Here is a 111,782-nt window from a genome sequence, read left to right as displayed (position 1 = left end):
TCGCAAAGACCTTCAACCGTGCCCGATGCAGCAGCACGCGAACATTGGAGAGCGAGATTTCCAGAAGATTACAGATCTCGTCCAGCTCCAGGCCCTGACGTTCCCGAAGTAACAGAACACTGCGTTGCAATTGCGGCAAGCTTAGCAAGGTGTGTTCAAGGCATTCGCGCAGCTCGTTTTGGGTGAGCAACGCTTCCGGGGTGTCCTGATGCCAGGCGAACGGCGCCACCAGCCAATGCCCGTCTGCGGCGGAAAAACGATCGTCATCAACGGTGCCATGCGGCGATGGAAGGTCATCAAGCAGCACTTCACGACGGTTTTGTTTGTAGCGACCTTTTGCCGAGTTTGCGGTGATGGTCAGCAACCAGGTCTTGAGGCTCGAACGCGCCTCAAACTTGCTCAGATGGCGCACGACTGACAGCCACGCGTCCTGCACCACTTCGTCGGCATGCCGACTGCCGACGATCGCATAAGCCACCGCACGCATCGGGCTCTGATAAGTGCTGACCAACTCTTTGAAGGCCTGTTGCTCACCTGCCAGCAAGCGTTCCAGCAGTTGCGCGTCGTCAGCCGCCATTCACAAATCCCCTTGTCCTGACCTCGAAAAATGAGTCGGCAGGACTCGCCGTAGGCATCGTCCTGCTGTCATTTCCGAAAATTACAGCGTCCTTACTGTTTCGAATGTAGGAAAAGCCGCCGCGAACCAGCGGAAAGAACGACAGCCGTCCACCTCAACGTTTGCGCAAAATCACGCTACCAATCGAGTAACCCGCGCCGAACGAACTGAGCACGGCCAGGGAACCGGCGGCCAGATCATCCTGATGCTTGTGAAACGAAATCACCGACCCGGCGGAGCTGGTGTTGGCGTAGGTATCGAGAATCACCGGGGCTTCTTCTTCGGTGGCTTCACGGCCCAGCAGTTTCTTGACGATCAGGTGATTCATGCTGAGGTTGGCCTGGTGCAACCAGAAGCGCTTCACGTCGCTGATGTTGAGCTTGTTCTCTTCCAGGTGCGTAGCGATCAGCTCGGCCACCATCGGGCAGACGTCGCGGAACACCTTGCGGCCTTCCTGCACGAACAGTTTGTCCTTGGCACCGATGCCCTCTTCCGCCGCGCGGTTGAGGAAACCGAAGTTGTTGCGGATGTTGTTGGAGAACTTGGTCAGCAGCTTGGTGCTGACCACATCGAACTGATACTTGGACGTCGCCAGATCAGCCCGCTCAATGATCACCGCCGTCGCCGCGTCGCCAAAGATGAAGTGGCTGTCACGGTCGCGGAAGTTCAGGTGACCGGTGCAGACTTCCGGGTTGACCATCAGGATCGCCCGGGCCTGGCCCAGTTGCACGCTGTTGGTGGCCGCCTGAATGCCGAAGGTCGCCGAGGAGCAGGCGACGTTCATGTCGTAACCGAAACCCTGGATGCCCAAGGCTTCCTGAACTTCGATGGCGATGGCCGGATAGGCGCGCTGCAGGTTGGAGCACGCGACGATCACGCCGTCGATGTCGGCGGCTGTTTTGCCGGCACGCTGCAAGGCTTGTTCGGCTGCGCCGATGGCCATCTGGCAAAGCACCGACCACTCGTCATTCGAACGTTCTGGCAGGCGTGGCGCCATGCGGTGCGGGTCGAGGATGCCGTCCTTGTCCATGACAAAGCGGCTCTTGATGCCGGACGCTTTTTCGATGAACGCAGCGCTGGATTCGGTCAACGCTTCGACTTCGCCACGGGCGATGGCGTCGGCGTTGTCGGCGTTGAATAGCGCGACGAAAGCGTTGAAAGACTGCACCAGCTCTTCATTGGAGATGCTGTTGGCCGGGGTATACAGGCCGGTGCCGCTGATGACGACGTTATGCATGGTCGTTTCTCTAATCTGTTCAGGCAGAAAGCGTTGGCACCGACGTACCAACACACAAAGGGTCTGTTCCCGTCACGGGAAGCACACCTGGCATCGCTTTATTCCGTACCGCCCGAACCTTGAAAGGCTCAAAACCGCGGGGCCGGCGTTTATAGGCGCGAAGTTTGCCATAAACATTGGGTTTTGGCGCCATTTTGCTGGATGACTCCCACCTACAGGCAATACAAAAACCTGTGGGAGCGAGCCTGCTCCGGGCGGCGTTCCGACGATGGCGGTATCACAGTCGATATAGATGTTGAATGTGATGGCCTCATCGCGAGCAGGCTCGCTCCCACAGGTACTGTACAAGTCTCGGGTTTACGGTTCGACCTGGGTCCACTGCTTGTTCAGGCGCTTGTCGGAGATCGGCACCTTGGTCCCCAATTGCTGGGCGAACAACGAAACCCGGTATTCCTCCAGCCACCAGCGATAAAGCTCCAGCTGCGGATCGCGTTTACCTTCCTGGGCGTGCTTGTTGGCGCGGGTCTGGTATTGGGCCCAGAGACCGGACAGTTCGCCACTCCAGACCCGGTCCCTCTGTACCTGCGCGCCGATTTTCTCGAAGCGTTGCTCGACCGCTTTCAAGTAACGCGGCAGTTCCTTGAGCCACTGCATCGGCGTTTCCCGGATAAACCCCGGATACACCAAATGACTGAGCTGCTGCTTGATGTCGTTCAGAGCCACGGCTTGTGCCAGATCGATCTTGCCCTTGAAGCGTTTTTGCAGGCCGTGCCAGAGCTTGAGAATCTCCAGCGCCAGTTTCGCCAGACGCTCGGCGTGCTCTGTCCAGCCACCGCGTTTGCGCTCGGCCAGTGACGCCAACCCCGCGCCATCCCGTGGCAGCGGGTCTTCACCATCGAGAATGCAGCTATCGAGGCTGGCCAGCAGGATGTCTTCTACCAAGGCATCGATGCGCCCCAATTCGCGGTACATCAAGCCCAGTTCGGTCAGCCCCGGCAACTTGCCGCGCAGGAACTTCGCTGGTTCGGCCAGTTGCTGCATCAACAAGCGCTGCAAGGCGCGGCGATGCTGAAACTCGGCTTCGGCCGGCGTGGAGAACCGCCCTTCCTTGACCGTCCCGCTCTCCTCCACCAGCGCCGGATAGACCGTCATCGACAGCCCGGCGATCTTCTGCTGGGTTTTCTCGGCAACGGCGGCGAAGACTTTTGGCTCGACCGGTTGCTGGTTTTTCGCGGTCTGTGGCACGGCCAACGCAGCCTGACTGGCCTCGGCAAAACGTGCAGTCAGTTCGGCCAGGTCTCGCCCTTCGCCGAGGAACTCGCCCTGGCCGTCGACGATTTCCAGGTTCATCCGCAGATGACTGTCGACCTGCTGCTCCGCTTCCGCCCAGGCTTCATCGCTGACCCGCGCGCCCGTCATGCGCAGCAGTTCGCGGCCCAACGCCTGCGGCAACGAGCCGTCGGCGAAGGTCATGCGCTGCAATGCGGCTTTGACGAAGTCCGGTACCGGCACAAAATTCTTGCGCAGGGCTTTTGGCAGGTTGCGCACCAGCGCTATGCACTTGGCCTCGATCACGCCGGGCAGCAGCCATTCCAGGCGTTCCGGCGGCAACATCGGCAACAGCGGCGCCGGTACACGCAAGGTCACACCGTCGCGTGGATGGTTCGGCTCGAAGTGGTAACTGAGGGCCAGTTCCAGATCGCCGATGTGCAAAGTATCCGGGTAATGCAGGGCGGTGACTTCGCTTGCCTCACGGGCTAGCACGTCTTCTTCGCGCATGATCAGCAACTGCGGGTCTTTCTGGCTGTTGACCCGATACCAACTGTCGAAGGTCGCCGTCTGGTGGATCTCCGCCGGCAGTCGCGCATCGTAGAAAGCGAACAGGGTTTCTTCGTCGGCCAGAATGTCGCGACGACGGGCCTTGGCCTCCAGTTCGTCGAGTTGTTCCAGCAGTTGCTGGTTGGCCGTCAGGCACTTGGCTTTGGATTGAATCTCGCCCCGCACCAGGCCTTCGCGAATGAAAAACTCACGGGACACCACCGGATCGATCGGCCCGTAATGCACCGGTCGGCGACCGACCACGATCAGCCCGAACAGGGTGATCTGCTCGAAGGCCACGACCTGACCGCGCTTCTTCTCCCAGTGCGGTTCGAAGTGGTTTTTCTTGATCAGGTGCCCGGCCAGCGGTTCGATCCAGTCGGAGTCGATCTTGGCGACCATGCGTGCGTAGAGCTTGGTGGTTTCCACCAGTTCGGCGGTCATCAGCCATTGCGGGCGCTTTTTGCCCAGCCCGGATGACGGGTGAATCCAGAAGCGTCGCTGACGGGCACCGAGGTAATCGCCTTCATCGGTTTTCTGACCGATCTGGCTGAGCAGGCCCGAGAGCACGGCTTTGTGCAATTTCGGGTAATCCGCTGGCTCTTTGTTGAGGCTCAACTGCATGTCGCGGCAGATCAGGCTCAGCTGACGGTGCGAGTCGCGCCATTCGCGCAGACGCAGGTAATTGAGGAAATTCTTGCGGCACCAGTTGCGCAGCGGACTCGCCGTCAGCGCCTGACGCTGCTCTTCAAAACCACGCCACAGATTGACCAGCCCGGCGAAGTCCGAGTCCACGTCTTTCCACTGAGCGTGCGCCTGATCCGCCGCTTGCTGACGCTCCGGCGGACGTTCGCGCGGGTCTTGAATCGACATGGCGCTGGCGACGATCAGCACTTCCTGAAGGCTGCCGAGTTTCGCCGCTTCCAGCAGCATGCGGCCCATGCGCGGATCCACCGGAAGGCGCGCCAACTGGCGGCCGAGCGGGGTCAGTTGGCTGTTGCGGTCCACCGCCGAGAGCTCTTGCAGCAGGTTGAAACCGTCACTGATGGCCTTGCCATCCGGCGGCTCGATAAACGGGAAATCAGTGATCTCGCCGAGGCGCAGATGCAGCATCTGCAGGATAACCGCCGCGAGGTTGGTCCGCAGGATTTCAGGGTCGGTAAATTCCGGGCGACCGATGAAGTCTTCTTCGCCATAGAGGCGGATGCAGATGCCCGGCTCGACCCGTCCGCACCGGCCTTTACGCTGGTTGGCGCTGGCCTGGGAAATGGCTTCGATGGGCAGGCGCTGGACCTTGGCGCGGTAGCTGTAACGGCTGATGCGCGCGGTGCCGCTGTCGATCACGTAACGAATGCCCGGCACCGTCAGCGAGGTTTCGGCGACGTTGGTCGCCAGCACCACGCGACGGCCTGGGTGCGACTGGAAAATTCGCTGCTGTTCGGCCGGCGACAGTCGTGCGTAGAGCGGCAGAATCTCGGTGTGCTTGAGCTGAGCCTTGCGCAGCATGTCCGCGGCGTCGCGAATTTCCCGTTCGCCGGGCAGGAACACCAGCACATCGCCGGGGCTCTTGCGCTCGCTGCGTTCGAACGCGGCGATTTCGTCGAGGGTGGCGAGAATCGCCTGATCCACCGTCAAGTCGTCCTCGACGCGGTTGCCCTCTTCGTCCTGCTCCAGGGTCAGCGGGCGATACCAGGTGTCTACCGGGAAGGTTCGGCCCGAAACCTCGACAATCGGCGCATCGTCGAAGTGCTTGGAGAAGCGCTCCAGATCGATGGTTGCCGACGTGATGATGACTTTAAGGTCCGGACGACGCGGCAGCAGGGTTTTCAGGTAACCGAGCAAGAAGTCGATGTTGAGGCTGCGTTCGTGGGCTTCGTCGACGATGATCGTGTCGTAGCGTTCGAGGTAGCGGTCGTTCTGGGTTTCCGCCAGCAGGATGCCGTCGGTCATCAACTTGATCAGGGTGTTGGAATCGCTCTGGTCCTCGAACCGCACTTGATAGCCGACCAGCGCGCCCAACGGCGTCGCCAGTTCCTCGGCAACGCGGCTGGCCACGCTGCGCGCAGCGATTCGACGCGGTTGGGTGTGGCCGATGAGGCCATGTTGGCCACGACCGATTTCCAGGCAGATCTTCGGCAGCTGGGTGGTTTTGCCCGAACCGGTTTCGCCGGCAATGATCAGCACCTGATGTTTGAGCAGCGCCTCTTTGATTTCATCGCGCTTGGCGGCGATCGGCAAACTGTCGTCGTAACGAATCACCGGCAGACTGGCACGCCGCGCCAACACCTGGTCACAGGACGCCTGCATGCGTGTCACCCACTGGGCCAGCTTGGCCTCGTCAGGTTTCTTGCGCAGCTCAAGCAACTGCCGCCGCAGCCGGTGGCGGTCGGCGAGCATGGCGTGATCGAGGTTTTTCAGCAGTTTGTCGATGGAAGGCGATTCGTCAGTCATCAGGTACGCAATAAGTGGTCTGGTGGCGCAGAGGGCGATTGTCGCAGATTTGCGTGCATGGCGACGAATGCAACCCGCTTTTGTGGCGAGGGAGCTTGCTCCCGTTGGGCTGCGAAGCGGCCCCAAAAGGGGACTGCTACGCAGTCCAACGGGAGCAAGCTCCCTCGCCACAGTGTTCACTCAGATGGATTATTCGTTATCGAGGCCCTTGCGCCGATACGGGAACACGTCGATCACCTTGCCGGCGCGAATGGATTCCTGAAGGCTTTTCCAGTAATCGGCGTTGTACAACTCGCCATGCAACTGGTCAAACAGCTTCCTTTGCCCGGAATCGGCAAACAAAAACGGCGGAAACTCCTCGGGGAAGACATCCAGTGGCCCGATCGAGTACCACGGCTCGGACGCCATCTCGTCTTCCGGTGTGCGCGGTTGCGGGATGTGACGGAAGTTGGCCTCCGTCAGGAAACAAATCTCGTCATAGTCATAAAACACCACGCGACCGTGCCGGGTGACGCCGAAGTTCTTCAACAGCATGTCGCCGGGAAAGATGTTCGCCGCCGCCAGTTGCTTGATCGCCAGACCGTAATCCTCCAGCGCCTCACGCACCTGCGCCTCGTTGGCGTTTTCCAGGTACAGGTTCAGCGGCGTCATGCGCCGTTCGGTCCAGCAGTGGCGGATCAGCACCGTGTCGTCTTCCACCGACACCGTGGACGCGGCCACTTCAAGCAGTTCTTCCAGGCACGCCGGGTCGAACTTGCTCAACGGGAAGCGAAAATCGGCGAATTCCTGGGTATCGGCCATGCGCCCGACGCGGTCGACGCTTTTCACCAAACGGTATTTTTCGATCACCGTGGCGCGGTCGACGTTTTTCGACGGCGAGAAACGGTCCTTGATGATTTTGAATACGGTGTTGAAACCCGGCAGCGTAAACACGCTCATCACCATGCCGCGCACACCGGGAGCCATGATGAACTGGTCGTCGGTACTGGCCAGGTGATTGATCAGCGCCCGGTAGAACTCGGACTTGCCGTGCTTGTAGAAACCAATCGAGGTGTACAGCTCGGCGATGTGTTTGCCCGGCAGGATCCGCCGCAGGAAACCGATGAACTCCGCCGGCACCGGCACATCCACCATGAAATACGAACGGGTGAACGAGAAGATGATCGACACGTCCGCTTCATCGGTGATCAGCGCATCGATCTGGATGCCGCGACCTTCGAGGTGCAGCAGCGGAATCGCCAGCGGCCATTGCTCGTCAGTGGTGTAGATGCGCCCCACCAGGTACGCGCCCTTGTTGCGATAGAGCACCGAGGAAAACAGTTCGACGCTCAACTCCGGATCCTTGCACACCCAATCCGGCAGGTTCTCACGCAGTTGGGCTTCGAGGCGGCACAGGTCGCCGGACAGATCGGCGTAATCCTCACTGAAGCTGTAATCGGCAAAAATGCTCGCGAGCATGCCGGACAACTGACCCTGAGGCTTGTAGGTTCGGGTTTGCGCAGCCCGGGCCCGGCGAAGGCTTGGTCGGGTGGTGTGGATGAACATGCAGCCGTCGCTGATCAGGTCATGGCTGAACAGCCCGCAGAAAATCGAGTTGTACCAAGTCTCGGACAGTTCATCGTCGAAGCGCAGGTCGATCAGGGTGATGTAAGCGCTTTTGACCAGCGGCCAGCAACTGACGTCCAGCGTGTCGGCGTCAAACGCGATGCGCAGCCGTTCCACCGTTTCGCTGACTTTCTCTTCGTACAGATTGATCCGCGCGGCCGAGGCGACCTGCGCCTCCTGCCACAGGGCCTGCTCGAAGCGGGCCCGGGCGCCGTCCGTGATCTGGCGGAAATGCTCGCGGTAATCGTCAAAGCCATCGATGATCATTCGGGCGATGTCGGCGGCTGGCCATTGCTGCGGCATGGTGAGACCTCTGCGGGAATTCGGGAGCCCTGAGCTTAGCCAGTGAACCGGGTGCAGGAGAAGCGTAATTTTCGGCTCGGGTTAAATGCTCGTTTTTCGGTTGCCATGGATAAGGCGCTCGGCAACACTCTCGTCCCCATCAAGGAAGGAGTGTTCCGTGAGCCCTGTCGATATTTTCCGTTTACTGTCGCTGGCAGCGATCTGGGGTGCGAGCTTTCTGTTCATGCGCATCATCGCCCCCGTGATTGGCACAATCCCCACGGCCTTTTTCCGTGTGTCGATTGCTGCCACCGGCTTGCTGGTGATCCTGGGGCTGATGCGCATCAGCTGGGATTTCAAAGGCAAACTGAAGACGGTGATGCTGCTTGGCGTGATCAACTCCGGGATTCCGGCGACCCTCTATTCGGTGGCCGCCCAAGTTTTGCCGGCCGGCTATTCGGCGATTTTCAACGCCACCACGCCATTGATGGGCGTGTTGATCGGCGGCCTGTTTTTCCATGAAAGACTGACCGCTGCCAAGCTTGGCGGGGTGTTCCTTGGGCTGCTTGGCGTGGGTGTCCTGACCCGTGCCGGTCCGGTGGCGTTCGACATGGAGTTGCTGATGGGCGCCGTCGCCTGCCTGCTCGCCACCACCTGTTATGGCTTTGCCGGATTCCTGGCCCGCCGCTGGCTCGATCACGCGGGCGGTCTGGACAGCCGTCTATCGGCGCTGGGCAGCATGCTCGGGGCAACGCTGTTTTTACTACCGTTGTTCGGCTACAGCGTGATCAGCCAGCCGCCGGCAAGCTGGGGTGGCTGGAATGTCTGGTTGTCGTTGCTGGGGTTGGGGCTGGTGTGTACGGCGCTGGCGTACATCATTTACTTCCGTTTGCTCAGCTCGATCGGGCCGGTGAGGTCGATGACCACGACCTTCCTGATCCCGCCGTTCGGGGTGTTGTGGGGGGCGCTGTTGCTGGATGAGCCGTTGTCGATGGCGCATATCTATGGCGGGGTGTTGATTGCGGCGGCGTTGTGGCTGGTGTTGAAGCCTTCGGTGAAGGCTGCAGCGGTGGCTGCCAAGTAATTTGTAGAGGCTGATGCCGTCATCGCGAGCAGGCTCGCTCCCACAGGTAATTTCAGTGTTCACAAATATTGTGTTCACAGGAGATCCAATGTGGGAGCGAGCCTGCTCGCGATGGCGCCAGCCCAGGCACTACAAAGCTGACTGACTCACCTCCCCATCCACCAACCGCCGAATCCCCAGCGGATTGGCGTTCTGCAACGCCTCGGGCAGCAATGCATCCAGATAATTCTGGAAGCACACTGGCCGCAGAAACCGGTCAATCGCCAACGTCCCGACCGACGTCCCGCGCGAATCCGACGTCGCCGGATACGGCCCGCCATGCACCATCGCCTCACACACCTCGACCCCGGTCGGGTAGCCATTGAGCAAGATCCGCCCAACCTTTTCCTGCAGCAACTCCGCCAGCCAACGGTACTCCAGCAACTCCTCGGCCTCGCCAATCAGCGTCGCCGTCAATTGCCCGCGCAGGCCGTGCAACGCCGCTGCCAGCTGCGCCTGGTCCTCAACCTCGATGACGATGGTGGTCGGGCCAAAGACTTCTTCCTGAAGCAACTCATCGCCCTTGAGCAGCAGGCTGACGTCAGCCTTGAACACTTGCGGTTGCGCCTGATTGCCCTGTTGCGGTTTGCCCGCCAGGTGCGTCAGCCCCGGATGCTCGTGCAGTTCTCCAATACCCCGGCTGTAACTGACCAGCGCGCCGGCATTGAGCATGGTTTGCGCCGGTTGCTGGTTCATGCTGGCGCAGAACGTTTCCAAAAACAGGCTGAACTGCGGCGAGCGCACACCGATGACCAGGCCCGGATTGGTGCAGAACTGCCCGCACCCCAACGTCACCGAACCGGCCAGTTGCGCGGCGATTTGCTCGCCGCGCACCTTGAGCGCTTCGGGCAGCAGGAACACCGGGTTGATGCTCGACATCTCGGCAAACACCGGGATCGGCTGCGGCCGCGTCGCGGCCATGTGGCTCAGGGCATTACCGCCCTTGAGCGAACCGGTGAAGCCCACGGCCTGAATCGCCGGGTGCTTGACCAGCCATTCACCGACACCCGCGCCATAAATCATGTTGAATACGCCGGCCGGCATTTCGGTGCGTTCGGCGGCGCGGATGATTGCGTCCGCGACCCACGCGGCCGTCGCCATGTGCCCGCTGTGTGCCTTGAACACCACCGGGCATCCGGCGGCCAGCGCCGAAGCGGTATCGCCACCGGCGGTTGAAAACGCCAAGGGAAAGTTACTGGCACCGAACACGGCGACCGGCCCTAACGCGATGCGGTACTGGCGCAGGTCCGGACGTGGCAAGGGCTGGTGATCCGGCAGCGCCCGATCGATGCGCGCTCCATAGAAATCGCCGCGCCGCAGGACCTTGGCGAACAAGCGCATCTGCCCGCTGGTGCGTCCGCGCTCACCCTGGATGCGCCCGGCCGGCAATGCGGTTTCGCGGCACACGGTGGCGACGAAGTCATCGCCCAAGGCATCGATTTCATCGGCGATGGCGTCGAGGAACTGCGCACGTTTTTCCGCGCTGAGGTTGCGGTAGGCCGGGTAGGCAGCGGCCGCAGCATTGGCTGCCGCGTCCACTTCCGCTTCAGTGGCCTGGAAAAAACTGCCCGGCAGCGCTTCGCCCGTCGTGGCATCGAGGCTTTGCAGCTGCTGCGTACTGTTGCCGCTGCGCTGGCCGCCGATGTAGTTGTGTCCGAGTATCGTGGTCATTTCGGATTCCTTGATCAATTTCAGACCTGTAGGAGCCGGCTTGCTGGCGATGGCGATTTGGCGCGCGAGGTTAATGTTGATTGTGCGATCGCTATTGCCAGCAAGCCGGCTCCTACAGGGGGGTCAGAGTGTGCGCACCTGACCGATGGCCAACGGCTGGGCGCTTTCGCCGATACCGTTTTCCAGTGGCGCGCCGAACTCATCGAGGCGGATCTGGAAGCGATCCCCCGGCTGGGTTTTCACTCCGTCGGCAAACGACAGCGTGGCCGTGCCGAAGTAATGCACGTGCACGTCGCCGGGGCGCAGAAACTGCGCGTACTTGAAGTGGTGAAATTCGAGGTTGGCGAGGCTGTGGCACATGTTGTCTTCGCCGCTGAGAAACTCTTTTTCCCAAAGCGTTTCACCATTGCGAATGATGCGGCTGGTGCCGGCCAGATGCTTGGGTAACTCACCGACGCGCAGCTCCGGACCGTAGGCGCAGAAGCGCAGTTTCGAATGGGCAAGATAGAGGTAATTGCGCCGCTCCATCACATGGTCGGAGAACTCGTTGCCCAAGGCGTAACCGACGCGGTACGGCTGGCCGTCGTCGCCGATCACGTAAAGGCCGGTCAGCTCCGGCTCTTCGCCAGCGTCTTCGGCAAAGGGCGGCACCGGGAAGTCGGCGCCGGGGCGCACGACGATGCTGCCGTCCCCCTTGTAGAACCATTCCGGTTGCGCGCCGACCTGTCCGGCCGCCGGTTTGCCACCCTCAAGACCCCATTTGAAAATGCGCATGGTGTCGGTCATGCCGGCTTCGACCGCACCGTCCTGCTGGTGCATTTTGTCCCGCGCCGAGGCGCTGCCCAAATGGGTCAGACCGGTGCCGCTGATCAGGCAATGCGCGGGGTCTTCGTGGTCCAGTGGCGGCAGGATTTTGCCCCGCTGCAACAGCTGGGCGTAATCCGGGCCTGGCTCGGTGCCGCGTAAAGCGACCTCTTCTTGCAGACTGCGTTGGGCTTGGATCGCTGCGAGTGCCAGCTCACGGGTGCTGCGGGTGCCTTTCAGCACCTGGACCTGCGAGCCTTCGACGAGGCCGACCTGGCGTTCACCGGCAGTGTTTTCAAATTGAATCAGGCGCATGACGGCCTCCAGAAAGTCAGGGATTGGGGTCACTCGATGATGTTGAAGTCGCTCAAGTATTCATCGGAGATTTCCAGGCCCAGGCCCGGCTTGTCATCGTCGAGCTGGATGTAGCCGTTGACCGGTTGCGGCTCGCCCTTGAACACGTAGTAGAAGAGTTCGTTGCCGACCTCGACGTCGAACACCGGGAAAAACTCGGCCATCGGCGAGGCGGTGGTGGACATCGTCAGGTGGTAGTTGTGCATTTGCCCGGCGTGCGGGATCACCGGCACCGACCAGGCTTCGGCCATGGCGTTGATTTTGCGCGCGGCGGTGATGCCGCCGACACGGTTGGTGTCGTACTGGATCACGTCGACGGCGCGGCGTTCCAGCAGGTCTTTGAAGCCGTAGGACGTGAACTCATGCTCGCCGCCGGAGATCGGCATGATCCCCATTTTTTTCAGTTCGATGTAGCCCTCGATGTCGTCGGCGATGACCGGTTCTTCGAGCCAGCGTGGTTCGAACTCGGCGAGTTTGGGCAACATGCGGCGGGCATATTCCAGGGTCCAGCCCATGTAGCATTCGAGCATGATGTCGATGTCCGGGCCGGCCAGGTTACGCAGCGCACGCACTTGTTCGATGTTTTTGCGCATGCCCGCCGGGCCGTCTTTCGGGCCATAGCCGAAGCGCATTTTCAGCGCGGTGAACCCCTGATTCAGGTAGCCCTGGGCTTCTTCGAGGAACAGGTCGAGGTTGTCGTTGGCGTAGAGTTTGGAGGCGTAGGTCCAGATCTTTTCCTTGGTACGGCCGCCGAGCAGTTTGAACACCGGTTTGTTCACGGCTTTGCCCATGATGTCCCAGATGGCGATGTCGATCGCCGAGATCGCCGCCATGCCGATGCCTTTGCGGCCCCAGGCGTGGCTCTGGCGGTACATTTTCTGCCAGATGTATTCGTTGTCGAACGGGTCTTCGCCAAGCGCAATCGGCGCCAGGTAGGTGTCGATGATCTCCTTGGCCACACGTGGCGCCAGGGCGCAGTTACCGATGCCGACGAGACCGGTGTCGGTCTCGACTTCCACCACCAGCCAGCCGTGGAACCGGAACGAGCCCATGGCATCGCCGCGCTCGAACAGGATGTCACTGGCGTTGGTGCAGAAGTGTGCTTGAGGGGGAACGACTTTGCCTTTCCACTCGAAAACGCGGGTACGGATGGCTTTGATTTTCATGAATACAGTTCCTTGCGCTGCCGGCTTTTTGTAGTTGTTGAGTCGCTGCGCAGAGCCCCCCGGGTGGCGGGTTCCGGCATTCGATGGAGCGACTTTAGCCAGCGCTCGGGGGGTGCGGATAATCACTTATGCGTATCCGGCGATAACCTGGGGTAATAGGAAAAAGCGGATATTGGTTAGATCGGGTTATCAGCCACTCCACAAAACTGTAGGAGCCGGCTTGCTGGCGATTGCAGTTCGTCAGACACGTTTAAGGTGTCTGCCAAACCGCGATCGCCAGCAAGCCGGCTCCTACAAAGGTATTGCGGTGTCAGTAGTTGTTGGTGCCCATCCGGCAAGCAATCTCAAATGCCTGGCGAATCGCCCCGACGTTCGCCTTGCCCTGCCCGGCAATGTCGAATGCGGTGCCGTGGGCCGGGGTGGTGATGGGGATCGGCAAGCCGCCCTGAACTGTCACGCCACGGGAGAAGCCCATCAACTTGATCGCGATCTGTCCCTGGTCGTGATACATCGTCACCACCGCGTCAAAGGCACTGGCATCGCCCTGAACCTTGAGGAAGATCGTGTCGGCGGGGTACGGCCCTTCAGCCGCAATCCCCAGCGCCTGGGCCGAACGCACGGCCGGGCCAATGATGTCCAGTTCTTCGCGACCGAACGAGCCGTTGTCGCCGTTGTGCGGGTTCAAGCCACACACGCCGATGCGCGGTTTTTCCAGACCGTTGCGCTTGAGCGCGGTGTCGATCAGCTGGATCGCTTCCATTACCCGCGTCTGACTGAGCATGCCCGGTACTTCGGCCAGCGCCACATGAGAGGTCACGCGCGAGGTCCAGAGGTTGTCGAGCACGTTGAATTCGCAGAACGGCCCGTGGAAATCCAGCAACTCGGCGAACCAGTGCAGCTCATCGCTGTGAGCCATGCCGGCCATGTGCAGCGAGGTCTTGTTCAACGGCCCGAACAGCACCGCGTCGGTAGTCCCGGCCTCGGTCAGGCGCAGGGCTTGTTCCAGGGTATCGAGGCTGTAGCGACCGCCGATGACACTGGCTTCACTGCGCGGAAACTCACCGACGGTGTCGCCGCGAAAGTCGTAGAACAGCGGCGTGTCATCAGCAAACTCCAGTTGATCCAGCGACTCGACGCGACGGTAAGGAAATTCCGTCCCGGCGATGCGCATGCCACGGTGCATTTCGGCCTCGTCGGCGATCAGGATCACATTGGCCTGGCTGCGCACTTGAGACTCTGCGAGCAGGCGTGCGATCAGTTCCGGGCCGATGCCCGCCGGGTCACCCAGCACCATCGCGATGGTTGTCTTGGTCATGCTTCTCTCCTCAAGGGTTCAGGCCATTGACGGTCAATGGCGCAAGGCTCGCAGCGATAAACCCGCTGCGCGTTGCTGTAGAACAGTCGCTCCTGATCGGCGCTCGGCAGATCAGCAACGATGGATTTAAAACCGCTGTAGATGTCGTCGAACGAGCCGCACAGGCTGTCCACCGGAAAGTTGCTGGCGAACATCGCCCGGTCAGTGCCGAACATGGCGATCACTTCGCGCACGATCCAGGCGTTGTCCTTGGCGCGCCATGCCTGGCCCTTCTGGCCAAGACCGGAAATCTTCACCTGCACGTTCGGCCACTCGGCCAGTCGCGCCATCGCCAAGCGCCAACCCGCCAGGCCTTCGGCACTGCGGTCATTGGGCAACCCGGCGTGGTTGAGAATCAGCGTGGTACCGGGAAAATCCCGGGCCAGCCGTTCGGCCTCGTGCAGGTTCCACCACGGAGTCTGCAAGTCGAAATGCAACCCCAGCCCTTCAAGTGCAGCAAAACTGCGCCGCCAGTGTTCGTCGCTCATCAGGCTGCGCACATGGCCCACCTGCGCAGGTGAAACCGGTCCGCCAGGTTTGTGGCGCACGCTGCGCACGCACTTGAAACTGGCCTGTTCGGTCAGTACCACAATCGCGTCCGGGTGATCGAGCCAGGCCTGCGCCACGACCGCATTGGGTACGCCGTAACGGGCGGTCAGACTTTCGATGAACACGGTTTCTCCAATCGGGTCTTGCGGGTCCCATTCGGTCTCGACGTACACCGTTTGCACCACGCGGTGCGGGCCGGCGTCTGCGAAATAGTCCTCAGGAAAATAGCGCCGCTTGATCGCGCTGTAATCGCCGTAGCGAAACGCAATGTTGGCTTCGGGCGCCAGCCACGGATGGTCATTGATCGACGGGTCCCAGAAGTGATGATGGGCGTCGATGATCGGGCCGTTCCATGCTCTGTCAGATAAGTGATCACCCATGGCGTACCTCGATTTATTATTTTTGTGAATGCCATGCGCTGCCTGTTTGCCGCGCTGATGAGCACTATCGAAGGCCCAGTGATAACCGTCTAATCAATGATTGAGATACGGCGATAGCCTCGGGTTATGGCAAGCCCTGTTTTTAAGGTGCTTTCACGGTACGCCGCCTAAACCGACTTTCCGCTCAAAAGGCTCTGGTGCAAAGCCTTCAGCGACAATCACTGATTTGTCCGTCCCGACCTATAACCCCAGGCTATCGGTGTATGTTTTGTTTTGACTAGACGCCGGGGCGGACCCTTCCCACACTCAGGCCAGGCTTGCAGCTTTTGAGCACCGACAAGTCATTCATAACAATTACAAAAAACGAGGCCTTCCATGCGAAATGCATTCGTCCGTCGCACATCCCGTCTGGTTCTTGGCTGTACGCTGATCGCCGCCGGCGCCCTCCCCACGCTTGCCAACGCCGCCTGGCAGCCAGACAAGAACGTCGAAATCGTCGTCGCCGGAGGCCCCGGTGGCGGCACTGACCAACTCGGTCGGCTGATCCAGTCGATCATCACCACGCACAAGTTCCTCGACGTGAATACCATCGTCCTCAACAAGGGCGGCGGTAATGGCGCCGAAGCCTTCCTCGACTTGAAGATGAACAAGGGCGATCCGGAAAAACTGGTGATCGGCACCAATAACATCTACCTGTTGCCGCTGGTATCCAAGCTCGGCTATCAATGGCAGGAACTGACCCCTGTCGCCGCCGTCGCCGAAGACGACTTCATTCTCTGGAGCTACAAGGATGCGCCGTGGAAAGACGCCAAAGGCTTCTACGAAGCCGCCAAGGCTGATCCGTCGAAACTGCGCATGGGCGGCAGCCAGTCCAAGGATGTCGACCAGACCCTGACCCTGCTGCTCAACCAGACCAACAACAGCAAACTGGTGTACATCCCGTTCAAGAGCGGCAGCGAAGCCGCGACCCAACTGGCCGGCAAACACATCGCCGCCAACGTCAACAACCCCAGCGAAAGCATCAGCCAATGGCGCGGTGACCAGGTCGAGCCGCTCTGCGTGTTCAGTAAAGAGCGCATGAGCTATACCGATAAGGTCGCGGGTGACAAATCCTGGGCCGACGTGCCGACTTGCCACGAACAGGGCCTGGGCATCGATCAGTACCGCTTCCCGCGCACCGTGTTCATGCCCGGCGAAGTCACCGCCGAACAGCGCGCGTTCTATGTCGAGCTGATGCGCAAAGTCACCGAGACCCCGGAGTTCAAGGCCTACGTCAAGCAGAACGCGTTGGTACCCACCTTCCTCGAAGGCGAGCCGCTGACCGCCTACATTGAGAAAGACACCGCCCGCGTCACGCCGGTGTTCAAAGAAGCCGGCTGGCTGAAAAACTGAGTTGTCCACGGCCGTCCGCGAGCGCACGGCCGTCACCTCTGGAGGTGCTTTCATGTCCCATTCTTCGGATTCACCGGCGCTGGTCGATACCCGCTGGGTCGAACTCGGCCTGACACTCTTCACCACGCTGATCGGCGCGGTGGTGATGTTCGGCAGTCTCGAACAAGGTATCGGCTGGGGCGATTCCGGCCCCGAGCCGGGTTACTTCCCCTTCTACATCGGCCTGCTGTTGAGCGCCGCGAGCGTGGGCAACGGCGTGTTGACCGTGGTGCGCTGGCAAGCCCTGAGCATTGCATTTGTCAGCCGCAGTGCATTCAAACAAGTGCTGTCGGTGTTCATCCCGATTGCGCTGTTCGTTGGCGCCATGCCGTTCACCGGCATCTACGTGGCCTCGGCCTGTTTCATCGCCTGGTTCATGTGGCGTGACACAGTACGCGTCAAACCCTATGGCAAGTTGATGATCGCCACCGTGTCCCTCGGTGCAGTGCTCGCCAGCTACCTGATTTTCGCGCTGTGGTTCAAGGTCCCGCTGGATGCCGGCCCGATGGGCGACTGGATTAGCCTGGCCGGGAGAAGTTTCAAATGAGCGAATTCGATTCCCTGCTGCAAGGCATGAACCTGATCCTGACCCCGGGTCATATCGGTCTGATGGTGATCGGCGTGCTGCTGGGCATTCTGGTCGGCGTATTGCCCGGCCTCGGCGCCCCCAATGGCGTGGCGCTGCTTTTGCCGCTGACGTTCACCATGTCGCCGGTGTCGGCGATCATTCTGCTGTCGTGCATGTATTGGGGCGCGCTGTTCGGCGGCTCGATCACCTCGATTCTGTTCAATATCCCCGGCGAGCCCTCATCGGTGGCGACCACGTTCGACGGCTACCCGATGGCCCGGGAAGGTCGCGCCGCCGAAGCCCTGACCGCCGCGTTCAGTTCGGCGCTGATCGGCGCCCTGGCCGGGGTGTTGTTGCTGACGTTCCTGTCGACCAAGATCGCCGCGTTCGCCATGTCGTTCAGTTCACCGGAGTTCTTCGCGGTGTACCTGTTGGCGTTCTGCACCTTCATCGGCATGAGCAAGAACCCGCCGCTGAAAACCGTAGTGGCAATGATGATCGGCTTCGCCATGGCGGCCGTGGGCATGGACACCGTGTCCGGCAACCTGCGCCTGACTTTCGACCAGCCAACCCTGATGACCGGTATCAGTTTCGAAGTGGCGGTGATCGGTCTGTTCGGCATCGGCGAGATCCTTTGCACCGTCGAAGAAGGCCTGGTATTTCGCGGCGAGCATGCGCGCATCACACCGATGATCATCCTGCGCACCTGGGCCAAGTTGCCGCGTTACTGGTGGACGATTGTGCGCAGCACGCTGGTCGGTTGCTGGATGGGCATCACGCCGGGCGGCCCGACCGCTGCCTCGTTCATGAGCTACAGCCTGGCGCGGCGCTTCTCGAAGAACCGCGACAACTTCGGCAAGGGCGAACTCGAAGGCGTGATCGCCCCGGAAACTGCCGACCACGCCGCCGGCACCAGTGCGCTGTTGCCGATGCTGACCCTTGGCATTCCCGGTTCGGCCACCGCAGCGGTAATGCTCGGCGGCTTGATGATCTGGGGCCTGCATCCTGGGCCGACGTTGTTCGTCGAGCAGCATGATTTCGTCTGGGGCCTGATCGCCAGCATGTACCTCGGTAACGTGGTGAGCCTGATTGTGGTGTTGGCCACTGTGCCGCTGTTCGCTTCGATCCTGCGCATTCCGTTCTCGATCATTGCGCCGATCATCATCATGGTCTGCGCCATCGGTGCCTACTCGGTACACAACTCGTTCTTCGACGTGGTGTTGATGCTCGGGTTCGGCGCGCTGGGTTATCTGTTCAAGAAACTCGGTTACCCGATCGCGCCGCTGGTGTTGGCGGCGGTGCTGGGCGACAAGGCGGAAGATGCGTTCCGTCAGTCGATGTTGTTTTCCGATGGGCACTTGGGGATCTTCTGGTCGAACCCGTTGGTGGGCTGCCTGACCACGGCGGCGCTGCTGATGCTGTTCTGGCCGTTGATTTCCAAGGTGTTGGGAACCCTGACCGGTCTGCGCAAACCCCAGGTCGCCAAGCCTAAATCGGTGCTGTGACACAGCAATGCTGGCAACGCCTGACATTTGTTGTCAGGCTTGCCGCAGTCCTTTTTGCGAGCACGGCCACATGACCCGAATTCCTGCTGCCAATGTGATCCACAGTCGACTGCGTCTGCGCCAACTGCGGCTGATGCTGGCATTACAGGAATTCGGCTCGTTGCGCCGCGCCGCCGACCACATCGGCATGACCCAACCGGCGGCCACCAAAATGCTGCACGAAGCCGAGGACTTGCTCGGCGTCGAGCTCTTCGAACGCCTGCCTCGGGGCATGCGCTCTACCCCGTTCGGGGAAACCGTCATCTACTACGCGCGCATGGTGTTTGCCGAACTCAGCGGTATGCGTGAAGAGCTGGTCGCACTCGAATCCGGCAACCTTGGCCGGGTCGCGGTTGGTGCAATTCCGGCGCTGGCTTCGGGGCTGTTGACCCGCACCATCGCAACCTTGAAACAGAGCCATCCGCGGTTGTCGATGAGCATTCAGGTCGACACCAGCGACGTGCTGGTGCAGGCCTTGTTGCAGGATCAACTGGATATTGTATTGGGCCGGATTCCGGCGGGCGCGCGGGCCGAGGAGTTGCTGTTCGACAGCCTCGGCGAAGAAGCCTTGTGCGTCATAGCCGGTGCGCAGAACCCGTTGGCGCAGGAGAAAAACCTGAGCTGGGCAGAGTTGCAGAACATGACCTGGGTGCTGCAACAGCAACCGAGCCCGATGCGCGCGATCATCAATCAGGTGTTCCACAACGCACGGGTCGACATCCCCAGCAGCATCGTTGAAACCACCTCGATCATGACCTTGCTGTCATTGATCCAGCAGACCGACATGCTCGGCGTGACGCCGGTGTCGGTGGTGGAAGATTATCCGGGCCGTGATTTGCTGGCGGTGTTGCCGATCAAGTTCGAGGCACGGCTGCCGCCGTATGGGCTGATCACCCGGCGCCATCGCATTCAATCGTCGGCGATGCAGGCGTTCATGAATTCGGTGCGGGCCGAGCATGCGTTGAGCAAATAACAGGTTTTTTTGGTTGGGGTACATATCCGTTTTTTGGGTAACGGCGGCTTTTGGTTCCGCCCTTACGGCGGGGCAGGTCAAGATCTAAAGCCAAAGCAAGGCGGCCTGATAGCCGACCTGTCCGTCCCGGTCATCGGCGGTGAACACCCATGTCATGCCCGCCAAAAATCCCCTGTGGGAGCTAGCCTGCTAGCGATGGACATTAACGATAACGCGTGCGGTCTGAATGAACGCGGTGTCTGGACGTCCATCGCTAGCAGGCTAGCTCCCACAGGAGGAATGCATGCATCCGAAGAACCAGGTCGGCCCGAAGGCCGCCTCGCGTTGCTGTGGCGGTAGTCGCCCCCTCGAGAGGCCGAGTGGAGGTTCTGCGCAGTGGGCACCGCGGCAGGGATGCCGCGGTAGCCGCCCCCGGCCATGGATGGCCGATGGCGGCGGGCCCACGGAGCAGGACCGGAGCGAGGGCATGGCGAGCCTAAGCGAGCCACCGAACGTCAGGGGCAAGAGCGCTTGGTTACTTGGCGCTTCTCCAAGTGACCCGCCGTAAGGGCGGAACCAAAAGCCGCCGTTACCAAAACAACGGATATGCCCCCGACCCGTTCCTACCCTGCCTTACGAAACACGAACACCAGACCGATGATGATCAGCAGCATGCCGAGCATGCTCAATGCCGCCAGCCGATTACCAAAAATCAGGTAGTCCATCACCGCTGTCACCGCCGGCACCAGGTAAAACAGACTGGTGACATTCACCAGATTGCCCCGGGCGATCAAGCGGTATAACAACAAGGTTGCCAGCACCGACACCACCAACCCCATCCACAACACCGGCACGATGAAACCGCTGCTGTGTTCGAAATGAAACGGCTGGAACGGTACGAAGATCCCGCAAAGCAACAGGCCCGCCAGGTACTGCACCGGCAGTGTACCGAGGGGATTGTCGGTGATGCGTTTCTGCATGATCGAACCGAACGTCATGCTTGCCAGCGCCAGCAAACCAAAGAGCATGCCCGCCAGTGACATGCCGGCCAGACCGATGCCTTGGTAAACCACCATGATCAACCCGGCCAGGCCCAGCGCCAGGCCGAACATCCGGCTGGCTGAGCGCTGCCGCTCCATAATCACCACCGTGAGAATCGGCTGCACGCCCATGATCGTCGCCATCACGCCCGGGGTGACTTTCAGGTCCAGGGCCAGCAGATAAAAAATCTGATAAGCCCCCAGCAACACCACGCCCGTGGCCATCGCATACAGCATCGGCTTGCCGCCCTTGGGCAGTTTCAGCTTGAGCAACGGCACCAGCAGCATCAATCCGCACAAGGCGATGGCAAAGCGAATCAGCAGAAAGGCAAAGGGTGAGGCGTGGGCCAGGCCCCATTTGGAGAAGATCGCCCCGCTGCTCCACAGCAGAACGAACAGGCTCGTGGACGCCGCCGCGAGCGCGGATTTTTTCGAAAGGAAAAACATGAATACCACCTGTAGTCAGGCAAAAAAAGCCAAGTCAGCCGAAGCTGAAATTCAGTAGTTTTTCAGGCGAAAACTTTTTAGACGGGCATGGGAACAGCAGAAAAAAGCTGGTCAGCCCGAGAAGCCAACGCCCGGCGGTGATACGACTGCACACACCGGCGTGCTACTGACAGGTGGGGGGTAATGACTGATCCGCGCAGGCTGCTGAATCCCGCACGGCACGACGCCAGCGTTGACCGCTGAATCGACTACCGCGTTGACGAGGGAAGCAGGCATGGGCTGATCTTTTTTGATGGGTTTAACGGTGGGGTAAGAGAATCACCGAGCGCCGACTATAACCAGTGGCTGACATGGATTGCAATGACTTGGACAAAGGGCCAATAACGACAACGCCCTTCGCACAATCTACCTTTAGCGGCAAAAAAACCGCTCAAAGGAGCGGTCTTTTATTACCAATATTCACCCAAACAACCAATACCCCAACAACGTCAACACCACCACCGCCAGCACCGGCCGCAGCACGCGGTATGCCTTGGGATTACGACGCTTCCAGCGCTTGACCACACCGCTGACCTTGTCGCTGGAGCTCTTGCTCCAGGCATAAGCCTGGTTAATTCCGCCAACCCGTTCATCTTCAAGGTTCTGAGGCGCGGTAGCGCGACCGAGTACGCCGCTGATCCAGCGGTTGATACGGGTCATGACGCGGTTGCTCATCGGTCGTTCGATGTCGCAAAACAGAATGACCCGGGTTTTCTCGGTTTCGTTCTTGACCCAATGCACGTAGGTCTCATCGAACATCACATCCTCGCCATCGCGCCAGGCGTAAACCTGACCGTCGACGAAGATCCGGCAACCATCGGAGTTCGGCGTCGACAGCCCCAAGTGATAGCGCAGGGAACCGGCAAAGGGGTCGCGGTGCGGATTGAGGTGACTTCCGCCCGGCAGCAACGCGAACATTGCGCCCTTGATGTTGGGAATGCTGCTGACCAAGGCCACTGTTTTCGGGCACAAGGTTTCGGCTGATGGCAGGGGTTTGTCGTACCACTTGAGGTAAAACCGCTTCCAGCCTTTCTTGAAGAACGAACCGAAACCGGCATCGTTGTTCTTTTCGGCGGCGCAGATGTAACCCTCGTCGAACAGGTGCATGGCTTCGTCGCGGATGATTTCCCAGTTGTCCTTGAGCACATCCAGTTCCGGGAATTTGCTGCGGTCCAGATAGGGTTTGGACGGCACGCCGGAGAACAGGTACATCAAGGCGTTGTAAGGTGCGAACAGGGCCGAGTGGTTGACGAACTGCCGCAGAACCGGCAATCGCGCCTTGCCGCGCAAATGCACATAGAGGGTGCTGCCCAGGAATAGCAGCAACACTGACGCTTTCGCGGCAAAGGAAAAGGTCATCTACAGCTCCTTGAGATTAGGCTCTTCGCACAACGCCATTTACCCGACGTGGCAGCCGGCCATCATAAACATTACCGGCCTCGGGGAAAACCCGCATAACTCGACATTCAGTATTAAGGTTTGTGCAATAAAGCACTTACTAACATAAGGTTCCTGAACGGGGGCTGACGTGAATCAGCCCTCTCACAACAAGATCAAAAAGTCGCAGGCTGCTCCTACTGCTGATTTTCCGCCTCGGTAAACAGATCGCTGAACAGCATGCTCGACAGGTAGCGCTCACCGGAATCCGGCAGGATCACCACGATGGTCTTGCCCTGCATTTCCGGCGTTTCGGCCAGACGCACCGCCACCGCCATCGCGGCGCCACAGGAAATACCGCACAAAATCCCTTCTTCCTGCATCAGGCGCAAGGCCATAGCCTTGGATTCGTCGTCGCTGACCAACTCAACCCGATCGACCATCGACAAGTCCAGATTCTTCGGGACAAAACCGGCACCGATCCCCTGGATTTTGTGCGGGCTAGGCTTGATCTCTTCACCGGCAATCGCCTGGGTGATCACGGGTGACACCACCGGTTCCACTGCTATCGAGATAATCGGTTTGCCCTGGGTATTCTTGATATACCGCGAAACGCCGGTAATGGTTCCGCCGGTTCCTACACCCGCCACCAGCACATCGACCGCGCCGTCGGTATCGTTCCAGATTTCCGGGCCGGTGGTTTTTTCGTGGATGGCCGGGTTGGCCGGGTTGTCGAACTGCGACGGCATGAAGTACTTGGCCGGGTCGCTGGCAAGAATCTCGGCCGCTTTCTCGATCGCGCCCTTCATGCCCTTGGCCGGTTCGGTCAGCACCAGTTCGGCGCCCAGTGCCTTGAGGACCTTGCGTCGCTCAATGCTCATCGACGCCGGCATGGTCAGCATCAATTTGTAACCACGGGCCGCGGCAACAAACGCCAGGCCAATGCCGGTATTACCCGACGTCGGTTCGATGATGGTCATGCCAGGCTTGAGTTTGCCGGAGCTTTCTGCGTCCCAGATCATGCTCGCGCCGATCCGGCACTTGACCGAATAACCCGGGTTGCGCCCTTCGATCTTGGCCAGGATGGTCACACCGCGCGGGGCAATCCGGTTGATCTGCACCAACGGCGTATTGCCAATGGAATGGGCGTTGTCAGCGTAAATACGGCTCATGGCTGGGTCCTTGTACAGCGTTGAATAAGCTCCCAAAGGTATGCCTGTTGCCGGTGGTCGTCCAGTCAGGTCGAACGTCCGGCGACCGCCGCAGTCAATCGCTTTACATCGCCAGAGATTTGCCGTCATGAAACGTCGATACAGTTGGCCCCTGTGGACCCTCGCCGGCCTCGTTGTGCTGCTGATTGCCCTGCACATCGCCCTGCCGTACCTGGTGCGCGACTACTTGAACGACAAGCTGGCGGACATGGGCGATTACCGGGGTCAGGTGACCGACGTGGACCTGGCCCTGTGGCGCGGCGCCTATAAAATCAACGGACTGAAGATCGTCAAGGTCGACGGCAAGGTCCCGGTGCCTTTCGTCAATGCGCCGCTGATCGACCTTTCTGTCAGTTGGCACTCACTCTGGTCCGACCGCGCTGTAGTGGCCGAGGTGCAGTTCTTCAACCCCGAGGTGAACTTCGTCGACGGTGGCGCCAACAAAAAAAACTCCCAGACCGGTCAAGGCACCGACTGGCGCGCACAGCTGAGCAAACTGGCGCCGTTCACCTTTAACGAAATACGCATCTACGACGGCAAGATCACCTTTCGAAACTTCAATTCCAAGCCCCCCGTCAACATGAACGCCACCCAGGTCAACGCCAGTCTTTTCAACCTGACCAACGTGGTCGATACCGAAGGCAAGCGCGACGCCCGCTTTGAAGGCAAGGCGCTGTTGCTGGGCCACGCGCCACTGGAAACAACGGCAACCTTCGACCCGTTAAGCAACTTTGAAGATTTCGAGTTCCGTCTGCGGGCCAGGGACATTGAACTCAAACGCATGAACGACTTTGCTTCCGCCTACGGCAAGTTCGACTTCAACGCCGGTCACGGCGATGTGGTGATTGAAGCGCAAGCCAAAAAGGCCAAACTGACCGGCTACATCAAACCACTGTTGAAAGACGTCGACGTGTTCAACTGGCAGCAGGATGTGGAAAACAAGGACAAAGGGCTTTTCCGTTCCATCTGGGAAGCCATTGTCGGGGGCTCCGAAACCGTGCTGAAAAACCAGGGCAAGAACCAGTTTGCCACTCGGGTTGAACTGAGCGGCAATGTGCATCGGCAAGATATCAGCGCGTTCCAGGCGTTTTTGCAGATTTTACGCAATGGCTTTGTTCAGGCGTTCAATGCCCGGTATGAGCGGCCGAAGCCGGAGGCTGATTAGGGTTTGCGCGTAACGGTGTAGCGCCCGGTTTCTTCGGCTGCCCGCATCGGGCTCGCTTGCTGCTGCAGGAAGTCCCACCCCAGACAGGCCAGCGCCAATGATCGGGGTACCGCTTCACGCCCACTGCTATAGCGCGTGATGCTGCGGGCGCTAACCCCCAACGCTTCAGCCGCCTGATTGAGCGGCAACCCGGTACGGGCGCGCCAATCAATAAAGATCCGGGTGTTTTCGTCCGATGCGTTTTGCGCGAGCGCATCCAGATACAGGGTATCGGCGCCAATCTGGATGTCCTGCTCCGGCCACTCGACACTCCAGCCATCATCACCCGACATTGCACTTTCAAATGCGCCAGCCTCCAGCAATGGCTGCAATCCTGGATAGGCGTGCAAGTCGCGACTCAAATCGAGGGTCAGTTGCTGACCGTCGATAAAGGTCAGTGCCAAACGGTAGTCCGGCAACGCCTGTACAGCCGACAGCCGTGGTCGTTTCATGGGTAACATCGTTTCCAGTCCTCCAGCAATTGCACCTGATGGGCCCTGACCCACTCCAATGCTTCCTTGATAATCAGCGGCGGTGCCTTGCCCACCATCACTTCGACGGTTTCCAGGCTCAACATGACATCCAGCCCGCCATCCGTCAGGTGGACATGGGGCGGTGGATGATCCTTCTCGCGCAACTGAATGCGGTACGTATCGCGAAATCGATATTTAGTAGACATGCCGGGCAAGCTATCGCCAAAATGGCGATAGCTCAATACTGGCCAGCAGCCAAATCCAAGTCAAGATGTGACGCCCCATTCAGAGACTGAATAAGCCGTCTGCGTTCACAGTCGACCGGACAGCGCGTTATAGTCGGGTACTACAATTATTGCGCCCCGCCCTGCCCCGTTCAGGTCGGCGTTACCGTTCGAGGATTAGCAGATGAAGTTCGAAGGCACCCAGGCCTACGTCGCCACCGATGACCTGAAGCTGGCGGTCAACGCCGCCATTACCCTGGAGCGTCCACTGCTGGTCAAGGGCGAGCCGGGCACCGGCAAAACCATGCTCGCCGAACAACTGGCCGAGTCCTTCGGCGCCAAGTTGATCACCTGGCACATCAAGTCCACTACCAAGGCGCATCAAGGCCTGTACGAGTACGACGCGGTCAGCCGCCTGCGCGACTCGCAACTGGGCACGGAAAAGGTCCACGACGTTCGCAACTACCTGAAAAAGGGCAAGCTCTGGGAGGCTTTCGAGTCCGAAGAGCGAGTGATTCTGCTGATCGACGAAATCGACAAGGCTGACATCGAATTCCCCAACGACCTGTTGCAAGAACTCGACAAGATGGAGTTCTACGTTTACGAGATCGACGAGACCATCAAGGCCAAGAAACGCCCGATCATCATCATTACCTCCAACAACGAGAAAGAGCTGCCGGACGCTTTCCTGCGCCGCTGCTTCTTCCACTACATCGCGTTCCCCGATCGCGTGACGCTGCAGAAGATCGTCGACGTGCACTACCCGAACATCAAGAAAGACCTGGTCAGCGAAGCGCTGGACGTGTTCTTCGACGTGCGCAAGGTCCCTGGCCTAAAGAAAAAGCCATCGACCTCCGAACTGGTGGACTGGCTGAAACTGCTGATGGCCGACAACATCGGCGAAGCGGTGTTGCGCGAACGCGATCCGACCAAAGCGATTCCGCCGCTGGCAGGCGCCCTGGTGAAGAACGAACAGGATGTTCAGTTGCTTGAGCGTCTGGCGTTCATGAGCCGTCGCGGCACCCGCTAAGAGGCTGATCGCCATGCTGCTCAACCTGTTCAATGAAATGCGCGCAGCCAAGGTGCCGGTCTCGGTGCGTGAGCTGCTGGACCTGATCAACGCGCTGAAACAGCGCGTGACCTTCGCCGACATGGACGAGTTCTATTACTTGTCCCGGGCGATTCTGGTGAAGGACGAACGGCATTTCGACAAGTTCGACCGCGCGTTCGGTGCCTACTTCAATGGCCTGGAAAAACTCGACGATCACCTTCAGGCGTTGATTCCTGAAGACTGGCTGCGCAAGGAATTCGAGCGTTCCCTGACCGAAGAAGAGCGGGCCGCGATCCAGTCCCTGGGCGGCCTGGACAAGCTGATCGAAGAGTTCAAGAAACGCCTCGAGGAACAGAAAGAACGCCACGCCGGCGGCAACAAGTGGATCGGCACCGGCGGCACCAGCCCGTTCGGCTCCGGCGGTTTCAACCCGGAGGGCATTCGGGTCGGCGATGCGGGCAAGCGCCAGGGCAAAGCGGTCAAAGTGTGGGATCAGCGCGAGTACAAGAACCTCGACGATTCGGTGGAACTGGGCACGCGCAACATCAAGGTCGCCCTGCGCCGCTTGCGCAAATTCGCGCGTCAGGGTGCGGCGGAAGAGCTGGACATCGATGGCACCATCGACCACACCGCGCGCGATGCCGGCTTGTTGAACATCCAGATGCGGCCGGAGCGGCGCAACACCGTCAAGCTGTTGCTGCTGTTCGACATCGGCGGCTCGATGGACGCTCACGTGAAGATTTGCGAGGAGTTGTTCTCGGCCTGCAAGACCGAGTTCAAGCACCTGGAGTACTTCTACTTTCACAACTTCATTTATGAATCGGTGTGGAAGAACAACATGCGCCGCACGTCCGAGCGCACTTCGACCCAGGACCTGCTGCACAAGTACGGCGCCGATTACAAAGTCATCTTCATTGGCGATGCTGCGATGGCGCCGTATGAAATCACCCAGGCCGGCGGCAGTGTCGAGCACTGGAACGAAGAAGCCGGTTATGTGTGGATGCAGCGGTTCATGGAGAAGTACAAGAAGGTCATCTGGATCAACCCGTATCCGAAAGATACGTGGGGTTATACGTCTTCGACCAATATCGTGCGGGACTTGATTGATGACCAGATGTACCCGCTGACTTTGCGGGGGCTTGAAGAAGGGATGCGGTTTCTTTCCAAATAGAACGCGGACCCTGTGGCGAGGGAGCTTGCTCCCGTTGGGCTGCGCAGCAGTCCTATTTTTGGGGCCGCTTCGCAGCCCAGCGGGAGCAAGCTCCCTCGCCACAGTTAAAACCGGCGCAGATACTCGACCTGTTCGCGATGCGCCACATCCTGCACCACCGGCCGCAACCGCACCTTCGCCCCCGGCAAACACTGCGCCAGCCGTGCCAACGCCAACGGCGTCAACGCCCCCAATCGCGGATAACCGCCAATGGTCTGCCGATCATTGAGCAACACAATCGGCTGCCCATCCGGCGGTACCTGGACCGCGCCCAGCGGGATGCCTTCGGAAATCATAGGTTTGCCCTGGTACTGCAACGCCGTTCCCAGCAAGCGAATGCCCATGCGATCAGCACGGCTGTCGAGGGTCCAGACGCTGTTGAACGCATCGAACAGACTTTGCCCGCTGAACTCACCGATCTGCGCGCCGAGGACCACATCCAGTGGTGAATCGACGTTGAAGTCCGGCCGATGCTCCATCGGCAACTCCCGCAGCAATAACAGCGCACTCCCGCGATAGCTCAGCGGCGCGCCTTTGGCCAAAGGCCGACCCATTCCATCCAGACCGCCGAGTTCTTCACGAACCACCGTCGCACTGCTGCCCAACACCTTCGGCGCGTCAAAACCGCCCGGTGCCGCCAGATAGGCTCGCGCCCCGAGCAACGGCTGAGTGAACTTCAATCGCTGGCCTTTGTTCAGTCGGAAACTGCGCCACGGCGCCAGTGCCTCGCCATCTACCTGCGCGCCCAGGTCCGCCCCGGCCAGCGCCAATACGCAATCTTCTTCGGCCACAACGCTGAATCCGCCGAGGGTGATTTCAATCACCGGCGCATCCAGACCGTTACCCAGCAGCCAGTTGGCCCACGACATCGAGCGCCAATCCAGTCCGCCGCCCTGGGTCACGCCCAGATGCCGCACACCGAAACGGCCGGCGTCCTGCAACAGGCACAGCGGCGTACTCGCCTCAATCAATAGATGGCTCATGCCTGGGCCTCCAATGGCGTGTCGTCACCGCCCAGGTTGATGAACTCGGCATGACTGACCGCTTCAAAGCGCACGGTGTCACCCGGTTGCATCAGGCTGTAGCCGTCGCGCTCGCGGTCGAACAATTTGGCCGGCGTGCGGCCGATCAGGTTCCAGCCGCCAGGGGAAACCACCGGGTAAGCGGCGGTTTGCCGCTCGGCGATACCGACGCTGCCGGCGGCAACCTTTTTGCGCGGCGTATTCAGTCGCGGCGCGGCGAGTACTTCCTCCACCAGCCCCATGAAGGCGAACCCCGGTGCAAATCCCAAGGCGAACACCTGATACTCGCGCTCGCTGTGGCGCCGGATCACTTCGTCCACCGACAGCCCGCTGCGCTGAGACAACAGCCTCAACTCCGGGCCAACGCTCAAGTCATACCAGACCGGCAGCACATGGCATTTGCCGCCGGTGCGGGCATTGGGCGACAGATCGATCAGCGCTTCGGCGATCAGTTCCCGGGCCTGCGCCGGACTTAATGCGGTCAGATCGTAATGCACCATCAAGGTCGTATAGGACGGCACCAGATCAATCAGATGCCCGGCGAACGCAGCACGCAGGTTTTCGCTGGCCGCCAGCATCCACGGCATGTTGGCTTCGGCAATTTCATCGAACAAACGCACCATCAGGCAATCCAGCGCCACCACCTCAACCCGCGGTTTCATGGTGCGCTCTGCTGATCAAGGGCTTCACGAATCCGGCGCACGGCTGCTACCGAACTGGCGTTGTCGCCGTGGACGCAGAGGGTGTTGGCCTGCAGATGCAAGGCGCTTCCGTCGCTGGCGGTGAGGGTGTCGCCACGGGCGATGGTCAGCGCTTGCTCGATAATCCGCTCGGGATCGTGGTGCACCGCCCCCGGCAGTTGCCGCGAAACCAACATGCCGGCGCTGTCGTAGGCGCGGTCGGCGAAGGCTTCGAACCACAGGGTCACGCCGTATTCATCACCCAGTTGCTGGGCGGCACTGTTGTCGCGAGTGGCCATCAGCATCAGCGGCAGGGTCCGGTCATACGCCGCTACGGCCTGAAGCACCGCGCGCAATTGCGCCGGGTTGGCCATCATGTCGTTGTACATCGCGCCGTGGGGTTTGACGTAACTCAACCGACCGCCCTGGGCCCGGCAAATGCCGTCGAGAGCGCCGATCTGGTAATGCAGAATGTCCTGAAGTTCCTGGGCGGCGTAGGCCATAGAACGGCGGCCGAAACCGACCAGATCCTGATAGGCCGGGTGTGCGCCGATCTGCACGCCGTTGCTCAGGGCCAGGCTGACGGTCTTGCGCATGATGCTCGGGTCGCCGGCATGGAAGCCGCAGGCGATGTTGGCGCAATCAATGAAGGGCATGACCTCGGCGTCCAGACCCATGGTCCAGTTGCCGAAACTCTCGCCGATGTCGCAGTTCAATAGCAGGCGGCTCACGGTGAACACTCCTGTAGGCATTTTCTTTTTTTACTGTGGGGCAGTTGCCCGCAGATTATCAGTTGCTGGCGTTTGTTATTGGGCGTCGAGTTGCTTGCCACGGGTTTCCGGCAGGCTTAACGCTGCAATGATCACCACACCGTAGGACACCGCCGCAAACGCCCCGATGCCTACGCTCAACGGCACCGTCTGGCTCAGCAAGCCGATCAGCAGCGGGAACAACGCCGCCAGCGCCCGGCCGATGTTGTAGCAAAAGCCCTGCCCCGAACCGCGAATCCGCGTCGGAAACAGCTCGGTCAAAAACGCGCCCATGCCACTGAAAATCCCCGAGGCGAAGAAGCCCAGCGGGAAGCCCAGCCACAGCATCACGCCGTTACTGACCGGCAATTGGGTGTAGAGCAGCACGATGGTGAACGAGCCCACGGCGAACAGGATGAAGTTCTTTTTGCGCCCGAGGATGTCAGTCAAATACGCGCTGATGACGTAGCCGACGTAGGAACCGACGATCACCATCGCCAGATAACCACCCGTGCCGAGTACGCTCAATCCGCGCTCGTTCTTCAGAAAAGTCGGCAACCAGGACGTGATCGCGTAGTAACCGCCCAGTGCGCCCGTGGTCAGCACCGAAGCGCGAATGGTGGTGAACAGGATGCCGGGGGCGAAGATCTCGTAGAACTTCGCCGCGTTGCCGGGTTCCTGTTTGGCCTTGGCTTCGCGGTAGATTTCCGGGTCCTTGACCAGTCGACGGACGAAAATCACGAAAATCGCCGGCACGATGCCAAGGATGAACAACGCGCGCCAGGCATCTTCCGGCGGCAATACCGAGAACAGCAGCGCATAGAGAATCGCCGTCAGCCCCCAACCCAGCGCCCAGCCCGATTGCACCATGCCCACCGCTTTGCCGCGGTCCTTGGCGCGAATCACTTCGCCCATCAGCACCGCGCCGGCGGTCCACTCACCGCCAAAGCCGAAGCCCATCAAGGTGCGGCTGATCAAGAGTTGCTCGTAGTTTTGCGCGAAGCCGCAGAGGAAGGTGAAGAAGGCGAACCACAGCACGGTCAGTTGCAACGTGCGCACGCGGCCGATGCGGTCCGACAGAATTCCCGCCACCCAACCGCCGATGGCTGAAGCAATGAGCGTGCTGGTGTGAATCAGCCCGGCCTCGCCGGTCGTGATGCCCCACATGGCAATCAGGGTCGGCACCACGAAGCTGAGCATCTGGGTGTCCATGCCGTCCAGGCCATAGCCGATCTTGCAGCTCCAGAAGGTGCGGCGTTCCTGCTGATTGATGTTGCGATACCAGTCGAAAGGTCCCGGGCGAGCCGTGGCTTTCGGGATGGCGGTAGTGTCGGGCGCACTCATGGCAACTCTCCGTGCAAATTTTATTGGTATTGTTCTGAGCCCCGACGACGCCTATCGTGGGAACCGGATGGCCTGATTTTTGGGCGCCTGGGCCTGTTGCGTCCAACTAATAAAACCCCGCCCTAGACATAAGATTTCTTTATCCCCGAGCTGATCCCATGAACCTGAAGTTTCTTGAGACCTTCGTCTGGGTCGCCAGACTCAAGAGTTTTCGCCTGACGGCAGACAAGCTCTTCACCACCCAGGCGTCGATTTCCAGCCGCATCGCGGTGCTCGAAGGCGAGCTCGGGGTGAAATTGTTTTTGCGTGATTCGCGGGGCGTGAGCCTGACGCCCGAAGGCTTGAAAGTGCTCGAATACGCCGAGCAAATGATGGACACCATGCAGGCCCTCAAGCAGTCGATCGAGACACGCTCAAGCAAGGTCGGGCGCGTGCGGATCGGCGTGATGGACACCGTGATCCACACATGGCTGAGCCCGTTGGTGGCACAGATGATGGATCATTACCCGTTGGTGGAAATCGAGCTGGTGGCCGATACGGCGCTCAACCTCTGCGATCAGCTGCAAAAAGGCTTTCTCGATCTGATCCTGCAAACCGACTTTGTGCGTCAGGAAAGCGTGCGCAGCCTGGAGCTGGCGAGCCATCCGATGGGCTGGATCGTGGCCAGTAACTCGATCTACAACCGTGAGTACTCAGGGATTGCCGAGCTGGCTCGCGAGCGAATCATTACTTACTCGAAGAACTCACATCCGCATCAGGACATTCTGAGCCTGATGCAGGCTAACGGGGTGATGACGCCCCGGCTGAACTGCGTGAATTCGGTGTCGGCGATTACCCGGTTGCTGCGCGACGGATTCGGGATTGGTGCGTTACCACCGGTCCTGGTGGCCGAGGAGCTGGCGCGGGGGGAACTGACCTTACTGGCTATTGACCAACAGCTGCCTAATTTGCAGGTCGTGGTGTCGTGGCGGGTTGGCGTGGAGTGGGTCGAGGAGATTGTGGCGTTGTGTCAGCAGGTGCTGGAGGGGTATGCGCGCAAGGTGGGCGAAGACTACATCACCCTCAGCAAGCCAACCGTTTAAACCTGATACACAAACCCTGTGGCGAGGGAGCTTGCTCCCGCTGGGCTGCGCAGCAGCCCCAAAACAGACACTCTCAGTGCGCCAAGGAAACCGAAGTGACCGGATTTACGACTGCTGCGCAGCCGAGCGGGAGCAAGCTCCCTCGCCACAAAGCCTCCTCGCCACAGAGATCGCATTGGCACCCTTACAACCCACGCACATCCCGATCTTCGATCGGCCGGCTCTGGCGCAGGCGTTTGCCGCCCAGCACCACCCAGTCGATCAGACGGAACAGGCATTCAATGCCGAAGGACAACAGCAGCGCACCGCTCATGCCCCAGATCATCGCTTCCGGTGTCAGCAGGATCTGATAGCTGTAGCCATTCCAGGTTTCCTTGCGAATATCCGGATCAGCCGCCAGCGCAACCTGCAGGACGCGGATGTACCACGGGCCCTGCATGGCCTGGAACTGTTTATCGAGCGCCAGCTGACGGGTGAGCAGGGTGCTCAGGCTGTCGGCGTCGCTGCGAAAAATCGGGTCTTCGCTGGCGCGGTAGTGGGCGACCAGCGCCTGCATATCGCCCTTGAAGAACTGATTGGCCGTACCCTGAAAACCGCTCAACCCGGTCTGCGCCTCAATCAGATGCGCTTCGACACGCTTGGCGTAATCGTTGATGAACCCCGGCACCTGGACACCGATCAACAGGCCCGCCGCAAACAACACCAGCCGTAGATAACTGAGCAACATCGGGTGAGATCCTTATTCGGTCTTGCCCTGGTTGACGCATTCGCCGCGTCGCCAGAGGCTCCATTGGCCCGGTTCGTAGCGGGTCCAGGTTTCGTTTTCAGTCAGGGGTTCGGTGGCGATCACCGTGACCACATCGTTGGGCGTGGTTTCGGCCTGGAAATCGACGATCACATCGACATCCTTCAAGCGCGCCGGGCCGAACGGCGCGCGACGGGTGATCTGGGCCAATTTGGTCGAGCAATAGCAGAACAGCCAGTCGCCGTCGCTGAGCAGGCAGTTGAACACGCCTTTGCTGCGGTATTCGGCGCAAGCGGCGACCAGATCCGGCAACAACGCTTCGATCTCGACCGGCTCCGGAAACGCTGCGCGCACACGGTTGAGCAAATCGCAGAACGCCGCTTCGCTGTCGGTGTCACCGACGGGGCGGTAAAAGCTGTTGATCGGCTGAAAATCCGCGAGCTGGCCGTTGTGGGCGAAACACCAGTTGCGCCCCCACAGCTCGCGCACGAACGGATGCGTGTTGGACAGGCAGACTTTGCCAACGTTGGCCTGGCGAATGTGCCCGATCACCACTTCGCTTTTGATCGGATAGCGTTGCACCAGGTTGGCCACTTCGGACTCGCAGCTCGCCGCAGGGTCCTGAAACAGCCGCAGGCCGCGCCCCTCGTAGAAAGCGATGCCCCAACCGTCACGGTGTGGGCCGGTGCGGCCGCCACGCTGCATCAGCCCGGTGAAGCTGAACACGATATCGGTCGGCACATTGGCGCTCATGCCCAATAACTCACACATGCTCGGATTCTCGCTTCAAGGCCGGATTACAAACGCGGTTCGACCCGCAATCGCTGAGGGTTGCTCGGCACAGGAGGGCGACCGTAACGGTCATCGCCGGCACCGCCGAACGGATGATCGTCGTCAGGATCGTCGGCCCGGGCCGCGGCCTTGGAGGCGGCTGCCTGTTCCTTGCGAGCGTTGGCGGCGCGTTCGATCGGGAAGCGGATCGCCACGTAAACCAGGTAAATGCCGAAGGCGATCATGCCGTACATGAACAGATCGGAAACCGCCCGCCAGGCATTGTTGCCGACCTTGAACAGCAGATCGAGTGCAGTGATGGCGATGGCCGGGGCCACTTTTTCCTTCACCGGGTCGATAATGGTCGGGCTGAACAGCAGCACCGCAACCAGCAGCCGCAGCGGTTCGCGCAGCCAACGCCACATCCAGCGGGTGATGCGCATCCACACCAACAGGCAGCCTAAAGCGGCAAAGGCGTAGAGGCCCCAAGCGATCAGATAGTCGTTCTCGGTCATGGTGTCCATGGCAAGGCAGGCAAAGAGGCGCTTATAGTAACGACTTTTCGCCCGTCAGGCGTAATCCATGTGGGAGCGAACTGTGGCGAGGGAGCTTGCTCCCGTTCGGCTGCGAAGCAGTCGCAGAGCTTTTGGGGTCGCTTCGCAACCCAGCGGGAGCAAGCTCCCTCGCCACAAAGGCTCGCTCCCACAGGATCAGCAGAGGCATCAAGATTTGCATATTGCCTGCGAAGCCCTCTATTCCGCACATTGTCCGAGAGCCATTCATGCCCTTATCCGCCAACGTCACCAGCGCCCCGATTGCCCACAAGGCTGACGGCCCTGACCCGTATGCCTGGCTGCAGGAGCGCGACACCGACGCGGTGCTCGACTACCTCAAGGCTGAAAACAGCTATCAAGAGGCGCAAACCGCCGATCAGGCCGCGCTGCGCGAAACCCTGTTCGAGGAGATCAAGGGCCGGATTCTCGAAACCGACCTGTCACTGCCCTCCCCTTGGGGTCCGTACCTGTATTACACGCGCACCACCGCCGGTGACGAATACGCCCGCCACTACCGCTGCCCGCGTCCGGCCGATGACAGCCTGCAGCTCGACGAAAGCCAGGAACAGCTGCTGTTGGACCCGAACGAACTGGCCAACGGCGGCTTCTTTTCCCTCGGCGCGTTCAGCATCAGCCCGGACCATCAGCGCCTTGCCTACAGCATCGACGCCACGGGCGATGAGATTTACACGCTGTTCGTGAAGGAATTATCCAGCGGCCGTGTCAGCGAACTGGAATTCCAGGACTGCGACGGCAGCATGACCTGGGCCAACGACAGCCTGACCCTGTTTTTCGGCGAACTGGACGATACCCACCGCCCGCACAAACTGTTGCGCTATCGACTGGACGGCACGGCGGCCGAAGAAGTGTTCAATGAGCCGGACGGACGATTCTTCCTGCATTGCTACCGCTCCAGTTCCGAACAGCAATTGCTGCTGTCGCTGGGCAGCAAGACCACCAGCGAAGTCTGGGTCCTCGACGCCTCGCAGCCGCAGCAGGCCTTTACCTGCCTGGCGCCACGGGTCGAAGACCACGAATACGACGTCGACCACGGCACGCTGAACGGCGAGTGGGCCTGGTTCATCCGTACCAACCGCGACGGCATCAACTTTGCCCTGTATACCGCCGTCGACACCGGCGTTGCGCCGACCGAGGCCGACTGGCAGAACCTGATCCCCCACAGCGACACCACAATGATCGAGGGCATGAGCCTGAACGTCGGCGCGATGACCCTGAGCCTGCGGGTCGGCGGCTTGCCGGTCATTGAAGTGCACCCGCAGGACCTGCCGAGCTACCGCGTGCAACTGCCGGATGCGGCGTACAGCCTGCATGTGCAGAACAGCCTTGAGTTTGTCAGTGACAGGATCCGTCTGCGTTACGAGGCCTTGAACCGCCCGGCGCAGATCCGTCAGCTTGAGCTGGACAGTGGCGAGCAGAAAGTCCTCAAGGAAACCCCGGTGCTCGGCCCGTTCGACGCCGACGCTTACGTCAGCCAGCGCCTGTGGGCGACGGCACCCGACGGCACGCAAGTGCCGATCAGCCTCGTGGTCAAACGCGAAGCACTCGGTCAGCCGACGCCACTGTATCTCTACGGCTACGGCGCCTATGGCGAAAGCCTCGACCCGTGGTTTTCCCACGCCCGCCTGAGTCTGCTGGATCGCGGCGTGGCATTTGCTATCGCCCACGTGCGTGGAGGCGGTGAACTGGGCGAAGCCTGGTATCGCGCCGGCAAGCAGGAGCACAAGCACAACACCTTCAGCGACTTTATCGCCTGTGCCGAACACCTGATCGACAATGGTTTCACCACGTCGCAGCAATTGGCGATCAGCGGCGGCAGTGCCGGTGGTTTGCTGATCGGCGCGGTGCTCAATCAGCGTCCGGAGCTGTTCGGCGCAGCCATTGCCGAGGTGCCGTTCGTCGACGTGCTCAACACCATGCTCGACCCGGACCTGCCGCTGACGGTTACGGAATACGACGAGTGGGGCAATCCTGAAGAACCGGACGTTTATGATCGGATCAAGGCCTACGCCCCGTACGAAAACGTCACCGCGCAAGCCTATCCGGCGACCCTGGTGATCGCCGGCTACAACGACAGTCGCGTGCAGTACTGGGAAGCGGCGAAATGGGTAGCGAAACTGCGCGCAACCAAAACCGACACCCATCCCCTGCTGCTCAAGACTGAATTGGGCGCCGGGCATGGCGGGATGAGCGGTCGTTATCAAGGATTGCGTGACGTAGCACTCGAATACGCATTTGTTTTCAAGGTTTTGGGGATTGCCTGAGGAACTTGGCTCGGCGTGCTGGTCTTAACACCAGACACCGGGCCCGAGGCCACACAACTCCACTGTAGGAGCGAGCCTGCTCGCGATGGGGCCAGCACATCCAACATCGATGTTGAATGACAACCCGCTATCGCGAGCAGGCTCACTCCCACAGGGGATTGGGGACATCCCGAACAACCGGAAACAGACACAAAAAAAAGACCGTGCCGACATGTCAGAACCGACCTTATTGAACAACGAAATCCGCGACTGGCTGATGGACTGCGGCCTGTTCGATCAGCTGCTGCCTGCGGACTTCGCCGCCGCCTCCGGCTACTTCAGCATCAGCACCATCCCCGAAGGCGAAGAGATTTTCCATGAGGGTGATGCCGGCAGTTTCATGTGCATCATCCACACCGGCCAGGTGTCGGTGCAGAAGACCAACGGCGACGGGCAACTGGTGACCATGGCCACCTTGCGCAGCGGTCGCTCGTTCGGCGAAATGGCCGTGCTCGATGGCGAACGCCGCTCGGCCAGTTGCGTGGCCGCCAGCAATTGCCAGCTGCTGAACCTGGGCAAGGACTCTCTGGAAAAGATGATCAACGACGCGCCTAAAATTGCCGCCAAGATCATCCGCGCCCTCGCCGTCGCGCTCTCCAAACGCCTGCGCATGGCCGATGGGCAACTGCTCTCGCAGCAGGTTTAACCCCCGGGCGACTTGGTCTTCGTGTTGTTTGGCTCAAGGCCTGGCACTGGTTGATCCTTTGTCGGCGGACTGGGCATGTTGATCGGCACCAGCGGTGGGCCACCACTGCCAGGCCCGGTCCTGGGTGCGGTGGAGGGGGTGATTTGCGGGTACGGCGTAGGTGTCGCGGTGCCGGGCGAACCGGGCGTCAGCGCCGGGCTGATCGGAACGGGTTGCAACTGCTGGGCCTGCACTGCAGTTATCGAGAGCGCGGCCAAGGCAATGACCGTTAGAATGGTGCGCTTCATCAATGGCTCCGTTGGCCTTGTTGTCATTGGCAGGCTACTCCCAACTGCCTCTGTTTGCCTTCCCCCAATTTGAGATTTCCATGAAACGTTTCGTTCTGCTCGACACCGCCCCTATCCCTGAAAACGGCGGCGCCTTGTGCCTGTTCGAGTATGGCGAGGATTTCGTCATCAAGATCCAGGGCGGCGACGGCGGGCAGTTGATGAACACCCGCATGCACGGCTCCGAAGATGCCTTGGCCGAGATCCCGTGCCGCAAGGTGGCCGGCCGACCGAATTCGCGTGTGCTGATCGGCGGCCTGGGCATGGGCTTCACCCTCGCCTCGGCGCTCAAGCATTTAGGCAAGACGGCTGAAGTGGTGGTCGCCGAGCTGGTGCCTGGCGTGGTGGAGTGGAATCGCGGGCCGCTGGGCGAGAAAGCCGGCAATCCGCTGCTCGACCCGCGCACCGTGATTCGTATGGAAGACGTGGCCAAAGTGCTGCAAGCCGAGCCACAAGGTTTCGACGCCATCATGCTCGACGTCGACAACGGCCCCGAAGGCCTGACCCAAAGGGCCAACAGCTGGCTTTACTCCGCCGGTGGCCTGAGCGCTTGCGCCAAGGCCCTACGGCCCAAAGGCGTGCTGGCGGTGTGGTCGGCCAGCGCCGACAAACAATTTTCCGACAAATTGAAGAAGGCCGGTTTCAAGGCTGAGGAAGTGCAGGTGTTCGCCCACGGCAACAAAGGCACCCGCCACACCATCTGGATTGCCGAGAAGCTCAAGGGCTGAGCTAAACTCCGTTCATAACCGTCATTAGTCTTTTACAAAGGTGAACCCATGAGTTCGTCAACACCTCCGACCAACACGTCGAAACTGGACCGCATCCTTGCCGACAATCAGCGTGACAAGGAAATGGGTTACCGCGACAAGGCCCTGAAGATGTACCCGCACGTGTGCGGCCGCTGCGCCCGCGAGTTCTCCGGCAAACGCCTGAGCGAACTGACCGTGCACCACCGCGACCACAACCACGACAACAACCCTCAGGATGGCTCGAACTGGGAATTGTTGTGCCTGTATTGCCACGACAACGAACACTCGCGGTACACCGACCAGCAGTATTTTCACGAAGGCTCGCTGAGCACGCCGAAAATTGCCAAGGCCACGCACAACCCGTTTGCGGCGTTGGCCGGCCTCATGAAAAAAGATGATTGAATATCTTCATTGCCTGACCCGGCCCCATCGCTAGCAGGCTAGCTCCCACAGGGGATCTTCTGTGCACATCAGTATTTGTGAACGCCCAAGATCCAATGTGGGAGCTAGCCTGCTAGCGATAGCAATTGTTCAGACACCACCAATCTCCAAACCGGACACCCCTCCCCCCAATCCCCGTATAATCGCCGTTTTTTCCCCGAAGGCACCCCGCTCGTGGCAGACAAACGGTACAGCTGCATTGGTTTGTATAACCCCAAATCACCGGAAAACGTTGGCTCGGTGATGCGCGCCGCCGGCTGCTATGGCGTGGCGTCCGTGTTCTACACCGGCAAGCGTTATGAACGCGCCGCCGACTTCGTCACCGACACCAAGCGCGTCCACTACGACATCCCGCTGATCGGCATCGACGATTTGAAGAAAATCCTGCCATTGGGCTGTGTGCCCGTCGCGGTGGAGCTGGTCGAAGGCGCCCGCTCGCTGCCGGAATACACCCACCCCGACCGCGCGCTGTACATCTTCGGCCCGGAAGACGGCTCGCTGGATAAAGAGATTCGCGACTGGTGCGAAGACGTGGTCTACATCCCGACCACCGGTTGCATGAACCTGGCCGCCACGGTCAACGTCGTTCTCTACGACCGCATGTCCAAGGGACTCAATACCCGTTCCGGGGCAAAATTCCGCTGAATCACCGCACATTCGATGGAACAAGCCGCCCGCTCCGGCAGTCAGCTTAACTATCTATTGTTGAAGCAGTCATTCCTGCCTGGAGACAGATCATGAGCGAACTCAAACGCGTAGAACGCATCGAATCCACCCCGTTCCAGACTCATTCCGAGCAGAACGTCCACGGCTGGGAGCGCGTCGGCTCCCTCGCTGGTGGCGTGCTGATGATGGGCAAGGGCCTGCGTCGCGGCGGTATCTTCGGGTTGATTCAAGTCGCGATTGGCGGTGTCGCGCTGGCTCGCGGAATTACCGGGCACAGTTCGGCGAAGAGTCTGCTGCAGAAAAGCCGTCAGGACATGAACAACGTTCGGGCGAAGATCGAGCGGGCCGGGGAAGAATTGAGCAAGCTGAAGGCGAATGCCGAGGCGGCGACCAATACCGCTACGGTGACGGGCAATGATTCGTTGAAGTCGCCTAAAACCGGGGTTTGATCCGGGTTTTTCGCTGAGGCTGATGGCCTCTTCGCGGGCAAGCCTCGCTCCTACAGGTATTGTGTCTTTCGGGACATTTATGAACGACGCAAAACTTGCAGGAGCGAGGCTTGCCCGCGAAGGCGGTATTACTGGAGTAACTCGGTATCCAGAACCTTCGACGATTCGCCAATCACGCTTTCCGCGAGTTGCACAAACTCCTTGGTATCCACGCTCTCCAGATGCATCGCCCCACGCAACACATCATCCAGCGACCGCTTGTTGCGCGTCTTCAAGCGAATCTCGCGATCCAGTTCCTGCAGTAACAACACCGCTTTCGACACCTGCGCCGGGTTCACCTGTTCGCCACGCAACGTGGTGACTTTCTGGCTGTCCTTGACCAGCTTGCCGTGCAAACTTTCATACCGCTCATCACTCATGCCACCGGCGCGGCGGACCAGTTCGATGGCGTAGTACTCGGCAAACCCTTCGCTGACCCAGTCACTGCGCTGCTTGTCGTTGATCCGCCCGAACACCTGCGCCAATTCACGCACCAACGTACTGGTGCCGCTTTCGCTGACCAGCGGCAGTCGCGCGTTGAGATAGATCGATTCACGTGCGGCCAGGCTGCCACGCCACATCGGGTTGTTGGCGCCGACGATCAACAGTTTGGTGGGATGACGCGGGAACACCGCTTGAACCTGCGGCCAGACAAAGGTCAGCAGCGTCAGCACGTCCATGCGGCGCATGCCCTGGCCGTGGGGCGAAGCGACGGAGACTTCGGTTTCCCCCAGCCGCGTGCGACGACTGCCGAGGTGACCGGCGAGCATCCAGCCTGTGGGCCGGTCAAACAGTCGGGAGACGTTATCGATGCGGAATTTGTTCTTGCCGATGCGCGGCCAGGCGGTTTCGACGCTTTTCCAGCCGCTGGGCAATTCAAATTCAAGGCGTGACACCAACTCGATACCGTCCTGCTGATCCAGTTTGGCCGGTGGCACCAGATCGTCGCCGCGCATCAACGCCCAGGTCGGGGTCATGCGCGTATCGAAGCTGCCGCTTTTGCGCCCGTGGCTGATGCGCACGCGGTAGGTCAGGCTGGCCTTGTCAGTGGCTGGACGCCAAACCCCACGCGTCTGCTTGCCCGGTGTGAGCTGCCATTGGCCGTCGGCCTTGAAGTCACTGTAGTGGCTGCCGTCGCCCAGATCGAAATCCAGACTGCGCACCGCCGAGCCCTGGGCCAGCGTCAGCCGCACTTCGGCCTGATCGCTTTGCGGCAACAGGCGCACGTGGTAATCCAGATCGACCTTCTTTGCCGCCCACACAGACGAACTCAGGGCCAATAGCCCAACGGTCAACGCCAGCCGCAATCCCACAGCCATACACACTCCTTTGTAAAACTAGCCGGCCCGGAAAATCAGGTGATCTTCCCAATCATCTTCGTCCACGCTGCCTTCGGCGAGCATGCGCCCCGACTGGGAGATACGTTCGTGGTGCACCGCATCGCGATCACCGCACACCAGGTGATGCCAGAGTGGCAGGTCCTTGCCTTCACTGACCAGGCGATAACCGCAGGTCGGCGGCAGCCATTTGAACTCGTCAGCCTTGCCCGGCGTGAGCTGGATGCAATCGGGGACGAAGTCCCGGCGGTTCGGGTAGTCGGTGCACTGACAGGTGTTCAGGTCCAGCAGTTTGCAGGCGATGCGCGTGTAATAGACGGAGTTGTCGTCTTCATCTTCGAGCTTTTGCAGGCAGCACAGGCCACAGCCGTCGCACAGCGATTCCCATTCCTGGGGATCGAGTTGATCGAGGGTTTTGCGCATCCAGAACGGTTCGACTTTGGCGGCCATGGTTCGAGCATCGACATCAGGTGGTGAAAAGGCCGCCAGTCTAGTGCCAAGGTCCTTGCGGGCCAAGCATTGGCGACTGCCGGTAGAACGGGGCTTGTCAGTTATTGCGCCGCCACGTAGCTTTGCCAGTCGCAAGGAGCCATGCCCAAATGCCATCAACGCTCAACCGCGTTGCATTCAGGTGAACTGCCAGGCTCTGGAAAACCTTAACGCTCAGCTCAACTGCGCCCGCAGGTTTCAGACGACCCTCACTTTCAAACGAAGCAAGGAATCTCTTGATGAGTGCAAATCCACGCGTTGCCGATTATGCGATCCACCCTCAGTTCACCGATCGCTGGTCGCCCCGCGCCTTCACCGGCGAAACCATTGCCGAAGAAACCTTGCTGAGCTTCTTCGAAGCCGCACGCTGGGCGCCATCGGCCTACAACTCGCAGCCTTGGCGGTTTCTCTACGCGCGTCGCGATACGCCGAACTGGGAGCGCTTCCTGGGCCTGCTGAATGAATTCAACCGCGGCTGGGCGCAACACGCCTCGGCGCTGGTGATTGTGATCTCGAAAACCACCTTCGCCGTACCCGGCGCCACCGAAGAAACCCCGGCCCTGTGGCACACCTTCGACACCGGTTCGGCCTGGGGCCACCTGGCGCTGCAAGCGAGCATCAGCGGCTGGCACACCCACGGCATGGCCGGTTTCGACCAGGACCTGACCCGCAAGGAGCTGAACATTCCTGAAGGTTATGCACTGCACGCGGCAGTGGCCGTGGGCAAACTGGGCGATAAAGCGACGCTGGCCGATTACCTGCAAGCGCGCGAAGAACCAAGCCCACGTCGCCCGCTGAGCGAACTGGCGGCCGAAGGCGACTTCACCCTCTAAACCACACCACAAAACCAAATGTGGGAGCGAGCCTGCTCGCGATGAGGCCGGCACATTCAACATCAATGTTGACTGACACACCGCCATCGCGAGCAGGCTCGCTCCCACAGTTGATTTCAGGTGTTCTCACAATAGTGGATTCACCGCAGATCCCCATGTGGGAGCAAGCTTGCTCGCGATGAGGCCGTCATGCTCAACATCAATGTTGACTGACACACCGCCATCGCTAGCAGGCTAGCTCCCACAGTTGATTTCTGGTGTTCTCAAAATAGTGGATTCACCGCAGATCCCCATGTGGGAGCAAGCTTGCTCGCGATGAGGCCGTCATGCTCAACATCAATGTTGACTGACACACCGCCATCGCTAGCAGGCTAGCTCCCACAGTTGATTTCTGGTGTTCTCAAAATAGTGGATTCACCGCAGATCCCCATGTGGGAGCGAGCCTGCTCGCGATGGCGGTGTATCAGTCGCCGTAAATATCGGCTGACAGATCGCTATCGCGAGCAGGCTCGCTCCCACAGGTTTTGCACATTGTTCGAGTAAGTGGTGGGCTCAATAGCCGCGATTGAAATCCACTTCTCCGCGCAACCCCTCGCCCGCCTGATACGCCCGCAGGTTTTCGACAAACAGGTTCACCATCATCGATGGCGAGGTCGGTGCCGAGCTGTGGCCGGTCAGCAGCAAGCCCCAGGCCGTCCAGAATGGATGACGCTGCGGCAGCGGTTCCTGGCGGCAGACGTCGATTACCGCGCCCGCCAGATGCCCTTCTTTCAAGGCTTCCACCAGGTCCGCGTCGACCACGGCCACGCCCCGCCCGACGTTGATGAACAATCCGGTCGGCTTGAACTGCTTGAACAGCGCCGCATCGTACAAATCGTGGGTATTGGGGGTGTTAGGCAGCAGATTGATGACGAAATCCACTTCACCGACCAGACGCGGCAAGTCCGCCAGCGCGCCGACTTCAACAAACGGCGCCTGCTCGCGGGCTTCGCTGGCAATGCCATACAACTCGACGCCAAACGGCACGAGGAACTGCGCCACGGTCTGGCCGATGTCACCGGTGCCGACGATCAACACTTTGCGCCCCGCCAGGCTTTGGCCCTGGCGACTGTCCCACTTGCGCTCGACCTGGCTGACCAGTCGCGCCAGCACTTCACGCTCGTGGCCGAGCATGTAGGTCAGAACGTATTCGGCCATGACCTGACCAAAAATCCCGACCGCACGCGTCAGGCGATAATCGCGGCGCAGACCGTCGGCCAGCAACGGCGTAATGCCGGCCCATGTCGATTGCAGCCATTGGGGCTGGTGGCCCTGGCGCAACAGGTTCGCCAACAGGTCCGGCTGGCCCAGCCAGATCGGGCAGTCGGCCGCCTGGCTGGCCAATTCTGCGGAGTCGCCGCTGGTCAGCACTTCCAGGTCAGGCGCAGCCTGACGCAACAGTTGGGCGTACACAGGGTGGTCGTGTTCAGCAATCAGAACGCGCATGGTTCAAACCTTTCGAAAACAGTGCAGACGGCCGCCGACGGAGTATCGCTCCGTCGCCCTGGCCATCGCCAAAATCATTCCAGTGTTTCACACAGACTCTGAACAGAGCCTGTCTGCCGATCACATCGGGTCGTTGCGTCGCAGCAATTCTTCCGGCAAGTGTTCGATGTATTCGTCTTCGGCCGGTGGCATTTGCAGGTGGTAGCCCTGCTTCTCAAGGTTTTCCAGGACCACGGTGATGTCCTCGCGCGACAGTTTGCGCTCGGGGGTCAGCACCAGATCGAAAGCATGATGAGGTTTGCCAAAGGCGGCCATCAGACTTTCCGGGACGCGCTCCAGTGCATCGCTTTTGAGCACATAGAGGTACATCTCGTTTTTCTTCAGGCTTCGGTAGATGGAGCAAATACGTTTCAAGGCTGTTCTCCGGCGGTGGCCAGGCTGTCGAGCAGCGCCTGGCCCATCAATTCGCGGCGCCAGCCACGCAGCGAATCAGGCAATTGGTAAGGACCGTTGGGGTAGCCGCTCTTGAGCAGCGCTTCCAGGGTTTTCTTGCGCAGCATCAGCTCCGGCGCAATGTTCAGGCGCTCGGCTTCGGCCTGACCGATCGCACGCAGCTGTTTGACCAGGGTGGCGGCGTCTACCGGCAATGGCTCCGGCACGGCGGGCGGCCATTGATCTGGCGACACACTGCCAGAGCGCTTGATCAGATCAAGCAGAAATTCGCCGTCCTGACGCACGGTACGCGGGTGCATGTCTTCGATTTTCGCCAGCGCGCCGAGGTTGTCAGGTTGCGTACGGGCCAACGGCCATAGTGAATGCTCACGCACGATGCGATTGCGCGGCAGGTCACGGGCGCGCGCTTCGCGTTCACGCCAGGCGCAGAGTTCACGCAATACGGCGAGTTGTGCGCGGGAGAGCTTCCAGGCCAGTTTGGCTTCGCGATAGACCTCGTACGGATCGATCTCGCGGCGCAAGTTGGCCACCAGCTCGGCGCCGTCCTCCAGGACCCAGTTGTACTTATCGTCAGAAAGCTTCGGACGCAGCTGTACGAAAACTTCCGCCAGGTGCAAGGCATCTTCGGCGGCGTAGCTGATCTGGGTGTCGGAAAGCGGACGTTGCAGCCAGTCGGAACGGGTCTCGCCCTTGGGCAGGTCGATGCCCAGCACTTCCTGCACCAGTCGCGAATAACCCATCGAGAAACCGAGGTTCAGGTAGGCGGCGGCCAGTTGCGTATCGAACAGCGGCGCCGGCAGGCTGCCGGTCAGGCGCAGCAACACTTCGAGGTCTTCGCTGCACGCATGGACAACTTTGACCACGGCCGGGTTTTCCAGCAACGCGGCCAGGGGCTGCCAGTTGTCGATGGTCAGCGGGTCAATCAGGTAAGCGCGTACGCCATCGCCGATCTGCAGCAGGCCTGCGATCGGATAAAAGGTGTCGACCCGCATGAATTCGGTGTCGAGGGCAACGAATGGCAGCTGCTGCCACTCGGCGCAAAACTGACCGAGGCTATCGTTGTCGCGAATCCAGTGAATATCGATGGCCACACGGCTCTCCCTTGAAGAATGGCGCGCAGTATATATCGCCCCCGGCGATTTCCGCGCATCCACTGAACAAGAGCTTTAGCGAAAAGACCTGCCAGACGGCAAGAAATGTCTGACAAGCGGAGGTTAACTGGCCTTACGCAGCACGTAGACCCGCATCCGAGCACAACCGGGCAGAAAGTCCTGGTGACTGAGCAAGCGGAAACCCGCTTGCCTGAATTCGGCTTCGACCTCGGCCTTATCCGCCAGCTGCTGGGGGTCAGTGCCCGCTGCGCTTGATCGGCGAAGCTTGAAATGCGCAGCGACCCGTACCGCGACAATCACGGTATCGCGACTCACACGGTGGAACTCTTTAAGCAAGGCCAACCGATGCTCCGGGCTGGTGATGTGCTGAAACAGTTGCATGCAAAAAATGCTGTCCACCGCGTTCGCTGACAAACCGAGGGTGAAGGCCGAACTCTGGAACGTATTGATCCGTTGGAGCAGGCTTTGCGAATGGTGAGTCTGGGCATGATCGAGCATGTCCTGCGAATGATCGGACGCGAGGATCACGCGGTTCGCATGCTCGACCAACACCGGCCAGTAACGCCCGGCGCCGCACGCCACATCAAGCATCAAGCCCGGCTCGCCGGCGACCTTGAGCGCGTTGCGCACCAGTTGCTCGTCGCGCCAGAACGTCAAGCGCCCCGCCAGGCCACGCGGTCGCGGCTGAAGGCAGACGCGGCTGTGTTCCTGATCGTAGCGCCGGGCGAACTCAAGCTCGATGGCGGATGGGGGCTGCGCAGACATGTGCACTGACTCTTGTAGGAAATATGTACCGGCCGCAGGTTAACCACCGGTACGTGAAAAAAAGGTCGAAACGCTTACTCTTTGGCCAACACCCCGTCTATCACGGCCCCGCGGCAACCGGCGAACATGTCCAGATCCTGGTTGTAGACTTTGCTGTTGACCTCCAGCAGACCGAGCATCGAATGGAACAGGTTGTCCTGGCTAAGGGGCTTGTCGCGGCTCAGTTGCAGGCAATGGGTGTCCACCGAGAACGACTTTTGGTAGCTGTCGGAGAACCACGCCAGCATCGCAACATGCTTCTGCTGATCCGGCGCCAGCATGTAAGGCGTGCCGTGGAGGTACAGGTTGTATTCGCCCAGGGATTCGCCGTGATCCGACAGATACAGCATGGCGGTATCGACTTTGTCCTGGTTGCTGCGCAACAAATCGATCAGGGTCGACAGCACGTGGTCGGTATACACCAACGTGTTGTCGTAGCCATTGACGATACTTTCGCGGCTGCAATTGTTCAGTGCGTTACTTTCACAGACGGGCGTGAAGCGCTCGTACTCTTTCGGGTAGCGCTTGAAGTATTCCGGGCCATGACTGCCCATCTGGTGCAGGACCAGCACGGTGTCTTTATCCAGCGTGTCGATGAAGTGTTGCAAACCCTGCAAGAGAATTTCGTCGCGGCATTCACTGTTGGCGCACAGTACCGGGTCCTTCAAATTGCTGACGTCATCAAGGGTGACCCGGTCGCACGTGCCTTTACAGCCTGATTGATTGTCACGCCAGATCACTTCCAGACCGGCGCGTTTGAGTACGTCCAGCAGGCCCTCTTCATTCTTCGCTTTGCCGGCGTTGTAATTCTTGCGGCCCATGTTCGAGAACATGCACGGCACCGACACGGCCGTTTCCGTGCCGCAGGAATGCACATCGGTGAACGCAATCAGGCCGGCTTCCTTGTCCAGTTTGGGTGTGGTGTCGCGGTCATAACCGAGGATGCCGAAGTTCTCGGCCCTGGCACTTTCGCCGACCACCAGCACCGTCAGGGACTTACGGCCGTGGGTTTGCCAGGCGGGATTTCGCTGGGCATCTTCACCGACTTTAACGAAGGGTTGCCGGGCGGAGGCGACTTGCTCACGCAGGTAACCGAACGCAGCACCGATGTAGTTACTCGGCACCACCATCAGGCGCAGTTCATGGTGATTGCGAAACAACGAAGACAGGCCCTGATAGTTTACCAGCGCGACGCCACCGATGACCGCAACCGACGCGACACTCACCAGCGCCTTACTTATCAACTCACGGTGCCAGCGGCGATAATTAACCGGAACCTTCCATAACAGCCAGGATGGGAAAACGCCCAGCAAAAGAATATAAACAAACAACTTCAATGACAGTAAGTCACGCACTTCCGTCGCGTTGGTTTGTGCAAAGTTGCGTAACATGCCGGTATCCATCAGAACACCGTATTGACTCATGAAGTACGCCACCCCGGCGCTGATCATAAAGATCAGGATCAACACCGGCTTCATCACGCGCCGGAACGCCAGAAGGGTCAGCACAATGTTGAAGGCCGCCAGAATCATCACGCCGAAGGCGACGCGCATGACGATGCCCTTACCGTCCGTGGCGGTAATATCAAACAGGTGCTGCCAGAGCACTAAGTTAAATCCCGTTAAAAGAAAGGCGCTGGCAATCAGTACCACCCATTCCGGGCGCACGGGTTTGAACTTCAACATGATGATTGGCTGTTCCTGAAAAGAAGTGCCTTCGGTAAATGTGAAAATTTCATTTACCGTGACAGCACCAACTTTAGGCAGCCAACCATCAATTTTTTGTGAAAAAGAAGCCAACGATTAGTTGGCTCCTGTTTTTAGAACGATACTTTTAAATTATTTGAGAATGGTTCAGCTTTTGTTCAGGCCTGATGCAAATACCAACGCCAATCCTGCTCGCCGACCTCGCCCATGAACTGCCGATACTCGGCGCGCTTCACCGCCAGGTACACGCCGAGGAATTCACCGCCGAACGCCTCCCGCGCCCAGGTCGAACCTTCCAGCGCCCGCAACGTGGTCAGCCAATCGGTGGGCAACAACTCCGTGGCCTGGGCGTAACCATTGCCTTCCACGGGTGCGCCTGGGTCGAGTTGTTCGCGAATGCCGCGATGGATGCCGGACAGAATCGCCGCGGCCGCCAGATACGGGTTGGCGTCGGCGCCGCAGATACGGTGCTCGATGTGCCGGGAGAATGCCGGCCCGCCGGGAACCCGCAAACTCACGGTGCGGTTGTCGACGCCCCAGGTCGCTGCCAGCGGCGCGTAGCTGTTGGTCTGGAATCGGCGGTAAGAGTTGGCGTTCGGGCAGAACAGCAGCAGCGAATCGAGCAAGGTACTGAGCATGCCGCCGACCGCGTGTTTGAGCAGCGGCGTGCCGTCCGGGGACTCGCTGGCGAACAGGTTGTTGCCGTCCTTGTCCGCCAGGCTGACGTGCATGTGCATGCCGGTGCCCGCCAGGTCATCGAACGGTTTGGCCATAAAGCAGGCGGCCATCCCGTGTTTGTGCGCGACGCCTTTGACCAGCCGTTTGTAGCGCACCGCTTCGTCCATCGCCTGCAGGGCGTCAGTGCGGTGTTCGAGGGTGATTTCCACCTGCCCCGGTGCGTATTCGGAAATCGCCGTGCGCGCCGGGATGCCCTGCAATTTGCAGGCACTGTAGAGATCCGCCAGAAACGGCTCGATCTGCTCCAGATCACGCAAACCGTAGACCTGCGTCGAGCGCGGTCGTCCGCCATCGACGTCCCGCGCCGGTTGCGGCCGCCCATTGCTGTCGCGTTGCTGATCGAGCAAATAGAACTCCAGCTCCGCCGCCATCACCGGGTAATAGCCGTCGGCCTGCAAGCCTTCGATCACCTTCGCCAGCAGGTGCCGAGGGTCGGCGATCGTTGCGGGCATGCCTTCCTTCGGGTGCATGCTGACCTGCACCGCCGCCGTCGGAATCAACCGCCACGGCATGCGCGTCAAGCTGCCGCTGATCGGGTACGCCCGGCAATCGATGTCGCCGACGTCCCAGACCAGGCCTGAGTTTTCCACGTCATCGCCGTTGATGGTCAGGCCAAGAATGGTACTCGGCAACGGCCGCCCGCTTTCGTACACCGCCAGCAGTTCATCGCGATGCAGCAACTTGCCGCGAGGCACGCCGTTGTTGTCGAGGATGAACAATTCGAACATCTCGATATCCGGGTTCTGATCCAGAAAGGTCAGGGCTTCTTGCTTCGTGGCGAAGGAGGTCGTGGCACTGCTCATGGGAATTCTCTTGTTTGCGCGTCAGGCAAACGCGCAGGCGTTGCCAGTTTGATCCCGGCGCACAGCGCGGGACCTGTCAGAAAAATCAACGGGAAAGGCAGGAGTCCGGTGGGCGCGCGTGACGGCAGTGCCAGAGCGCCCAGAAGGCTAGTTCGGAAGGGAGTGCGACGGGGCAACCGTCCATAGAAATGACCGCAGGAAACAGATGAGCAGCAGCGTCACACGGGCGGTCAGGTGGTTAAATCGGGATTTGAAGAACTTTGGGTGTGGATGGACTAAACAATCAATCTTTAAAACACCTAATATCCCCTGTGGGAGCGAGCCTGCTCGCGAAAGCGGAGTGTCAGTCGATGCATGTGCCGACTGACATACCGCTATCGCGAGCAGGCTTGCTCCCACAGGGGATCTGTGTCTCGGCACAGGTATTTAATTTTTAAATACCACTGCGGACTATCTGATTTGCCGCCTCTCGCCCTCGCGCGCCTAATCGGTTCCTGATTATTCAAGGTCCGATTGATGGAAAACGTTCGCGCAACTTCCCGCCCTGCCCTCTGGCTGATGGTCAGCATTATCCTCGTCAGCCTGAACCTGCGGCCGTCGATGGCGGCTGTCGGGCCTTTGCTGTCGGCCATTCGCGGGGACATCCCGCTGAGTTTCAGCCTGGCCTCGCTGCTGACCATGCTGCCCGTCATGGCCATGGGGCTGGCGATGTTTTTTGGCCTGAGCGTCAGCCAACGCCTGGGTGAACAGCGCACGGTGGTGATCTCGCTCGTTATCATTGGCCTGGCCACAGTTTCGCGGCTGTTCGTGGACTCGGCAGTCGAACTGATCCTCAGCGCCATGGTGGCCGGCATCGGTATTGCGCTGATCCAGGCATTGATGCCGGCGCTGATCAAATCCCGCTTCAGCGACAACGTTGCCGTGTGCATGGGGCTCTACGTGACGTCGATCATGGGCGGTGCGGCGATCGCAGCATCGTTTGCGCCCCTGGTGATGACCCGCACCGGCAGTTGGCGCGAGGGGCTGGCAATCTGGGCGGTGCTGGCGCTGGTGGCGTTGCTGTTCTGGAGCGTTGGGCGTGCGGGAACATCGACAACAACGGCAGCAGCACCCCGCAACACATCGTTCTTCACAAATTCCCGCGCCTGGTTACTCGCAATCTTCTTCGGTCTGGGGACCGCGTCCTACACCTGTGTGCTGGCCTGGCTGGCGCCGTACTACGTGGAAAAGGGCTGGAGCGAACAAAATGCCGGTTTGCTGCTGGGCTTTTTGACGGCCATGGAAGTGTTGTCCGGGCTGGTGACACCCGCCATCGCCAACCGCAGCCGTGACCGGCGCCTGGTGCTGGTGGTGTTGCTGGCGCTGATCATGGCCGGTTTCTGCGGGCTGATCCTCAGCCCGCAGCACTTCAGCTTGCTCTGGCCGTGCCTGCTGGGACTGGGCATCGGCGGCCTGTTCCCGATGAGCCTGATTGTGTCGCTGGATCACCTCGACAACCCGCAACGAGCCGGTGGGCTGACGGCCTTCGTACAAGGCATCGGCTACCTGATCGCCGGTCTCTCGCCGCTAATGGCCGGGATGGTGCGCGATCAACTGGGCAGTTTCGAATGGGCCTGGTGGTGCCTGACCGGGGTCATGGCGCTGATGATCCTGATGGCCCTGCGCTTCAATCCGCGGCATTACGCCCGACACATTCACTGACTTGGAAGCCCGCCCTGAAATCTTCCGTGTGCACCGCCAGTCTGGGATAAAGGCCTTCGGCCATGTTTTGTGGGATTAAATTCACACGTCGTGTTCGTAACATTTTCTGTCCCACAACTGACCGTGAAACGTCCTACAGGGCATTTTCCTGGCACCATCGTTCCGTTAGGATCATTCGCACACGTTTGCGCACAGTCAGCGCAAGGAGCACAGCGAGACGGAACGGATGCTGAACAGTAACTTGCTTAGAAAGCTCGATATGCAGGACCTCATGGTGTTTGTCGCCGTGTATGAGCAAAGCAGCGTCACCGGTGTGTCGGAGGCGCTCTGCGTCAGCCAGTCCACCGTGAGTTACTGCCTGAAAAAATTGCGCACCAGTTTTGAAGACGAGTTATTCATCAATACCCGCACGGGTATGCGCCCCACGTACAAAGCCAGCACCATGTACACGCATGTGCTGAAGATCCTCGAAAGCATCAACCTCTGCCACGCCGGCGCCCCGGCCTTCGATCCGACCTTGCAACCGGTCACGTTCAATATCTGCGCACCGGAATACTTCGAGCAGTTGATCCTGCCGCGCCTGTTGAAAAGCTTCGATTCCGCCGACCTGCCGGTGATGGTCAACATGCACAAGTTCGAAACCGACATCCCGACCGAAGACCTGCGCGATGGCAGCCTCGATCTGGTGATTTGCTTCGGCCCGCATTTTCATCGCAGCCACACCGACTTCAAATCCCGGCTGTTGCTGGAAGATGACCTGGTGTGCGTTTTCGACAAACGCGCCACGCCACTGGAGCCGCGTCTAAGCCTGAAAGCTTTTGTCGAACGCCGGCATGTGTTTCCGACGCCGTGGACGTCCACCACCAACATGGTCGATGGCTGGCTGGCGCAGCAGGCGCACAAACGGCAGATTGTCGCGCGTTCCAACAGCTACAGCGCAGCGCTGAAAATGATCACCGGCACCGACTTCATCCTGACGTTGCCCCGTCGCATCCAGCAATTGCTGGCCAACGAGGCGATCTTCAATCACTGCGAAGCGCCCAACGGCTTGCCGGGTTTCACCCTGGACATGCTGTGGAGTCAAAGCGTCGATCAGGACAGCGCCAACACCTGGCTGCGCGAGCAAGTGGTCAAGGCCTGCGTCGAGCAGGAAATGGCCTGAAACTCAGTGGCCGATGGCCGTCTTGGTGTAGGAGTCCCGATCGATGTCGAGGATCTCCACGCACAACTGGACTTCAATCCCTGTCGGCCATTCACACAACTCTTGCACTACGGCCAGCAGGCTTTCGGACAACTGCTTTTTGATTTGCGGCGGGCGACCGCTCAGCAGCGCCAGCTTCACATGCACAAACGCCCGTTCCCCCATCGCCGTGCCAACCTTGAAAGTCTCGACTTTCACCGCACGGCTCTTGATGTCGAACTCCGCAGCAAACTGACCGGAAGCCACCAACGCATTGTTGAGCCGAATCAACGCCACGTCAGCGTTCAGTTCGGACAGGTTGGCGGTGTATTCCATGTGCAGGTGGGGCATGGTTTGGCTCCTGATGGTGGGCGGAAAGGTCCTACATATAACACAGCGCCGTCTGACTCATTTGGACAGCGGCGATTCAGCGCGCTCACTCATGAACGCCTCCAGCCGCGAGCGCAACCAGCGTTCAGCCGGATCGGTATCGACATGACTGAGCCAGACCATGGACAAGTCCAGCGTCGGGGTCTTGAACGGAAAGGGTTCCTTGAACAGTTGCCCTGAGGCGGCCATCGCCTCGGCGGCGTAATCCGGCAGGCTGGCGATCAGGTCGGTGCCGGCGAGCAGGGCCGGCAACGAACTGTATTGCGGCACCGACAGCACAACCTGACGCGTACGGCCGATCTCCGCCAGCCATTCATCGGCATAGCCGCTGACGTTGGCGGTGTGCGACACCAACACGTGCGGGCGGGCGCAATATTCATCGAGGGTCAGCGGGGTGTCCGAGGCATCGGCGCGCAAAATGCTCGGCTGGATGTGCCGCAACAACTTGCGCTTGGCGTTGGCCGGCAAACCGCGAGTCTGGCTGATGCCGACCGTGATCTCGCCGGAGGCCAGCAAGTCGGGAATGCGCCAGTAATCGACATGCTGAACCACGAACACCACCATTGGCGCCTCCTGGCGCAAGGCGCGCAGCAGCGGTGGCAGCAGGCCGAACTCGACATCGTCCGACAGCCCGATGCGAAAGGTCATGGTGCTGCTGGCCGGATCGAAATCGTGGGTCAGGCTCAGGGCCACCGACAACGAATCCAGCGCCGGCGACAGGTGCAGGATAATTTCCTCGGCCCGCGCCGTCGGCTCCATGCGATGGCCGACCCGGATGAACAGCGGATCGTTGAACATCGTCCGCAGGCGGTTGAGCGCGGAACTGATGGTCGGCTGGCCGAGAAACAGCTTCTCCGCCACCCGCGTGACGTTGCGCTCGAGCATCAACGTTTCGAACACCACCATCAGGTTGATGTCAGCCTTGCGCAGTTCGTTGCGATTCATTCCTTGCCCCCGCTCTTCAACACTTCAGGCAGTGTAGAAAGGCGCGACGGGGGCGTCTACGTGCGTTGGCCCTCAATTGACCGTCAGGGTCTTCAATCCGAAGGCGAGTTGTCGGGCGTCCTCGCCTATCCCGAAAATGTTGAGCGGGTTCAGCGCCCTGGGCCCGACGACGAGGAAAAAGGCCACAACACCAATCAACAGGAGCACCCGGTTGAGCAGCAGGCGTTTACCGAATTCCTTCATCGATACGTCCAGAAGTTATGCAATACAAAGGTGAAGGCCGGAATGGTCAGCGCTACCGCGCCGATCCCCAGCAAATAATGCAGCCCCGCCATCTGCGCGGCCCAAGCCACCAGCATCGCCAGCAGAAAACCGGCAGCGGAAACCATCATGAAGCGCAGCAACGTTCGCCCATGCAATCGGGCGGAAAAGCTCCAGGTGGTATTGATCAGGTAAGACACCACGGTGGCGACGGCAAACGCCGCGCCGTTGGCCAAGGGCGGCAGAGGCAACACGTAGTTGATGAACAACACGGCCACCAGCGCGTGCAGGGCCGTGACGAACAAACCGGTGACGGCAAAACGCAGGCCACGCTGGATCAAGGCGGATTTTTCGGCTGATGTCACGGTTTTTGCGCCAGGACAAATACCGTCAGCCCGGCCAGGCGATTCGCGCCCATGAACGGCAGTTCGACGCTGCACAGCGTCTTCAAAATCGCATTCACCAGCGGATGGTGCTGCTTGAGCTGCGAGCGTGGTGGTGACGGTTGCGCACCGTTGGGCAGCAATCGCAGGGTGGCGGCAATCGGGAACACCAGACCGAAATAGTAAGCCCCCTGCTTCACCGTCAAACCGGCATCCCGGGCCACCGTTTCCAGCTGCGGCAAGGTATAGCGACGCTTGTGTTCGAGGAAGTCATCGTGCCCGCTCCAGAGAAACTGGAACGCCGGCACCGTCATCAGGAAACGGCTACCGGATGGGACTTTATCGACGTAAGCCGTGAGCAGCCCGACGTCGTCATCGACATGCTCCAGCACGTCCATCAGCAGCACGAGATCGGCGTCCACGGAGTCGATGCCGCGGCGGTAATGCACCGGTTTACCGGCGGTTGTAGCGTCCGAATCGGCGTCGTAACTGATGTCGACGCACCAGGCTTCACAGGCCGCTGAATGCGTCAGCAAATGGTGGGAAAAGAACCCTGAGCCTGCGCCCACGTCGAGAATCTTTTTGAACGGCGTGTTGCCCAGCATGCGCGTCGTGGCCGCCGCTTTGGAGGCGTAATACCAATGCTGGTCGATGCTTGAACCGAGGATGTCGGTTTCCTTGAGATCCATGGTTCAGTCCTTGGGGTCGTAGACTCGCCGCACCAGATACACCGGGCGGCGTTTTGACTCGATGTAGGTCCGGCCCAGGTATTCACCCAACACACCGATGCCAATCAATTGCAGGCCGCCGAGAAAGGTGACGGCGACCATCAGCGAGGCATAACCCGGCAGATCGACACCGGAAATCAGGGTGCGCAAGATGATAAAAATGGCGAACGAAAAAGAGATCAACGAAACGAACAGCCCCAGATACGTCCAGATGCGCAGCGGTTCGGTGCTGAAACTGGTGATGCCTTCCAGCGCGAAATTCCACAAGCGCCAGCCGTTGAACTTGCTCGCTCCGGCGACCCGCTCGAGACGCTCATAGTTCACGTAAGTAGTGCGAAACCCGACCCAGGCGAACAGGCCTTTCATGAAGCGCCGGGACTCGGGCAAAGTTTGCAGGGCATCCACCACGCAACGGTCCATCAGACGAAAATCGCCGACGTTTTCCGGGAGGTGTTGCTCAGCGATTTTGTTATGCAGGCGATAGAACCAGTTGGCCGAAGTTTGCTTGGCCCAGGAGTCGGTCTTGCGATTCACACGATGGCCCAGCACCACTTCATAACCTTCACGCCAGCGGGCGATCATTTCGAGTATGACTTCAGGCGGGTCCTGCAAATCGACATCGATCGGCACCACCACCTGGCCGGTGGCGGTCTGCAAGCCGGCGGTCAGGGCCGCTTCCTTGCCAAAATTGCGGCTCAGATCGACGACGCGAATGCGCGAATCGGTCTGTTGACGCTCCAGTAGCAGGTCGAGCGTGGTGTCGGTGCTGCCGTCGTTGACGAACACCATTTCCAGACTGCCCAGCGTTTCTTCCTTGAAGACGTCAGTGACCCGCGCGATGAACAAATCAATGGTCGCCGCTTCATTGAATACCGGTATCACGAGCGAAAGCTGCAAATGCCCGGCCAGTTGCGTTCCGTGCTGATGAGTCAATTGATTGCTCTTTTTTATAGTGATTTTTCTACAATCCGAGGTCGCCGACCGCTGTTCGCCGCCGTGAGCCGAGTCGTATTAAGCAGGACCGAAGGAGGTGATGCAAGGGCGAAACTGCGGGGTTTTTGGCCATTCGCGCCGGCCCGGTTGCCTTGGCTGAAATATTTTCAAATGCCTGGAAACAAATGCCTGATGGTCAAAAAAGCCAGCTCCGCTAGGCTTGCCCCCGATGCGTCACACAGGTTGTCGCAATTACCCATCGCATGGAGCGAGCAGAATGTATTTCGAGATTTACAGGCAATCCAAAGGCACGCCAAGCACCGGAAAAGGACAATGGCGCTGGCGCTTGAGGGCGGGGAACCACGAGACGATCGCCAGTGGTGAGTCGTATGTGAACAAGGCGGATTGCCTGCATGCCATCGGGTTGATCAAAGGGGTCGAGGGTGAGACGCCGGTGAAGGAGATCTAAATCAATTTTGGGTTGAATGCACTGGCCCCATCGCGAGCAGGCTCGCTCCCACATTGGATCTGTGGCGTTCACAAATCCCCTGTGGGAGCGAGCCTGCTCGCGATGAGGCCCGAAAGAACAACGCAGACCGATCAACTTAGCCAGGCAACGGATACAACCCATCATCAAACTGCGACAACCGCGGAAACTGCATCGGCTGATCATCACTCAGGTGTTCCAGACGCCGCTGATAGCTGTGCAGGAAATCCTTGCGCGCCTCGTCACTGATGTACGGCACATGCCAGGCCACGAACGGCTCCAGCACGTCAAACCCGACATAGGCCAGCGTGCCGCGCAGGATCGGCCGCAACATGTCTTCCAGCGGACCGTGGATCGCGCCATCACCAAACATATGCTCACGGCCGCCCAAGGTAATGGACACCAACGCCTTCTTGCCGCTCAATCCGCCCTGGTCGTAAAACCGCTTGCCGCCGTAGCAGATCCCCGACACCAGCACCCGATCAATCCAGCCCTTGAGGATGGCAGGGGTCGAGAACCAGAAAATCGGGAAATTCAGAATCAGCAAGTCAGCCCACAACAGCTTGTCGAGTTCCTGCTGGATGTCCGGCGCCAGCGACTGGCTCTTCACACCCAGGCGTTGCTCCAGCGCATACACCAGATACTCGGGATTTTCCCGCGAGGAAAAGTCATCGGCGCTGGCCACCGGGTTCCAATTCATCGCGTACAGGTCGCTGACCTGGACCTCATGCCCCTGGGCCTCGAGTGTTGCCACCGCCTGGTCACGCAGGGCGGCGGTGAAGGATTTCGGCTCCGGATGGGCATGGACAATCAATACTTTCATGGCAATTCCCTAGACGCTGACAGGTTTTGAATTTGAGGGCGATAACGCTTCACGTCACACCTGAATCGCCTTCACTTCGACGAACTCGTTGAGCCCTTCTTCCCCCCATTCCCGTCCATTGCCCGACTGTTTGTAACCACCGAACGGTGCCTGATAATTGAACGCCGCGCCGTTGAGAAAGCACTGTCCTGCGCGCAACTGACGCCCAAGGTGCAAGGCGCGCTCAGTGCTGGCGGCCCAGACGCCGCTGGACAAGCCGAACGGCGAGTCGTTGGCGATCTGAATCGCTTGGGCTTCGTCGGCGTAAGGAATCAGGCACAGCACCGGACCGAAAATTTCTTCCTGGGCGATGCGCATACGGTTGTCGACATCGGCGAACAGCGTCGGGCTGACGTAGTAACCGCGCTCGAATGCGTGCGCCGTATCGCCGCCGCACAGCAGTCGCGCGCCTTCCTGTTGACCGACTTGAATGTAGTCACGCACGGTGCGCCGTTGCGCCGCCGAACACATCGGTCCGAGGAAACTCTGCGGGTCCAGCGGATCGCCCATGCGCAGGCTTTGGGTTTCGGCGATCGCCAGTTCCACGGCCTCGGCGTAACGACTGGCGGGCAGCAACATGCGGGTCAACGCGGTGCAGGTCTGCCCGGAGTTGATCATCACGTCCTGCACGCCGTAGCGCACCGCAGCGGCCAGGTCCGCGTCCTCGGCAATCAACAACGCCGACTTGCCACCCAGTTCCAGGCACACGCGCTTCACCGAAGGCGCTGCCGCCTGCGCCACGCGAACCCCGGCGCCGGTGGAGCCGGTGAACGAGACCATGTCCACGTCCGGGTGTTTGGCCAGTGCTTCGCCGACCTTCGCACCCGGTCCGCTGACCAGGTTGAACACCCCCGCCGGCAAGCCGATGGCTTCAATCATCTGCGCCAGCAAAAAGGCGTGCAGCGGCGTTTCCTGACTCGGCTTGACCACCACGGTACAGCCGGCGGCCAGCGCCGGTGCGAGCTTGCCGATCAGTTGATGCAGCGGGTAGTTCCACGGGTTGATGAAGGCGCACACACCGACCGCCTCGCGGATCACCAGCGAATTGCCGACCTCGCGCACTTCGTCCATCAAACCGGCGAGTTCGACGTATTGCTCCAGGCCGATGATGGGCCCGTCGACCTGCACCGACCGACACCATTGCACCGGCATCCCCAGCTCAGTGGTGATGACAGCGGCCATCTCGTCGGCCCGTGCGTGCAATTGCTCGGCGAGCGCACGGAGGTAACCGGCGCGAACGCTTGACGGCGTGCGCGACCATGGACCGAACGCCCGGCGCGCGGCAGCCACCGCGTTGTCGACATCACGCTCATCACCCAGCGGCACCGAACCTGCGACTTCTTCAGTGGCCGGGTTGATCACCTCGGCAATGCCGTGTCCCGAAGGGGTTTGCCAGCGGCCATCGATAAAAAGCGTCTTGTAGTTATGCATACACTTGGGCTTCCATCAGTTCAGTGGCGCAACGGGTGATTCGCTGGCAGGCGTCACGCAAGGGTTCTGCGCCCAACACCAGCCCCAGACGGATATGCCCGGCGGCGCTCGGGCCGAAGGCTTCACCGGCCAGGACCGAGACGCCATGACGGTCGAGCAAGCGGTCGGCAAACGCCTGGGCGCTGAGCCCGGTGTCACGGACATCGACCATCACGAACATCCCGCCATCGGGCTTCAAGGCACGCACGCCGGGGCAGTCAGCCAGGCATTCACAGACCAGATCGCGGCGTTGGCGATAGGCTTCGCGCATCGCTTCCAGTTCCGGCAGGTTGCTTTCCAGCGCGACCACGGCGGCGTCCTGCACGAAATCCGGCAAACCGTAGAGCATGCACAGCGCAAGGTTTTCCAGATGCTCGGCCAGCGCTGGCGGCGTGATCGACCAGCCGATGCGCCAGCCAGTCATGGCATGGGATTTCGACAAACTGTTAAGCGTCGCGGTGCGCTCGGCCATGCCCGGCAGAGTGGCCGGGCTGATGTGTTCGCCGTTGTACAGCAGGTCGCTGTAGACCTCATCGGAAATCAGCCACAGGTCGTGGGTGATGCACAGCTGCGCCAACGCCTGCCACGTGCCGCGCGGCAAACTGGCGCCCGACGGGTTGTGCGGACTGTTGAGCACCAGCGCCCGAGTGCGCGGCGTGATGCGTGCGGCGACGTCTTCGGGCAATACCCGAAAGCCGTTTTCCGAGCGCGCCGGCACTGGAATCACCACCGCGCCACAGGCACCGAACACGGCTTCATAGGTGACGTACATCGGTTCGGCGACGATCACTTCATCGCCCGGATTCAGAACGCACTGAGCCACGCAGAACAACGCGCATTGCGCCCCGGCGAGCACGGTGACCTGCTCCGCAGAGACCTGCTGGCCGCTGCGTTTGCCGTAATGCCGGGCGATGCTTTCACGCAGTGCGCGTTTGCCGCGCACGTCGGCGTAGTGGGTATTGCCCGACAACAGGCTGTCGATGGCCGCCTGCACAATCGGCACCGGCGTGTCGAAATCCGGATCACCGACGGACAGCAGCAGAATGTCTTCACCCTGTTCTTGCAGCGCCAGGGCGCGGTAATGAATGTCCCAGGCGGCAGCGCCGTCACCGGCGATACGTTGAGTCAGGTCGGAAAAGCGCATGGCCCCATCCCCTAAAAAAAAGCCCTTTAAAAAAATTGGAAATCAGAGCGCGCACGCATGCTTGAGTTCGATCAGGGTCACGCCGTTGCGCTTGAAGCCGTGGCGCAAATCGGTTTGCAGCTCGGCAAGGCTCTGCGGCTCGCTCACCGTGCAACCGAACGCGCGACCAAGGGCGGCAAAGTCCGGGTTGCGCGGCAGCACGCCGATCGGCTCGATATCGAGCCCGAGCATGTCGTCACGAATCTGCCCCAGCGCGTCGTTGTTCCAGAGCAGCACCACCAGCGGGCTGTCGAGCTCTTCGACGGCGGTGGCCAGCTCTTGCGCGGTGTAGAGAAAACCGCCGTCGCCGACCAGCACCAGACCAGGCCGCTGCGGTGCACCAAACTTGGCGCCGATGCCCGCCGGCAAGCCATATCCCAACGTGCCGTAACCGGTCGGATGCAACCAGCTGCGGGGTGCCAGGCTGTTGAAGGCATAGTTGCCGGTGTAGGCCAGTTGAGTCATGTCGGTGCTGATGAAGGCATCGTCCGGCAGTTCGGCAGCGATCCGTTCGAGGATCGCCTGGTGGATCGACTGCAACGGGCCGTGGCTGTTTTGCACCGCTTCACGCAGTGCTGCGACGGACGCAATCGCGGCACTGGCATCGCGCCTGGCGGGCGACAGACGTTCCAGCAAGGCGGCGAGGGTGTGTTGCGCATCGCCTTGCAGCGCCACCGCACACGGGTAGAAATCGTTGAACTTGCGCGGGTCGATGTCCACGCGCAGCAGTTCGGCATTCAGCGGCAGGCGCTCGCGCCAGAAATCGGTGTCGGCCATTTCGGTACCGACGGCCAGCACCACATCGGCCTCGGCGATCAGTTGCCAGCCCGGCTCCACGCACAGGGTCGAGCCGGCATTGAGCGGTGCATCCGGCGGCAACAGGCCTTTACCAGCCACGCTGGTGAACAGCGGCGCGGCGAGCCGGGTGCTGAGTTCCTGCACTTGCTGCTGCGCATTCAATGCCCCACCGCCAGCGATGATCATCGGCCGTTTGGCGCTTTGCAGCTTGGCCACGGCCTGATCCAGCGCCGTGGTTGCCGGGACGCCACGGCTTGGGCGACGCACCACTTCATTGCTCCAGTCGCGGGTAATTTTTGCGGACAACACGTCGAGCGGCACCGAGATGTGCACCGGGCGCGGACGTTCGCTGTCGAACACCGCGTAGGCACGGGCTATCAACTCGGGCAGGTCTTCGGCACTGAGCGCCACCGCCGAGAACGCGGTGATCGGCGCGGTGATTGCGCGCTGGTCCTGGGTTTCGTGCAGGCACCCCCAGCCTTTGCCGAGGCTGGCCGTGTGGTTGACGCTGGAAATCACCAGCATCGGAATCGAGTCGGCATACGCCTGGCCGATGCCGGTCGCAGCGTTGGTCACGCCCGGCCCGGTGATGATGAAGCACACGCCCGGTTTGCCGCTGACCCGCGCGTAGCCGTCGGCCATGAAACTGGCGCCTTGCTCGTGGCGAGTCAGCACGTGACGAATGCCGCTGCCGGGCAAGCCGCGATACAACTCCAGCGTGTGGACGCCGGGGATGCCGAACACGGTGTCGACGCCGTAGTTGGCCAGAAGACGCACCAGGGCCTGGCCGCCGGTCAATGTTGTGCTTTGCATATTCACTTCCTCACTCGTGGCCGAGGCGAATCAACGCATCGACCGCAGTCGTGCCAGCGGCACCGACCAACAATGGGTTCACATCGAGTTCCAGCAACTGCCCGGCGTTCTCGCAGGCGTAATCGGCCACCGCACGAATTGCCGCCACCAGCGCGTCCAGATCCGCCGCTTCACGACCGCGAAAACCTTGCAACAACGGGGCACTGCGCAGGCTCGACAACGCTTGGCGGATGGCGCCATCGGTGGTCGGCAGCAGCAGACTGCGGCTGTCCTTGAGCAACTCCACCAGGATCCCGCCCGCACCGATGACCAGGGCCAGGCCGAAGTCGTTTTCGCGTTTGATACCGACGATCAACTCGGCTAACGGCGGCGCGGCCATCGGTTCCAGCAGCACCTGATCGAACGGCACCTGCGGCGCGTAATCGGCAATGCTCGCGCGCATTTTTTCCAGTGCGGCGCTCAGGGCCGCGGCGTCCTTGAGGTTCAACGCCACGGCGCCGGCTTCGGTTTTGTGCGGCAGTTGGGCACTGACCGCTTTCAAGACCAGCGGATAACCCAGCGCGTTGGCGTCACTCAACGCGTTGTCCGGGGTGCTCAATATGCCGTTCGGCGTTGGTAGGCCAAAGGCGCGCAAGGCTTTTTTGGAATCCCATTCATTGAGCAAGCGACCTTCGCCTTCCAGCGCCTGCGGGCAGTGCGGCACTAGCGCCGACTCACCGAGCGCCAGCAGTGCCTGACGATTGCGCTGATAGCCGACAATCCGGCCCCACGCGGCCAACCCGTCTTCCACACCTTGCAACGCCGCCACACCCTGCGAATGCAGACGTTCGCGAGCATGGGCCGGCAGCAATTCCGGGAACGCCGAGGTGACAAAACCGGTCTTGCCGTGGCGGACCAGAGCGGCGCAGTACAGCTCCAGCAGCAGGTCGCACTCCTTGCGTTCGCCGGTAAATTGCGCCGGGTAATCGAGCACCAGCATCGCCGCATCGGCTTCGGTGCGCAGGGCACTGTCGAGCATACGGTTCAAGGCTTCGCCGTCACCCCAGATCGCCGTGGTGAAATCCAGCGGATTGACCAGGTTGGCGTAGCTCGGCAGCACTTGGGCCAGCTCTTCACGCTGACTCTCATCGAGTTTCGGCAAGGTCAGGTCGTTGCGTTCGGCGTAGTCGGCAATCAGCCCGGCATCGCCCCCCGAACAAGCCAACGCGATCAGGCTGTTGCCCGTTGGCAGCTTGCCGCACGCCGCCGCTTTCAGGGTTTCGACAAAACTCACCGGACCACTGACGCGGATCACGCCGAGGCGCGCAAACAGGCTGTCGTACAGTGCATCGGAACCGGACAGCGAGCTGGTGTGACTGAGCGCCAGTTCGGCACCGATCTGCGACACGCCGGTTTTCAGGGCGATGATCGGAATGCCTTTCTCCAAGGCCTTGTGCGCGGCGCGGGCGAAACCCGGGACGTTTTTCAGGCCTTCGAGGTGCAAGCCGATGGCGGTGACGCGCGGCTCGTCGAGCAACACGTCCATCAATTCGGCGACGCCCAGTTGCGCCTGATTGCCGACCGAGGCCATGTAGGCCACCGGCAGCGAGCGGTCGCTCATCGACACGTTATAAGCAAAGTTACCGCTTTGGGTCAGGACAGCGACGCCCTTCTCCACCGGTTTGCCGCCATGGGCCACCGGCCACAGCGCGGAGCTGTGCAGGTAGTCGAGCAAGCCGTAGCAGTTGGGGCCGAGCAAGGCCATGTTGCCGGCCGCCTGAAGCAACTGCTGCTGCAAGGCCTGGCCCTCGGCGCCGGTTTCGGCGAACCCGGAGGCGTAGCAGATCGCACCGCCTGCGCCCTTGCCGGCCAGTTCGGCGACGCAGGTCAGGGTCAGTTCGCGGTTGGTCGCGATGAACACCGCGTCCGGGCCGCACGGCAGTTCGGCGATGCTGCGCACACACGGCACGCCTTCAAGGGTGTCGTGCTGCGGATTGACCAGCCACATCTCGCCAAGGTAGCCCCCTTCGGCGCAGCGCTTGAGCGCACGGGCCATGCTGCGACCACCGACAAACGCCAGGTGGCGCGGTGCGAGCAAGCGTTTGAGGTTGTCACGAATCGTTTGCGACATAGCAATTCTCCGGGCGGATCAGCGCAACAGTGGCCGCAGCAATTCGCGGGAAATGATGTGACGCTGAATCTCCGAGGTGCCTTCCCAGACACGCTCGATCCGCGCGTTACGCCAGATGCGTTCCACCGGGCATTCATCCATCAGGCCCATGCCGCCAAAGATCTGCACCGCCTCATCGGCGACCTTGCCGAGCACTTCACTGGCGAACAATTTGGCCATGCCGGCCTCGCCATCGGTCATGGTGCCCTGGTCCATTTTCCAGGCAGTGTGCAAGGTCAGCAGTTCGGCGGCGCGGATCTGCGTGACCATGTCGGCGAGCTTGAACGAGATGCCCTGATAGGTACCGATCGGCTGGCCGAACTGCTTGCGATCCGCCGCCCATTGCAGCGACACGTCGAGCGCGCGTTGCGCCTGGCCGACGCAGTTGGCGGCGACCATCACCCGTCCGGCGGTGAGCCAGGCGTTAGCCACGTCCCAACCCTTGCCGACTTCGCCCAGCACCTTATTGGCGGGGACGCGGCAGTCGTCGAAGAACATTTCAAAGGTGTGGTAACCGCGGTTGCTCACGCACTTGGGACCCCGGCGAATGGTCATGCCCGGCGTATCGCGATCGACCAGGAACGAAGTCACGGCATTGCGTTTGCGGCCGTTGTGTTCGTAGGTGTCGGTGACGGCGAAAACGATGGCGAAATCGGCGTGCCCGGCGTGGCTGATGAAGTGCTTGCTGCCATTGAGAACGAAGTCATCGCCATCGCGCACCGCGCGGGTCTTGATCGCGTTGGCATCGGAGCCGGCGCCCGGCTCGGTCAGCGCGAAGCAATCGATCTTCTCGCCCTGGATGCACGGCAGCAGGTAGTCGTTGATCTGCTCGCCGGTGCAGGCCATGAGGATTTTCGACGGCCGCGCGACGAACACATGCAGCGCCCATGACACCTTGGACAGTTCACGCTCGATCAGCGCCTGGGACAGGTAATCGAGGCCGCCACCGCCCACTTCTTCCGGCATGTTGAAGGCATAAAAACCCGCAGCAATCGCCTTGCCACGAATCTGTGCCGCCAACTCGGGGGAGACTTCGTCGGCACGGTCGACCGCTTCCTCATGAGGCAGCAGTTCCTTGGCGACAAAACTGCGTACCGCGTCCACCAACATTTCTTGTTCTTGGGTCAGTTGGAAATTCATGGGGCTACCTGTTGTCCATGTGCTGAGTAGGTGTACGGGGCAAGCCACCAGGCTTATTCGCCGCTGAAACGGGCCGGGCGTTTTTCGATGGCGGCGCGCAAGGCTTCGGCGCCGTCCTTGCTGCGACCGCAGAGCAGGCCGGCGGCGAGCTCGGCTTGCAGTTGCTCCGGCAGGCTGCGCTGGGCGCCTTCGCGCATGAGTTTTTTGGTCTGGGCGAAAGCGAACGTCGGGCCGTTGGCCAGGCGCGTGGCCAGTTCAGTGGTCACGTCGTGCAGTTGATCATCGGCGCAGACTTCGCCGACAAGGCCGGCGGCCAAGGCACGCTCGGCGCTCCACATTTCGTCGAGGAACAGCAGGCGCTTGGCTTGTTCAGTGCCGATCAGGCGTGGCAAATGCCAACTGGCACCGGCGTCCGGCGAGTAGGCCATGCTGGTGTACCCGGCCTTGAACCGTGCCGATTGCCCGGCGATGCGCAGGTCGCAGCACAGCGTCAGGTCCATCCCGGCGCCGACGGCCGTGCCGTTGATCGCAGCGATGGTCGGTTTTTCGAGGCTGTACAAGCGGCTCATCAACGCGTGTGCGGTTTCGGTCCAGCCGTAGCTTTCGAGAGCGCCACGGGCTTCTGCTTCAGCCCACTCGGCGAGGTCGGCGCCGGCGCAGAAACTGCGGCCACTGCCAGTCAACACAACGACACGAACGGCGGGGTCGGCGTTGAACTCATCGAGCAAGGCGTGCAGGTTTTTCAGGGTCGGAATGTCCAGCGCATTGCGCTGATCGGGACGATCGAGGGTGATCCAGGCCACGCCGGCTTTTACCTGGCAGAGCAGAGAAATGTGAGTAGTCATGCGAATCCTCGAATTATTGTGTTTGGCGTGAGGTGATGCGACTTGAGGCCATACTAAACGAGTGTTCAGTAAGACGGCAATTGGCGAGGAAATGGGCTGTAACAGCTTCATTTACTTAATAAGTAATTGATTTTGTTTGATTAATTTCTGAGATCCGCTTTTGCAGCGACTGCGCTGTTACAACTTTGAACAACTGCGTGCGGCACCGACGATTTACAGCCCTCCACAAACGACTGTGGGAGTGAGCCTGCTCGCGATGACGGAATTTCATTCAACATCTCTGTTGGCTGATCCTCCGTCATCGCGAGCAGGCTCGCTCCCACAGGGTTTTGTCTTGGTGTGTGCGGTTACGCCGTCGGCAAGCTCGGCGCCAGCAACGCCTGGCGTTTGCGTTGAGTCAGGAAGTACGCGGCGTAGCACACCGCGATGAACCCGAAGCCCCAATACAATGAAGGACGCTGCGTCTCATCCAGTGCCAGGAACACGAACAGTGAGCAGCACAACGCAATGCATGTCAGCGGCAGCAGCGGGAACCACGGCGCGCGGTACTTCAAATCGCTGAGCTTGCCGCCGTCGCGCAGGTAAGCCTTGCGGAATTTGTACTGCGCCAGTGCGATAACGATCCAGGTCACCGTGCCGGACATGCCGCTCACCGCCATCAGCACCATGAACAACGTGTCCGCAGCGACAAAACTGGTCATCAACGACACCAGTGCGAAGCACAAGGTGATGCTCAGCGCCCGCAACGGCACACCGCGTTTGCTCAACGGCGACAGACTTTTCGGCGCCATGCCGGTCTTCGACATCGCCCACAGAATGCGCGTCGAGGCGTACAGACCGGAGTTACCCACCGACAGAATCGCGGTGAGGATCACGAAGTTCATCAGGTCCGCAGCGTAAGGAATGCCGACCATGTCGAACACCTGCACGAACGGACTTTCCATTAACCCGGCCTGCTGCCACGGCACGATCGCCGACAGCACCACGATCGCCAACACATAGAAAATCAACACGCGAAACACCACGTTGCGAACCGCGCGCGGGATGCTTTTTTCCGGCTGATCGGTTTCGCCGGCGGCCACGCCCATGATCTCGCAGCCCTGGAAGGCGTAGACCACGGTCATCATTACCGCGAACACAGCGGACAAGCCGTTGGGGAACAGCGAGTCGCCAATCAGGTTGTTCATCATCGGTGCCGGCGCGCCGCTGCTTAGGGGGATTGCACCGAAGATCACCAACACGCCGACCACGATAAAACCGAGAATCGCCGCAACCTTGATCCCGGAGAACCAGTATTCCGCCTCACCGAAGGCGCGCGTCGCCAACGCATTCAGGCCGAACAGCACCACCACGAACAGCGCCGACCAATACCAGATCGGAATGGTCGGGAACCAGCGCTCCATCAGCATGCCTGCCGCCGTGAATTCCAGGCCCACGGTCGTCGCCCAGCTCATCCAGTAGACCCAGCCGATCATGAACCCGGTGGCCGGTCCGATGAATTGGGTCGCATGGGTTTGAAAAGAGCCGGAAACCGGCATTTGCACGGACAGTTCGCCCAGGCAAACCATCACCAGGTACATCAGGAACCCGGCGACCAGGTAGGCCAGAATCGCCCCCACCGGCCCGCCCTGATTGATCGTCAGGCCAGAGCCCATAAACAGCCCGGTGCCAATCACGCCGCCCAGCGACAACATGAAAATGTGCCGGCTCTTCAGGGCGCGGGTCAGATGGATGCCGTTGCGTTCGGTAGTTTCAGTCATGGTGCGCGCCTCAGTACTGGATGAGGTGCGCGCCACGGCGCAAGGAAGGATGAGCTTTACGGCGGTTCATTATTATTATCTCCAATAAGCTTCGAAGACCGCGCTGTGGCGGTTGTCTCGATTATTGGAAGACCATGTAAGCTCACGTTGACCGTAACGATCGAAGTTGTAAAAAGACGTAACAAACTTGTACGTCAGGTGTGCAGCAGGTCGGCCAGCGTCTGTTGCGAATGCCGCAATTGCGCATGAACCTGCGGCGCCAATTCCCGCAAGCTTGACTCGTCGTTTACCAGCGCGGCCTCTTCCAGCGCGCGCAACACATTGGCCAGTGCACGAAAGCCCAATGAATCGCTGCTGCCGGCCAGGCGATGCGCCAGATGAGCGACTTCGGTGCAATCGTCGGCCTCGATCGCTTCCGTGAGCGCCTCGCGATGCTGATTGATCGAATCGCGCAACACCGCCAGCAATCCCTGAAGTTTCTGTTCACCGAGCAAAGTGCGATGAGTGTCCAGCAGTGGCCAATCCATCGCTTCGTCATCAGGCTGCGGCGCGGGTGTAGGTGAATGCCCGGCCAGCGCCTGACGCAGATTGTCGAGCTTCAGCGGTTTGGCGAGAATGCCGTCCATCCCGGCATCCAGATAACCGCGCACCAGCGCCGGTTGCACGCTGGCGGTCAGGGCGAAGATTCGGCAGTGGCGATTCGGGCCTTCGGTGCGGCGGATCAGTGTGCATGTCTCGACGCCACTGATGCCCGGCAAGTGCACATCGAGCAGGATCAAATCGAACACCTGCCCGGCGCATTGCGTCAGCGCTTGTTCGCCGTCTTCGGCGAGCCAGACTTGATGCCCGTCACGTTGCAGCAAGCCGCTGACGACATCCCGGTTCAGCGCCACGTCCTCGACCACCAGAATCTTCAGCGCATGGCCGGGCTCGTGATGCATTGTCAGTTCGGCAAACCCGGTAGACGCCGGTTGCAACGTCATCTCAAACCAGAAACAACTGCCCCGCCCGATTTCACTTTCAACGCCAATCCGCCCGCCCAACTGCTCCACCAGATGTTTGCAAATGGCCAATCCGAGACCGGTTCCGCCGAAACGCTGCGCCACTTCCTCGCTGGCCTGAGTGAAACGCTCGAAAATCTTCTCCTGTACCGCTGGAGCAATGCCGATGCCGTCGTCCGTCACACTCACGCGCAGCCGTTGCCCGGTCTGATGCGGGACGGGAGCCAACAGCACGACCTCGACTTTAACCTCGCCGCCCTCGGTGAACTTGATCGCGTTGGCCAGCAAGTTGCTCAAAACCTGACGCAAGAATTGTTCGGCGCCGTGGTGCCGGTCAGCGACCTGCGGATCCATCCGGCAATGCAGCGTCGTGTCGTTGCTCAACGCGCGCGGTTCCAGCAGCGTCAGCACCTCATCCAGCAACTGGCGGAGCGAAAAATCCACCGGTTCCGGGTGGCTGACACCTTCTTCCAGCCGAGCGAAATACAGCACTTCATTGAGAATCGACAGCAACCCTTCGCCTGCCTTATACAACGCATCCAGACGTTTACCGTCGCGCTCATCCAGACTCGCGCCACGCAGCAATTCGGCCATGCCGAGAATGCCGTTGAGCGGTGTGCGCAACTCGTGGCTCATGGTCGCCAGGAAGCGCGACTTGGCGAGGTTGGCCGCCTCGGCTTCGTCCTTGGCACGCATCAGGCTGGCGGTGCGGCGCTCGACCATCCGGAACAGCTCATCACGGTTGTCTTGCAGGGCCAGTCGATCGCTTTCCCGGCGGTCGATGTCACTGAGAATGGCCCGGCGCATGTCGTCCAGCGCATAGGCTACGGTGTCGATCTCATCCGGGTGGGCGCTGCGGCGCTTGTCCAGATGCATCGGCTCGTACCAGTCACCGGCGGCGATGCGCCGCGCAAACTCGGCCATGACTTGCAGGTGTCGGGTCACCAAACGGTAGAACAACCACGACAGCGCGACCGCCAGCCCGCACAGAAACATGCTCATCCATAGCAGACTGGTCAAACCGGTGGCATACAAACGCTGATGCACGGCGCCCAGATCGGTGCTGACTTCCAGCTGCCCGAGATGCCGTAGCGGCCCGGACGGCGGTTGATAGTCCAGTTGAAAACGCTCGATGCGCAGCGGCCCTGTCGGGTTCGGATTGCCTTGCAGCAAATCGAAATCCGCGCTGGTCAGACGAACCCGCGCCACGTCGGAAAAATCCACCAGCCCGCGCAGCTGCACATTCAATTGTCCCTCGTTCAAATCCCACAGACTGCGCTCCAGGCTGGCAAGATACCCGGCGTGAATCAGCTCCATGCGCGAATCGATCTCGCGCATCTCGCGACGGTATTCGAAGTACAACTGCACGGTGCTGGCCAACACGGTGAAGCACAGGCTGAACAACAGAATGAACAGCAGAAGACGCCGCAGCAGTCCACCGGGGCGGGCCTGGATCATTTCGTATCGACCGGCAGTTTGATCATGTCGCGGTAGGTGACCTGGCTTTCGTGCAGTAAACGATCGACCACCCCCGAGTCGACCAGGCGCTTCAACTGCGCATCGATTTCAGGCATGCGGCTGGCCAGCGCTGAACGGCGCGACACGGCCACCCGCAGATAATCCACGCCAAAGGAATTGGGCAAGGCGACGATGTCTTGCGCCCCTGGCAGGGTCTCGACACGCATCTGCCCGGTGCGCCGCTCCGAGACGATGAAGTCGATGCGACCGCGAATCAGTTTTCCGAAGTTTTGGCTGCTGTCAGAGACCATCTCGATGTTTTGATGCTCGGCGACGAAGCGGTCGAACACCACGCCGTAACTTTCACCGAACAACAAGCCGCCGCGGTAACTGGCCAGGTCCTCCAGGCGCTCGATGTTCACCGGGTGCTGACGATTGATGAAAACGGCGACTTCTTCGCGCAACACCGGCACCGTCGAAAAGACCATGCTCTGCTCGCGCTCCGCGGTGCTATACATCAGCACCACGTCGACCCGGCCTTCGGCGGCGTCCCGTACGCAGCGATTCCAGTTGTCCAGCTCGACGATTTCGACTTCGTAGCCCAGCTGTCCAAAGAGTTCTTTCACCACGCCGGGCGCAACGCCGCGCACCTGTTTGCCATCGCTCCAGGAGATCGGGGGGTAGACCGGGTAGTCGCAATAGCGGATTTTTTCTGCCGCCATCGCGCTCCCGGCGAGCAACGCCAACAGCAAGCAAAACAGGCGCAGCATCGTGTTCAGGCTGCCACGCTGGCGGTGAACAGATAACCGGCGCCGTGGATGGTGATGATCAATTGCGGCTCGGACGGGTCATCGTGCAACTTGCGTCGCAGGCGTCCAACGAGCACGTCGATGGAGCGATCGTTGGGCACCCATTCGCGGTTGCGGATCTGATCCATCAGCTGATCGCGGCTCAGGGTGTGGCCGCTGTTGCGCAAGAATACGCTGAGCAATTGATACTCACCGTGGGTCAGCAAGGTTTCGCTGCCGGTGTCGTCGATCAACCGACGGCGATCTGTATCCAGTGCCCAGGCGGCGAACTGTTTGACCGGTCGAGCAAGGGCTGCAACCGGTTTAGGCGTATGGGCATGACGCACCCGACGTATCAGGTTCTTCGCCCGGGACACCAGTTCGCGTGGGTTGAGGGGTTTGATCACGTAGTCATCGGCGCCGCACTCAAGGCCCACGATGCGATCGATTTCATCGTTGCGCCCGGTGATCAGAATGATCCCGACTTCCGAACGGACCCGCAGCTCCCGGGTCAGGGTCAGGCCGTCCTTGCCGGGCAAGCGGATATCGAGCATCACCAGATCGACCGTCTGGGTTGCCAGAAATGTTTCGGCCAGCTCCGCGGTAGCGGCGCAATGCACCTCGTAACCTTCCTGGCTCAAGTAAGCCTGCAGCAGTTCGCGAATCAACGGATCGTCATCGACGATCAATACCCGAGGAGTCATCGCATGGTGTCCTGCGTGCGCCCGAAGGCGTGTTTCTTATTAGAGTTTTTTCCTGCACCGACGCCTGAGAGTACCCATTGCTGAACGATCGATCAACAGCCCGTCGTCTGCAAACAGAAACGCTGACGTCCGCCCGCCTGCAAACCATCGACCCACGCTTCGCAAATCTGCATGCCCTGTTCAGGGGTAAAGGTTCCCGGGTTGAGTCCCGACTCCAGCCACAAACCGTCAAGCAACGCGCTGAGGCCGATGGCCGCCAGATCGGCGTCGAAGTGTTCCCAGCCTTCCTCCTGCGCCAGCTCGGTCAGCGCCTTGCGCAAAATGCCGCGATACTCGCCATAGGAATGTTCGTGCGCAAGGTTGATCGCCTCTGCAGTCTTGACCGCGCCCCAGAAGGCCAGCCAGGCGTCGAGCAGTTGCGGGTCGAGCAGCTCAGCGGAAAACGAGCCGCGGAAGAACGCTGACAGACGCTCGCGGGCATTGGGCGCCGCCTGTTCCATGGCGGCGCGCAGCAACCCCATGACCCGCCCGGTCACCGCCAAATAGGCTTCGGCGACCAGTTCATCCTTGCCGGAATAGTGATGGCTGATCAAGCCGACCGAGACACCGGCCTCGGCGGAGATTTTGCGGATGGAGGCGCCCTGAAAGCCGTGGCGCTTGAGGCACACGAGCGTGGCATCGATGAGATTGGTTTTGCGCAGCTCTGGCGCCATTCTGGAGAATCGGACTTCCTGAGTCATGGGGCGACGTTCCTGGAGGCGAGGGTTGAGCCCTGTATGAGCCGTTCGCGAGCTGAACGACTGTACAGCAACAACCCTCGCCTACTCCAGATGTTGAAGCTTTTTACATACCGGGCAGCACATCAGGAGGAACAATCGCACCGCCCTTCATCACAACCGGTGTTTTCTCCAGTATCGAAATATCAGCGATCGGATCACCGTCGACCGCGATCATGTCGGCGAATCGACCCGAACTGACAGCACCGACGTCCCCCTGCCAATTGAGCAGGTCAGCGGCAACGACGGTGGCGGACTGGATCGCCTGCATTGGGGTCATACCGTACTTCACCATGTAGGCAAACTGTTTAGCGTTGGTGCCAATCGGATAAACACCCGCATCGGTGCCGTAGGCGATTTTCACCCCCGCCTTGACCGCTTTACGGAATGCCTGGCGCTGTACGTCGGTTGTTTCAGTGTTCTTGCGCAAGTAACTCTCAGGCCAGTTTTCCTTGTGACCTACTTCATCGATGTAGTCACCGTTGTAAATATCCATGACCAGATAAGTGCCGTTGTCTTTCGCCAACTTGATGCCTTCATCATCCAGTAGCGAAGCATGTTCAACGGATCTGACGCCTGCACGAATAGCGGCCTTGATGCCTTCTGCACCATGGGCATGGACGGTGGCATAGCTTTTATGAACCTTGGCCTCTTGTACTACGGCGCGCATTTCTTCTTCAGTCATTTCCATTTGACCGGGTTCAGTACCTTCGGCAAGAACGGAGCCCGTGCCCATCATCTTGATGGTGTCTACGCCGTGCTGGAACAGATAACGGGTCTTCAACTTGGCGTCATTGGCATCCCGGTAAACGCCGACGCGCATATCCGCCGGAATCTCCACGCCCGGGGCAAACCCGGTCACTTCGCCGCCACCGCCCGCTACGGTGATGTAAGCCCCGACGACGTTCATCCGTGGACCCAGCACCCGATTCGCGTTGATCGCATCACGCAGTGCGACGTCGGTGAACGCTCGATAAGTGCCCAGGTCATGCACGGTTGTAAAACCCGCACGCAACGTTTGATAGGCGTGTTTTGCTCCCATGAGCGCGACATCTTGAGGGGAATGCAGGAGCGGCTCAGCCACGTTGTTGGTCATGTCCCAATCGGAGATATGCGTGTGCATATCGATCAGACCCGGGAGGACTGTCTTGGCGGACCAATCAATCACTTTGCTATCGGCTGGCGGAGCACTCCACGGTTCCACGGCAATGATGCGCTCACCGTCAATCTTGATGCGCTGGTCGGTCAGTACTTTGCCTTTCTCGACGTCCACTAAACGGCCGGCATGAACGTACACGGTCTCTGCGTGAGCGGACAACGCCAATGAGGAAAGTGCTACCGCTAACGCAATAAATTTGATCGGAATGTTTTTCATGTGAAGCCTCTTGTTTTTATTGGATTCAGATGTGCACATCAAAAAAGATCGAACGGGTACTGGGTGATAATTCGCACCTGCTTGACACTGTCACCCGTGAATTGGAAGTCCGCATAACGCACACGAACCGACAGATTCTTCAGAGGTCCGCTTTCAACGACGGTCTTGAGATCGACATCACGTTCAATTTGCTTATCGGAACCGGCGAAGTAAGTATACAAACCGTCGGGATCAACTTGCTCATAGTCTATATCGAAACCGTAAACATAACGGACACCTAAAGTAGTCCGGATAAAGCCATTACTTCCAAAGTCGTATTGATAACCCAAGCCCACCGACTGTTCACCCGGACCGTTAAAGTCTCCGTACTGCGACGAGTTGGCCAGATAGATAGAGTCCATATAAGTGCCGTCCGCGGCCATCAAGTAATCAAACGGTTCATCACCGTGGATTTTTTGATAAGACAGGGTAACCGTGTGCGGGCCCGTGGCGTAGGCCGTTGCCAGCGACCAGGCGGTGACGTTGATGTCGCCAGCCAGGGACTGCCCTTCATCGAGCGAGCGGTACAGGTTGAAGTCGACATTCAGCGATTGTTCGGAGGGCAGCGCAAAGGTGTAGTTGGCGTTCATGTAGTACTGGTGCCACAAGTCCTCTGTCCGAGACACGTAGAAGCCGACACTGCCTTCTTCCACTGGTTGGTACGTCAGGCCGGCGTAATCGACATTGCCCCCTTTCACCCCGGCGTAGCCGGCAAAGAAATCGCCGTCATGGTCCGTACTGGCAGAGCCTTTGTTGGAGAAGAAGTGCCCGGCATCGATACTGACTTTCTCGATGTCAGTGCTCAGCAGTTGGATGCCTCTTGTGGTCACCGGCATCAAGCGCGAGTCGGGAGTGGCAAGTACCGGGTTATACGGCCGCAGATCGCCATACTGGATAATCGTATTCGACCACTTCATTTTTACCGACGTATTCAATGTCGACGATTCTGTTCTTTCACCGTTTCCCTCGGCGGGAAACATACCCGACCCCACGGTCCCGCGCCCACCGTCAAGTTTATAAGCAGTATCGACACTGGCATCGACACCAAAGCCGATAAGGCCTTGAGTAAAACCTGACTTATAGTCCAACAGAAACCCTTGCCCCCAACCTCGTGCATCGGGATAGCCGGAAAGGGAGTTTCGATTGAAATACATGTTTCTGGCGAGAAGAGTGGCCGAACTGTCTTCAATAAAACCGCCAGCAGCCTCTTCTGCCTGGGCTTTCATATAACTTCCGGACACCGAAATTACAGCGACACCTAACAGGGAATGCAGCTTCATGTAGACCTCAGGGCTTTTTGATTATTATTGTTTTCTGTCACGCCTCTACAACCACAATGTTAAGCAGACTGATCTTGTAATTAACAGTTTTAAGATGTTGAGATTTGATAAACACATGTAAGTCAAGTAACGGGATGTAATGCGCTTATTACATGTCGCTTCACGCGCTACGCAATATCGACAAGCCTGTTTCCGCCCCTTCGGCCCACGCGTCAGCCGTGGTCTGCTCAAATACACAGCCAGTAAAAAAATCTGTTGATTTTTTACTGGCGGTAAATTCATATTGAAAAATAACAACGCCAAAAACCGGCCTTTCGGCTTCAGCCTGCCTGGAGTAACTGCACCATGTCGACCGCTTCCCCTGCCTTCGCGCACCTGTTCGAACCTTTGCAACTGCGTGGCAAACGCCTGAAAAACCGCATCATGTCCAGCGGTCACGACACCTCGATGCCCACCGACAACCTGGTCAACGAGCAACTGATCGCCTACCACACCGCGCGGGCTGAAGGCGGTGTCGGGCTGATCGTGTTGCAAGTGGCCGGCGTGCATGACAGTGCGCGGTACACCTCGCATGTGCTGATGGCCACCGACGACGCTTGCATCGAGGGCTATCGAACAATCGCTGAGCGTTGCCATGCGCACGGCACCGTGGTGCTGTCACAAATCTTCCATCCGGGTCGGGAAATCATGGAGTCCAGCGATGGCTTGCTCGCTGTCGCTTACTCGCCTTCGGCGGTGCCCAACGAGCGGTTTCGGGTGATGCCCCGTGCGCTGGATCAAGCGATGATCGACGAGATTGTCGCCGGTTACGGCGCCGCCGCCCGACGCCTGTATCAGGCCGGAATTGACGGCGTGGAAGTGGTCGCCAGCCATGGTTACCTGCCGGCGCAGTTCATCAATCCGCGGGTCAACCGTCGCACCGATGGCTACAACGGCGAACTGGAACAACGCCTGCGTTTCCTGCGCGAAGTGATCGCGGCGGTGCGCGCCAACACCGATGAACACTTCATCATCGGCCTGCGCATTTCCGCCGATGAACGCGATCCCGAAGGGCTGACCGAAGACGAGTCCCTGGCTGCCGTGCAATCCCTGCAAGTGATTCTGGATTACGTGCACGTCGTCGCCGGCACCTCGGCGTCATTAGGTGGCGCCGTGCACATCGTGCCGCCGATGGCGATCGAAGCGGCTTATCTGGCCAAGGAAGCCGGAACGTTCAAGGCCGGGCTGTCGATTCCACTGTTTGTCACCGGGCGTATCAACCAACCGCAAGAAGCCGAGCTGATCCTCGCGCGCGGCCAGGCCGATGTGTGCGGCATGACCCGCGCGCTGATCTGCGACCCGCAAATGCCCAACAAAACCGACAGCGGCCACGTCGAGGATGTGCGCGCCTGCATCGCCTGTAACCAGGCGTGCATCGGCCACTTCCACAAAGGCCTGCCGATTTCCTGCATCCAGCACCCGGAAACCGGACGCGAACTGATCTTCGGCCAGCGGCAATCCACAGCCCTTCGCAAACGCATCATGATCGCCGGCGGCGGCCCGGCCGGGATGAAAGCCGCCGCCGTGGCTGCCCAGCGTGGACATGACGTGACCCTTTACGAAGCCAGTTCGCAACTCGGCGGCCAGGTCTTGTTGGCGCAATTGCTACCGCGACGCGCCGAATTCGGCGGCGCCAGCACCAACCTGCAACGGGAAATGGAGTTGGCTGGCGTGCGTGTCGTCCGCAACACCCGCGTCGACCGGGCGCTGGTCGAACGCGAACGCCCGGACATGGTGATCGTCGCCACCGGCGCCGAACCCTATTGGCCAGCGTTCGAGCGCGGCGGTGAATTGCAGGTCGTGGATGCCTGGCAAGTGTTACGCGATGAGGTGCAAATCGGCCGCTCCGTGGTGGTCGTCGACTGGCGCGCCGACTGGATCGGCCCCGGCATCGCCGAACGTCTGGTACGCGCCGGGCACCAGGTGCAACTGGCCGTCAACGGCACCCACTGCGGCGAAAACTTGCCGCTGTACGTACGCGATCAGCTGGCCGGCGAACTGCACAAACTTGGAATCCCGATCACCCCCTACGCCCGCCTGTATGGCTGCGACGACAACACCGTCTACCTGCAACACACCGCCAGCGGCGAACCGATGCTGTTCGAAAACATCGACACATTGGTGCTCTGCCAGGGCCATCAACCCGTCGATACCCTCGGCGCCGAATTGCAGGGCTTGGTGGAGTTTCGCCGCATTGGCGACTGCCTCGCCCCGCGCACTGCCGAAGAAGCCATCTACGAAGGTTTGAAAGTCGCCTGGGAGCTTTGAGGCTGTTTTATACTCCGGGGCTTTTACACATCACCCCGGTTCGGAGCACGCCATGAGCAACAGCAGCAAGATGCCGCCTGCCGGCAGCGCGCCCACACAGGACAGCGCCACGGCAGAACCGCATTTTCTCGGCACACGGATTCGTGGGTTGCGTAAACGTCGGGGCATGACCTTGGCGGAACTGGCGCAGATGAGCGAGCTGACGGCGGGATACATCAGCCAGCTGGAACGGAACCTGGCTTATCCGTCCATTCCTGCGCTGTTCAATATCGCTCGTAGTTTGGGTGTGACCATTCAGTGGTTCTTTGCCAGCGAGGGTAATACGGCGCCTGAAGATAACGGTGTTGTAGTGCGCAAGAACACCCGGATGAGCGTGCACTATGAAGACGGGATTGTGGATCAGCTGCTGACGCCACAGCCGAATCGACAGTTGGAGATGCTGCATTCACGGTTTCCGCCCGGGACTTACAGTCAGCAGAGTTACAGCCATGAAGGGGAAGAGGCTGGATATTTGCTGTCGGGGAGTTTTGAGCTGTGGGTGGGGGAGCGGCATTTCCAGCTGAGCGAGGGGGATAGTTTCAGCTTTTCGAGCCAGGAGCCGCATCGATATGGGAACCCTGGGGAGGTGGATGCGGTGGTTATTTGGGTGATTACGCCGCCTTCGTTTTGAGGGTTCGGCGGCCTTCTCACTGCATTCAGGTGGCTCGTTCACGGCAAAAAACCGGCGTCTGGCCGGTTTTTCTTTTTGCGCACTCGTTCACAACCACCCGAACCCTTTCCCCATGACTGCCGCTAGACCCAGCGCGGCGGTAATCAAAGCGCCGAACAGTAAACGAAAATCCGTTCGGGCTTCTTGCCGCTGCTCACGAAAATCTATGCGAAGGTCACCCAGATCACGCCGGACGTATTCGATATGCGTTTCAAGTTTGGATACACGCGGTTCCAATGGGTTTACTCCTGGAGGACCTGGTGGTCTTCGTTCTTTATCGTCTCCGCCACTCCTTTTATTGCTCGGGAAGCGGTCTGGGTAATGCTCATCAAGGTTTACCAGCACAAAAGGCTCACTCATCGCAGACCTCAAGCGCAACGGTTTTGGTGCCGTCTTCAACGACGATATCTGCCAGCACGTTGAGCGAATGCAGGCGAACAAATCCGCAGTACTTGCAGTTAAGCATCACCGCCGGCGTGCCGGAGCGTAAATACTCTTTGCCACACGCCCAAGGCAACCCGACGCCCGTCGCCCCGGCCTGGAGTGGCAACTCCCACTCATCATGCTCACAGAACGGGCACTCGGTATTCTTGATTCGCTCTTTGAAAATGTTGGCTAACCGCCCGGTATCCAGATGAAGATCCCCAGGCATTGGCTTGCCTCGTGACACCCCGGTCTGATCATCGCCCTGAAAACCTTCTTCACCGCTGCTGTACATCGCTACCTCCTCCTTGAGGGAATAAATCATCGATTAACCGATCAACCAGAAGATGGTGCGTAACGTCCAGCCACCTGCTCGACCGCGAAGTCATTACGGATGTCTTCGCTGAAAACCGAATATACCTTCGATCAATCTCGGACGTATCCGCGTACGAAGTAGGAGGATTCGCTTGTTTGTGTCAGCCCGGAATTTTGCCTGTGAGATCCGTCCACGCGGTTCTTTTCGGACCTGACCAGGGTCACAGGTTTCTTTGATGAGAGGGGTCTTCAGTTGGCAAGGTCAGTGGCCATTCCGGCGTTGCCCCGGCATCGCTTTCAGGTTTTGCTTTAGGTCTGGAAATGATCGGGGCCACCAGTCTGATTACACCCCTTTCAATCAGTGAAAGAAGTCCAAAAGTAATGAAACCAAAAATCAACCCGACCACCAGAATGCTCAGTGGGTGAATTTGCACGGCGTCGGAGCTTTCCAGCATGTAGAAAAAAGCCTGAACAGTGACGGCCACGCAGGCCGCAAGGGCTGCTATCAGCTTGATAATCAACCAAAGCCGCCGCCATCTGTTCATGCTCTTCCCCGCTATCCGGTGGTTCAGCTCTTTATTGCATGATAGCTAATGACCTTGATTCAGAGTGATTCCGCACAGCATTGTTGTAATCTTCGACGCAATGGCCGAGTTCCTCTCTCCTAAAAAAACTGAACCCCAGAAACGAAAGAGCCCCGTCACTTTTCAGTTACGAGGCTTTTTTAATGTATTGCTGAGTACCGTGTGTAGCGCTACGGAGCCGCATCAACAATCGCCTGCAGGATCGGCTCGATGCTGATTAGCATGGGGGTACCACCCCTGATATCTGGTTCGCTCAGGGATCGAAATCCCAACGATTCATAATATGAAACGGCGTTCGGTGCCGCGTCCAGATACAGGCCCTTGATAGGCACCTCTTTGTGGACCTTAACCGCTTGTATGAATGTGTGCCTCAGAATTTCCTGACCGATTCCAAGCCCCTGATATCGACGATCCACGCCAAACATCACCATCCTCACAACGGGCAGTTGAGATGGCAAGTTCGACTTCTTGATAGTGGCTTTCGCAAGCGCCTTGTCAATGTGACCCAGCGAGAGCGTACCAAAGCCGACGACTTCTCCCAACGAATTGATCGCACCAATGCCTCGGATGTTCTCGCTCTTTAAGGCACGCTTCAAACCGCTCTTATAGTACTCATTCATCATGACAAGCCCACAATCGAAATCTTTCAGATAGCGGTAAGACTCAAAACGAGCTTGCAAATTATTGTCAATTTCATAAGCCGGAATCGCTTTTGTCCCCATGCTTCCCTCTCATCAGGTTCAGTAGCCCAAGCGTTGGAGCCGTATCCTCATTAAGGATCTCCAGAGCTCGGGCATAGGCTTGTTCCGACATGTCGATACGTCGATGTTTTTCCATCACCTCCTCTGCCTTTTCGAAGGCAGAGGAAATAATGAACGAGGTCATATCAAGCCCCGAGATTGAAGCGGCCTTACGGATGAACTCTTTAGCGACATCCGTGGTTTTGAGTTCAAGACGAGCATTTTTTGGTGCTTTGAGTATTTCGTTAATTTCTAACATAAGGTGTACCCGTTTTCGGAGAGTGTGTTCCCTTACTGAATGTCATTTTGTTGCTGTCCACGCTCAGAAGCATGGGTGATTTCAAAACTTCAGCTCACTCCCGGGTAATGGGAAGGCATTGAGCAATGTACGGATGCTAGCCGTACACAATGAGAGATGTCAAATGCCACCCGTACAATAACCGTACATTCCTGCACGGCCCCGCTATTAAAATATCAGCAACAAAAAAGCCCCGTAACTTTTCAGCTACGGGGCTTTTTCTATGTAATGGCGGAGAGATAGGGATTCGAACCCTAGGTACCGGTGAAGGTACAACGGATTTCGAATCCGTCCCATTCGGCCACTCTGGCATCTCTCCAACGGCGCGCATCATAACAACACTTTTGCCGGAAGCGAACCCCCTAAGCGAAATTTTTCCGTGCTATCAGATGCTTGCGTCGATTAAAGCGGTACACCCAGACGATTGGCCACTTCTTCGTAGGCTTCGATGACGTCACCGAGGCCCTGGCGGAAGCGGTCTTTGTCCATTTTCTTGCCGGTGGCCTTGTCCCACAGGCGGCAGCCGTCCGGGCTGAATTCGTCACCCAGGACGATGGAGCCGTCGGAGAAGACGCCGAATTCGAGTTTGAAGTCGACCAGCAGCAGGCCGGCGTCGTCGAACAGTTTGCTCAGGACTTCGTTGACCTTGAGCGACAGTTCTTTCATGCGAACCAGTTGCTCGGCGGTGCCCCAACCGAAGGCCACGACGTGGGATTCGTTGATGAACGGATCGCCCTTGGCGTCGTCCTTCAGGAACAGTTCGAAGGTGTAAGGGTTGAGCTTCATGCCTTCTTCGACGCCCAGGCGCTTGACCAGGCTGCCGGCAGCGTAGTTACGCACGACGCACTCGACCGGGATCATGTCGAGTTTTTTCACCAGGCATTCGTTGTCGCCCAGCAGTTTGTCGAATTGGGTCGGCACGCCGGCGGCTTCGAGTTTCTGCATGATGAAGGCGTTGAACTTGTTGTTCACCATGCCTTTGCGGTCGAGCTGTTCGATGCGCTTGCCGTCGAACGCCGAGGTGTCGTTGCGAAACAGCAGGATCAAGCGGTCAGCGTCGTCGGTCTTGAAAACCGATTTGGCTTTGCCGCGGTAGAGTTCTTCACGTTTTTCCATGATGGGCTCCGCTTGCTAAGTAGGTGGGCTAGGCGATGTGTCGCCAGTCGAGCCCTGAATCTTGATCGGCCAGTTGCAGCCAGTCCGGGTCGCACCCGAGGGTGTCGACAAAACATTGCCGGGCCAGCTGCGGCAGGTTGTTCTTGCTGCTCAGATGGGCCAGGACCAGGTGTTGCAGGCCTTGCCAGCCCAACTCAGACACCAGGAATGCCGCCTGGTGGTTGTTCAAATGTCCCAGTTCACCGCCCACCCGCTGCTTCAAGAAGTACGGGTAGTGACCGCGAGCGAGCATGTCACGGCAATGGTTGGACTCGATCATTAACGCATCGAGGTCCCGATAGCCGTCCAGCACCTTGTTGCAATACGAACCCAGGTCGGTCAGCAGGCCGAAGCGCCGCTCACCGTCGCTGAAGACGTACTGCGTCGGTTCCTGTGCATCGTGGGCCACGGCAATGACGCCGATGCTCAGTGCGCCGATCTGCAGTTGCTCGCCGCCGGCCAGAAGGCCAGTCGGTTCAATCGGTTTGCGCATCCCGCGCAGGGTGCCACGACTGAGGTAGACAGGCAGATTGTAGCGCCGAGACAGCAAACCCACGCCATGCACGTGGTCGGCATGTTCGTGGGTCACGAGTATCGCGCTCAACTGCGTAGGGTTCACACCCAGGCGCAGCAGGCGTTTTTCGGTTTCCCGCAGGGAGAAACCACAATCCACCAGCACATACGTGTCAGCGCTGGCTATCAGCGTGCCGTTCCCTTGGCTACCGCTGCCGAGAACGGCAAAACGCATGTGATCAGCCCAGGTTGTCCTGAATCACGCTCAACACTTTGCGCGCCACTTCTGCCGGCGCCACGGTGTTGATGTTTTTCTCGACGGTGACCTGGACGTTGTCGCCAACCTTGCTCAGGCGAACCTGATAACGCTCGGCACGGGCTTCAACTTCTTCCTTGCTAGGCGCGCTGCCGAACAGGCCGCTGAAGAAACCAGGTTTCTCGTCTTTCTTCTCGGCTTTTTCGGAAAGGTTGATGTAGTACAGGCCCAGGCTGCGGTTGATGTCTTCAACGCGCCATTCGCCCTGTTCCAGCGCACGACCGACGCTCGACCAGGCACGATCAAGGTCGTTGCCGACGTTCAGAACCGGGTTGCCGCTGCCGTCTTCGCTCAGGCTGACACGACTTGGCGTATCAAAATCACGCGAAGCCAACATGGAGACCGACCCGCCCTTCTCCGAGATGCGGCTCATGCTTGCGAGCATGTCGTCGACCAGTGCCGCGTCCAGGCCAGTGTTGACCGAACGGTTGGTGAAAGCCACGTCGGCGGTGCTGCCGGCAGGACGTTCGGCGCTGACCACGTAGACTTCGCTGGTGTTGCGCTGCACGCCTGGCTCGATACGCACACGAACACGGGTTTCGCTGTCAGTGCTGACACCGGCGGCGCTCAGGCGCTTGGCCATCGCTGCGGACAGTTCGTCGGAATGCTGCCAGGTGGTGGTGAATTCGCCGGTTTGCGGCTTCTGTTCGTCCAGACGGAAACCGTTGTCCTGGAAGAACTGCACAGCCACTGGCCAGACTTCGGCAGGTGGGTTCTGGGCGACGATCCAGCGCGAATCACCGGTCTTCTGCAGGGAGTAGGCGCTGGCGTCGGCCCCTGCCGTCAACGGCTGTGGACGCGGCACGATGTACTCGCCCTTCGCGGTGTCATCGGCCACGTTGCGCGGGATCGGCAGCAGCGGATCCAGACGTTTGGCGGTGCTGACATCCGTTGGCAATTGCATAGGTGCAGTCTGTTGCGCTTCCAGGTAATCGCTACCACGGTCACGGAAATAACCTTCCGGGCCCCAGACCCATCCGCAGCCACTGGTGCTGGAGATAATCAAGGCAAGTGCGGAAAGTCCGGCCAATCGCTTCATGCGTAGTGCTTCCTCAATTAAACCAGTACGCCGGACTGGCGCATGGCCTGCCGCAGCGGTTCGTGACAGGCAGCGCTGAGCCAGGTGAGCGGCAGACGGATACCGTCCGGCATCAAGCCCATTTCATGCAGTGCCCATTTCACGGGGATAGGGTTGGATTCGATAAACAGGGTTTTATTGAGCGGCATCAGCTTTTCGTGAATCGCGCGGGCCGTGACGGCGTCGCCTTTCAGGGCAGCGTTGCACAGGTCGCTCATGTCGCGCGGGGCGACGTTGGCGGTGACCGAAATGTTGCCTTTGCCGCCAAGCAGGATCAGCTCGACTGCGGTGGCGTCATCACCGGACAGCACTACGAAGTCTTTGCTGACGCCGTCGATGATGGCTTTGGCACGGGTCAGGTCGCCGGTGGCTTCCTTGATGCCGATGATGTTTTTCACGGTCGACAGGCGGATTACGGTTTCGGTCAGCATGTCGCAGGCCGTACGACCCGGCACGTTGTAAAGAATCTGCGGGATGTCGACGGCTTCGGCGATGGCCTTGAAGTGCTGGTACAAGCCTTCCTGGGTCGGCTTGTTGTAGTACGGCGTGACCAGCAGGCAAGCATCGGCGCCGGCGGTCTTCGCATTGGTGGTCAGCTCGATGGCTTCGCGCGTCGAGTTGGCGCCGGTACCGGCGATCACCGGAATGCGCCCTGCCACTTGCTTCACCACGTAACGAATCACTTCGATGTGCTCGTTCACGTCAAGGGTGGCCGATTCGCCTGTAGTGCCGACCGCCACGATCGCGTGGGTGCCGTTCTGCAGGTGAAAGTCCACCAGTTTGCTCAGGCTGTCCCAGTCGAGACGACCTTGTGCATCCATGGGTGTGACCAGTGCCACCATACTGCCCGCAATCATGCAACCGCTCCTGCCGGAAAAAGAGAGCGGTAATGGTACTGGCGCCAAGATGCTTGTACAAGCAAAGTACTGCGCTGCCGCCATTCCCCTTGGCGCTGCTTTTCGCTACCCTTCAGACTTTGATCGGTACTGATAAGCTCGTACGCCGGGTTTCAGCCTCCATTTTCGGCATCACAAGCCCCGATCCAGCGTTGCCACCCCTCGCTCTTGCCTTATGGAGCACGTTGCAACCTTCGGCCCGGGTTTTCTGAATTCGCATCCGCAGGCTCGCCCCCGGTAGTAAAAGCCCGTAAAAGTATCGACCGCTCATCGCTTTAGGAATGCTGCATGTCCACCCCCACAGTTCGCGAACAATTCCTTGTCATCAGTGCCCTCGGCGCCAACCCCATGGAGCTGACTAACGTCCTGTGCCGCGCCAGCCATGAAAACCGCTGCGCCGTGGTCACTTCCCGCCTGACCCGTCATGGCGAGTGCAGCGCGTTGATCCTCGAGATCTCCGGCAGCTGGGACGCCCTGGCGCGCCTGGAAGGCAGCCTTTCAGGCCTCGCCAAGAAGCACGCATTCACCGTTAACGTGGTGCGTAGCGCGGCGCTGGAGAATCGTCCTCAGGCCTTGCCTTACGTCGCTTATGTCAGCTCGGCCTATCGTTCGGACATCATCAACGAGCTATGCCAGTTCTTCATGGACCACAACGTCGAGCTGGAAAACCTGACTTGCGACACGTATCAGGCGCCGCAAACCGGCGGCACCATGCTCAACGCCACGTTTACCGTGACGCTGCCGGCCGGCGTGCAGATCAGCTGGCTGCGCGATCAGTTCCTGGATTTCGCCGACGCGCTGAACCTGGACGCGCTGATCGAACCGTGGCGCCCACAAAACCCAATGTAAGGAAGCTTTCATGGCCGTTGCCATCGACCAACCGGTTGCCGACTTCGAAGCACCCGCCACCAATGGACAGACCGTCAGCCTCGCGGGCCTTAAAGGCAAGCAGGTTGTGATCTACTTCTATCCGAAGGACAGCACACCGGGCTGCACCACTCAGGGTCAGGGCTTTCGCGATCAGCTGGACGCCTTTAAAGCGGCCAACACTGAAGTGTTCGGCGTGTCGCGCGACAGCCTGAAATCCCACGAAAACTTCAAGGCCAAGCAGGCGTTCACCTTTGAGCTGATCAGCGACAAGGAAGAAGCGCTGTGCCAGTTGTTTGATGTAATCAAGCTGAAGAAGCTGTATGGCAAGGAGTACATGGGCGTTGATCGCAGCACGTTCCTGATTGATAAGGACGGTGTGCTGCGTCAGGAATGGCGCGGTGTGAAGGTGCCGGGGCATGTGGATGCGGTGTTGGCTGCGGCTCAGGCTCTCAATAAAGCCTAAGATTCTGGCGTCTGTTCTGACGCCATCGCGGGCAAGCCCGCTCCCATAGGGTTTGCGTTAATCCTGTGGGAGCGGGCTTGCTCGCGAAGAGGCCCTCAGCCTCACTGAAAAAAATCAGGGTTATCCGTTAAAGCAACGGTGCCACCACCGGTTCCTTCCGCGGCCAGGCATCCAGCACAGCTTTAAACAGCGTCGCCAGCGGAATCGCAAAGAACACACCCCAAAACCCCCACAACCCACCAAACAACAACACCGCGCAGATAATCGCCACCGGATGCAGGTTGACCGCTTCCGAGAACAACAGCGGCACCAGCACATTGCCGTCCAGGACCTGGATAATTCCATAGACCGCCATCAAATAGATGAACTGATCACTCCAGCCCCACTGGAACAGCGCAATCAGCAGGACCGGCACGGTCACCACTACCGCTCCGACATACGGCACCACCACCGACACGCCCACCAGCAATGCCAGCAGCGCCGCATAGTTGAGCCCCAGGACAACAAAACCGATGTAGGTCGCGCCACCGCAAATGACGATCTCGATGCCTTTGCCGCGAATGTAGTTGGCAATCTGCCGGTTCATTTCGTGGGCAACCCGGGTAATCAGCGCCCGTTCACGGGGCAGATAGCCGCGCACCCACTGGCCAATCATCTCGCGGTCCTTGAGGAAGAAGAACACCAGGATCGGCACCAGCACCAGATAGATCATGATGTTCACCAGCAACGGCAGGCTCGACAGCGAGAACGTCAGCGCCCACTGACCGAAGTTACCGATCTCGCCCCGCGCCACTTCGATGGCCTGCAACACTTGCTCGTCCGATACCAGGTGCGGATAACGCTCGGGCAGCAGTAACAGCAGCGATTGCCATTTGGCAAGCATGCCGGGCAGTTCATTGAACAGCGTAATCAGCTGATGCCAGAGCAACGGCACCACGACAACAATGTACACCAGCAACACGCCCATGAACAACGCGAAGACCAGCCCCACCGCCACCCCGCCGGGGATGCGCAGGCGTTCGAGGGTGACGACCAGGCCTTGCATCAGATACGCCAGCACCATCCCCGCCAGCACCGGTGCGAGCATGCCGCCCAACGTGAGCACGGCGGTAAAGGCCAGAAACAACAGCACGGCCAGCACCACGGCTTCTTCATCGGAAAAGTAGCGCTGAACCCAGTCGCGTAACACCTTGAACATCAATAATCCTTAGAAACGAACGCAGCAGGTTTCAGGCTTTTTTCAGCCAGTAGCGGTAAACACCCGCCTCATCTTCTTCGCGAAGCAGCGTATGACCGGCCAATCGGGCAAAGGTGCGAAAGTCGCGCTGGGAACCCGCATCGGTGGCGATCACCTTGAGCACCGCGCCACTGGCCATTCGATTGAGCTCCAACTTGGCCTTGAGCAACGGCAAAGGGCAATTCAGGCCACTGGCGTCCAGTTCGGCGTCATGGGCTACAGCGTCGGTCATTACATCGCTCCGGGTCAGGTGGTGGAGCTGCCTAGAATATCTGGTCCCAAGCCAAGTGTCCGGCTACAGTAAGGTCTTTGTCGACTAAGGCTTTGTGCATGACTTTTTTGCGCCCTACCCTGCTGACGCTCGCTTGCCTGCTCGCCTCACCGGGCTTCGCCGACGACCTGCCGTCACTCGGCGACGCCAGTTCTGCCATTGTCTCGCCGCAACAGGAATACCAATTGGGCCGTGCGTGGCTGGCACTGTTGCGCAGCCAGGTCTCGCAGCTCAACGATCCGCAGCTCAAGGATTACGTCGAATCCAGCGTTTACCGACTGGTGGAAACCAGCCAGGTCAATGACCGACGCCTGGAGTTCATCCTGATCAACAGCCCCCAGCTCAACGCCTTTGCGGCGCCGGGCGGGATTGTCGGGGTCAACGGCGGTCTGTTCCTCAATGCCCAGACCGAGGGCGAATACGCTTCGGTACTGGCGCACGAATTGGCTCACTTGTCGCAGCGCCACTTTGCCCGTGGCGTTGAAGCCCAGCAGCGCATGCAAGTACCGATGATGGCGGCTCTGCTGGCCGGTATCGTCATTGCGGCTGCCGGTGCCGGTGACGCCGGGATCGCGGCGATTGCGGGTACTCAGGCGGCGGCGATCCAGGAGCAGCGCCGGTTCTCGCGCCAGAACGAACAGGAAGCCGACCGCATCGGCATCCTTAACCTGGAAAAGGCCGGTTACGACCCGCGGTCGATGCCGACCATGTTCGAGCGGTTGATGCGTCAATACCGCTTCGACGCCAAGCCGCCGGAATTCCTGCTGACTCACCCGGTTACCGAATCGCGGATCGCCGACACCCGCAACCGCGCCGAACAGGCCAAACCGGGCGGCGTCGAAGACACCATGCGTTATCAGTTGATTCGTGCACGCGTTCAGCTGGTCTATGAAGAAACCCCGGGCTTGGGCGCCAAGCGCTTTCGCGCGCAACTCGATGAGAACCCCAAAAACGATGTCGCCCGGTATGGTCTTGCGATCGCTCAGATCAAGGGCGGCCAGTTGAATGAAGCTCGCGAGAACCTCAAGCTGCTGCTTGCCAAATCACCGAACGAGATCATCTATAACTTGGCGCAGGTCGATCTGGACATCACCAACAATCGTCTGCCCGATGCTCAAACACGGGTTGACCGGATGTTGACCCAGTACCCCGGCAACTATCCGCTGAACCAGGTGCGTGTCGATCTGCTGCTGAAACAAAACCGCGCCGCCGATGCCGAGAAGGCACTCGAAGGGCTGCTCAAGTCGCGCCCGGACGATCCGGACGTGTGGTACCAGGTGGCCGAGACGCGCGGCCTTTCAGGCAACATCATCGGCCTGCATCAGGCTCGCGCGGAGTACTTCGCCCTGGTGGGCGACTATCGTCAGGCCATTCAGCAACTGGACTTCGCCAAGCGCAAGGCCGGCACCAACTTCCCATTGTCGTCGCGTATCGACGCCCGCCAGCGTGAGCTGATGGAGCAGGAGCGCATGGTCAAGGACATGATGGGCTGATCGGCTTCCGGAACATAAAACGCAGACACAAAAAAACCGCCTCTTTCGAGGCGGTTTTTTATTCAGCCGACAACCGGTTTATTCAGCCAGTTTGAAGGTGATGAAGCTGGCACGACCTTGACGCAGAACCCGCATGGACACCGAACGATTCTTCGGCAGTGCCTTGGCGATTTCAGCGAACTCTTTGCTGTCGTTGATTGCCTGGTTGTTCAGGTGAGTGATCACATCATTGGGCTGCAAGCCGATGAGCGATGCAGGACCGTCCTGAACTTCCTTGATCACCACACCACCTTTGAGGTCGTAGGTTTTCTTCTGCTCAGCAGTCAGATCCGCGACGGCAACACCCAGACGATTGCTGTTGGTTTCAGCACCGGACTTGAGCTTCGAGTCCAGCTCTTTACCTTCGTCAGGGATGGCGCCAACCGTCAGCTCGACATTCTTGCGCTTGCCGTCGCGAATCACTTCAAGTTTGGCCTTCTCGCCTGCTTTCAGTGCGCCCACCAAGTGCGGCAGATCGGCAGACATGACGATCGGTTGACCGTTCATGCTCAGGATCACGTCGCCGACTTGCAGATCACCCTTGGCAGCCGGGCCATCTTCCTGGATCTGAGCTACCAGCGCACCGGCCGGCTTCTCAAGACCGAACGACTCGGCCAGATCTTTGTTCACTTCCTGGATCACCACACCCAACCAGCCACGGCTGACTTTGCCGCCACTTTTCAGCTGATTGGAAACGTCCATGGCCACATCGATAGGGATCGCGAACGATACGCCCATGAAGCCACCGGAACGGGTGTAGATCTGCGAGTTGATCCCGACCACTTCACCGGCCAGGTTGAACAGCGGACCACCTGAGTTACCCGGGTTAATAGGCACGTCGGTCTGGATGAACGGCACATAATTTTCGTTCGGCAGGCTACGACCGACAGCGCTGACGATGCCTTGGGTCACGGTATGGTCGAAACCGAACGGCGAGCCGATCGCTACGACCCATTGGCCGGCCTTCAGGTCCTGGGATTTGCCCAGTTTCAGGACTGGCAGATCCTTGCCTTCGATTTTCAGCAACGCCACGTCGGAACGTGGATCGGTCCCAACCAGCTTGGCTTTCAACTCACTGCGGTCGGAGAGACGAACGAGAATTTCGTCGGCATCGGCGATCACGTGGTTGTTGGTCAGGATGTAGCCGTCAGGCGAGATAATGAAACCAGAGCCCAGGGACTGCGCTTCACGCTGGCGATCACCGCGAGGCGAGCGTGGCTGCTGCGGCATGCCCCGCTCGAAAAACTCTCGCAGCGCTGGCGGCAAGCCTTCCAGGTCGGGCATCTGACCGGACACTTTACGGTCCGGCAGCTTTTGCGTGGTGCTGATGTTTACCACCGCGGGCGAGGCTTGCTCGACCAATTGAGTGAAGTCAGGCAACTCGACTGCTTGAGCAGTGACCGCCTGACCGAGCACCAGCACGGTGGCAAAAATGGAAAGATAAGACTTCAAGCGTGGTATCGACATACGGCTCCCGTTACGACGAGCATGGTTAAGCGATATGGAGCAAGGAACACCGGGAAAGATACGCCGGTATTATTGTTCCGGGAACAACAAAACAAGGCCAGAGCCGTGAGGCTCTGACCTATAGAAAAATTCAGGTTTTTTTGCAAATTGAAATGCTCACCAAACATTTCGGCATCAGCTCACTACTTGGTTGCAGTGGCATCGGTGCGCATGGACAGCGCAATCCGTTCAGCAGTACCAATCGGGATCTCGCCAACCACCGTCACCATCATCTCGCCTTGCGGGGTAGTCAAGCGTCGAGAAACAGCAACGGTTGGGCCTAACTGGGTGCGGGTGTCGGTGACTGTCGCACCGTTCAACGGCTCGAGGAATACCGAGAAACGCGCCAGTCCATCGTCGTACATCAGACTGTTGACCTGGGTTTTTGTCTCTGGATCCTTGCGGGCGCTGCTGCTGGTCAACTCGAAACCGGGTGGAAGCCAGTCCGAATGCCAGAGCTGGGCGGTCTTGACGGCGGAAGCCTTGTCACCATCGAGGGTGACCGTCTTGCAATCGTCGCCGGCCTTCAAGTCGCTTTCCGACGGCACGCTGGCAGTGTCCAATTGGGTGAACTGGAAGCGCTCGAGCAATTGCCCTTTGTCATTGAGCAACAATGACTTCAGCGGCAAGCCGGTTTCCTTATCAAGGTGAAGCTCAAAACCGTAGCGATGCTGATCACGCGGCTTCAGTGAAACAATCACTGCCGCACGCCCAGCCACACGCGACTTGCCAATGACGGCAAGGTCATACCAATTTTTCAGCTTTTGTGGATCGAGTGCACGAGCAGCGGAGTTGGGTGAGTCCCCAAGCCCTGCTATCAGAAGGCCACTGACGCATTGAGTATGCCCATCAATGCGCACGACTTCCTGTGCTGAGCCGTCGAGCTGGAGTAAACGCTCGCGGACCTTGCCATCCTGGACGCGGTGCCAGATGTTATGGGTAGAAAAGCTACCGTTACGCTCGTAAACGAAAGTGCCGTGAAAGCTTTGCTGTTGCTCGGCCTGACCAAGACGGGTCAACCAGTCCTGGGCTTCATCGGCGTGGGCTGGAACAACAAACCAGCCACCGAGCAGAAGCGAAAGTAGAGGTATGGCGCGCATGATCCTCCTTAACGGTTTTCCAGGCTTGCTGCACGAGCGTAAGGCAGAGCGCTCTCAGTACCTTTCAGTGCAGCCTGTTGAGCATGTTGGCGCAAGTAGCCTGGCAGACGCTGATCGTGCCAGCCTGGTTGACCTTGCAATACGCCGTTGGCCATAGGGCCAGTGGCTTCCGAACTCTCATTATAGCCTGCCAAAACAGCTGGACCCTTGACCTGAGGAACGGCCAGACCCGGTTGAGTGGATTGCTGAGCCAGTTCGACACCAGCGATCTCGTCCTGGTTGTACAGACGCACACCTGCCAACACAGCAACGGTCACCGAAGCAGCGACAGCCAGACGACCCAGGCTGCGCCATGGACCACGGGAGGCTTTTGCCGGTACAGCTTCGTCGGCCAGAGCAGCAGAAACTGCCGCGGCAATGTCCAGACGTGGAAGCAGCAGATCCTTGTGCATAACTGCCCGAGCGATCTGATAACGAGCCCAAGTTTCACGGGTTTCAACATCGTCAAAGGCATTTAATACCCGACGCAATTCCAGTTCGTCCGCTTCGTTATCCATCACTGCGGACAGCGATTCCTGCAGGGCTTCACGACTCATGGCGTTCCTCTCTTGGCTATCGCCGCTGTCTCAGTTTTCCTGCAACAACGGCTGCAGGGCTTTATCGATGGCCTCCCGAGCGCGGAAAATCCGGGAGCGCACGGTACCCACCGGACATTGCATGACGGCCGCAATGTCCTCGTAACTCAGACCATCGAATTCACGTAAAGTTAACGCCGTACGCAAATCTTCTGGCAGTTGCTGAATGGTTCGATGGACGGTGCCTTCGATCTCATCCCGCAGCAATGCACGCTCTGGCGACTCGAGATCCTTGAGGCCATGATCGCCATCGTAGAACTCTGCATCTTCGGAACTGACATCGCTATCCGGCGGCCGGCGGCCGCGTGAAACCAGATAATTCTTCGCCGTGTTGATGGCGATGCGGTAAAGCCACGTATAAAACGCGCTATCTCCGCGAAAATTTCCAAGTGCGCGGTAGGCCTTGATAAAGGCTTCCTGTGCCACATCCTGGGCTTCATGGGTGTCGTGCACAAAACGCACGATCAACCCGAGAATTTTGTGCTGGTATTTCAGCACTAGCAGATCGAAAGCTCGCTTGTCGCCGCGTTGAACGCGCTCGACGAGCTGCTGATCCTCTTCCTGGGTTAGCATGAACTCTCCTCGATAAGCTCGGAGGAGGCTTGCATAACTAAACGACCAGACTTGCAAACATAGACTCGGGCTTTTCGCAAAAGTTCTCCCCCTCCAAGCAAGTTTCCTGCGGGCTCTGATTTGGCACGCACGAAAAGCGCAGCTCGGCATGACCCGGCTGCGCGAATAATCTTGTCGTCGGATTCACTGTCCAGGACCAAACCGCACGTCCCGTCCTGAAACCGACACTGTCCTTCTTTTCAGGCACCGTCTATTGATCTTGGGCCTTTGGCAAAAGTTCCATATTTATAGCCGGACGAAAGGGACATTGTGCAACCGTGAACAGAAAAAGACTGTTAAATCGACGATACAGTCTCCTTGTCGCCAAACCGACCTAAAAAGCATCCGACGAAGCGTCAGGCATTTTCCGTCACAGTAGTTTCACAATGCCATATGCGCTCGGGTATTGTGCCGCTCCCCCCCTCTATATACTAGTGGGCTGTGTGGCTGCCTTGACTCGCCGTTCCAGGAGTCTTGCGCCAACCCCGACCCGGGTCGCTTTGAGCGGAATCCTGAAATGAGCCAACAGTTTCAACACGATGTTCTGGTCATTGGCAGCGGCGCTGCCGGTTTGAGCCTTGCGCTGACCTTGCCCGGTCATTTGCGCATCGCCGTACTGAGCAAAGGCGACCTCGCCAACGGCTCGACATTTTGGGCCCAGGGCGGCGTCGCTGCCGTTCTGGATGACACCGATACTGTCGAATCCCACGTCGACGACACCCTGAATGCCGGCGGTGGCCTTTGCCACGAAGACGCCGTGCGCTTTACCGTCGAGCACAGCAAAGAAGCCATTCAATGGCTGATCGACCAAGGTGTGCCATTCACTCGCGATGAACAGTCCGGCACCGAAGACGGTGGATTCGAATTTCATCTGACCCGCGAAGGCGGTCACAGTCATCGACGTATCATTCACGCCGCCGATGCCACGGGCGCGGCGATTTTCAGAACCTTGCTCGCCCAGGCAAAACAAAGACCGAACATCGAACTGCTGGAACAGCGGGTTGCGGTCGATCTGATTACCGAAAAACGCCTGGGGCTCGAAGGCGACCGCTGTCTCGGCGCCTACGTCCTCAATCGCGGCACCGGTGAAGTCGACACCTACGGCGCACGATTCGTGATCCTCGCATCCGGCGGCGCGGCAAAGGTCTACCTCTATACCAGCAACCCCGACGGCGCCTGCGGTGACGGCATCGCGATGGCGTGGCGTTCAGGCTGCCGAGTGGCAAACCTGGAGTTCAACCAGTTCCACCCGACCTGCCTTTATCACCCGCAAGCCAAGAGCTTCCTGATCACTGAAGCCCTGCGCGGCGAAGGTGCGCACCTGAAGTTGCCCAACGGCGAGCGCTTCATGCAACGCTTCGACCCGCGTGCCGAACTCGCACCCCGGGACATCGTCGCCCGCGCCATCGACCATGAGATGAAACGCCTGGGTGTCGACTGCGTCTATCTGGACATCAGCCACAAGCCCGAAGCGTTCATCAAGAGCCACTTCCCGACGGTGTATGAACGCTGTCTCGAGTTTTCCATCGACATCACCAAGCAACCGATCCCGGTGGTTCCGGCAGCGCACTACACCTGCGGCGGCGTGATGGTCGATCAGAACGGTCGCACCGACGTGCCGGGGCTGTATGCCATCGGCGAAACCAGTTTCACCGGCCTGCACGGCGCGAACCGCATGGCCAGTAACTCACTGCTGGAGTGTTTCGTTTACGCCCGTTCGGCGGCGGCGGACATACTGGAACAGTTGCCACAGGTTTCGATTCCGATCGCCCTGCCCGTCTGGGATGCGAGCCAGGTCACCGATTCCGACGAAGACGTGATCATTGCGCACAACTGGGATGAACTGCGGCGATTCATGTGGGACTACGTGGGCATCGTGCGCACCAACAAGCGCCTGCAACGCGCGCAACACCGCGTGCGACTGCTGCTGGACGAGATTGACGAGTTCTACAGCAACTACAAGGTCAGTCGGGATTTGATCGAGTTGCGCAACCTGGCCCAAGTGGCGGAACTGATGATTCGGTCAGCCATGGAGCGCAAGGAAAGTCGCGGCCTGCATTACACCCTCGACTACCCGAACCTGCTGCCGGTTGCGCTGGACACTATTCTGGTGCCGCCCACCTACGTCGACTGAAGGTGAGCCTCACCCGCAGGCGTCGGTGCAAATCGGCGGCCTGCGAATCGTGGGGAATGCAGATCGACCTGACCCGGCGTTCGTCCCGCAGTCGAAAACGCAGGACCACCACCATTGGCAACGCCAGGCTGTCCGGTCGCAGCTGCACGGGTTGCCAACCTGAGGCCTGACTCCACAACTGCCAGCCATCGGCATCGCGACGCAAACCGCGAAATGCCTGTGGATGTGTCAGCAAAATCTGTCGCGGCAATAACCAGAATCCGTGAATCACACACAGCGTCATGCCGAGCAGACTGGCCCAGACCGGTATGGAAAGAAGTAGCAATGAACCCAGCGCGAACAGCTGGGCCACAAGATACGCCGCCAGCAACTGCCGCGAGGCATGCCAGCGGCATTCGAACGCATTACTTGGGCTGGACACGATCCAGGATCATGCGAACCATGCGCTGAAGCTCCGGATCTTCCGATTCGGCGCGCTCCATGAACCAGCCGAACATGTCCTGGTCTTCACATTCGAGCAGCTTGCGGTAGCAATCACGGTCGACATCGTTGAGGTGCGGGTAGACCTCTTTCACGAACGGCACCAGCAATACGTCAAGCTCGAGCATGCCGCGGCGGCTGTGCCAGTAGAGGCGATTCAGTTCAACATCTTCGACCATGGAGCGCTCCTCAAATAGGCGGCAAGTATACAGCCCCACGCCCGGTCGAACACTCGGCTTTGGTCGGGCGCCATCGATCCTTTGTGAACTACCCATTTCGAGAGCGCCCCCTTATGATGTCCCCCAGACTCTTTACCCTGCGATGACCCATGGCCGATTCTGCTTTTTTCTGCACCCTGTCCCATGAAGGCGTTCTTGCAGTCCGCGGCGCGGACGCCGGCAAATTCCTGCAAGGCCAATTGACCTGCAACCTCAATTACCTGAGCGACACCCAGGCCAGTCTCGGCGCCCGCTGCACGCAGAAAGGCCGGATGCAATCGAGTTTCCGCATCGTGCTGGAAGGTGACGGCGTTCTGCTGGCGATGGCCACCGAACTGCTCGAACCACAGTTGGCGGACCTGCAAAAGTACGCCGTGTTCTCCAAGTCCAAACTGACCGATGAAAGCGCCGCCTGGGTCCGCTTCGGCCTCGATCATGGCGATGCCGCACTGAGCAGCCTGGGTCTTGAGCTGCCGACAGACACCGACAGCGTCGTGCGTTATGAAAGTCTGATCGCCATTCGCGTCTCGCCGGATCGCGCCGAACTGTGGGTCGCGGCTGACAAGGCCGACGTCACAAAGGGCAAATTGTCCGCCCTGCTGTCCGAAGGCAATCTGAATCAATGGCTGCTGGGCCAGATCCGCGCAGGGATCGGCCAGGTCATGCCAAGCACCCGCGAGTTGTTCATTCCGCAGATGCTCAACCTGCAAGCCGTCGGTGGCGTGAGTTTCAAAAAGGGTTGCTACACCGGCCAGGAAATCGTCGCGCGCATGCAGTACCTGGGCAAACTCAAGCGCCGCTTGTATCGCCTGACACTGGATGCCAGCGAATTGCCCGAGCCCGGCACGCCACTGTTTTCCCCGTCCCACGGCAGCTCTATCGGCGAAGTGGTGCTGGCCGCCAACGCCGGGCAAAACATTGAACTCCTGGCCGTGCTGCAAGCCGAAGCAGCAGAAGCTGGCGATATTCATCTGGGCGCCCTTGAAGGGCCAGCCCTGCACCTGCTCGACCTGCCTTATCAACTGGATCGCGATCGCGAAATCCAGCGTTAACCGCAGCACTTGTTGCAACACCCTAGAGAAAAGAAATGAGCGAGCTGGCGGATAAGGTCCAACAGGATTTGGTTGAGGCCATCGATAACGATGACCTGGTTCTGCCAACGTTACCGGAAGTGGCCCTGCAGATTCGCAAGGCTGCTGAAGATCCGGAAGTCAGTGTCAGCACCCTGAGTAAAGTGATCGGCCGCGATACGGCGTTATCGGCGCGCCTGATCAAAGTGGTCAATAGCCCGCTGCTGCGCGCGACTCAGGAAGTGACTGACCTGCACACGGCGATCACGCGGCTGGGCGTCAACTACAGCAGCAATCTGGCGATCGGCCTGGTGATGGAACAGATTTTCAACGCCCGCTCTGAAGTGGTGGAACAGAAAATGCGCGATGTCTGGCGTAAAAGCCTGGAAATCGCCGGCGTCAGCTATGCGCTGTGCCGCAGTTACACGCAACTCAAGCCTGATCAGGCAGCCCTTGGCGGGCTGGTGCATCAGATTGGAGTACTGCCGATCCTGACCTACGCCGAAGACCATTATGAATTGCTCTCTGACTCGGTCAGCCTCAACCATGTCATCGATCGCATTCATCCACTGATCGGCGACAAGCTGCTCAGGGTCTGGGAGTTTCCGGAAATGCTGGTGCAGTTGCCGGGGTTGTATCTGGATTTCAAGCGCCAGTCCGAGCGGGTCGATTATGTCGATCTGGTTCAGGTGGCCAGCCTGTATTGCCACAAGGACACTGACCATCCGCTGGCCCGTATTGATGCGTTCAGCGTGCCGGCCTTCAAGAAACTGGGGATTGATCCAGAGAACGAGGCGATGTGCCGGGATCTGGAAGAGTCGCGGTCGATGTTTTACTAGCCGAGACCGCGGCGCTTCCATCGCGAGCAGGCTCGCTCCCACAGGGGATCTTCGGTGTTTGTGAGATCCAGGGTGGGAGCGAGCCCGCTCCGGGCGGCGTTCCGACGATGGGGCCATATCAAACACCATCATTCTCCGGCAATAAAACTCACCCGCACCTTCAACCCCGCCTGCTCACCATCGTGCAAGCTGATCTGCGCCAGGTGTGCGCGACAAATCTCACCGACGATCGCCAACCCCAGCCCAGACCCAGCCACCTGCTGATTACGCCGGTAAAAGCGCTCGAACACCCGATCCCGCTCATCAACGGGAATCCCCGGCCCGTCGTCCTCGACCTCCAGCACCGCCGGCGCCGTGACCCGCAAAATCACATTGCCGCCCGGCGGGGTGTGCGCGAGGGCGTTGTCCACCAGGTTGCTCAGCAGTTCGTTCAACAGCGTCGGCTCACCGCGCAGCCACACCGGTTCGTCCGCCTCCAGCGCCAGGGCTACGCCGCGTGCGTGGGCCAACGGCGCCATGGCCATGCCCAGTTCGCGCGCCAACTGACTCAGGTCCAGCAACTGCGCGCCGCCCTCGGCAATCGCCCGGGCCCCGTTTTCTACCCGTGCCAACGAAAGCAATTGATTGGCCAGGTGTGTCAGGCGATCCGTGCCTTGTGCAGCGGTTTCCAGGGTGCTGCGCCAGGTTTGCGGTTCGTTTGAGCGCAGGCCCAGCTCGAGTCGCGCCTTGAGCGCCGCCAACGGCGTACGCAACTCATGGGCGGCATCGGCAATGAATTGCGCCTGGCGCTCGAACTGTCCACGCAGGCGCTCGGTAAAGTGATTGAGCGCGCGCACCAGCGGCCACAATTCATGCTGCACTTCCACCAGTGGCAATGGCCGCAAATCATCCGACTGACGCTCTTCCACCGCCGTGCGCAAGCGCTCTAAAGGACGCAACGCCGCGCTGACCGCAAACCACACCATCAGCAACGCACCGACCGCCAGCATGCCCAAACGCAGCAAGGTGTCCGCCGCCAGACTGCGGGCCATGGCGACCCGAGCCTCGTCGGTTTCTGCCACACGGATTTCCGCCATGCCGTTCATGTTCGGCTCGCTCACGGGCTTGAGCAGGCTCACCACGCGTACGTTTTGTCCTCGGTATTGGGCGTTATAGAAGCGTGCCAATGCCGGATAGTCATCGGTACGCGGCGTTCCCGGGGGCGGCGGCGGGAGGTTTTCGTAACCGGAAATCAGCTTCTGATTGATATCGTTGACCAGGTAAAAAATCCGCCCGGCACTGTCGTAAGCGAACGTATCGAGGGCCACGTAAGGCACATCGGCGCTGAGGCTGCCATCGCGCTGGGACACGCCGGCGGCGATGGTCCGCGCCGACGCCAGCAAGGTCCGGTCATAGGCCGTGTCGGCCGCTTCGCGACCATTCCAGTACGCGCTCAATCCACTGGCCAGCATTAACACCACCAACAACAGCGCGAGGTTCCACAACAACCGCCAGCGCAGGCTGCTGGGCTTATGCATCGCGGCTTTCCAGCAAATAGCCGAGGCCGCGGAAGGTCACGATGGCGACCGGGTGACCGTCGAGTTTCTTGCGCAGGCGGTGGACGTAGATTTCGATAGCATCCGGGCTGGCTTCTTCATCCAGGCCAAACACTTGGGAGGCCAGTTGCTCTTTGCTCATCACCCGACCGGGACGGGCGATCAACGCTTCAAGGACTGCCTGTTCGCGGGAGGTCAAGGTCAGCAGTTCTTCGCCGAGGGTGAAGCGTCGAGTGTCCAGATCATAGGCCAGCACGCCACAGCGCTGCTGACGCTCACCGCCCAACACACTGCGCCGCAACAAGGCTTTGACCCGGGCTTCAAGTTCGGTCAGTTCGAACGGTTTGGCCAGGTAATCGTCAGCGCCGAGGTTGAGCCCGTGGACCCGGTCCTTGACGTCGCTGCGTGCCGTCAACATCAGCACCGGAAGGTTTTTGCCCCGGGCCCGCAGTCGCGCCAGCACTTCGAAACCATCCATGCGCGGCAGGCCGACATCGAGGATCGCCACCGCGTACTCCTCGCTGCTCAAGGCCAGGTCGGCCGCCACGCCGTCGTGCAGCACATCCACGGTCAGCCCGGTGCTCTTGAGCGCTTGGGCGACACTTTCGGCGAGCTGCAGATGGTCTTCGACGAGCAGAACACGCATGGATCTTTACCTCATTCAGGGATGGTCGACGCCATTCTTTGGCGCGGAGTTTACAGCCGCATCCGCCGCTGTGAAGCCTGAAAACTGTGAAAGCCAACTGAAAGGTTAGTGAAAGGTTGACCCGTTAGAGTCGGCCCACGGATGGTTTCGACTGCGAACCACCCAATCGTGCTTTGAAATGTAGCTCCCGAAAAACGCCTTGATGCGTTTTCGCCAATAAGAACAATAACGAGGTACTGCACCATGCTGGCCAGACAGCTCCAGGTTTGCCCGCCCCACCTGTTTTTTCAATCCCCATCGTTCACGCTCGTCAGCGCCGATACCGGTTTCACGGCGCGAAACCGTCGCACCTGAAACATCCCCAAAAACAAAAACTCCCGTGGAGACAACAATGAATCGATCACTGCGCCGTTTCGCCCTCGCCGCCAGCTGCATGCTGTTCGCCGGCCAACTGATGGCTGAGCCAAAACGCCCTGAATGCATCGCCCCGGCCTCGCCAGGCGGCGGTTTCGACCTGACCTGCAAACTGGCGCAAAGCGCGCTGGTGAACGAAAAACTGCTGACCAAACCGATGCGCGTGACCTACATGCCCGGCGGTGTCGGCGCGGTGGCGTACAACGCGGTGGTTGCTCAACGTCCGGCCGACGCCGGCACGCTGGTGGCGTGGTCCAGCGGTTCACTGCTGAACCTGGCCCAAGGCAAGTTCGGTCGTTTCGATGAAACCAACGTTCGCTGGCTGGCCGCCGTCGGCACCAGCTACGGCGCCATCGCGGTGAAAAGCGACTCGCCGTACAAGTCCCTGGACGATCTGGTCCAGGCGCTGAAGAAAGACCCGAGCAAAGTGGTGATCGGCTCCGGCGGCACCGTCGGCAGCCAGGACTGGATGCAGACCGCGCTGATCGCCAAGGCCGCCGGGATCAACCCGCGCGACCTGCGTTACGTCGCCCTCGAAGGCGGCGGTGAAATCGCCACCGCCCTGCTCGGCGGCCACATCCAGGTCGGCAGCACCGACATCTCCGACTCCATGCCGCACATCCAGAGCGGTGACATGCGCCTGCTGGCCGTGTTCTCCGAGAAGCGTCTGGACGAGCCGGAAATGAAAGACATTCCGACCGCTAAAGAGCAAGGCTACGACATCGTCTGGCCAGTGGTTCGCGGTTTCTACCTTGGGCCAAAGGTCAGCGACGAAGACTACGCCTGGTGGAAAGACGCTTTCGACAAACTGCTGGCGTCCGAAGACTTCGCCAAGCTGCGCGATCAGCGTGAGCTCTTCCCGTTCGCCATGACCGGCCCGGAGCTGGACACCTACGTGAAGAAGCAGGTCGCAGACTACAAAGTGCTGGCCAAAGAGTTCGGCCTGATCCAGTGATCGCCTCTTTCTAGCGGTGGCGGCCCCTGACGTTCGGGGGCTGCGGCCCAGGAGTTTCCCATGCTCTTACAACGCATTTTTGCTTCGGTGCTGTTGCTGGCCTGTGTTGGCCTGACACTGATGGCGTGGCCGTATCAAGCGGCTTTTTCATACGAACCGGTGGGGCCTCGAGCGTTTCCGCTGCTGATGCTCGCACTGATGTCCATGGCGCTGCTGTACATGGTGTTTCGCCCCGCACCGATCAAACACAACCCGGATGAACCGCCGATGGACCGCGAAACCTTGACCAAAATCGGCATCTGCGTGGTGCTGTTGCTGGTGTTCGCGGGCACCTTCGAACCGCTCGGTTTCATTGTCGCGAGCATTCTGATCGGCATCCCGATGGCGCGCCTGTACGGCGGCCGCTGGCTGCCCAGCGTGGTGATCATCAGCCTGATGGCGATCGGTCTTTATCTGCTGTTCGACAAGTTGATGGACGTGCCGCTGCCCTTGGGCGTGCTCGACGTTCTGGAGAACTGATATGGATACTCTTGGCTATTTGGGTCAGGGCTTCGGCGTCGCGCTGAGCCCGTACAACCTGGTGACCGCGCTCTGCGGCACCCTGATCGGCACCGTCGTCGGCCTGTTGCCGGGCCTGGGCCCGATCAACGGCGTGGCTTTGCTGATCCCGATCGCATTCGCCCTCGGCCTGCCACCGGAGTCGGCGCTGATCCTGTTGGCGGCGGTGTATCTGGGTTGCGAATATGGCGGCCGGATCAGCTCGATCCTGCTGAACATTCCCGGTGAAGCCTCCACCGTCATGACCACCCTCGACGGTTACCCGATGGCCCGCAAAGGCCTGGCCGGTGTGGCCCTGTCGTTGTCGGCGTGGAGTTCGTTCATCGGTGCGTTCATCGCCACCTGCGGCATGGTGCTGTTTGCGCCGCTGCTGGCGAAATGGGCGATTGCCTTTGGACCGGCGGAATATTTCGTGTTGATGGTGTTCGCGATTGTCTGCCTCGGCGGCATGGCCGGTGACAGACCGCTCAAGACGTTCGTCGCGGCTCTGATCGGCCTGTTTCTGTCGACCGTCGGGATTGATGCCAACAGCGGCGTTTACCGGTTCACCGGGGACAACATTCATTTAACTGACGGCATTCAATTCGTCGTGCTGGTGCTGGGTCTGTTCTCCATCAGTGAAATTCTCCTGCTGCTGGAAAAAACCCATCACGGCCAGGAAGCGGTAAAAGCCACCGGTCGGATGATGTTCAACTTCAAGGAAGCCTCGGCGGTGTTCGCGGTGAACATCCGTTGCGGTGTGCTGGGTTTCATCATGGGCGTGTTGCCCGGTGCCGGCGCGACGCTCGCCAGCGCCGTGGCCTACATGACCGAGAAACGCATTGCCGGTGCCAAAGGCACGTTCGGCCAGGGCGATATGCGCGGCCTTGCGGCACCGGAAACCGCCATCGGCGGCGCCGCGTGCGGTGCACTGGTGCCGATGCTGACCCTTGGCGTTCCAGGTTCGGGGACCACGGCGGTGATGATCGGCGCACTGTCGTTGTACAACATCACCCCGGGTCCGCTGTTGTTCCAACAGCAACCCGACATCGTCTGGGGGCTGATCGCGTCGTTGTTCGTCGCCAACATCATGCTGGTGATCCTCAACATCCCGATGATCCGCATCTTCACTCGCATCCTTGCCGTGCCGAACTGGGCGCTGGTGCCGGTGATCGCCATCATTACCGGGATCGGTGTCTATGCGGTGCACGCCACCACCTTCGACCTGTTCCTGATGATCGGCATCGGCATCTTCGGTTACATCCTGCGCAAGCTAGACTTCCCGTTGTCGCCCGTGCTGCTGGGCTTCATCCTCGGTGGTTTGATGGAGCAGAACCTGCGTCGTGCGCTGTCGATCTCCAACGGCGCGCTGGAAATCCTCTGGTCGAGCCCGATCACGTTCGGTTGCTGGGTGTTGACCGCGATCATGCTGTTGATGCCGATCGTGCGGATCTGGCGCAAGCGTTCGGTGGCCCGTCGCGCGATTGCCGATGTCTGATCGAACACCCTTCAGCGCCTGGTGGGGTACGCCGCTGGTCGGCGCGCTGGGCGGTTACCTCGCCAGCCTGGTCGGCTGGCCACTGCCATGGATGGTCGGCTCGTTGCTGGCGATCATCCTGGTGCGCTGCCTGACTCCCTGGCAATTGGCGGAAATCCCTGGCGGCCGAAAGTGCGGCCAGTGGATCGTCGGTATCGGTATCGGCCTGCATTTCACCCCGGTGGTGATGGAGCAGGTGTTGAGCCACTTCGGTCTGATCTTCTTCGGTGCGTTGATCACCAGCCTGTCCGCCGTGGTCGGGGTCTGGTTGATGCGGCGCACCGGGGAGGATCGCGCCACCGCGTTCTTTTCCAGCATGCCCGGCGGCTCCGGGGAGATGGTCAACCTCGGCGCGCGTAATGGCGCGGTGCTCAGCCGCGTTGCGGCGGGGCAAAGCTTGCGGGTGTTGGTCGTGGTGCTGTGCGTGCCGGCGGCCTTCAAATATTTGTTGGGTTACGGCGCACCGATCTTGCATCCAACTGCGGTCAATTGGTGGTGGCTGGCCCTTCTATTCCCGGCAGGCGCGTTGGCGGCCTGGCTCTGGGAACGTCTTCGTCAACCCAATCCGTGGCTGTTCGGGCCGTTGCTGGTGAGTGCGGCGGTGAGCATTGGTTGGGATTTACACATCGGCTTGCCCAATGGCGGCAGCCAGATCGGCCAATGGCTGATCGGCAGCGGCTTGGGCTGTCACTTCAATCGGCAGTTTTTCCGGAGGGCGCCTTCATTCATGGGGCGGACCTTGATCGGCACGGTGCTGACCATGTTGATCGCCACAGCGGCGGCATTGGGATTGAGTGCGCTGACGCATCTTGATCTGCGTTCGCTGACGTTGGGCATGATGCCCGGTGGCATTGCAGAAATGAGCCTGACGGCAGAGACCCTGCAACTGTCCGTCCCGCTGGTGACGGCGATGCAGGTGATGCGGCTGTTGTTTGTGTTGTTTTTGGCGGAGCCGTTGTTCAGGTATTGGAATCGCGAGCCGGAACAGCCCTGACGTAACCCACTGTGGCGAGGGAGCTTGCTCCCGCTCGGCTGCGTAGCAGTCGTAAACCTGAGCATGCGGTGTGCTGGAAGAAATCAGGTTCCCTATATTGGGGCTGCTTCGCAGCCCAGCGGGAGCAAGCTCCCTCGCCACAATTTTTTCACCACTTCACTTCAAACAGGCGGCAACCGCCACTCAATCGGCGTTTCTCCGTTCTGCTCAAGATACTTGTTGGTCCGGCTGAAATGCCCGCAGCCCAGAAAGCCACGATAAGCAGACAGCGGTGACGGATGCACCGAAGTCAGCACCAGGTGCTTGGTGGCATCGATGAGTTTTTGCTTGCTCTGGGCATGCGCCCCCCACAGCATGAACACTAGATGCGGTTGCTGTTGGCTGACCACTTCAATGATCCGATCGGTAAAAAACTGCCAGCCCTTGTCCTTGTGCGCATTGGCGTTGGCGCGCTCAACGGTCATGGTGGTATTGAGCATCAACACGCCTTGATCAGCCCAGCTCTGCAGATAGCCGTGGCTGGGGATGTCGATGTTCAGGTCGCGTTTCAACTCTTTATAGATGTTCACCAGCGACGGCGGCGCCGGTACGCCCGGTTGCACCGAGAAGCACAGCCCGTGAGCCTGTCCCGGGCCGTGATACGGGTCCTGGCCGAGGATGACGACCTTGACCTTGTCCAACGGTGTGGAGTTAAGTGCATTGAAAATCATCGGTCCCGGAGGATAGATCTCCTTGCCCGCCGCGCGCTCCTGTTGCAGGAAATTGCGCAACTCTGCCATGTAAGGCTGGTCGAATTCGGCACGCAGTGCCTCCTTCCAGCTCGGTTCGAGTTTGATACGGTCATCAGCAGTCATGGTTACATCCGGCAAAAACAATGGGGCGAACCCTAGGAAAGCCCATCACGCTTGTCAATTGATCTGACGCAGATCCGGCACTTTCCTGTACAGCGATCATACTGAACGCTCAATTTCCCTATCGAGGTCACGATGAATCTGCACTTCGAAGAACTCACCGGCACCGACGGCGCGCGCATCGGCGTCGCCAGCCTGGATGCCGAAAAGTCGCTCAACGCCCTCTCCTTGCCAATGATCAACGCCCTGCGCGATCAGATGGACGCGTGGGCCAAGGATCCACAAATCGTCTGCGTTCTGCTGCGCGGTAACGGCGCCAAGGCCTTTTGCGCCGGCGGCGAAGTGCGCAGCCTGGTGGAAGCCTGTCGCGCTCATCCCGGGGAAGTGCCGCCCTTGGCCGCGCACTTCTTTGCGGCGGAATATCGCCTGGACTTCAATCTGCACACGTACCCCAAACCGCTGATCTGCTGGGGCCATGGTTATGTGCTGGGCGGTGGCATGGGGCTTCTGCAAGGGGCAAGCATCCGGATTGTCACGCCGAGCAGCCGGCTGGCGATGCCGGAGATCAGTATCGGTCTGTACCCGGACGTTGGCGCGAGCTGGTTCCTGTCACGGCTGCCCGGCAAGATCGGGTTATTTCTGGGGCTGACCGGTGCGCACATGAACGGTCGTGATGCGATCGACCTGGACCTCGCTGACCGTTTCCTGCTCGATGAACAGCAAGAAGAGCTGATCGAAGGCTTGCTGCAATTGAACTGGCAGGAACAGACGCCGATGCAGCTCAACAGTCTGCTCAAGGCCTTGCAGCAGGAAGCCGTCGCGCAAATGCCCGAAGCCCAGTGGCTGCCCCGGCGCCAGCAAATCGATGAGCTGCTGGATGTCAGCGATGTGCGCTGCGCCTGGAAGGCCATCAGTCATCTGCGCGACCACACGGATTTGCTGTTCAGCCGCGCGGCGAAAACCATGACTGAAGGCTCGCCGCTGACAGCTCACCTTGTGTGGGAACAGATCGCCCGCGCCCGGCACATGTCGCTGGCTCAAGTATTCCTGATGGAATACACGATGAGCCTCAACTGCTGCCGTCATCCGGAATTCAGTGAGGGGGTGCGGGCGCGGTTGATCGACAAGGATCAGAAACCGCATTGGCACTGGCCGGACATCAATAATGTGCCGGATGCGGTGGTGGAAGCGCACTTTCATAAAGTCTGGGAGGGCCGGCATCCGTTGGCAGATCTGTCGGAATACTAAAAAATGTGGGAGCGAGCCTGCTCGCGATGGCGGACGGTCAGTCAACTCGTTGTTGAATGACACACCGCCATCGCGAGCCGGCTCGCTCCCACAGGTATTGCGTTTAACTGGTTTTAGCGGTGGCCGCCTCGGCCATCGTGATCGCCGCGACCGTTATGGTCGCCTCGCCCGCCGTGATTGTTGCGTCCGCCATTGCCACGGTTGTCGTTGTTCCAACCGCCGCGGTTACGGCCGTCCCAGCCCCGCCCCTGATGTGCCCGATAATCGCCTCGTGGCGAAGGCTGGTAATAACGCGGTGCCGATTGATAAACCCGCGGCTGGTGATAATACCGCGGTGTTGGCTGGTAATACCGCGCAGGGGGTGCGTAGTACCGGCGTGGCTGTGTGTAATAACCCCCGCCACCTGAGTAATAAGGCCCGCCGCCGGAATAATAGGCTGGCGCTGGCGAGGTATAGACCTCGGAACTGTAGTAGCTGCCTCCTCCATCGGAATAGGGCACGCACGCACCAAGAGACAATCCCAATACTGCAATCAGAAGAATTCGGTGGACCTGTTTTCGACAGAGCATGGCGGCCTCCTGGACCGCGAGTGAGCCACACCAGCGACGCTGGCAGGCGACAGTCAATTATTCGGTGACTGTCGAAAGATCAGACATCGATTTCGAAATCTGGTGCGTCCTTGAAACAGATTGAAACAAGTCGCCGATGAAAGGTTTTTCATCTATTCACCCGCTGATTAATGGTGGCCACCGCGATATCCACCCCCGTAATGACGTGGTCCGTGCCCGCCCCAATAGAAGTAACGATAGCCGCCATAAAAGCGCGGGCCGTAGTAATAGCGGGGACCGTAATAGTAGGAATAAGGGGAATAGTCGGGGTAGTAATAAGGCGCGGAATACACATCGTAGCCACCGGCGTAGTAATAGCAGCCGGACAACCCCAGACCGAGAACAACGGCGAACAACAGTCGACGAAACATGGCGGCCTCCTGAAAGACCACAACCGGAACAGGCCGGCTGACACCTCTTTTGACTGGTAGCACTGCACCGAGTGCCGAGCGGCGCGGACCTTTAGATCAGCGGCCAGCCCGATCCATTGCGGTGCACCCACGCACCATCACAAGGCAACGCCGCCGCCTCCCCCCAATACGCTAACCGCGTAATCCCCCACGCTAGAGCCCTCAAGCCGACTTGGCACGGCTCTCGCTTTAGCAAACCCGTGCAGGAGTCATCACAGGTTCGCGGCACCACAATTTGCAATGGCTGACTAGGGTTCCGGCTCGCTAAGGCGAGTGGCTGGTCCGAGAGTTGGCGACCTCCAGTTGAGGTTACACGGCGGGACAAAAGCCCGGGAGACAAGCCACCGTTCGCGGTGCCGCGTTGACTTCTGCCCGCCCTTGATCAACTGGAGAACCACCCATGCTCAAGCTTCGTTTACCCGCCCTGCTCGCCGCTGCTTTCGCAGCCTTCGTGAGCGTCTCGTCCCAGGCCGCGCAAAAAGACCACTTCAGCGTCTGCTGGACCATCTACGCCGGTTGGATGCCATGGGAATACGCCGGCAGCCAAGGCATCGTCGACAAATGGGCGAAGAAGTACGGCATCAAGATCGATGTGGTGCAGCTCAACGACTACGTCGAATCCATCAACCAATACACCGCCGGCCAGTTCGACGGTTGCACCATGACCAACATGGACGCGCTGACCATTCCGGCGGCCGGTGGCGTCGACAGCACCGCGCTGATCGTCAGCGACTTCTCCAACGGTAACGATGGCATCGTGCTCAAGGGCGACGGCAAGAAAGTCACCGACCTCAAGGGCATGGACGTCAATCTGGTCGAGCTGTCCGTCTCCCATTACCTGCTGGCTCGGGCGCTGGATTCGGTCGATCTCACCGAGAAAGACCTCAAAGTCGTGAACACCTCCGACGCCGACATCTCGGCCGCCTTCAACACCGATCAGGTCAACGCCGTCACCACCTGGAACCCGATGCTATCCGACATCAAGGCCAAGCCTGCGGTGACCGAAGTCTTCAACTCCAGCCAGATCCCCGGCGAAATCATGGACATGATGGTGGTCAACAGCGCCACCCTCAAAGACAACCCGGCCCTGGGCAAAGCGCTGACCGGCGCCTGGTTCGAAGTGGTCGAGTTGATGAACGCGAAAAACGCCGCCAGCAAAACCGCGCTGGAACACATGGCCAAAGCCTCGGGCACCGACCTGGCCGGTTTCCAGTCGCAACTCGACACCACCAAATTGTTCGCCACGCCCAAGGAAGCCCTGGACTTCTCCACCAGCAAGCAGCTGCCGGAAACCATGCGCAAAGTCGCCGAGTTCTCGTTCCAGCACGGCTTGCTCGGTGAAGGCGCCAAGGACACCAGCGCGGTCGGCATGGCCTTCGCCAATGGCGTGACCAGCGGCGACAAGACCAACCTCAAGCTGCGCTTCGACCCGACCTATGTGCAGATGGCCGCTGACGCCAAGCTGTAATCAGGAGGACCTGGCCATGCGCCTGATCAATCGCCACCCGGATCGCCCGAGTCGCCTGCTGTTGGTGATCCTGCCGTTCGCCCTGGTGCTGCTCGCCTACTTCATGGGCTCGGCCGAGCGGCTGATGGACAACCCCAACGACAAGCTGCTGCCGAGCGCCGTGCAGATGACCGACGCGGTGAAACGCCTGGCCTTCACCGCCGACACGCGCACCGGTGAATACCTGCTGTGGCAAGACACCGCGTCCAGCCTGCGCCGCCTGGCCATCGGCCTCGGTATCAGCGCACTGGCCGGGCTGTGCCTGGGCATTGCCGCCGGGACATTGCCGCTGTTCGGCGCGCCGTTGTCGCCGTTGCTGACGGTGCTGTCGATGGTGCCGCCACTGGCGATCCTGCCGATTCTGTTCATCGTGTTCGGGCTGGGGGAGTTGTCGAAAGTGATGCTGATCGTGATCGGCATCACCCCGTGCCTGGCCCGTGATCTTGAACAACGCGCCCGTGAGATACCGGTCGAGTTGCTGATCAAGGCTCAGACCCTCGGCGCTTCAACCTGGACCCTGATGCTGCGCGTGGTGCTGCCGCAACTGTTGCCACGATTGTTGATCTCGCTGCGGTTGATGCTGGGGTCGGCGTGGCTATTCCTGATCGCCGCCGAAGCCATCGCCTCCACCGACGGCCTCGGCTACCGGATTTTCCTGGTGCGTCGTTACCTGGCGATGGACGTGATTCTGCCGTACGTGGTGTGGATCACCCTGCTCGCCTGGCTGATGGATTGGGGCCTGAAGCGCCTGACCCAACGGGCCTTTCCTTGGTATGAAGGAGCCCGCGCATGAGCTTCATCACGGTAAAAAACGTCTGGCAGCAGTACGCCGATCAAGTGGTGCTCGAAGGGTTGAACCTGAACGTCAACGAGGGTGAATTTTGCACCTTGGTCGGCGCGTCGGGTTGCGGTAAATCGACCTTCCTGCGGCTGCTGCTTGGTCAGGAACGCGCCAGTCGCGGCGAGATTCTGCTGGATGGCCAGGCCTTGGCGGGCGAACCGGATTCGAGCCGTGGCGTGGTGTTCCAGCGTTACTCGGTGTTCCCGCACCTGACCGTGCTCGACAACGTCGCCCTCGGCCTCGAACTGCCGCGCTCGCCGTTGCTCGGGCGCTTGTTCGGTAGTGCCAAAAAAGAAGCCCGCGAACAGGCCTCGGTGCTGCTGCACAAAGTCGGCCTCGGTCACTCGCTGGACAAGTACCCGGCGCAGCTGTCCGGTGGCATGCAGCAACGGCTGGCCATCGCCCAGGCGCTGATCATGAAACCCCGTGTGTTGCTGCTCGACGAACCGTTCGGCGCCCTCGATCCGGGCATCCGCAAAGACATGCACGCCTTGCTGCTGGAACTGTGGCGCGAAACGCAACTGACGGTGTTCATGGTCACCCATGACCTGTCCGAAGGTTTCAGCCTCGGCACTCGCCTGCTGGTGTTCGACAAGGTCCGCGTCGACCCGCACGCCCCCGGCGCCTATGGCGCGCGCATCACCTACGACATCCCTTTGAACAGCGACCGCCGCGCCCATCGCGCCGCCGTCGACGCCCTGCCGGCTGAACTGGCAGGCACGCTTCGTATCGCTTAGAGGATTTGCACATGACTGATTCGACTCAACTGTTCCCACCCTTCGCCGAAGAAACGCTCCCTGGCGGCGGCCATCGTTCGTTCGTGCTCAAACGCGGCCAACTGCTGCGCCTGACCGACCTGCGCGGTGGCGCCAACGTCAGCCTGACGCTGCTCAATGCCAATGAAAAAACAGAACGCCTGAACCTGCCCGACAGCCTCAAATGCCAACACACCGCCAAGCTCACCGCTGGCCATTGCCTGTACTCGGACATGGGCCGCGTGCTAGCCGCAATCACCGCCGACACTTGCGGCTGGAGCGACAGCCTCGGCGGCGTGCTCTGCGCTGAAGAAGTCGCGGAAAAGTACGGCGCCGGCCGCTACCAGGAACTGCGCAATGGCTTCTTCCGCAACGGCACCGACAACCTGTTGGTGGAATTGGGCAAGTGGGGTTTGGGCCTGTCGGATCTACTGATGACCCTCAACCTGTTCAGCCGTGTGAACGTCGATGAGGCCGGGCGTTTCCACTTCGTCGAAGGCAACTCGAAGGCTGGCGACTACATCGAGTTGTACGCGCCGATGGACACGCTGGTGGTGCTGACCGCGCTGCAACACCCGATGGACCCATCGCCGGAATACGCACCGAAACCCTTGAAGTTGAGCTGGATGAACGCCGACGCCAGCGTCGCCGAACACTGCCGCACCTCGC

At 59.8% G+C, this 111,782-nt stretch carries 109 protein-coding genes, 1 tRNA gene and 1 riboswitch (2 of these 111 only partly in view); of the genes, 36 read left to right on the top strand and 74 right to left on the bottom strand.

Annotated elements, in window-relative coordinates:
- The 4 genes from ACA070_RS07230 to aceK all read right to left on the bottom strand — a co-directional run.
- Positions 1-577 carry the 5' portion of an RNA polymerase sigma factor gene (locus tag ACA070_RS07230; RefSeq protein WP_497450604.1) on the bottom strand. 35 nt of this gene lie to the left of the window's left edge, so 577 of the gene's 612 nt are visible here — the first part of the coding sequence; its start codon is at positions 575-577; its stop codon lies off the left edge, out of view.
- A 154-nt stretch (positions 578-731) separates the two neighbouring features.
- Positions 732-1,853: a beta-ketoacyl-ACP synthase III gene (locus ACA070_RS07225; protein WP_497450603.1), complete on the bottom strand. Its 1,122-nt coding sequence runs from the start codon at positions 1,851-1,853 to the stop codon at positions 732-734.
- Positions 1,854-2,210: 357 nt separating this feature from the next.
- Positions 2,211-6,122: an ATP-dependent RNA helicase HrpA gene (gene hrpA / locus ACA070_RS07220; RefSeq protein WP_497450602.1), complete on the bottom strand. Its 3,912-nt coding sequence runs from the start codon at positions 6,120-6,122 to the stop codon at positions 2,211-2,213.
- A gap of 189 nt (positions 6,123-6,311) precedes the next feature.
- Positions 6,312-8,030: a bifunctional isocitrate dehydrogenase kinase/phosphatase gene (aceK, locus tag ACA070_RS07215; RefSeq protein ID WP_497450601.1), complete on the bottom strand. Its 1,719-nt coding sequence runs from the start codon at positions 8,028-8,030 to the stop codon at positions 6,312-6,314.
- Between the two features lie 157 nt (positions 8,031-8,187).
- On the opposite strand from aceK, the gene ACA070_RS07210 reads away from it, so the two are divergent.
- Complete coding sequence (locus tag ACA070_RS07210) at positions 8,188-9,093, top strand: DMT family transporter (RefSeq protein ID WP_497450600.1); 906 nt, start codon at positions 8,188-8,190, stop codon at positions 9,091-9,093.
- Positions 9,094-9,222: 129 nt separating this feature from the next.
- Here the strand turns inward: ACA070_RS07210 and ACA070_RS07205 are convergent, their stop codons facing one another.
- From ACA070_RS07205 to ACA070_RS07185, 5 genes are all read right to left on the bottom strand, one after another.
- On the bottom strand, positions 9,223-10,803 hold the full coding sequence (locus ACA070_RS07205) for an aldehyde dehydrogenase (NADP(+)) (RefSeq protein ID WP_497450599.1): 1,581 nt from the start codon (positions 10,801-10,803) through the stop codon (positions 9,223-9,225).
- Positions 10,804-10,926: 123 nt separating this feature from the next.
- The gene (araD1, locus tag ACA070_RS07200; RefSeq protein ID WP_497450598.1) at positions 10,927-11,922 is read right to left on the bottom strand and encodes an AraD1 family protein; all 996 of its coding nucleotides are present in this window, start codon (positions 11,920-11,922) and stop codon (positions 10,927-10,929) included.
- A 29-nt stretch (positions 11,923-11,951) separates the two neighbouring features.
- A complete protein-coding gene (locus ACA070_RS07195) occupies positions 11,952-13,127 on the bottom strand; it encodes an L-rhamnonate dehydratase (protein WP_497450597.1) in 1,176 nt (391 codons plus the stop codon).
- Between the two features lie 310 nt (positions 13,128-13,437).
- The gene (locus ACA070_RS07190; RefSeq protein ID WP_497450596.1) at positions 13,438-14,442 is read right to left on the bottom strand and encodes a 4-hydroxythreonine-4-phosphate dehydrogenase PdxA; all 1,005 of its coding nucleotides are present in this window, start codon (positions 14,440-14,442) and stop codon (positions 13,438-13,440) included.
- The gene (locus tag ACA070_RS07185) at positions 14,439-15,410 is read right to left on the bottom strand and encodes an amidohydrolase family protein (RefSeq protein ID WP_497450595.1); all 972 of its coding nucleotides are present in this window, start codon (positions 15,408-15,410) and stop codon (positions 14,439-14,441) included. Before ACA070_RS07185 ends, ACA070_RS07190 begins: the two co-directional genes overlap by 4 nt.
- A gap of 375 nt (positions 15,411-15,785) precedes the next feature.
- On the opposite strand from ACA070_RS07185, the gene ACA070_RS07180 reads away from it, so the two are divergent.
- The 4 genes from ACA070_RS07180 to ACA070_RS07165 all read left to right on the top strand — a co-directional run bounded on the left by ACA070_RS07180 (position 15,786) and on the right by ACA070_RS07165 (position 19,926).
- Entirely contained in the window at positions 15,786-16,802 is a 1,017-nt protein-coding gene (locus ACA070_RS07180; protein WP_497450594.1) for a Bug family tripartite tricarboxylate transporter substrate binding protein, read from the top strand.
- Between the two features lie 52 nt (positions 16,803-16,854).
- On the top strand, positions 16,855-17,388 hold the full coding sequence (locus ACA070_RS07175; RefSeq protein ID WP_497450593.1) for a tripartite tricarboxylate transporter TctB family protein: 534 nt from the start codon (positions 16,855-16,857) through the stop codon (positions 17,386-17,388).
- Positions 17,385-18,914, top strand: coding sequence for a tripartite tricarboxylate transporter permease (locus tag ACA070_RS07170; RefSeq protein ID WP_497450592.1), 1,530 nt, complete (start codon positions 17,385-17,387; stop codon positions 18,912-18,914). The genes ACA070_RS07175 and ACA070_RS07170 overlap by 4 nt, the downstream gene beginning before the upstream one ends.
- Before the next feature lie 70 nt (positions 18,915-18,984).
- The gene (locus tag ACA070_RS07165) at positions 18,985-19,926 is read left to right on the top strand and encodes a LysR family transcriptional regulator (protein WP_497450591.1); all 942 of its coding nucleotides are present in this window, start codon (positions 18,985-18,987) and stop codon (positions 19,924-19,926) included.
- Between the two features lie 602 nt (positions 19,927-20,528).
- Here ACA070_RS07165 and ACA070_RS07160 read toward each other — a convergent pair.
- The 4 genes from ACA070_RS07160 to cysK form a co-directional block, all read right to left on the bottom strand.
- Positions 20,529-21,392, bottom strand: coding sequence for a DMT family transporter (locus ACA070_RS07160; protein ID WP_497450590.1), 864 nt, complete (start codon positions 21,390-21,392; stop codon positions 20,529-20,531).
- 111 nt (positions 21,393-21,503) lie between these two features.
- Complete coding sequence (locus ACA070_RS07155; protein WP_497450589.1) at positions 21,504-21,668, bottom strand: hypothetical protein; 165 nt, start codon at positions 21,666-21,668, stop codon at positions 21,504-21,506.
- 183 nt (positions 21,669-21,851) lie between these two features.
- Positions 21,852-22,790, bottom strand: a complete 939-nt coding sequence (locus ACA070_RS07150) for an aspartyl/asparaginyl beta-hydroxylase domain-containing protein (protein WP_497450588.1) — start codon at positions 22,788-22,790, stop codon at positions 21,852-21,854.
- A 215-nt stretch (positions 22,791-23,005) separates the two neighbouring features.
- Positions 23,006-23,980 carry a cysteine synthase A gene (gene cysK, locus ACA070_RS07145; RefSeq protein ID WP_497450587.1) on the bottom strand — a complete coding sequence of 325 codons (975 nt, stop codon included), beginning with the start codon at positions 23,978-23,980 and terminating at the stop codon, positions 23,006-23,008.
- Between the two features lie 127 nt (positions 23,981-24,107).
- Between cysK and ACA070_RS07140 the strand changes: the two genes are divergently transcribed.
- Complete coding sequence (locus tag ACA070_RS07140; protein WP_497450586.1) at positions 24,108-25,184, top strand: DUF748 domain-containing protein; 1,077 nt, start codon at positions 24,108-24,110, stop codon at positions 25,182-25,184.
- Here the strand turns inward: ACA070_RS07140 and ACA070_RS07135 are convergent.
- Entirely contained in the window at positions 25,181-25,684 is a 504-nt protein-coding gene (locus tag ACA070_RS07135; protein ID WP_497450585.1) for a DUF2442 domain-containing protein, read from the bottom strand. The two genes, ACA070_RS07140 and ACA070_RS07135, sit on opposite strands and share 4 nt — an antisense overlap.
- Positions 25,672-25,902 (bottom strand): DUF4160 domain-containing protein, encoded by a 231-nt coding sequence (locus tag ACA070_RS07130; RefSeq protein ID WP_497450584.1) that lies wholly within the window; start codon positions 25,900-25,902, stop codon positions 25,672-25,674. The genes ACA070_RS07135 and ACA070_RS07130 overlap by 13 nt, the downstream gene beginning before the upstream one ends.
- A 202-nt stretch (positions 25,903-26,104) precedes the next feature.
- On the opposite strand from ACA070_RS07130, the gene ACA070_RS07125 reads away from it, so the two are divergent.
- On the top strand, positions 26,105-26,950 hold the full coding sequence (locus tag ACA070_RS07125; RefSeq protein WP_010462104.1) for an AAA family ATPase: 846 nt from the start codon (positions 26,105-26,107) through the stop codon (positions 26,948-26,950).
- 13 nt (positions 26,951-26,963) lie between these two features.
- Positions 26,964-28,142, top strand: coding sequence for a vWA domain-containing protein (locus ACA070_RS07120; protein WP_077749161.1), 1,179 nt, complete (start codon positions 26,964-26,966; stop codon positions 28,140-28,142).
- 104 nt (positions 28,143-28,246) lie between these two features.
- Here ACA070_RS07120 and ACA070_RS07115 read toward each other — a convergent pair whose 3' ends face one another.
- The 4 genes from ACA070_RS07115 to ACA070_RS07100 form a co-directional block, all read right to left on the bottom strand.
- Positions 28,247-29,164 (bottom strand): 5-oxoprolinase subunit C family protein, encoded by a 918-nt coding sequence (locus ACA070_RS07115; RefSeq protein WP_497450583.1) that lies wholly within the window; start codon positions 29,162-29,164, stop codon positions 28,247-28,249.
- Positions 29,161-29,865: a 5-oxoprolinase subunit B family protein gene (locus tag ACA070_RS07110; protein WP_497450582.1), complete on the bottom strand. Its 705-nt coding sequence runs from the start codon at positions 29,863-29,865 to the stop codon at positions 29,161-29,163. Before ACA070_RS07110 ends, ACA070_RS07115 begins: the two co-directional genes overlap by 4 nt.
- Positions 29,862-30,614, bottom strand: coding sequence for a 5-oxoprolinase subunit PxpA (locus tag ACA070_RS07105; protein WP_497450581.1), 753 nt, complete (start codon positions 30,612-30,614; stop codon positions 29,862-29,864). Before ACA070_RS07105 ends, ACA070_RS07110 begins: the two co-directional genes overlap by 4 nt.
- Positions 30,615-30,689: 75 nt before the next feature.
- Positions 30,690-31,976 (bottom strand): MFS transporter, encoded by a 1,287-nt coding sequence (locus ACA070_RS07100; RefSeq protein ID WP_497450580.1) that lies wholly within the window; start codon positions 31,974-31,976, stop codon positions 30,690-30,692.
- Between the two features lie 158 nt (positions 31,977-32,134).
- Between ACA070_RS07100 and ACA070_RS07095 the strand changes: the two genes are divergently transcribed.
- Entirely contained in the window at positions 32,135-33,058 is a 924-nt protein-coding gene (locus tag ACA070_RS07095; RefSeq protein ID WP_497450579.1) for a LysR family transcriptional regulator, read from the top strand.
- Positions 33,059-33,242: 184 nt separating this feature from the next.
- Here ACA070_RS07095 and ACA070_RS07090 read toward each other — a convergent pair whose 3' ends face one another.
- From ACA070_RS07090 to ACA070_RS07080, 3 genes are read right to left on the bottom strand one after another with little or no spacing between them, the layout of a single operon-like run.
- On the bottom strand, positions 33,243-33,785 hold the full coding sequence (locus ACA070_RS07090) for a DUF2937 family protein (protein WP_448092066.1): 543 nt from the start codon (positions 33,783-33,785) through the stop codon (positions 33,243-33,245).
- A gap of 12 nt (positions 33,786-33,797) precedes the next feature.
- Positions 33,798-34,574: a class II glutamine amidotransferase gene (locus tag ACA070_RS07085; RefSeq protein WP_497450578.1), complete on the bottom strand. Its 777-nt coding sequence runs from the start codon at positions 34,572-34,574 to the stop codon at positions 33,798-33,800.
- 26 nt (positions 34,575-34,600) lie between these two features.
- Entirely contained in the window at positions 34,601-35,098 is a 498-nt protein-coding gene (locus ACA070_RS07080) for an MFS transporter (RefSeq protein WP_497450577.1), read from the bottom strand.
- Positions 35,099-35,355: 257 nt separating this feature from the next.
- Here ACA070_RS07080 and ACA070_RS07075 point away from each other — a divergent pair, with 257 nt between their 5' ends.
- Both ACA070_RS07075 and ACA070_RS07070 read left to right on the top strand, forming a co-directional pair.
- Complete coding sequence (locus ACA070_RS07075) at positions 35,356-37,410, top strand: S9 family peptidase (RefSeq protein WP_497450576.1); 2,055 nt, start codon at positions 35,356-35,358, stop codon at positions 37,408-37,410.
- A gap of 211 nt (positions 37,411-37,621) precedes the next feature.
- Positions 37,622-38,095: a cyclic nucleotide-binding domain-containing protein gene (locus ACA070_RS07070; RefSeq protein ID WP_461984791.1), complete on the top strand. Its 474-nt coding sequence runs from the start codon at positions 37,622-37,624 to the stop codon at positions 38,093-38,095.
- Here the strand turns inward: ACA070_RS07070 and ACA070_RS07065 are convergent.
- A complete protein-coding gene (locus ACA070_RS07065; protein ID WP_497450575.1) occupies positions 38,092-38,382 on the bottom strand; it encodes a hypothetical protein in 291 nt (96 codons plus the stop codon). The two genes, ACA070_RS07070 and ACA070_RS07065, sit on opposite strands and share 4 nt — an antisense overlap.
- 80 nt (positions 38,383-38,462) lie before the next feature.
- Between ACA070_RS07065 and ACA070_RS07060 the strand changes: the two genes are divergently transcribed.
- From ACA070_RS07060 to ACA070_RS07045, 4 genes are all read left to right on the top strand, one after another.
- The gene (locus ACA070_RS07060; RefSeq protein ID WP_027925870.1) at positions 38,463-39,149 is read left to right on the top strand and encodes a spermidine synthase; all 687 of its coding nucleotides are present in this window, start codon (positions 38,463-38,465) and stop codon (positions 39,147-39,149) included.
- Between the two features lie 48 nt (positions 39,150-39,197).
- A complete protein-coding gene (locus ACA070_RS07055) occupies positions 39,198-39,572 on the top strand; it encodes a YajD family HNH nuclease (RefSeq protein ID WP_461980127.1) in 375 nt (124 codons plus the stop codon).
- Between the two features lie 213 nt (positions 39,573-39,785).
- A complete protein-coding gene (locus tag ACA070_RS07050) occupies positions 39,786-40,256 on the top strand; it encodes an RNA methyltransferase (protein WP_008153126.1) in 471 nt (156 codons plus the stop codon).
- Between the two features lie 92 nt (positions 40,257-40,348).
- Positions 40,349-40,726 (top strand): YgaP family membrane protein, encoded by a 378-nt coding sequence (locus ACA070_RS07045; protein WP_497450574.1) that lies wholly within the window; start codon positions 40,349-40,351, stop codon positions 40,724-40,726.
- Positions 40,727-40,854: 128 nt separating this feature from the next.
- On the opposite strand, the gene ACA070_RS07040 is transcribed toward ACA070_RS07045, so the two are convergent.
- Entirely contained in the window at positions 40,855-42,084 is a 1,230-nt protein-coding gene (locus ACA070_RS07040; protein ID WP_497450573.1) for a hypothetical protein, read from the bottom strand.
- An 18-nt stretch (positions 42,085-42,102) separates the two neighbouring features.
- Entirely contained in the window at positions 42,103-42,552 is a 450-nt protein-coding gene (locus ACA070_RS07035; protein WP_497450572.1) for a YcgN family cysteine cluster protein, read from the bottom strand.
- 278 nt (positions 42,553-42,830) lie between these two features.
- On the opposite strand from ACA070_RS07035, the gene ACA070_RS07030 reads away from it, so the two are divergent.
- Positions 42,831-43,424, top strand: a complete 594-nt coding sequence (locus tag ACA070_RS07030) for a nitroreductase family protein (protein ID WP_131060411.1) — start codon at positions 42,831-42,833, stop codon at positions 43,422-43,424.
- 552 nt (positions 43,425-43,976) lie between these two features.
- Here ACA070_RS07030 and ACA070_RS07025 read toward each other — a convergent pair.
- The 6 genes from ACA070_RS07025 to ACA070_RS07000 form a co-directional block, all read right to left on the bottom strand.
- Positions 43,977-44,909 carry a D-2-hydroxyacid dehydrogenase gene (locus ACA070_RS07025; protein ID WP_497450571.1) on the bottom strand — a complete coding sequence of 311 codons (933 nt, stop codon included), beginning with the start codon at positions 44,907-44,909 and terminating at the stop codon, positions 43,977-43,979.
- 120 nt (positions 44,910-45,029) lie between these two features.
- Positions 45,030-45,323 (bottom strand): YcgL domain-containing protein, encoded by a 294-nt coding sequence (locus ACA070_RS07020; protein ID WP_007898694.1) that lies wholly within the window; start codon positions 45,321-45,323, stop codon positions 45,030-45,032.
- Positions 45,320-46,453, bottom strand: coding sequence for a ribonuclease D (rnd, locus tag ACA070_RS07015; RefSeq protein ID WP_497450570.1), 1,134 nt, complete (start codon positions 46,451-46,453; stop codon positions 45,320-45,322). The genes ACA070_RS07020 and rnd overlap by 4 nt, the downstream gene beginning before the upstream one ends.
- Before the next feature lie 123 nt (positions 46,454-46,576).
- On the bottom strand, positions 46,577-47,239 hold the full coding sequence (locus ACA070_RS07010) for a class I SAM-dependent methyltransferase (RefSeq protein ID WP_497450569.1): 663 nt from the start codon (positions 47,237-47,239) through the stop codon (positions 46,577-46,579).
- A gap of 74 nt (positions 47,240-47,313) precedes the next feature.
- Entirely contained in the window at positions 47,314-48,963 is a 1,650-nt protein-coding gene (locus tag ACA070_RS07005; RefSeq protein ID WP_497450568.1) for a phosphoethanolamine transferase, read from the bottom strand.
- 179 nt (positions 48,964-49,142) lie between these two features.
- Positions 49,143-50,525: a glutamine synthetase family protein gene (locus ACA070_RS07000; protein ID WP_497450567.1), complete on the bottom strand. Its 1,383-nt coding sequence runs from the start codon at positions 50,523-50,525 to the stop codon at positions 49,143-49,145.
- A 516-nt stretch (positions 50,526-51,041) separates the two neighbouring features.
- Here ACA070_RS07000 and ACA070_RS06995 point away from each other — a divergent pair.
- Both ACA070_RS06995 and ACA070_RS06990 read left to right on the top strand, forming a co-directional pair.
- Entirely contained in the window at positions 51,042-52,226 is a 1,185-nt protein-coding gene (locus tag ACA070_RS06995) for a cyanate transporter (RefSeq protein ID WP_497450566.1), read from the top strand.
- 226 nt (positions 52,227-52,452) lie between these two features.
- On the top strand, positions 52,453-53,388 hold the full coding sequence (locus tag ACA070_RS06990) for a LysR family transcriptional regulator (protein WP_497450565.1): 936 nt from the start codon (positions 52,453-52,455) through the stop codon (positions 53,386-53,388).
- A 3-nt stretch (positions 53,389-53,391) separates the two neighbouring features.
- Here the strand turns inward: ACA070_RS06990 and ACA070_RS06985 are convergent, their stop codons facing one another.
- From ACA070_RS06985 to ACA070_RS06960, 6 genes are all read right to left on the bottom strand, one after another.
- Complete coding sequence (locus tag ACA070_RS06985; RefSeq protein ID WP_497450564.1) at positions 53,392-53,757, bottom strand: 5-carboxymethyl-2-hydroxymuconate Delta-isomerase; 366 nt, start codon at positions 53,755-53,757, stop codon at positions 53,392-53,394.
- Positions 53,758-53,814: 57 nt separating this feature from the next.
- Positions 53,815-54,741, bottom strand: coding sequence for a LysR family transcriptional regulator (locus ACA070_RS06980; RefSeq protein WP_497450563.1), 927 nt, complete (start codon positions 54,739-54,741; stop codon positions 53,815-53,817).
- Positions 54,742-54,813: 72 nt separating this feature from the next.
- Positions 54,814-54,984, bottom strand: coding sequence for a hypothetical protein (locus ACA070_RS06975; RefSeq protein WP_497450562.1), 171 nt, complete (start codon positions 54,982-54,984; stop codon positions 54,814-54,816).
- Positions 54,981-55,367, bottom strand: coding sequence for a GtrA family protein (locus tag ACA070_RS06970; protein WP_497450561.1), 387 nt, complete (start codon positions 55,365-55,367; stop codon positions 54,981-54,983). The genes ACA070_RS06975 and ACA070_RS06970 overlap by 4 nt, the downstream gene beginning before the upstream one ends.
- The gene (locus ACA070_RS06965) at positions 55,364-56,074 is read right to left on the bottom strand and encodes a class I SAM-dependent methyltransferase (RefSeq protein WP_497450560.1); all 711 of its coding nucleotides are present in this window, start codon (positions 56,072-56,074) and stop codon (positions 55,364-55,366) included. The genes ACA070_RS06970 and ACA070_RS06965 overlap by 4 nt, the downstream gene beginning before the upstream one ends.
- Positions 56,075-56,077: 3 nt before the next feature.
- Positions 56,078-57,046, bottom strand: coding sequence for a glycosyltransferase family 2 protein (locus ACA070_RS06960; protein WP_497450559.1), 969 nt, complete (start codon positions 57,044-57,046; stop codon positions 56,078-56,080).
- A gap of 277 nt (positions 57,047-57,323) precedes the next feature.
- On the opposite strand from ACA070_RS06960, the gene ACA070_RS06955 reads away from it, so the two are divergent.
- A complete protein-coding gene (locus ACA070_RS06955) occupies positions 57,324-57,515 on the top strand; it encodes a YegP family protein (protein WP_010462174.1) in 192 nt (63 codons plus the stop codon).
- 136 nt (positions 57,516-57,651) lie between these two features.
- Here ACA070_RS06955 and ACA070_RS06950 read toward each other — a convergent pair whose 3' ends face one another.
- The 14 genes from ACA070_RS06950 to ACA070_RS06885 form a co-directional block, all read right to left on the bottom strand.
- A complete protein-coding gene (locus tag ACA070_RS06950) occupies positions 57,652-58,356 on the bottom strand; it encodes an NAD(P)H-dependent oxidoreductase (RefSeq protein ID WP_497450558.1) in 705 nt (234 codons plus the stop codon).
- Positions 58,357-58,410: 54 nt separating this feature from the next.
- Positions 58,411-59,826, bottom strand: coding sequence for an aldehyde dehydrogenase family protein (locus tag ACA070_RS06945; protein ID WP_497450557.1), 1,416 nt, complete (start codon positions 59,824-59,826; stop codon positions 58,411-58,413).
- Positions 59,819-61,009, bottom strand: coding sequence for a pyridoxal phosphate-dependent aminotransferase (locus ACA070_RS06940; RefSeq protein WP_497450556.1), 1,191 nt, complete (start codon positions 61,007-61,009; stop codon positions 59,819-59,821). The genes ACA070_RS06945 and ACA070_RS06940 overlap by 8 nt, the downstream gene beginning before the upstream one ends.
- 42 nt (positions 61,010-61,051) lie before the next feature.
- On the bottom strand, positions 61,052-62,659 hold the full coding sequence (locus ACA070_RS06935; RefSeq protein ID WP_497450555.1) for a 5-guanidino-2-oxopentanoate decarboxylase: 1,608 nt from the start codon (positions 62,657-62,659) through the stop codon (positions 61,052-61,054).
- A gap of 10 nt (positions 62,660-62,669) precedes the next feature.
- On the bottom strand, positions 62,670-64,769 hold the full coding sequence (locus tag ACA070_RS06930) for an acetate--CoA ligase family protein (RefSeq protein ID WP_497450554.1): 2,100 nt from the start codon (positions 64,767-64,769) through the stop codon (positions 62,670-62,672).
- 18 nt (positions 64,770-64,787) lie between these two features.
- Positions 64,788-65,948, bottom strand: coding sequence for an acyl-CoA dehydrogenase family protein (locus ACA070_RS06925; protein ID WP_462026020.1), 1,161 nt, complete (start codon positions 65,946-65,948; stop codon positions 64,788-64,790).
- 53 nt (positions 65,949-66,001) lie between these two features.
- A complete protein-coding gene (locus tag ACA070_RS06920) occupies positions 66,002-66,793 on the bottom strand; it encodes an enoyl-CoA hydratase/isomerase family protein (RefSeq protein WP_497450553.1) in 792 nt (263 codons plus the stop codon).
- A gap of 347 nt (positions 66,794-67,140) precedes the next feature.
- Positions 67,141-68,553, bottom strand: a complete 1,413-nt coding sequence (locus ACA070_RS06915; protein WP_497450552.1) for an amino acid permease — start codon at positions 68,551-68,553, stop codon at positions 67,141-67,143.
- 194 nt (positions 68,554-68,747) lie between these two features.
- The gene (locus ACA070_RS06910) at positions 68,748-71,012 is read right to left on the bottom strand and encodes an ATP-binding protein (protein ID WP_497450551.1); all 2,265 of its coding nucleotides are present in this window, start codon (positions 71,010-71,012) and stop codon (positions 68,748-68,750) included.
- Entirely contained in the window at positions 71,009-71,782 is a 774-nt protein-coding gene (locus tag ACA070_RS06905) for a substrate-binding periplasmic protein (protein ID WP_497450550.1), read from the bottom strand. The genes ACA070_RS06910 and ACA070_RS06905 overlap by 4 nt, the downstream gene beginning before the upstream one ends.
- A 5-nt stretch (positions 71,783-71,787) precedes the next feature.
- Complete coding sequence (locus ACA070_RS06900; protein WP_497450549.1) at positions 71,788-72,504, bottom strand: response regulator; 717 nt, start codon at positions 72,502-72,504, stop codon at positions 71,788-71,790.
- Between the two features lie 92 nt (positions 72,505-72,596).
- Positions 72,597-73,244, bottom strand: a complete 648-nt coding sequence (locus ACA070_RS06895) for a TetR family transcriptional regulator C-terminal domain-containing protein (RefSeq protein ID WP_497450548.1) — start codon at positions 73,242-73,244, stop codon at positions 72,597-72,599.
- Positions 73,245-73,347: 103 nt separating this feature from the next.
- Positions 73,348-74,655, bottom strand: coding sequence for a Xaa-Pro dipeptidase (locus ACA070_RS06890; RefSeq protein WP_497450547.1), 1,308 nt, complete (start codon positions 74,653-74,655; stop codon positions 73,348-73,350).
- Between the two features lie 38 nt (positions 74,656-74,693).
- Complete coding sequence (locus ACA070_RS06885) at positions 74,694-75,974, bottom strand: OprD family outer membrane porin (RefSeq protein ID WP_497450546.1); 1,281 nt, start codon at positions 75,972-75,974, stop codon at positions 74,694-74,696.
- Positions 75,975-76,319: 345 nt separating this feature from the next.
- On the opposite strand from ACA070_RS06885, the gene ACA070_RS06880 reads away from it, so the two are divergent.
- Together ACA070_RS06880 and ACA070_RS06875 are read left to right on the top strand one after the other, a co-directional pair.
- Entirely contained in the window at positions 76,320-78,281 is a 1,962-nt protein-coding gene (locus ACA070_RS06880) for an oxidoreductase (RefSeq protein WP_497450545.1), read from the top strand.
- Between the two features lie 70 nt (positions 78,282-78,351).
- Entirely contained in the window at positions 78,352-78,951 is a 600-nt protein-coding gene (locus ACA070_RS06875; protein ID WP_497451920.1) for a cupin domain-containing protein, read from the top strand.
- An 87-nt stretch (positions 78,952-79,038) separates the two neighbouring features.
- On the opposite strand, the gene ACA070_RS06870 is transcribed toward ACA070_RS06875, so the two are convergent.
- The 10 genes from ACA070_RS06870 to dapA form a co-directional block, all read right to left on the bottom strand.
- Positions 79,039-79,350, bottom strand: coding sequence for a hypothetical protein (locus ACA070_RS06870; protein ID WP_497450544.1), 312 nt, complete (start codon positions 79,348-79,350; stop codon positions 79,039-79,041).
- Complete coding sequence (locus ACA070_RS06865) at positions 79,343-79,708, bottom strand: hypothetical protein (protein WP_497450543.1); 366 nt, start codon at positions 79,706-79,708, stop codon at positions 79,343-79,345. Before ACA070_RS06865 ends, ACA070_RS06870 begins: the two co-directional genes overlap by 8 nt.
- Positions 79,709-79,949: 241 nt before the next feature.
- On the bottom strand, positions 79,950-80,273 hold the full coding sequence (locus ACA070_RS06860; RefSeq protein WP_497450542.1) for a hypothetical protein: 324 nt from the start codon (positions 80,271-80,273) through the stop codon (positions 79,950-79,952).
- A 209-nt stretch (positions 80,274-80,482) separates the two neighbouring features.
- On the bottom strand, positions 80,483-81,034 hold the full coding sequence (locus ACA070_RS06855) for a GNAT family N-acetyltransferase (protein ID WP_497450541.1): 552 nt from the start codon (positions 81,032-81,034) through the stop codon (positions 80,483-80,485).
- Positions 81,006-81,311, bottom strand: coding sequence for a type II toxin-antitoxin system TacA family antitoxin (locus ACA070_RS06850; protein WP_497450540.1), 306 nt, complete (start codon positions 81,309-81,311; stop codon positions 81,006-81,008). Before ACA070_RS06850 ends, ACA070_RS06855 begins: the two co-directional genes overlap by 29 nt.
- A 268-nt stretch (positions 81,312-81,579) precedes the next feature.
- A tRNA-Ser gene (locus ACA070_RS06845) sits at positions 81,580-81,669 on the bottom strand.
- Positions 81,670-81,752: 83 nt separating this feature from the next.
- Entirely contained in the window at positions 81,753-82,466 is a 714-nt protein-coding gene (gene purC, locus ACA070_RS06840; protein ID WP_008034929.1) for a phosphoribosylaminoimidazolesuccinocarboxamide synthase, read from the bottom strand.
- 28 nt (positions 82,467-82,494) lie between these two features.
- Positions 82,495-83,253 carry an MBL fold metallo-hydrolase gene (locus ACA070_RS06835; protein ID WP_497450539.1) on the bottom strand — a complete coding sequence of 253 codons (759 nt, stop codon included), beginning with the start codon at positions 83,251-83,253 and terminating at the stop codon, positions 82,495-82,497.
- 4 nt (positions 83,254-83,257) lie between these two features.
- Positions 83,258-84,373, bottom strand: coding sequence for an NlpB/DapX family lipoprotein (bamC, locus tag ACA070_RS06830; RefSeq protein WP_497450538.1), 1,116 nt, complete (start codon positions 84,371-84,373; stop codon positions 83,258-83,260).
- A 17-nt stretch (positions 84,374-84,390) separates the two neighbouring features.
- Positions 84,391-85,269: a 4-hydroxy-tetrahydrodipicolinate synthase gene (gene dapA, locus ACA070_RS06825; RefSeq protein ID WP_131060374.1), complete on the bottom strand. Its 879-nt coding sequence runs from the start codon at positions 85,267-85,269 to the stop codon at positions 84,391-84,393.
- A gap of 327 nt (positions 85,270-85,596) precedes the next feature.
- Between dapA and ACA070_RS06820 the strand changes: the two genes are divergently transcribed.
- Together ACA070_RS06820 and ACA070_RS06815 are read left to right on the top strand one after the other, a co-directional pair.
- Positions 85,597-86,157: a glycine cleavage system transcriptional repressor gene (locus tag ACA070_RS06820; protein WP_109628402.1), complete on the top strand. Its 561-nt coding sequence runs from the start codon at positions 85,597-85,599 to the stop codon at positions 86,155-86,157.
- 10 nt (positions 86,158-86,167) lie between these two features.
- Positions 86,168-86,641: a peroxiredoxin gene (locus ACA070_RS06815; protein WP_010462257.1), complete on the top strand. Its 474-nt coding sequence runs from the start codon at positions 86,168-86,170 to the stop codon at positions 86,639-86,641.
- Positions 86,642-86,768: 127 nt separating this feature from the next.
- Here ACA070_RS06815 and ACA070_RS06810 read toward each other — a convergent pair whose 3' ends face one another.
- Positions 86,769-87,839: an AI-2E family transporter gene (locus tag ACA070_RS06810; RefSeq protein ID WP_497450537.1), complete on the bottom strand. Its 1,071-nt coding sequence runs from the start codon at positions 87,837-87,839 to the stop codon at positions 86,769-86,771.
- Positions 87,840-87,870: 31 nt separating this feature from the next.
- Positions 87,871-88,110 carry a sulfurtransferase TusA family protein gene (locus ACA070_RS06805; protein ID WP_028621876.1) on the bottom strand — a complete coding sequence of 80 codons (240 nt, stop codon included), beginning with the start codon at positions 88,108-88,110 and terminating at the stop codon, positions 87,871-87,873.
- Between the two features lie 98 nt (positions 88,111-88,208).
- Between ACA070_RS06805 and ACA070_RS06800 the strand changes: the two genes are divergently transcribed.
- A complete protein-coding gene (locus tag ACA070_RS06800; protein WP_403098978.1) occupies positions 88,209-89,642 on the top strand; it encodes a M48 family metalloprotease in 1,434 nt (477 codons plus the stop codon).
- 78 nt (positions 89,643-89,720) lie between these two features.
- Here ACA070_RS06800 and ACA070_RS06795 read toward each other — a convergent pair whose 3' ends face one another.
- From ACA070_RS06795 to rpoE, 4 genes are all read right to left on the bottom strand, one after another.
- On the bottom strand, positions 89,721-91,148 hold the full coding sequence (locus ACA070_RS06795) for a DegQ family serine endoprotease (RefSeq protein WP_497450536.1): 1,428 nt from the start codon (positions 91,146-91,148) through the stop codon (positions 89,721-89,723).
- 182 nt (positions 91,149-91,330) lie between these two features.
- Positions 91,331-92,287, bottom strand: a complete 957-nt coding sequence (locus tag ACA070_RS06790; RefSeq protein WP_497450535.1) for a MucB/RseB C-terminal domain-containing protein — start codon at positions 92,285-92,287, stop codon at positions 91,331-91,333.
- Positions 92,288-92,295: 8 nt separating this feature from the next.
- Positions 92,296-92,883, bottom strand: coding sequence for a sigma-E factor negative regulatory protein (locus ACA070_RS06785; RefSeq protein WP_403098970.1), 588 nt, complete (start codon positions 92,881-92,883; stop codon positions 92,296-92,298).
- A gap of 30 nt (positions 92,884-92,913) precedes the next feature.
- The gene (rpoE, locus tag ACA070_RS06780) at positions 92,914-93,495 is read right to left on the bottom strand and encodes an RNA polymerase sigma factor RpoE/AlgU (protein WP_007944079.1); all 582 of its coding nucleotides are present in this window, start codon (positions 93,493-93,495) and stop codon (positions 92,914-92,916) included.
- Between the two features lie 556 nt (positions 93,496-94,051).
- Between rpoE and nadB the strand changes: the two genes are divergently transcribed.
- Positions 94,052-95,668 (top strand): L-aspartate oxidase, encoded by a 1,617-nt coding sequence (gene nadB, locus ACA070_RS06775; protein WP_497450534.1) that lies wholly within the window; start codon positions 94,052-94,054, stop codon positions 95,666-95,668.
- Here the strand turns inward: nadB and ACA070_RS06770 are convergent.
- Positions 95,637-96,089 (bottom strand): protein YgfX, encoded by a 453-nt coding sequence (locus ACA070_RS06770; RefSeq protein WP_497450533.1) that lies wholly within the window; start codon positions 96,087-96,089, stop codon positions 95,637-95,639. The two genes, nadB and ACA070_RS06770, sit on opposite strands and share 32 nt — an antisense overlap.
- Positions 96,073-96,327, bottom strand: a complete 255-nt coding sequence (locus tag ACA070_RS06765) for an FAD assembly factor SdhE (RefSeq protein ID WP_007944081.1) — start codon at positions 96,325-96,327, stop codon at positions 96,073-96,075. Before ACA070_RS06765 ends, ACA070_RS06770 begins: the two co-directional genes overlap by 17 nt.
- A 149-nt stretch (positions 96,328-96,476) precedes the next feature.
- Between ACA070_RS06765 and ygfZ the strand changes: the two genes are divergently transcribed.
- Both ygfZ and ACA070_RS06755 read left to right on the top strand, forming a co-directional pair.
- Positions 96,477-97,418, top strand: coding sequence for a CAF17-like 4Fe-4S cluster assembly/insertion protein YgfZ (gene ygfZ, locus ACA070_RS06760; RefSeq protein ID WP_497450532.1), 942 nt, complete (start codon positions 96,477-96,479; stop codon positions 97,416-97,418).
- A 35-nt stretch (positions 97,419-97,453) separates the two neighbouring features.
- Positions 97,454-98,275, top strand: coding sequence for an HDOD domain-containing protein (locus ACA070_RS06755; protein ID WP_497450531.1), 822 nt, complete (start codon positions 97,454-97,456; stop codon positions 98,273-98,275).
- Positions 98,276-98,403: 128 nt separating this feature from the next.
- On the opposite strand, the gene ACA070_RS06750 is transcribed toward ACA070_RS06755, so the two are convergent.
- The gene (locus ACA070_RS06750) at positions 98,404-99,792 is read right to left on the bottom strand and encodes a sensor histidine kinase (RefSeq protein WP_497450530.1); all 1,389 of its coding nucleotides are present in this window, start codon (positions 99,790-99,792) and stop codon (positions 98,404-98,406) included.
- The gene (locus ACA070_RS06745) at positions 99,785-100,456 is read right to left on the bottom strand and encodes a response regulator (protein WP_497450529.1); all 672 of its coding nucleotides are present in this window, start codon (positions 100,454-100,456) and stop codon (positions 99,785-99,787) included. The genes ACA070_RS06750 and ACA070_RS06745 overlap by 8 nt, the downstream gene beginning before the upstream one ends.
- A gap of 391 nt (positions 100,457-100,847) precedes the next feature.
- On the opposite strand from ACA070_RS06745, the gene ACA070_RS06740 reads away from it, so the two are divergent.
- From ACA070_RS06740 to ACA070_RS06725, 4 genes are read left to right on the top strand one after another with little or no spacing between them, the layout of a single operon-like run.
- Positions 100,848-101,825, top strand: a complete 978-nt coding sequence (locus tag ACA070_RS06740) for a Bug family tripartite tricarboxylate transporter substrate binding protein (protein WP_497450528.1) — start codon at positions 100,848-100,850, stop codon at positions 101,823-101,825.
- Positions 101,826-101,885: 60 nt separating this feature from the next.
- Positions 101,886-102,344, top strand: coding sequence for a tripartite tricarboxylate transporter TctB family protein (locus ACA070_RS06735; RefSeq protein WP_497450527.1), 459 nt, complete (start codon positions 101,886-101,888; stop codon positions 102,342-102,344).
- Position 102,345: 1 nt separating this feature from the next.
- Positions 102,346-103,860 (top strand): tripartite tricarboxylate transporter permease, encoded by a 1,515-nt coding sequence (locus tag ACA070_RS06730; RefSeq protein ID WP_497450526.1) that lies wholly within the window; start codon positions 102,346-102,348, stop codon positions 103,858-103,860.
- Positions 103,853-104,893: an AbrB family transcriptional regulator gene (locus ACA070_RS06725; protein WP_497450525.1), complete on the top strand. Its 1,041-nt coding sequence runs from the start codon at positions 103,853-103,855 to the stop codon at positions 104,891-104,893. Before ACA070_RS06730 ends, ACA070_RS06725 begins: the two co-directional genes overlap by 8 nt.
- A gap of 161 nt (positions 104,894-105,054) precedes the next feature.
- Here the strand turns inward: ACA070_RS06725 and ung are convergent, their stop codons facing one another.
- Positions 105,055-105,747 carry a uracil-DNA glycosylase gene (ung, locus tag ACA070_RS06720; protein WP_462025990.1) on the bottom strand — a complete coding sequence of 231 codons (693 nt, stop codon included), beginning with the start codon at positions 105,745-105,747 and terminating at the stop codon, positions 105,055-105,057.
- Between the two features lie 132 nt (positions 105,748-105,879).
- Between ung and dspII the strand changes: the two genes are divergently transcribed.
- Positions 105,880-106,992 (top strand): enoyl-CoA hydratase/isomerase DspII, encoded by a 1,113-nt coding sequence (gene dspII, locus ACA070_RS06715; protein ID WP_497450524.1) that lies wholly within the window; start codon positions 105,880-105,882, stop codon positions 106,990-106,992.
- Between the two features lie 113 nt (positions 106,993-107,105).
- On the opposite strand, the gene ACA070_RS06710 is transcribed toward dspII, so the two are convergent.
- Entirely contained in the window at positions 107,106-107,561 is a 456-nt protein-coding gene (locus ACA070_RS06710; protein ID WP_497450523.1) for a hypothetical protein, read from the bottom strand.
- Between the two features lie 167 nt (positions 107,562-107,728).
- Positions 107,729-107,971 (bottom strand): hypothetical protein, encoded by a 243-nt coding sequence (locus ACA070_RS06705; protein WP_497450522.1) that lies wholly within the window; start codon positions 107,969-107,971, stop codon positions 107,729-107,731.
- Between the two features lie 276 nt (positions 107,972-108,247).
- Positions 108,248-108,348: riboswitch (guanidine-I (ykkC/yxkD leader) on the top strand.
- A gap of 62 nt (positions 108,349-108,410) precedes the next feature.
- Between ACA070_RS06705 and ACA070_RS06700 the strand changes: the two genes are divergently transcribed.
- The 4 genes in view from ACA070_RS06700 to ACA070_RS06685 are tightly spaced (at most 16 nt apart) and all read left to right on the top strand, a layout consistent with a single transcriptional unit that may run on beyond the window.
- Entirely contained in the window at positions 108,411-109,478 is a 1,068-nt protein-coding gene (locus ACA070_RS06700) for a putative urea ABC transporter substrate-binding protein (protein WP_497450521.1), read from the top strand.
- Positions 109,479-109,494: 16 nt separating this feature from the next.
- Positions 109,495-110,310: an ABC transporter permease gene (locus tag ACA070_RS06695; protein WP_497450520.1), complete on the top strand. Its 816-nt coding sequence runs from the start codon at positions 109,495-109,497 to the stop codon at positions 110,308-110,310.
- On the top strand, positions 110,307-111,095 hold the full coding sequence (locus tag ACA070_RS06690; RefSeq protein ID WP_497450519.1) for an ABC transporter ATP-binding protein: 789 nt from the start codon (positions 110,307-110,309) through the stop codon (positions 111,093-111,095). The genes ACA070_RS06695 and ACA070_RS06690 overlap by 4 nt, the downstream gene beginning before the upstream one ends.
- A gap of 11 nt (positions 111,096-111,106) precedes the next feature.
- Positions 111,107-111,782, top strand: partial view of an urea amidolyase associated protein UAAP1 gene (locus ACA070_RS06685; RefSeq protein WP_497450518.1) — the 5' portion only. The gene runs 50 nt beyond the window's last position; the window shows 676 of its 726 coding nt (coding positions 1-676); it begins with the start codon at positions 111,107-111,109; its stop codon lies beyond the right edge, outside the window.

Source organism: Pseudomonas sp. LBUM1678, from assembly GCF_059695575.1.
This window is presented reverse-complemented; position numbering and strand designations above follow the sequence as displayed.

Excerpts from the sequence above, each read along its gene's own strand:
- ACA070_RS06980 (WP_497450563.1), bottom strand. The coding sequence starts at position 54,741 with ATGAATCGCAACGAACTGCGCAAGGCTGACATCAACCTGATGGTGGTG.
- ACA070_RS06985 (WP_497450564.1), bottom strand. The coding sequence starts at position 53,757 with ATGCCCCACCTGCACATGGAATACACCGCCAACCTGTCCGAACTGAAC.
- ACA070_RS07185 (WP_497450595.1), bottom strand. The coding sequence starts at position 15,410 with ATGGGTGATCACTTATCTGACAGAGCATGGAACGGCCCGATCATCGAC.
- ACA070_RS06915 (WP_497450552.1), bottom strand. The coding sequence starts at position 68,553 with ATGACTGAAACTACCGAACGCAACGGCATCCATCTGACCCGCGCCCTG.
- ACA070_RS06880 (WP_497450545.1), top strand. The coding sequence starts at position 76,320 with ATGTCGACCGCTTCCCCTGCCTTCGCGCACCTGTTCGAACCTTTGCAA.
- ACA070_RS06870 (WP_497450544.1), bottom strand. The coding sequence starts at position 79,350 with ATGAGTGAGCCTTTTGTGCTGGTAAACCTTGATGAGCATTACCCAGAC.
- ACA070_RS07085 (WP_497450578.1), bottom strand. The coding sequence starts at position 34,574 with ATGTGTGAGTTATTGGGCATGAGCGCCAATGTGCCGACCGATATCGTG.
- dspII (WP_497450524.1), top strand. The coding sequence starts at position 105,880 with ATGAATCTGCACTTCGAAGAACTCACCGGCACCGACGGCGCGCGCATC.
- ACA070_RS07045 (WP_497450574.1), top strand. The coding sequence starts at position 40,349 with ATGAGCGAACTCAAACGCGTAGAACGCATCGAATCCACCCCGTTCCAG.
- ACA070_RS07125 (WP_010462104.1), top strand. The coding sequence starts at position 26,105 with ATGAAGTTCGAAGGCACCCAGGCCTACGTCGCCACCGATGACCTGAAG.
- ACA070_RS06835 (WP_497450539.1), bottom strand. The coding sequence starts at position 83,253 with ATGCGTTTTGCCGTTCTCGGCAGCGGTAGCCAAGGGAACGGCACGCTG.
- ACA070_RS06855 (WP_497450541.1), bottom strand. The coding sequence starts at position 81,034 with ATGGGGACAAAAGCGATTCCGGCTTATGAAATTGACAATAATTTGCAA.
- ACA070_RS06940 (WP_497450556.1), bottom strand. The coding sequence starts at position 61,009 with ATGCGCTTTTCCGACCTGACTCAACGTATCGCCGGTGACGGCGCTGCC.
- ACA070_RS07055 (WP_461980127.1), top strand. The coding sequence starts at position 39,198 with ATGAGTTCGTCAACACCTCCGACCAACACGTCGAAACTGGACCGCATC.
- ung (WP_462025990.1), bottom strand. The coding sequence starts at position 105,747 with ATGACTGCTGATGACCGTATCAAACTCGAACCGAGCTGGAAGGAGGCA.
- ACA070_RS06700 (WP_497450521.1), top strand. The coding sequence starts at position 108,411 with ATGCTCAAGCTTCGTTTACCCGCCCTGCTCGCCGCTGCTTTCGCAGCC.
- ACA070_RS06705 (WP_497450522.1), bottom strand. The coding sequence starts at position 107,971 with ATGTTTCGTCGACTGTTGTTCGCCGTTGTTCTCGGTCTGGGGTTGTCC.
- nadB (WP_497450534.1), top strand. The coding sequence starts at position 94,052 with ATGAGCCAACAGTTTCAACACGATGTTCTGGTCATTGGCAGCGGCGCT.
- ACA070_RS07110 (WP_497450582.1), bottom strand. The coding sequence starts at position 29,865 with ATGAAACCGCGGGTTGAGGTGGTGGCGCTGGATTGCCTGATGGTGCGT.
- ACA070_RS07180 (WP_497450594.1), top strand. The coding sequence starts at position 15,786 with ATGCGAAATGCATTCGTCCGTCGCACATCCCGTCTGGTTCTTGGCTGT.
- ACA070_RS06920 (WP_497450553.1), bottom strand. The coding sequence starts at position 66,793 with ATGACTACTCACATTTCTCTGCTCTGCCAGGTAAAAGCCGGCGTGGCC.
- ACA070_RS06755 (WP_497450531.1), top strand. The coding sequence starts at position 97,454 with ATGAGCGAGCTGGCGGATAAGGTCCAACAGGATTTGGTTGAGGCCATC.
- ACA070_RS06745 (WP_497450529.1), bottom strand. The coding sequence starts at position 100,456 with ATGCGTGTTCTGCTCGTCGAAGACCATCTGCAGCTCGCCGAAAGTGTC.
- ACA070_RS06850 (WP_497450540.1), bottom strand. The coding sequence starts at position 81,311 with ATGTTAGAAATTAACGAAATACTCAAAGCACCAAAAAATGCTCGTCTT.
- ACA070_RS07090 (WP_448092066.1), bottom strand. The coding sequence starts at position 33,785 with ATGTTGCTCAGTTATCTACGGCTGGTGTTGTTTGCGGCGGGCCTGTTG.
- ACA070_RS07115 (WP_497450583.1), bottom strand. The coding sequence starts at position 29,164 with ATGAGCCATCTATTGATTGAGGCGAGTACGCCGCTGTGCCTGTTGCAG.
- ACA070_RS06865 (WP_497450543.1), bottom strand. The coding sequence starts at position 79,708 with ATGTACAGCAGCGGTGAAGAAGGTTTTCAGGGCGATGATCAGACCGGG.
- ACA070_RS06750 (WP_497450530.1), bottom strand. The coding sequence starts at position 99,792 with ATGCATAAGCCCAGCAGCCTGCGCTGGCGGTTGTTGTGGAACCTCGCG.
- ACA070_RS06710 (WP_497450523.1), bottom strand. The coding sequence starts at position 107,561 with ATGCTCTGTCGAAAACAGGTCCACCGAATTCTTCTGATTGCAGTATTG.
- cysK (WP_497450587.1), bottom strand. The coding sequence starts at position 23,980 with ATGAGCCGTATTTACGCTGACAACGCCCATTCCATTGGCAATACGCCG.
- ACA070_RS06895 (WP_497450548.1), bottom strand. The coding sequence starts at position 73,244 with ATGACTCAGGAAGTCCGATTCTCCAGAATGGCGCCAGAGCTGCGCAAA.
- ACA070_RS06730 (WP_497450526.1), top strand. The coding sequence starts at position 102,346 with ATGGATACTCTTGGCTATTTGGGTCAGGGCTTCGGCGTCGCGCTGAGC.
- ACA070_RS06955 (WP_010462174.1), top strand. The coding sequence starts at position 57,324 with ATGTATTTCGAGATTTACAGGCAATCCAAAGGCACGCCAAGCACCGGA.
- ACA070_RS07010 (WP_497450569.1), bottom strand. The coding sequence starts at position 47,239 with ATGTCTGCGCAGCCCCCATCCGCCATCGAGCTTGAGTTCGCCCGGCGC.
- ACA070_RS06690 (WP_497450519.1), top strand. The coding sequence starts at position 110,307 with ATGAGCTTCATCACGGTAAAAAACGTCTGGCAGCAGTACGCCGATCAA.
- ACA070_RS07080 (WP_497450577.1), bottom strand. The coding sequence starts at position 35,098 with ATGGACACCATGACCGAGAACGACTATCTGATCGCTTGGGGCCTCTAC.
- ACA070_RS07095 (WP_497450579.1), top strand. The coding sequence starts at position 32,135 with ATGAACCTGAAGTTTCTTGAGACCTTCGTCTGGGTCGCCAGACTCAAG.
- ACA070_RS06805 (WP_028621876.1), bottom strand. The coding sequence starts at position 88,110 with ATGACCGACGCTGTAGCCCATGACGCCGAACTGGACGCCAGTGGCCTG.
- ACA070_RS06735 (WP_497450527.1), top strand. The coding sequence starts at position 101,886 with ATGCTCTTACAACGCATTTTTGCTTCGGTGCTGTTGCTGGCCTGTGTT.
- ACA070_RS07205 (WP_497450599.1), bottom strand. The coding sequence starts at position 10,803 with ATGACCACGATACTCGGACACAACTACATCGGCGGCCAGCGCAGCGGC.
- ACA070_RS07005 (WP_497450568.1), bottom strand. The coding sequence starts at position 48,963 with ATGTTGAAGTTCAAACCCGTGCGCCCGGAATGGGTGGTACTGATTGCC.
- ACA070_RS07175 (WP_497450593.1), top strand. The coding sequence starts at position 16,855 with ATGTCCCATTCTTCGGATTCACCGGCGCTGGTCGATACCCGCTGGGTC.
- ACA070_RS06860 (WP_497450542.1), bottom strand. The coding sequence starts at position 80,273 with ATGAACAGATGGCGGCGGCTTTGGTTGATTATCAAGCTGATAGCAGCC.
- ACA070_RS06990 (WP_497450565.1), top strand. The coding sequence starts at position 52,453 with ATGCTGAACAGTAACTTGCTTAGAAAGCTCGATATGCAGGACCTCATG.
- ACA070_RS06995 (WP_497450566.1), top strand. The coding sequence starts at position 51,042 with ATGGAAAACGTTCGCGCAACTTCCCGCCCTGCCCTCTGGCTGATGGTC.
- ACA070_RS07135 (WP_497450585.1), bottom strand. The coding sequence starts at position 25,684 with ATGTTACCCATGAAACGACCACGGCTGTCGGCTGTACAGGCGTTGCCG.
- ACA070_RS07060 (WP_027925870.1), top strand. The coding sequence starts at position 38,463 with ATGAAACGTTTCGTTCTGCTCGACACCGCCCCTATCCCTGAAAACGGC.
- ACA070_RS06795 (WP_497450536.1), bottom strand. The coding sequence starts at position 91,148 with ATGTCGATACCACGCTTGAAGTCTTATCTTTCCATTTTTGCCACCGTG.
- ACA070_RS06950 (WP_497450558.1), bottom strand. The coding sequence starts at position 58,356 with ATGAAAGTATTGATTGTCCATGCCCATCCGGAGCCGAAATCCTTCACC.
- bamC (WP_497450538.1), bottom strand. The coding sequence starts at position 84,373 with ATGAAGCGATTGGCCGGACTTTCCGCACTTGCCTTGATTATCTCCAGC.
- ACA070_RS06905 (WP_497450550.1), bottom strand. The coding sequence starts at position 71,782 with ATGCTGCGCCTGTTTTGCTTGCTGTTGGCGTTGCTCGCCGGGAGCGCG.
- ACA070_RS07190 (WP_497450596.1), bottom strand. The coding sequence starts at position 14,442 with ATGACCAAGACAACCATCGCGATGGTGCTGGGTGACCCGGCGGGCATC.
- ACA070_RS07075 (WP_497450576.1), top strand. The coding sequence starts at position 35,356 with ATGCCCTTATCCGCCAACGTCACCAGCGCCCCGATTGCCCACAAGGCT.
- ACA070_RS06790 (WP_497450535.1), bottom strand. The coding sequence starts at position 92,287 with ATGCGCGCCATACCTCTACTTTCGCTTCTGCTCGGTGGCTGGTTTGTT.
- ACA070_RS07165 (WP_497450591.1), top strand. The coding sequence starts at position 18,985 with ATGACCCGAATTCCTGCTGCCAATGTGATCCACAGTCGACTGCGTCTG.
- ACA070_RS06785 (WP_403098970.1), bottom strand. The coding sequence starts at position 92,883 with ATGAGTCGTGAAGCCCTGCAGGAATCGCTGTCCGCAGTGATGGATAAC.
- ACA070_RS07035 (WP_497450572.1), bottom strand. The coding sequence starts at position 42,552 with ATGGCCGCCAAAGTCGAACCGTTCTGGATGCGCAAAACCCTCGATCAA.
- ACA070_RS06695 (WP_497450520.1), top strand. The coding sequence starts at position 109,495 with ATGCGCCTGATCAATCGCCACCCGGATCGCCCGAGTCGCCTGCTGTTG.
- ACA070_RS07040 (WP_497450573.1), bottom strand. The coding sequence starts at position 42,084 with ATGGCTGTGGGATTGCGGCTGGCGTTGACCGTTGGGCTATTGGCCCTG.
- ACA070_RS07225 (WP_497450603.1), bottom strand. The coding sequence starts at position 1,853 with ATGCATAACGTCGTCATCAGCGGCACCGGCCTGTATACCCCGGCCAAC.
- ACA070_RS06975 (WP_497450562.1), bottom strand. The coding sequence starts at position 54,984 with ATGAAGGAATTCGGTAAACGCCTGCTGCTCAACCGGGTGCTCCTGTTG.
- ACA070_RS06930 (WP_497450554.1), bottom strand. The coding sequence starts at position 64,769 with ATGTCGCAAACGATTCGTGACAACCTCAAACGCTTGCTCGCACCGCGC.
- aceK (WP_497450601.1), bottom strand. The coding sequence starts at position 8,030 with ATGCCGCAGCAATGGCCAGCCGCCGACATCGCCCGAATGATCATCGAT.
- ACA070_RS07100 (WP_497450580.1), bottom strand. The coding sequence starts at position 31,976 with ATGAGTGCGCCCGACACTACCGCCATCCCGAAAGCCACGGCTCGCCCG.
- ACA070_RS06965 (WP_497450560.1), bottom strand. The coding sequence starts at position 56,074 with ATGGATCTCAAGGAAACCGACATCCTCGGTTCAAGCATCGACCAGCAT.
- ygfZ (WP_497450532.1), top strand. The coding sequence starts at position 96,477 with ATGGCCGATTCTGCTTTTTTCTGCACCCTGTCCCATGAAGGCGTTCTT.
- hrpA (WP_497450602.1), bottom strand. The coding sequence starts at position 6,122 with ATGACTGACGAATCGCCTTCCATCGACAAACTGCTGAAAAACCTCGAT.
- ACA070_RS07070 (WP_461984791.1), top strand. The coding sequence starts at position 37,622 with ATGTCAGAACCGACCTTATTGAACAACGAAATCCGCGACTGGCTGATG.
- ACA070_RS07065 (WP_497450575.1), bottom strand. The coding sequence starts at position 38,382 with ATGAAGCGCACCATTCTAACGGTCATTGCCTTGGCCGCGCTCTCGATA.
- ACA070_RS06765 (WP_007944081.1), bottom strand. The coding sequence starts at position 96,327 with ATGGTCGAAGATGTTGAACTGAATCGCCTCTACTGGCACAGCCGCCGC.
- ACA070_RS06800 (WP_403098978.1), top strand. The coding sequence starts at position 88,209 with ATGACTTTTTTGCGCCCTACCCTGCTGACGCTCGCTTGCCTGCTCGCC.
- ACA070_RS07030 (WP_131060411.1), top strand. The coding sequence starts at position 42,831 with ATGAGTGCAAATCCACGCGTTGCCGATTATGCGATCCACCCTCAGTTC.
- ACA070_RS06725 (WP_497450525.1), top strand. The coding sequence starts at position 103,853 with ATGTCTGATCGAACACCCTTCAGCGCCTGGTGGGGTACGCCGCTGGTC.
- ACA070_RS06810 (WP_497450537.1), bottom strand. The coding sequence starts at position 87,839 with ATGTTCAAGGTGTTACGCGACTGGGTTCAGCGCTACTTTTCCGATGAA.
- ACA070_RS06945 (WP_497450557.1), bottom strand. The coding sequence starts at position 59,826 with ATGCATAACTACAAGACGCTTTTTATCGATGGCCGCTGGCAAACCCCT.
- ACA070_RS07000 (WP_497450567.1), bottom strand. The coding sequence starts at position 50,525 with ATGAGCAGTGCCACGACCTCCTTCGCCACGAAGCAAGAAGCCCTGACC.
- ACA070_RS07170 (WP_497450592.1), top strand. The coding sequence starts at position 17,385 with ATGAGCGAATTCGATTCCCTGCTGCAAGGCATGAACCTGATCCTGACC.
- ACA070_RS07130 (WP_497450584.1), bottom strand. The coding sequence starts at position 25,902 with ATGTCTACTAAATATCGATTTCGCGATACGTACCGCATTCAGTTGCGC.
- ACA070_RS06815 (WP_010462257.1), top strand. The coding sequence starts at position 86,168 with ATGGCCGTTGCCATCGACCAACCGGTTGCCGACTTCGAAGCACCCGCC.
- ACA070_RS06900 (WP_497450549.1), bottom strand. The coding sequence starts at position 72,504 with ATGACTCCTCGGGTATTGATCGTCGATGACGATCCGTTGATTCGCGAA.
- ACA070_RS06935 (WP_497450555.1), bottom strand. The coding sequence starts at position 62,659 with ATGCAAAGCACAACATTGACCGGCGGCCAGGCCCTGGTGCGTCTTCTG.
- ACA070_RS06925 (WP_462026020.1), bottom strand. The coding sequence starts at position 65,948 with ATGAATTTCCAACTGACCCAAGAACAAGAAATGTTGGTGGACGCGGTA.
- ACA070_RS07155 (WP_497450589.1), bottom strand. The coding sequence starts at position 21,668 with ATGCCTGCTTCCCTCGTCAACGCGGTAGTCGATTCAGCGGTCAACGCT.
- ACA070_RS06740 (WP_497450528.1), top strand. The coding sequence starts at position 100,848 with ATGAATCGATCACTGCGCCGTTTCGCCCTCGCCGCCAGCTGCATGCTG.
- ACA070_RS06875 (WP_497451920.1), top strand. The coding sequence starts at position 78,352 with ATGCCGCCTGCCGGCAGCGCGCCCACACAGGACAGCGCCACGGCAGAA.
- ACA070_RS06910 (WP_497450551.1), bottom strand. The coding sequence starts at position 71,012 with ATGATCCAGGCCCGCCCCGGTGGACTGCTGCGGCGTCTTCTGCTGTTC.
- ACA070_RS07195 (WP_497450597.1), bottom strand. The coding sequence starts at position 13,127 with ATGAAAATCAAAGCCATCCGTACCCGCGTTTTCGAGTGGAAAGGCAAA.
- ACA070_RS06820 (WP_109628402.1), top strand. The coding sequence starts at position 85,597 with ATGTCCACCCCCACAGTTCGCGAACAATTCCTTGTCATCAGTGCCCTC.
- ACA070_RS07150 (WP_497450588.1), bottom strand. The coding sequence starts at position 22,790 with ATGACCTTTTCCTTTGCCGCGAAAGCGTCAGTGTTGCTGCTATTCCTG.
- ACA070_RS07120 (WP_077749161.1), top strand. The coding sequence starts at position 26,964 with ATGCTGCTCAACCTGTTCAATGAAATGCGCGCAGCCAAGGTGCCGGTC.
- purC (WP_008034929.1), bottom strand. The coding sequence starts at position 82,466 with ATGGAAAAACGTGAAGAACTCTACCGCGGCAAAGCCAAATCGGTTTTC.
- ACA070_RS06885 (WP_497450546.1), bottom strand. The coding sequence starts at position 75,974 with ATGAAGCTGCATTCCCTGTTAGGTGTCGCTGTAATTTCGGTGTCCGGA.
- ACA070_RS07025 (WP_497450571.1), bottom strand. The coding sequence starts at position 44,909 with ATGCGCGTTCTGATTGCTGAACACGACCACCCTGTGTACGCCCAACTG.
- araD1 (WP_497450598.1), bottom strand. The coding sequence starts at position 11,922 with ATGCGCCTGATTCAATTTGAAAACACTGCCGGTGAACGCCAGGTCGGC.
- dapA (WP_131060374.1), bottom strand. The coding sequence starts at position 85,269 with ATGATTGCGGGCAGTATGGTGGCACTGGTCACACCCATGGATGCACAA.
- ACA070_RS07160 (WP_497450590.1), bottom strand. The coding sequence starts at position 21,392 with ATGTTTTTCCTTTCGAAAAAATCCGCGCTCGCGGCGGCGTCCACGAGC.
- rpoE (WP_007944079.1), bottom strand. The coding sequence starts at position 93,495 with ATGCTAACCCAGGAAGAGGATCAGCAGCTCGTCGAGCGCGTTCAACGC.
- ACA070_RS06890 (WP_497450547.1), bottom strand. The coding sequence starts at position 74,655 with ATGAAAAACATTCCGATCAAATTTATTGCGTTAGCGGTAGCACTTTCC.
- ACA070_RS07140 (WP_497450586.1), top strand. The coding sequence starts at position 24,108 with ATGAAACGTCGATACAGTTGGCCCCTGTGGACCCTCGCCGGCCTCGTT.